Consider the following 107,134-nt stretch of genomic DNA (forward strand, 5'->3'; position numbering starts at 1 on the left):
TTACTATTTTTTCTATAATACCTTATTATATCTACCATCAATAAGCAAAACGTTAAAATAAACAAGCCCATAACCCTATAATCACTTAACCCATACCGGCTTATACCAAATATAGTAGCAACAAGAAAACCATAGCCTGCGTATGAGTAATAAGAGAGTTTCATCGTTGCATCAGTTTAATATCTTTTCATATAAATGTATCGGTTTCCAAATTCTGAGTATACTTTAAAATCCGAATAAAACGATAGCAAACTATTTAAGGAACATGTTACTACTTTATAGAAATGAATAAAAATCATGTAATTAAATTTGTAGTAACAAAAGACCAGAAGCAACAGATAGAACTTAATGCTCAAGCTAATGGTTACACTACCTTATCAGGCTTTATCAGGACATTGGCATTAAATCATAACACTTTCTTTATAGATAAATTTAACAAACTCTATGATAAGATAATGAGCGAGGCAAAATGACCGAAACTGTTAAACCTAAGATACCGGAATGGATTAGAGTACTGAATGAGATATGTGAGAAGATTGAGAAGGAAAAAGCAGCAAAGAATAGTAGAATTTTGAGAGATTAGTATCAGTGGTGGGCTAATGTCCGAGCTCAGCGACTAGTCAGCTACGCCGCCCAGTTCGCTGCAGTAAGTTTTTATGAGCTTTATTAAAAATCATTTTTTATTCTAGTTGCATAAATAATTTTCGTATACAATATTTTCTTCTCTTGTTCGTTTGCCTCTATGCTTTTTTCTATAAAATTAACCATTTGAATAAGCTCAACTTTACGTCCGACAATGATATATTCAATCGCATTTAATGCAAATCTTAAATATTTATTATATTTTTGGTTTAGAACAAAGCAAATATTTTTCACAGAATCTCTATTCTCCCTTAACATTCTAACTTCATCTTTCTCAACATAACGCCATTCACGCTCATTGTAAAATCTAACTTCATCTTTTCTTTTTAGGTCTTCCCCTCGGTATCTTTTAACATATGGTATAACTGAAGCGAATTTCACAAGAGGTTTTGGTAATATAAAATTGAATGCACTATGACTATGAATGTAGAAAACGGGATTTATATTCTTGCTCTCGCAGAAATTTTTGTGGATACCGATTCCATAATCACCATATCGTTGTAGATGAACTTTTACTCCGCCTAAAGGGATATCGCAAAAACAAACCATTGGGGCAATATAGAAAGAATCTTTCATGGGTAGGTTTTCTGCAACATAGGATATTTTGAACCCATTTTTTAAAATATTTGATAATTTCTCAAATGAATTAGTGAAGTGAAATAATGTGTTCGAGCTTAGATTTTGTGAAATATTAGGCAATCTATTTTTTCTCTCATAACAGATATTAGGCAACTGTTTGCCTATTCCAATAGTCCCGCGTGGGCTTAGGAGTCAACGCTCCACTTCAGCGGCGGGGCCTCAGTTAGAAACCTGGCAGCCGTCTACTACAAGCGGTAGTTATTAAACACCTAAGCTTTTTTTAATCGTATTCCCCATCTAAACGTCTTGTCCTTAGAACCATATTTCACCCAAATACATATACCAGTAGAAAATTTCATTTCATAATCCCATGGGTTTTCTTTTTTAGGCCGCGTTTCCACATTTGCAGGCAAATGCTTTTGTACCTTTTCCAGAATCAACCAATCATTGTCTGGTTTTTTATAACAAGACCACCCTAGGCCATCGGCGCACAATTGCAATAATAAGCCATCATCTGTTTGGAAAACTATACTTTTACCTTTGTCAGCCACTGGAACTTCCCAGGAATTTACAATCTTTTCAAATTTACGAATATTTCTACTAATTGGTAATGGCTCGTCCTTGGCCCCAGAAATAATGTTTTTAAAAGCGTTATCAATTATAGTTTCATCCACACCTAATATTTCCATAACAGGCTTATAATATTCTACTATATTTTCATCTAACTTTTCAAATAAATCTGAAAGACTATTCAATTCCCCTAATAACTCATCTACCCCAGCCGAGGTAAAAAACAAATGACAACGTTCATACCAAAATTTATGGGCCAAATAATTCCGCTTTTCACTTGAGTTTTCAATAGCCAAATATAGTTCTTTCGGAAGAATTTCTTCTAAGTTTTTTATAATTTGCCCAAGAGTCAAAGAAAATGCATATGCTAAGCGTTCTTCGTAATAAGGACGTGTTACATGTTTTTTGTCCTTAAACGGGGCAGACGCATAACATAAACAAAGACCTCGATGCAAACATTCGCTAAGGTAATACGCCCTACCAAATTGGGCAAATACTTCCTTGACCTGTTCATCCGATCCCATATCAGACCTTATCCCCTACATAGTGTGTCTGTTGAGACTGTTGAAAAACCCCAAAATACTACATTTTCAGAAACTATCAAAATTATTTCTCGTCTATAAAATCTTCGTGCTGCCTGTCATTTTTAGCATATTTATGCTTTCCCGACAATCGCGTTGGCTGACGCTTGATCCTATCTATCTATTTGTTAATCCGTTTTCTTGTGGAAAAACGATTCTGTGAGCGGAGTTCCATCCAGCGGCCAAACGGCAATATTGATGCCACCGGGATTTGCGACACTGCTATAGATGGTTCCGCTGCACCCGACAACCTCAAGTTCGTCGCGTAAGACCTGGCAATTTGACCAACCTCTATCCCCGCTATCCGAAAAGAACTGGCGGCAACTATTCGGATGGTCTACGAGGTACTGGCGAAAATCTAATAGGTTATAATCCCCTGCTGGAATCTGGAATGGTGCGTATGGAGGCTTTATTTGTGCTGCGGGGTCGCGGTAGACTTCAGCACGCGCGGTAACATCGCCACTGGCAGCATAGTAGGCCAGTTGGCCCTGACGGTGGAAACGCCCTTCCCCGGATGGCGGAAGGGAACCGAGGGGATAACGCGTATCTCGAATCGATATGAAATCATTGTTGGCCCGTACCAGAACAATATATTTCTTGTAGGAAAGCTGTTGTTGTTCCACTTCTTTACAGGCAGGACATTGCTTTTTATCCATTACACCTTACTTATACCACACCCTATTATCAAAGTCAAATTTAAAATTGGATGTATTGAACTTTGTCTTTTTTATAACTAACTAATCTGATTAAAGGGTTCTCGTCTGAAAACGATGGTAATTCTGATGAACGTTCTGATTTCTGGGATACCTCTGATAGTGTCAATACTACATAATTATAATAGACCGAACTTCTCTCTTCAATATTCTAAAAGTTATATTTGCATAAACAATTTAGGTGACATTAGACAAACCATTCGTATCTCTTCTATATTGCTCCAATTTCCTAGCCAGAAATTCCTGAAATTCAGGGTCTTTTACAAGATTGTTCATAATATTATCAGATTTGCTCCTGGCGTCTATTTGTTCCTTAAACTCAGTTTCCATCTCCATAGCAGTCTTTACATCAAGCACAGCACCGCATCTGCAACAGAACTTATTCAAAGCAGGATTAATTGTGTCACATCTTTTGCAGATTCTTGGTTTTTGTGTTTGTTCCTCTCTGTTCTCAGGCACTTCAATTCCATTAAGTCTCAGCAGTGCATTTTCAGTTTCCTTGCCAGAAAGATGCACGTAAGTAGAGGGCATGTCAGACCCTTGCACCCAGCCAAAATACTGGTTCATCTGGAATTCTGTCAAATGATTTGCCAAGAAGGTTGCCCTGCTATGACGGAAAATATGAGGATTAAACCTCTTCTTTATCCCAGTCTTTTCAAACAATTTCTTCAACATCTGCAATACCATGCCATAACTTATAAATCTGTTACGATTATTATTCCCTATACTCACCCATAATGGTGCGTGTTTGTCTTCCCTTTTAGGATGGATGCTGAGCCAGTTAGCAAGATAAGAAGCAGAATTGATAAGTCTAACAGCTCTTGGACCTGTCTTGCCATTCAATGTAACAACTCCACCATATTTATCAAAACTAATGCCTCCTACTTCCTGATTTCCAATTTCGCCTATTCTTCCGCCACTCTCCCAAAGCATGGCTATAAGAGCCCTATCTCTAAGGTTATTGGCTGCCCCAATCAACTTTGATATGTCTTCTTGTGTCAGCAAATCCTCTGTCTTAGGCAATGTTCTTTTGCTTCTTGGCATATGGGTGTCTATCCATTCTACTTCCTCAGGATACCGCTTATCACCGCCTTTAAGCCATTTATAGAATCTTTTCAAAACAGCCTTATTAGTTTTTTTCGTCCATTCTGTGTAGCCTCCTTGTTGCATATCGCACACTAAATCAATTATGTCTTGCTTGTTGGCTTTATCAAGATCTTTACCAAGTTTAATTGCTGTTCTTCTCAATTCTCCAAGGTATTTTATGATTCTCGCTTTACTGATGTTTCTTACTATAAGATATTTTTCAAACTCAAAAATAATCTCTTTGTTCCTTTCAGATATAGCTGCCTTCTTGACAGCATCTCTTCCCTTTTCCAATTCTCGGTCGTAGTTATGTATGTCGTATGCCATTTTATTCCTCCTGAGAAATGAAGTATAAAATCTTTTGGCACAAATCATGGCCAAAGGTGAGGACATTATAGTTGAAGAAGGAATGCCCCCAACGGGATTCGAACCCGTGTCTCGGGCTCGAGAAGCCCATATGCTTGGCCGAACTACACTATGGGGGCATACGCCGCGACCCGGATTTGAACCGGGAAACCCTTGCGGGAACAGAATCTCTCGAAAATGTTCCAGTCCTGCGCATTACCAGATTGTGCCATCGCGGCATAAGAGCTAAAGATTTCACTTTATTTATAAGATTTTTGCTTGTTTTAGTTATTTTAAAAATAAAAACCTTTAAATAAGAAAGCATCCTGATTGCTAATGATGGACTTAACTATACTCAAAAACCAGTTTTTAAAGTCATTTTACATTCTGAAGAATAATCCTAAATACGTAGTATTTTCAGTTATTTTCGACCTATTGTTCTTCGCCATTTACGGCGTTGTTTCGCTCGCCATATTCAACGTAATAACAGACAAGTCCAACATTCTGCTGCAGATCGCCAGCAGCAACAAAGATTCAGTCAACCAGCTCATTGCAGAAGGAAAAAATCTGTTCCAGGCAATGATGCTGCAGCAGGGATTCGGCCAGGGCTTAAAGTCAATACTGCTTTTGTTTTTTGCATTGATGATTTTTATTTATTTGGTTTATTGCGTATTCCAGGGCTTGAACTGGAGAATTGCCAGAAACCTTACAGGAAGCAAATTCAGGGTTAGCGAGTTCATGAAATCTTTTTTCAAAATAAACATTTTGTGGCTTGCTCTTCTTTACCTGGGAATGTTTTTTGAAAGAATGATAGGAATACTCATACTATTAAGCGGGAAAAAGCAGGATACCGGAGTTATTGCGTTGATAATTGCAGTTATAATCGCTTATTTTGCCTTCATAAGCTATGCATTGCCCGTAAAGAAAGGAGTAATTAAGCGCTCATTTGCATCAGGTTTTAAAAAATTTTTAATCTTTGTTCCTGTGTATGTTATCGTTGCCATTGTATTCTTAATAATAAATTACATTCTTCTTTTCGCCCAGCAAATAAATTATGCTCTTATGGTTGTTTTAGGGTTTTTACTGTTCCTTCCTGCCTTAAGCTGGGTAAGAGTATTCATTTGTTTGATTATTAATAAAATAAATAAAGTGAAAAATGCCTGATGAAACATCTGCCGGAGCTGTAGTTTTCAGAAAAGATAAAGAAATAAAATATCTTCTATTGCATTATGGGGCAGGCCACTGGGACTTTCCAAAAGGCAATATAGAAAAAGGCGAACAGGAAAAAGAAACCATAACAAGGGAAATAAAGGAAGAAACCGGCATAGCAGAAATAAGTTTTGCAGAGGGCTTTAAGGAACGAATAAAGTATTTTTACAGAAGAGAAGGCAAACTGATCTCCAAAGAGGTTGTTTTCTATCTTGCTGAAACAGAACAAAAAGAGGTAAAGATCTCTTTCGAGCATATTGGCTATGAATGGCTGAATTATGAAGATGCATCAAAACGCGTCACTTTTAAAAATTCCAAAGAAATTTTGAAAAAGGCGAATGAATTTCTGCTATCGCACTAAATTCTATTCATTCTTTTCTTTCATCTCCTCAGCATATCTATGAGCAAGATGCAATGGCTCCGGAAGCTTGTGCGGCGGCCTGATAAGATTCTTTACGATCTCAACAGATGTTTTCAATGTTATTCTATGACCGGGACTCACATAAAGCGGCTTTGAGAATTCCTTTGTTTTTAATTCAAATCCAACTTTTTCATCATTGAGAAAAACTTCATTGCCCTTTACTTCGCCGCAGAGCAGGGATTTGGCAACTCCTATTGCCGGCTTGTCTATTGAAAGGCCAAGCTGCGATGCTGCACCGAATCTTCTGGGATGTAAAATCCCGTTGCCGTCAAAAATCAGAATATCCGGCTCAGCTGTTAATTTGCTGTAGCACTCAATCAGAGCAGGGCATTCCCTGAAGCCCAGAAATTCAGGGATGTAAGGTATTTTTGCAGATGTTATTGTATATTGCTTTTCCAGCACATTCAATGTTTTATAATCGCATACAACAATCGCTGCAACCAGCTCATTGCCTTTCTGCGCTATATCGCAGCCCGCGATTTTCTCTATTTTCTCGAATTCATCTTTCAGAACAATCTTTTTAGAAAGCCTTATCTGATCCTCTTTTAACTTATTTATGTCTATAATCATATTCTAGAGCAAGGCATTTATAAAATTTTTGCTGATAGAGTGTCAAATTCAGCCCCGCTAACCCTTTACCCTCTTTATAACATTTCTTGTTATGATGTATAAAAGAATGAATGCTGCAATAAGTATCGCAACATATGAAGCCCTTTCTTTTCCAAACAAAAGCAATGATGCCAGCACAACTCCGGCTGTTGTTGCGAGGCCATGGCCGCCTTCAAAATCAAGATAAAATGGAAAGATATTGCCGGCTATCGCTGCAAGCCCTATTAAAAAAATGTAATAGATGTTGAAGCCAAGGTAAATTGAAAGAATTACCACAAAAAAAGCTTTTCCAGCATCAAGGATGGCGACAGTGATGGCAGGCATCAAGCCAATCACATCATACGTATTCAAAGCGCCTGCTGTCTTATTGCCGTATCTCCTTATATCAATGCCTGCAAATGTTTTTGCTGCAAAGTAGCTTGGCGATACAGCTCCTATCAGGTATGACAGCACTATAAAGATTATTTCAGTCAGCATGGCGCAATAATAATAAAGGAAATATTTAAATACTTCTATTTTCAGCCATTTTTATATGAAAAAGGGTGGTTTTTTAGTCAAAATAACGAAAACCGCATTAATCCTCAGGGTAAAGCCAGAGGTATCTGCCATGCGGTTTTCGGGATTGAAAAATTTCACACTAAAGTGCGAGGTATTAAACCTGTGAAATTTTCAATAAAGAAAACGCTGTTTTTAGAGGTATTCAGAAAAATAAAGCCAGCGCCCTCTTTGTTTTTTTACATGCTCCTTTTTGACGCGATGTTTTTGCTGAGCATCTATTCCGCAAACAAGATTGTGGGTGTTTTTTCCGAAGGCAGGATCATACTTCCGATTTACGCCTTGGCATATATGCTGCTCTATTTTTTAATCTTCGCTGCGCTTTATTCATTTTTCAAATATTCCATTCTGCATTTTATAAAATCAATGTTTGAAAAATCTGACCTGAATTTTGGCAGATTTGGAAAATTTTATCTCATCAACATAATCATCTTTTTTGTTTTTGGCGCTATATTTTTCATTCTTTCCGCAATTATTCCTTTTCTAATCGTTGAAAGCTACCAGAAGCTTGTCTTAAGGATTGCGCTGATCTTATTCCTATTTTTCGCTTATTCTTTCCTGAACATATGCCATTCTTATTTTGCAAGCGGGAAAAATCCTGTTTCTGCCGCCCTTAGTTTTACATTCAAGAAAATTCCATCTTATATTCCTGTGTTTTTGGGCTCGGTTTTATTTTTATTAGCTTACTTCATAATTTATGCAATAATAGGCCTTATCATGAAATACACGCTTTTCTCAAAGCCTGTTCCGATGTCCTACAATACAATTTACAATGCAGCATTCTCAATAGTTACAATAGTTATCTTTTACCTAATAAACGCATTCAACAGGGTTTATTTCTATCTCATAGTTAAAAGCAAAAACAGAGGCGTGTAATGTTTTACAACAGCATTGATCCTGTTCTTTTCAGGCTCGGCAGCCTTGAGATAAGGTATTACGGCATCATCTATGCGCTCGGCTTTGTAATCGCTTATTTCATGATCTATCATCTTGCAAAAAAAGGAAAATTAAAATTAACCAAAGATGACGTTGCTGATTTCGTCTTTTACCTTCTTATCGGAACAGTAATAGGGGCAAGGGTTTTTTACGTTGTTTTTTACGATCCTGTTTATTTCATCAATAACCCATTGATGATTCCTGCTGTATGGCATGGCGGCCTAAGCTTTCACGGCGGATTAGTCGGAGCAATAATTGCAGGCCTTTTATTCTGCAGAAAGAAAAAAATAAGCTTCTACGAAATAGCAGACATTGCAGTTATTCCGCTTGCGCTTGGCTTGTTTTTAGGCAGAATCGCAAACTTCATCAATGGCGAACTTATCGGGAGAATAACAAATGTTCCGTGGTGCGTCAAATTCCAGAACTTTGAAGGCTGCAGGCATCCGTCGCAGATTTATGAGGCCATTAAAAATTTATTTATGTTTTCTGTGCTGTGGTTTGTTTATGATCTGAAAACAAAAGGAAAAAAGCTTCCAGCAGGATCCTTATTCTGGCTTTTTGTGATCATGTACTCGGTTTTAAGGTTCTTTATTGAATTCTTCAGAATGCCTGATGAGCAGCTCGGGTTTATTGCTTTTGGACTGACAATGGGGCAGATACTGAACATTGTTATGTTTTTAACTGCCCTGTTTTTTTTAATAAGGTTTAATTATAAGAAGAAAAGCCGTTGATGCGCATTCTTTCAACATCCCACGACCTGAATTCCTTCTTCGGGGGTTCTTCATCAGGCAATATGCCGCAGCACACATCTTCTATCCCCAGTACTCCTGTATATACCATTTCTTTTTTGAATATGTGGAATCTAATATTTGTCAGAATTAAAGGCACCGAATAATTGGCTTTCCCGTCATCAACATCTAAAATAACCCTGGTGCAGTTCTCTCTAAGCTTGTCAAAATCAATCAAAGGACGTATGCTGTAATACTCAAACACGCGCAGCAGTTCTTCATTAAATCTCTTTGTCCTTTCGGCAAATTGTTCTGACTTTTCTGCATTTACAAACTTTTTTATATGGTATTCGAGCTCTTTAAATGTTTTTAATTTCATTTTCAGAATTAAACATCAATCATCTCAATCTCAATGTTGAGGCCTTCAGGAATAGTAACACGCATAACCAGTCTTAAAGCTCTTTCGTCAATGCCAAGATCAATCAGCCTTTTGTGGATCCTCATCTCGTAATGATCCCACATTGCTGTGCCGCCGCCATCAGGGCCTTTTCTGGTGGTTAATCTGAGCTTTTTAGTAGGCAAAGGAATAGGGCCGCGCATATCGACTCCAGTTTTTTCAGCTATATCTTGTATGCTTTTGCACACTTCATTTATCTGCTCTATGCTTGTGCTTGCTAGTTTTATTCTTGCTTTCTGCATTTTGGTTTCCTTGTTTTGTTGCTGAAGTCGTTTGCCGCATGATGAGCTTCAGTTCACCATGTCCCTAATTAAAGGGAAAAAAGTTTTAGGCCTTTTTGACCAGATCGATACACATGCCGGCAGCGACTGTTGCTCCTGAATCACGCACAGCAAACCTTGACATATGCGGAATGTCTTTCTGCCTTTCAATAACCAACGGCACAACAGGCTTGACTTGTATAATTGCAGCATCTCCGTTTTTGATAAAATCAGGATTTTCCTGCAATGTCTCACCAGTTGCCGGGTTAAGCTTTTTCTTTATAGCTATTATTTGGCATGCTGTTTGCGAAGTGTGAATGTGGAACACTGGCGTGTAGCCCACTGTTACAACAGTCGGATGGTTCAATACAACAATCTGCGCTGTAAACTCTGTTACAACAGTTGGCGGACTGTCAACATGGCCAAGAACATCGCCTCTTGTAATATCATTCTTGCCAATGCCTCTGACGTTAAATCCGATATTGTCTCCTGGCTCAGCCTGCTGCATCTGCTCATGGTGCATTTCTATGGTTTTTACTTCTCCCTGCACGCCTTTTCCTTCTCTGCCAGGCATGAATATAACCTTATCGCCAACTTTCATAATTCCTGTTTCAACTCTGCCAACCGGCACAACTCCGATTCCTGTGATGTTGTAAACATCCTGAACTGGAAGCCTTAATGGCAATTGTGTTGGTTTTTCAGGAGGATTTAGATTATCAATTGACTCCATTAATGTCGGTCCTTTATACCAGGGCATATTTGCTGACTTGTTCACAATATTTTCGCCAGGATAAGCTGCTGTTGCAAGGAACTGTATTTTGCTAGGATCATAGCCTACACTTTTCAGCAAGGCGCTTACTTCGTCCTTGACTTGGGTCCATCTTTTTTCATCATACTTTGCCATGTCCATTTTGTTAATAGAAATTATCAGCTGATTGACACCCAATGTTCTTGCCAGGAAAACGTGCTCTTTTGTCTGTGCTTGAACGCCGTCTCCTGGGTTGGCGCTTACAACTAAGACGCCGGCATCTGCCTGTGCTGCTCCTGTAATCATGTTTTTAATAAAGTCTTTGTGGCCAGGCGCGTCAATTATTGTGAAATAGTATTTTGGCGTGTTAAATCTCTGATGGCTCAGGTCAATTGTAACTCCCCTTTCCTGCTCCTCTTTAAGATTGTCCATTACGAATGCAAATTCAAAGCCAGGCTTTCCAACTTCTTTTGCCCTTTCTTTAAGCTTTCTGAGTGTTGCTTCGTCAATATGCTTTGAATCGTACAATAATCTGCCTACAGTTGTTGATTTACCATGATCTACATGCCCGATAAATACAAGGTTTATGTGTGTTTTTTCTTTTGCCATGTTTAAAACCTCCTATGTGCTAAATATGCATTAAAAGGTATTTCGGATTTATTTATAAAGGTTATGGTTGCTTTGTCAAAAACCACCCATCACAGACGGTGGCATGTTTGTGTTGATATGCACATCAAGCGGGTTTTTGACGCTTGAAATTCCCGAATTGTGTGGTTTTTGAGCACAATTCATTCCACTCATTAAAAATGAGCGGAATTTCATTGTTTAAATATTGCTGAAAAATGCGATATTCGAGCTTAATTTGGGTTTATTTATTAACTTTGCGATGGTTACAAAATAAAAAGATTTATAAATACACAGATGTCCCTCTTTGCCATGGAAATTGGCATTATTGGTTTGGGTGATATGGGAAAATTATATGCCCGTAAATATTCTAGTCAGGGTTACAGGGTTAATGGCTGCGATTTGCCTGAAAAAAGAAGTCAATTAGAGCAGGAATTGCAGGGAACCGGTGTTCATATTTTAGATGACGGAATTGCTGTTTCCAGAAGAAGCGATTTGATATTTTACTCAGTAGAAGCAGAAAATATTGGCAGAGCAGCAATGCAATCTGGCCCATCAACAAAAACAGGAGCAATAGTTGCAGGCCAGACTTCTGTAAAAACTCCTGAAATTGAAGCCTTTGAAAAATATTTGCCAAAAGATGTACACATAGTTACTTGCCATTCTTTGCATGGCCCTTCAGTTAGCCCTGATGGGCAGGGCTTAGCAGTTATAAGGCACAGAAGTTCTGATGATGCTTATAAAAGAGCAATTGAAGCTTTCGGGAAATTAAGTTCAAGAATTATAGAAATTCCAACTTATCAAGAGCATGATAGAATTACAGCAGATACACAAGCAAACACCCATGTAGGATTTGAGAGCATGGGGACAGCATGGAAAAATTCCGGTTTTTATCCCTGGGAAGATCCTTCTTATACTAACAGAATTGACAACATAAAGATCTTGCTAATGCTGAGAATTTATGGCGGGAAGGCGCACGTATACTCCGGGCTGGCAATTCTAAATCCTTTTGCAAAGGAACAAATCAGCCAATATGCAAAATCAGAATCGGAATTGTTTAAATTAATGATTCAAGAAGATGAAAAACAGTTCAGAGACCGAATAAGAAAAGCAGGCGATTATGTGTTTGGAAATGAAGATTCAACATTGTTATTGGATGAATTATTTGAAGAGCCAAATGTTACGATAAAATTTGGTTTAGGCAGCCAGCCAAAAAGAAAACCAAATTCCCACTTAAGCCTTTTGGCAATGGTTGATGCGTGGTATCAACTAGGGATAAATCCTTACAAAAATAGAGTGTGCGAAACGCCTGTCTTCAAACTCTGGTTAGGAATTGCAGAATACCTATTTAGAACTCCTGAGATTCTTGAAGAATCACTCCAAACAGCATTATTCGATAAAAAAATAAGGGGAGATGATTTAGAATTCCATACTGCTGTCAGGGAATGGGCTTCGATAATTGGCCATGGCGATGTTGTAGGGTATAAACGGCAATTTAATGCCACTAAGGAATTTTTTAAAGACAGAATTCCTGAAGGAATGAAAAGAAGCAACGAACTTATTGAGAGATTGGCACGTTATAAATAGGCAGCATTTGAATTTCAACCAAAAGTTTTTTATATTTCTGTGAAATCCCAAGCTTATGGGGGGTCTCGAAGGCAAGTTAATCCGCAAAATTGCACTTAACGGCAAAGATGTTGGTGTATTTCTCGCATTTAATGTTGAAGAATATGGAGAAAAAGAGTTTTTAAAAGATGTTGATGAGATGATAGATGTTTATACTCACAGAAAAAAACCCATGTGCCTGAAGAAAAGCAGAAATCTGATGAAAGCAATCAGGGCAGATAAAAATATATTTTCAAAAAAGCCGTCATTTGCCGGCTTTGAAAGCAAGGTTGAAAGAATTTTCACAGAATTATTTTTAAAGATGCTGAATGGCGATGGTGTTTCTTTGTCGGTATCTCCTGCCAAAATAACACTCGAAATTTCAAGGGCCATAGAAGATGAAGTCGAGAATGTTGCAACTATCGATGAAAAAAATTCGACAGAGCGCCACCTTATATTGAAGTTTCATGGCAATGAATTAACCTGCCGCTTCTTCCCAATGTTCTATCTTAATGGAGCAAGTATGTCTTATATAACAAAGTCATTACGGCATGAGCTGATTCATTTTGTTGATTTACCCACAATAAACAAAAAAGAAAGAGAAGGTCTAAAAGGCCTTAAGGAATTAAATGCCCCATATTCAACACAGAAATTGTATTATTTATTGTTTGAATTTTTGAAAGAATCAAGGGCAACAATGTATGAGTTCATAGATTACCATAAGTTCACATTCAATAAAAATAAAGGTGAAAATTTCAGAAGCTGCATAGTTAAAGTTTGCCGGGAAAATGATGCTGGCAAGATAAACAAGATTTATGATGATGAACTGGACAAAGTGGATGTTATTTACAGGCAGTCTTTTTTGGCTGCATTTGGCGTGGGTGCATCTTATGAAGGCTTAATAAACAAAAAAACAGAGCAAAGAGACGATAAATTAATTATCACATGTTTGCCGCACAGCATCAGAGACCAGTTCATGAAAGACACTGCTTTGGTGCATCCTATGAAATTTATTGGAAGATCTGCCGAAGCATTCAGGAATCACGAACTTGAATTTTACTGCCCTCTGACTCCGGAGTTCGTGCATTATGCTTTGGAAGAAACATTGAAAGGGACGAGCATAACAAATAAGAAAAAAATAAAAGAACTGTTTTTTGATTAAGCCTTATAAACCATATCTTTTTCCCTTGCGTGATCCGCAACCTTCAAGCCAATGCTCTGCCCTGCTTTAGCTTCCTTTATCTGATCATGCTCTATCTGCATGCTGTCAATTCTTTGCTTGAAGTCAGAGGTTGCGCCTTTTATGTGTATCTCGTCGCCAACTCTTAGCGTATTGCTTAATTTGATCACTGCAACTCCGATGTTTGTAAAGTAATGCGTTACAACGCCGATTTCCTTCTCCTGCGGCTGTTCGATTACAGCTGCCAGTTTTGTAGCTTTAACACCTGATTTTTTAACGGCTTTCTTAACAATCTTCTTCACAGCCTTCTGAACCATTTTCACAGCTTTTGCTGCTTTCTTAGCAGGCTTTTTGTATTTTTTTACAGCTTTTATTGCGGATTTTACTGCCTTTTTCTTTAATTTTTTAACCATATAGGATCACCCCACAGAGCATATAAAGGCCGCTATTTTATAAATTTTTGGGTTTTTAGGCAAGGCGGGGAGCGTATGCGACGACCTAGTGAGCAAAAACCAAAACAATTTAACTTGGAACATTGTGAGGCGAAGCCGAACAAGTGAAGAGATTAAATTTTTTGAGTTGAGTTTTCTACATAAAGCACAGAGTGCAATGAAATAAAATGTCAAAAATTTTCCACCAGTTTTTAACTGGTGGCTGAAAGCCGACTTTTTCGCTTCTGGAAAATTTTTGAGCATGCTCAAGAACCACCTGATGCGGTGAATGATGGTAACATTCCACCCATCTCTGATGGGTGGTTCTTGACAGAAGCAAGGGTTGCCTATTTAATTTATCTCAAAATCGCACGAACAGTAAGATGATCTGTTTGATAATGATTCAATGCAGATTCAGTTTTGTAAGGTATTCTGCCTAATTGTTGTTTAAGTAATCTTGCAGTTTCTTTTACGATATCCCATCTCAATTTTGACATATCTTCAGCTACAGAAGCAATTTTAAAATCATCATATTTTCTAGCAATCCGTGCTACATCAGTAGCAGATCCAGAATCAGAAAGAACTTCCGCTAAAGAACGTGAGGCTTTTCTATTCCCTGTTTTCGCACAGTAATCTAAAGCATTTAGTAGAATATGGTGATGGTATTCTGGAACAAAAGGAATTTCATATTCAGAATCTGAAATAGGCAAAGAATTACGGTATTCTTCAACAACAACATTTAATATTGATTCTGTAAGTAGACCATGATGCTTCATAAAAGCAAGTAATCTATCATTAACAGATTTTTCACTTGGCTTTTCATCTAAATGTTTCATTAAATGATATCTAGTTATGGAGTCTTTTATGATGCTCATTAGTATGTATGGAAATGGAAATTACTATTTATACTTTACGGATTTTAAATAGGCGATCTACCCATTCTGTTCCTATAACTCCGGCCCGGCATTCAGGGAGCACATAGAGAAGAAGTATGCAGTTTCCTGATTATTTTGTCCCGGGCATCGGCCTTTTGACTGTTATGGGAATAATGTCTTTTTCAAACTCAATCTTTGCAATCTCAATCGGGTTATAATGCAGCCTCTCAAGATCTTCCTTCGAAAGCTTAATCAGGAATGGAGCACCCATTGAGATCTGCAATGCCCTGCTTCCGATGATCCTTACTTTTTCATACCTTGTGTATTTTATCAGTTCTTGAGATCCTTGTTTTGATTCAGCCATCTTGATATTTGGAAAACCAGTTTGTTTTTAAATCTATCGAAAATTGAGATTTGAATTCCTTCCATTTCAATAAAATTCCTGACAATATGCCGATCTAAACCATTGTCCAGTATTAATTCCAAAGCTGCCTGTTTATCGCTTCTTGCCGCTTCTCCATTGACGTGGGGATTGGCCTTTGAGTCAAAAGAATCTGTTACTCCTATAATTCTCGCGATAAGGCCAATATAGCTATCTTTTGTTTTGAAATAGCTCTTTTCATTAAGCCTCTCGTGAGAAAGGTAAACGCCGATTAAAATATCCCTGTCCTCACAACCTTCTTCAACCAGCATTTCCATGCCGTGATAAGGGTGAGGCCATAATACATAAAATTCCTCCCTTGAAAGTTTGCCGTTTTTGTTTAGTATTTCGTCGGGCGCCTTAAACTTGCCGATATCATGATGGAGCGCAGCTTGGTATACTTTATACTTCACATCATCGAGGTTCAATTCACCAAATAATTTAAGAAGATGTTCATCTGCATTACTGGAACGAATGCAATCAATCAGCTTGTCAGCCAGGCGAATAGCATAATCAGCAACTCTGATGCTGTGCTCGCAGGTTACATTGCTTTTCTCCTGCAGTTTATTGAAATCTTTCCATATCGGTTCAAATAAAAAATCCATAAGGATGCAATTACTGCTAAATTAATAAAGGTTTTGAATTAAGCAATTCCCAATAAATCTTCGATCTCTTTTAATTTCTTAATATTTAACTGATAGGCATCGCCATATTTTGTTTTGCCATAAAATAAGACCAGTTCTTCTTTTATAAGGTCTTTGAGAACATCTTCTACAGACCCTTTCAAATGAGAAGGGATTCCTGACATCAGTCTTTCGCACAATAAATGACCCTTGCTAAATGCTTCGTTAGAATATAGCTTCTTAAGGATATTCTTCTTTATCTTCTCATAGTCAGTTTTGGCTAATTTCCTTGCCATATCCTGATTTTTAACAATTTAAATATAAAAGGTTTATTGTTTTAATTAATATTTATGGCCAATATCGGCTAAAAATAGAAAGATTTATATATGACTTGCTCTTTATTATATTTACAATGGAAGACAAAACAATATTTTTAAGGATTTTTGGAGATTCCCCTATATTGAGGGCGCTGGACTTTTTAGTGGTTAATGAAGACTTTGATTACAGTATGACTGATATAGCAGATCTTTCGGGCATTGGTTACTCCACACTTAAACTCTTCTGGGAAAAATTAGAAAAAGAGGGAGTAATAATAAAAACAAGAATAGTTGGAAAAGCCAAAATGTATAGGCTTAATTTAACAAATCCGGTGATCAGGAAGTTCAGAGAGTTCTATTGGGAAACAACAAAGCACCATGTGCATGAAAAGGTCAAAGAAAAAGAAATAATGGTTAAACATTGAAATTGTGGAACTTTAACTTGCTATATTTGTTATTGGTAGGATCGCTAAATCATAGTTATGTCTAATTCAGAATTCGGGCTAAATAGTAGAAGGCAAAAGATTTATCTAAATCTATAATTGAATATAGGTAAAGAGCGATACTCAGTTTCTTCTTCACCAGTTAGCATTCCGTCTTTATTTCTATCACATCTCATAAATTCATTGTTTCTTGAATTCCATTCTCTTGCTCTTTCTACTTGCCAATCTGAAAGCACTTCCCGAGAGGATTTCCCATTCATTACTATATCCATTCCATATGAAGAATAAACTGGACGGTTTAGTTCTGGTTTTCTAGAGTCTGAACTATCACTGCAACCGCTCAAAGCCAGCACTAATGCTCCAATTCCTAATGCTTTATTTATGAATAGCATATCATATAGTATTGATATTATCTTTATAAATCTTTCGTTTTGTAACTATCTATTAGTGATATAATCCTTGAGAAAATAAAATAAATTAAAAATCCCTAAAGCATCTTCCTCAATTCCTTTGCCTTCTCAATCCCGATCTCCACCATTTTCTCGACATCTTCCATCGTCAATGGCAGATCCCCTCCTTTCTGCAGAGCTGAGATTATTCCGTCAGGCGTTGTTGTTACTGTCAGTCTTGCATCAAAGACTTTTTCCTCGTCAAGATCAGGGTCAACAATGAAATGCCCTCCGATCTTGTAAACTGTTACTGCCATAGGATCCTTTTTCATAGGCAGTCTTTCATTTGTCAGTTTCTTGTAATTAACCGCGTCATCTTTGACTTCAGGAAATTTCGTATCCTTCAATGCAGCAAGCGCCGCTATTGCTGCTGCATCAATCAGATTGCCTGAGTCATTTATTGTGACAATATCAACGCTTATCATCCATACCTTCTCGCCTTTCTTAACACAAAGTTTTTTTGTGTCAATTGCTTTTGATTCCCGTATGCCGCGATCAACAACCCTCGCCAATTCAATTGACTGCTCATTTGGCGGGCCGCTTTCAAATTCAGGACTCGACAAAGGCAGCAATTCAGCATTAACACTCATAACGCCGTCATCAGGCGTATCTGAGTAAGGCTTGTCCATGCTCAGCTTAACGCCAGCAATAACTTCTGTTTCACCGATTTTTACTCTGCTGGATCCTTCTGCGTTTTTTGAAACTCCATACTCCACTGAAACATTTCTATATTCCAATGGCTTTCTTCCGTCAAACCTTATTCCTGCTGACAGTGATTTTATAATGTGCTCTCTAAGTTGTTCATTCATTTTGCTCACCATATTTGTCTTTTAATGCTTTTTTCTGTATTTCATTTATCATTAAGCACGCCTTTTTTCCCATCTCAATCGCTTTCTTCAAGTCTTCCTTGGATATTTCGCCGTCCATCTGCAGCAAAGTCAATTCTCCAGTCCTGTGGATGAACGCAACCGGAATATCAGCTACCGGGCCGGCTTCATAAGCCTCCTCTTCATAATCAAGATCAACAAGAACCTGGTCATCAACTATGCCGACAGAAATAGCAGCAACCATGTCTTTCATCGGAATTCCTGCATCTGCCAATGCAATTGAAGCAGCGCATATTCCTGCGCATCTTGTTCCTGCATCTGTCTGAGGCAGCTCTATGAAAATATCAACAACAGAATTCTGGAACTCGCTCAGATCAACAACAGGCAGCAATGCCTTTTCCGTAACCATCGAAATTTCCTTCGATCTTCTTGATCCGCCAGGCCTTACCCTCTCGCCTGCTCCTGAAAACGGCATCATATTGTACTTGCATCTCAGGATTCCTTTTCCAGGATCCTGCAAAAACTTAGGATACAAATTTCTTGGGCCGTAAACAGCAGCATAAGCAATTGTTTTTCCAATCCTGAAATAAGCAGATCCGTCTGCTCTAGGTATAACGCCTGCCTTGGCTTCTATTTCCCTTGTTTCATCAAATTTTCTTCCGTCAAATCTTTTCTTATAACTCATTTTGCTCACCTTTCTCTTCAGTGCTTTCAGTGTTGATTGCCAGTTTTTTTCCTGTTGTTTTTTCAAGGTATTCTTTCATCTTTTCTGTCAAGCCGGAAGTATGCGCTTCATTTTCTATTTTCTTGATAAAGCTTACAGCATCAACTTCGTCTTTCGGCTCTCCGTCAATCCATATTAGGCCGTTCTGGCCGACTATGATCCTGCAGTTAGTGGCCTGCTTTACCAAGCCAATCATGCTGCCGCCTTTACCGATTATTCTTGGCACCTTGTTGCAGTTAACCCTTATTATCCTGCCGCCTTTCAGCTTCCTCAGGCCGGGCCCTTTCATCGTGACATCAACCAGCTTCTGTGACGTTACATTGAATATTTTTGTAACAACATAATCGTCAAGATTGAAATACTGCGTCAAATCAGCGCCTTTGTTTACAAAACCCATCACACCATCCCTTACAGGAAGCATTGCTGTGTAAGGCGAGAATGTGTCTATTCTCCAGCCGCTCATCAAAACATCAACAACCTTGCCGATTATTGTGTCATATTTCCTTGGGATATACTGGCCGGACAAAGGAAATATCTTTATGACTTTTCCTTCAACATTTACCGCGCCTAATTTTGCAGCCAAAACCTTGTCACCGTCCCTGTATGTTCCGTAAGACGGCAGATAGTCCATTCCGGATGCTAATTCTTCTCCAGGAATAACTACTTCTTTTTCTTTAACTAATAGTTCACTCATTTTATTTTTCACCTTTTGTTGTCATTTTGTTTTTATAACCTTGCATTCTACATCGCCGTGCGTTGCCGTGTTTAGTTTATCATAGAAATCCTGCTCTAAGCCGCCAGGAAGTTCAACAACAGCAAGCAATGATCCATCATTCATCCACTCTTCTTTCAGCATTTTTGAGAAATGCTTTACAACAGAATATGATTTTGCAGCATGAATCGCGGGAATATGAATTTGTATCTCTTTTATCTCAAACCTTATCGGCATTATGGGCCTTAACTGCTTCAAAATATCATCAACCTGCTCTTCTGCAGATCTCATTTCATCTATTCTTATTTTTGCCTGCTCAAATGCGTTTTCTATCCTTGTCATAGGATGCGGCGCATCTGTTCTCGGGTCAACGCCGTTCCTGTGTATTATGTCCATTATCCTTTTCTTTTTTTCTTCTCTCATCTTTTCCCTGTGCTCTGAAGTTAGCTGAATTTCACCTTCTTTCAGGATTATTTCTGCAACTTTTAAAGGATCAGATGTGCCGAAAACCTGCTGCATCAAATGCTCGCTTGCCCTTAATCCTTTTTTTGCATCAGAAAAGACATGCTCTGATTTCAGGACATCCCTTATTTCAGCTGCCCTGCCTTTCCTGAATTCCATTGCAAGATCAGCGTCAATCGGAATTTCAAAAACATTGCCACCTTTCTTTATTCTCGCAATGTTTATGGAGAATCTTTCCTTGTCAAAAGTAATTCCTGGCATTTTAGCTCATTCCTGTTTTTTATTTTTTCTTTGTGTCTTTCAATATTCTTTCCACTCTGTCTTTGCCCAGTTTTGTGAATTTCTTCTCTTTGGTCATTATGTATGCTGCATCGATCCTTTCAATGCTGAAATCCTTGTCAAGAATCTTTGCCAATGAGCTTATTGCAAGCTTTAAGGCTTCCTCAACTGTTATTGTTTCCTTGTAATCCTTGTTTAGAATGGCTTCAACCTCAATTTCGCCTTCTCCAATCACAGCTGCCCTGTACTGGAAGAAAATTCCTGTAGGGTCAGTCTCGAAAAGCTTTGGCCCGTCAGAATCAATTCCTGCAACCAAAATTGAAACGCCAAAAGGCCTGAATCCGCCTGACTGCGTTGTTATCTGCTTCAAATTGCAGATATCTTTTACAATGCTCAGCACATCAATGTCTGAATCGTAAGTTATTCTGTGCCTCTGGGCTGCCAGCTGCGCTCTTTCTATTAGAACGCGGGCATCAGATAAGATTCCTGAAGCAGTTGCGCCGATATGCTCATCAATCTGCCATATCTTTTCAACGCTTTCCGGGACAACAAGCTTGTCAACTATTCTCTTGTCTGTCACAAGGACAACGCCGTCTGAGCAGACTATTCCGATGGCTGTGCTGCCCTGCTTGACTGTCTTTTTAGCATATTCTACCTGAAGCAATCTTCCGTCAGGGCTGAACATTGTTATTGCCCTGTCATATCCCATCACCTGATGCGGTAAAGGCTGTTGCATTTTTAATTCACCTCAAAGTTTGTTTTAGTTTTTTAATATTTTATTTTTTAAGTTTTTTTATTTTATTTATTGAATTTTAATTATTTGTCAAGTATCTTTCCTGCGCTTTTTTCATTATCCCCGATGTTCCTGTTGATCTGACAATGACTTCAGCGCCGTTTATGCTTTTTATCAGCGCCAAAGCACCTTTCAAATCATCGACATATTTGTGATTTACCCTTATTAAACCTTTCTGATTTTCTTCATTGAATTTGTCTGCTAATATCCATATTCCTGCCTTGGCAGCTCCAAGCTCTCCTAAAAACCTCAGGCAGCCCTGCCATATTGCATCAGACACTGGCTTGAAAGGCCTTATAGGCTCTTTTGAGATGATCTGAAACGCGACATAGCGTTTGCGCTCCCTCATGCTTGGCATCATAGCTTTCAATTTTTTTGCCATTATGCACCCAAAACAGTTTTCATTAACTGAGAAAATAGGTATATGGTTTCCTTTTTCTCTCTTGCAGAAATACGGAATATTAAGTTATTTATAAAGCTATCGGAAAATCAGCTTACGTGAAATATATCGACTCTTTGTCTTCCTCGAGGATCTTTTTAACTTTAAAGTGTTTTTTAATAAGGCATTCAATCATCTCTTTTTTAGGTGATTTTTTTAAAAAGCTGAGAACAAACCTCTTGTTTCCAACCCTTTTGATCTCTTTTAGCCCTTTCTCTATATCCTTGAAGTTTTGTATTGCTGTTATGCTTATCACAACATCAAAGAAATGGTCTGGATAGGGTATCTTTTCAGCAGGAGCAAGCTCATAGTCTATTTCTTTGTTCTTTTGTTTTGCCTTAAATAATAATTTTCTTGATGGATCAATTCCGTATCTTTCACATGGCCACGGCTCTGTTGTCAAGCCTGTGCCGCAGCCTACATCCAGCAGCTTGTCTGTTTTCCTGACTTTCAGGAATTTTTTAATTATTTTGATTTTATTTAACTGCTCTTCGCCATGCAGCTCTTCATAGCCTTTGCTTATTGAATCGTAATAATTCATAAACAAACATTAACCTTTAAATATTTAAACATTACTCAAAACACCATGAATCCGAACATTCCGAAGATGCTCCGCAGGCTGACAGGCAAGAAGCACATTGTCTTTGTTGACAGGGGCAATACGGCAATAATGAAGGCATTTGAAATAGCAAAAAAGCTTGGCAAAACAAGAGCCTTAATTCAGGATCAGGGCGGCTGGCTCACATATAAGCAGTTTGCATTGAAAAACGACCTGATGCCGATCGATCTTAAAACAGATTACGGCATTCTTAACCTGAGAGACCTTTTCAAGAAAGCTGACAGGAATTCAGTTTTGATTGTAAACTCACTTACAGGCTATTTTGCTGACCAGCCTATGAAGCCAATAGAAAAGATATGCAAAAAGAGAGGCTGCCTGCTGATAAATGATGCGTCAGGCTCAATAGGGACAAAATTTGCAAAATACGGCGACATGGCAATTGGCAGCTTCAGGCAGTGGAAGCCCATTAATCTTGGAAAAGGCGGCTTTATTGCAATAAATGACAATCTGCTGCACTTTTTCATGACGAAAGAAAGAGTTCATGGCGTTTTAAGATTCATAGACAGGTACATAAGCAAGCCCGAAGTAATAGAGGAATATACATTCTCTGAAAAAGAGCTTGATGCGCTTGAAAATAAGATAGAAAACCTGAACAAAAGATTGAAATTTCTGGTTGGAATAAACCAAAAAATAAAAAACGACCTTAAAAACTCTGAAATACTGCATAAGAGCAGATACGGCCTTAATGTCATTGTAAAATTCAAGAACGAGGATGAAAAAAGCAAAATTATTAAATACTGCGAAGAAAATAAATACGAATACACGCTCTGCCCCAGAAATATAAGGGCAGATATAGACGCCGTGTGCATAGAAGTAAAGAGGCTGGAGGAAAAATGAAAATCGCCGGTAGGTTAATTGAATATTGTAAAGCGTACATAAAAGAATTTTATGACTGGTCTCAAATCAGAAGAATAAATGGAAAATACCAGGGTCTTTATAGAACCGTTAAGGTGCCTGGAATGAGTATTCCAGAAGACACGCCTGAATTAACGAAATTAATTGATGGCATTCCACCAAAAAAAATTGCTGAAGTTACAAAAAAAATATTTATAGCGGTCGAACAGGAGGAGAATAGAACAGGGTACTTTATTGTTCGTAATGATGGACTTGTGAAACTCGTATTACAAAAATGAAAAAAATCCTTTTTATAATCGTTGCATTTCTCATAATAGGCGGCCTCATAATCTACCAGTCGAACAACATAAGTTTTGAGACTAAAGAAGGTAAAAAAGTATTCATCTCAGAATATTTCAAATGGATCTTCACAGTCGGGAAAAGCGCAAAGAATACAGTCGGCTATGTCATAAAGCAGGACTGGCTTCCCGAAACTAATGCAAATACAACGAATTCAACAGCTGAATAAAGGTGATAACATGGCATTACAAGAACCGGAATCAATGGATGAGCTTGTTTATTTTACAAGAAGGAATATTGGAGAGGGAAATGCTGTTGCATGGGTTTACAGGAAGATTTGCCCGAAATGCAAAAAAGAGAGAATGGGCAAGCCGAAAGACAAGAAAGGCAAGGTCATGATCAGGGCAAAAGAATTTGTTTGCTATGCATGCGGCTATACAGAGCCAGAAGAAATATTTGAAGAAAGCCTGGTCTGCAGCATAAAATACACCTGCCCGAAATGCAGGTTTGAAGGCGAGATTGAAGTCCCGTTCAAGAGGAAAAAGATACAGATCATTAACGAGGAAACAGGAAAGAAGAAAGCTGCTGAATCGATCCGCTTTCAATGCGGGAAATGCAAGGCCGATATTGATGTCACAAAAAAGTTAAAATGATTTTTTGAGAGGTGTTAAATGAAAAAACAAACAAAGAATATCTTGGCAGTTGCTGGGGTAATAAGCACCGTTCTTGGCATAGTGGGAGCAATACCCTCCTTTTTGCAAAGCAGATTTGGAGCAGCTATTGGCTCAGCAATCCTGATAGTAGGAGGACTTGTCCTTTTAGCGATAGCTTTCGCGGAAGACTAATTATGCCAAAAGAAGAACTGTCAGATAGATTGAAAAAGAATCTACTAGATCTGCAGTTTAATAAATATCTGCAATATTACACTACTGCAATAATAATATTATTTACCTATCTTATCGGTATAACCATTGCATTTGTGACTAAACAAGTGGATTATAAATCGATAAATCAGGTAATGCTTGTAGGCATTATATCCATTTCAGTAATTTCCATAGTTGCTATTTTAATGCTAAGGTTTAAAAGTCATATGTCAAACATAATCAAAGAAGTAAAAAAGCTTAAGGAGGTATAATGAAATTCTTTACTTTATTTTAAGTTTTTTCTTTATCTTCTTTATCTCCTTCTGCATGAATCTTATCTCGTCCCTTAACGCAGAGTTCCGATCTTCTTTTTTCTTGAGAAATTCTATGTCTTTCTTTATGTTGCTGAAAGAGTCCCTTAATGCCCTGTCTAGATCTGCCAGATTCCTTATCATAACTACTGTAAAATAGTTCAAATATTTAAACCTTTTGACCAGACAGTAAAACTGATTTTTTAGTAAAATTTAAATATAAGTTGTACTTTCTAAAGGTAAAACTATAAAAGGCGATAATATGTCGATAGAAGCAATAAGTGTTCAAGGCGAAGATTTTGTTACTTCAATGTCTGTCAAGGGGCAGATTGTAATATCCAAGGAAATAAGAGATAAATTAGGTCTGATGCCTAGAGTAAAATTTAAAGAGAAGATACAAGGCAAGAAAATAATCTTAGAACCGCTTCCATCATTGGGTGAGTTGGGAGGGAGCTGGGGTAAAACCGGAAAAACAACAAAAGAGCTAATGAAAGAGGTAGATGAAGGTTGGGATATATAGTAGACACGTATGCTTTCATAGAATGGTTTGAAAAAAACAACCAGAATTATAAAGAATATTTTGATAAAAAATTAGTTGAAGAAGGTGCATACATAACCCCGCTGATATTGATGGAATTGTTTTTTCTAATTCACCGTGATAAAGGTGAAGAAAAAGCGAAAGAATTTCTTAAGATTCTGAATAAATATTTTAAAATCATAAAAGTAAAACAAAAAACTTTAATAGAAACATCAATTTTTAGAAGTCAAATGTACAAAAAAAGCATAAAGATGTCCTATGTGGACTGTATGAGCTGTGTTTTAGCCAAAGAATTAAAGCTAAAAATATTGACAGGAGACGAACATTTTAGAAGTCTACCGAATGTGGAGTTTATCAAATGAAAAAAACAAGCCAAAAAACCATTGTAACAAGCGCGCTGCCTTATGTGAATAATGTGCCTCATCTAGGCACTTTGGTCTGTGTTCTTTCAGCTGATGTTTATTCAAGGTATTTAAAATTGAAAAAGGAGGATGCAATAAGCGTCTGCGGCACAGATGAGCATGGAACAACAGCAGAAGTCAAGGCTTTGGAGGAAGGATTGACGCCAAGGCAATTAGTTGACAAATATTTCAAGATCCACAGAAGAATATATGAATGGTTTGAATGCGATTTTGATTGTTTCGGCAGAACGAGCTCTGAAGAAAACAAAGAGATAACAATAGACATCTTCAATAAACTCGATAAGAACGGCTACATAAAAGAAGAAACAATAGAGCAGTGCTTCTGCCCGAAATGCAGTAAATTTCTTGCTGACAGGTTTATTGAAGGCGAATGCCCTTACTGCGGCTATAAAAATGCGCGCGGCGACCAGTGCGAGAACTGCGGGAAGCTGCTCAATGCAACAGAATTAGTTTGCGCAAGATGCAAGACATGCGGAACTGAGCCAATTGTTAAAGAAAGCAGGCATCTTTTCATTGATCTTCCAAAGCTTGCTCCAAAATTGAAAACGTGGATTAAGAAAGCTGAAAAGAAATGGAGCGAAAATGCAAAAACAATGACTGCTGCATGGCTGAAGGAAGGGCTAAAGCCAAGATGCATAACCCGCGATTTGGAATGGGGCATTAAAGTTCCGAAAAAAGGATTTGAAAATAAAGTTTTTTACTCATGGTTTGATGCGCCTATTGGCTATATTGGCATAACAAAAGAAGCTGGAAAAGATTGGAAGAAGTACTGGCTTGATCCTAAAACAAGATTAGTTCAGTTCATGGGAAAAGACAATATTCCGTTTCATACAATATTATTCCCTGCATTTTTAATCGGGACAGGAGACAAATACGCTTTAGTTAGTGGCCTCTCTGTAAACGAGTACTTGAATTATGAAACTGGAAAATTCTCAAAGAGCAGGAATGAAGGCGTTTTTGGAGATGATGCAATTGAAACCGGGATTCCTGCAGATGTATGGCGGTATTACATCTTAGTCAACAGGCCAGAAAAGACCGATACTGTTTTTGACTGGAGAGATTTTCAAAGCAAAATAAACAATGAGCTTGTTGCGAATATCGGAAATTTGGTGAACAGGACAATAGTCTTCATTAATAATTTCTTTGATGGAAAAATATCAAAAGCAGGCTTAAGAGCATCAGATAAAGATTTTTTTAAGAAAATAGAAAGAGAGGAGAAAAAAGCTCTTGAGCTGCTTGATAAAATTGAATTAAAAGAATCATTAAAGCAAATAATGTCAATAAGCAAGTTCGGAAACCAGTATTTTCAGGAAAAAGAGCCCTGGAAAACAAAGGATAAGGCTGCGCTGTATGTTCTTGCAAACTTTGTGAAGGATCTTGCTATTTTGATTTCGCCTTTCATGCCTGCAGCTTCCGCTTCAATTAAAAAACAGCTGAATATTGAAAAGCTTGAGCTAGAGGATTTAGGAAAATTATCCTTGAAAGAAGGGCACAGGATAAATAAATCTGAATTGTTATTTCACAAACTCGAAGATAAACAAAGAGAGGAATTTCAGAAAAAATTTTCAGGTAAAAAGAAAACCATCGAAGAAAAATCATTCCCGTTAAATCTCAGAGTCGCAAAAATAATCGAAGCAAAAAACCATCCTAATGCAGACAAGCTTGTTGTTCTGAAGATAGCTCTCGGAGATGAGGAAAGGCAGTTAGTTGCAGGGATTAGAAAGCATTATTCAAACGACGAGCTGAAAAACAAAAACATAGTTGTTGTTTCTAATTTAAAGCCCGCTGTGTTGAGGGGCATCGAAAGCAATGGAATGCTGCTTGCAGCAGATGACGGAAAAGATCTTAAGCTGTTGGAAGCTCCAAATTCAGAGTCAGGAGATATTGTTTTTATTGACGGGTATAAAAATACTGATAAAGAGATCACATTTGATGAGTTCTTAAAAATAAAACTGGCTGTAAAAAACAAAAAAGTGGTTTTTGAAGATAAGGTTTTGAAAACAAAAAAAGAAGAGATAAATGCAGATGTCGAGGATGGCGCTATAGTTAGATAGGGCTTATTAAATAAATATTCGCAAAATCCCAATAAGAACAATTATCATAAATCATTCAAGCAGATATTTAAACTGAGTGAAAGAAAGCTATTCAATAAATTTTTAGATTCTACAAAATAATTAAATATTTATACTAGTGAATATAAAAAGACATAGATAAAGCTATAAAAGAGGCAATATGAGATTCAGGTCATTCAGAAAGTTTATTGAAGTTCTTAACAATGAGCTGTTGAAAAACACGCTCAAGAGCATCAATCCATTTTATTACTCTGATCTCGCAAAAAGCTCTTTCAGATACTGCTTCAAATACCTTGCTCTGGTTATACTCTGGAGCATAATTGTAATGTGCATCATAGCTGTTCCGAGATTATTCTTACTGCGCGGCTACATAGGGGAACAGCTCGATAATGTCAATGTGTTTTCTGTAAATGTAACATTCGAAACAAAGCAGCCGATTGTTCTGCTGGAGAATGATCCGCAGGTAATAATAGACGGAAGCGTAAGCGAAAGGAACATGACGGGTGAGAAGGTCCTGATAACAAAGGATTTCTTTTATTTTAGGCCGTTCAACAGCATCCAAAGATTCAATGCAGGCTCTTACCATAACTTATTGGACCATAAAAGCGGAATTGCAAATCTTATCGCAGCATTGTTTGTTATAATAATTCCGGGTGTATTGATAATAAATTACGCGTCGTTTTATATAAAATACCTGGTAATAATGCTTGCAGTTTCAGTAATTGTTTTCATAGCTGTCAGGGTGCTTAGATTTGATATAAGCTTTAAAAAAATCCTGAAAATAGCATTTTTTGCCTCTACAGCGCCTTTATTTATAGAGCTCATCTCAATTCCCTACAGCCTCGGGAGATTTTTAATTCCGTTTGCCCAGGCTCTTGGCTCCAGGCTTTATCTTGTAACATTGATTCTGCTGGCCGTCATTATGGCCTTCGGAATTCTGAGAGTTGGCCTGACTGGCAAAATCGAAGTGATCAAAAGCAGCGTAATAAAAAAGAAAAAGCTTGAAGTAAGCTCAAAAAAAGATGATGACTACATACTATGGCAGTGAATTTTATGCAGATATGCGGTGAAAAGCAGACCGTTCTAATTACATGCAGAGACAAGGATAAAGACAATGTAATGACCATAGACTGGCACATGCCTTCTTCGTTTGATCCAGAACTTTATGCAATTGCAATCGGCAAGCAAAGGTTTTCATGCAATATTATCGAGAATTCCCGTGTTTTTGTTGTTAATTTCATGCCTTTCAGCTTAAAAGACAAAGTGCTGTTTTGCGGCAGGCATTCTGGAAGGTTTATGGATAAATTCAAGGAAACAGGACTTGCAAAAGAAGAGGCTGAGAAGGTTGATTGCCCGAGGATAAAAGAAGCAGTCGCATACTTTGAATGTGAAGTTGTTAATGAAGTTGAGACAGGAGATCATATTGTTTTTATAGGAAAAGTTTTAAAATCAGACTTTAAAAAGAAAGAGAAGAGAATTATGCATATAAGCGGTGATGAGTTTGTTACAACACAGAATTAAGCAAAAAAATAGAGCAAAAATAAATTATAGAACGCACTCAAACCTTGAGAAATCAATAATGGCTCTGGCGGCTATTCTCGTGGCTGTGATGGTATTTATCGCTGTAAAGTACAAGGATACAGGCATAACAGGCGCTGCTGTTATTGAATTAAAGGCATCACTGAAGCTCGAGCTTAACGCAATGAATTACTATGCAGGCAGCATTGTTGACGGCAGAATAACCCTGTTTTTTGATGAAGCCCCTTCAGATACAACAATAAGCGTTTTTGTTTTTGAAAACGAAAAGAAAAAATTCAGTTTGAGGAATATTTTCATTGATCTGGGGGTGGGTTATGTTTTAAAAGATGACGGGATGATATTGAATAATACAATTATTATTCCATTAAGCTACTTCAACATAAAAGCTCCTGATAAAAACGGAATTTACAGCCTGAATGTTGAAGTTTCAGATAAGAATTTGAAGTCGAGAATGAGTTTCGGGGTTGTTTAATAAAAATCTTTATAAACAATCATTCAAAGAAGTCTCTAAAATGTCCAAAGCGATAAACATAGGCTTAATAGGCCTGGGAACTGTAGGCTCAGGAGTAGTCAAAATTCTAAAGAATAATAGCAGCCTGATCAAAAACAGAACAGGAATTGAGCTTAATTTAAAGAAAGTTTGCAGCTTAACCCTGAAAAATGCAGAGAAATCAGGCATTGAAAAGGAAAAGCAGACAACTGATTTCAATGATGTTATAAATGACAAGGAAATTGACATAGTTGTTGAGCTGATCGGAGGCTATGAGCCCGCCAAGACAATCATTATGAATGCCATGAAAAATGGAAAGCATATTGTTTCTGCAAACAAGGCAGTTATAGCAAGATACGGGCCTGAGCTGTTTGAAGCAGCGCAGAAGAATAAAGTAAATTTCTATTTTGAAGCAGCTGTTGGCGGCTGCATTCCGATTCTGAATGCCCTGCAGGTAAATTACCAGGCTGAAAGAATTAATGCTATCTATGGAATTTTAAACGGAACAACAAACTATATTCTGACAAAAATGAGCGAAGGCAAAAGCTATGAAGATGCCCTAAAAGAAGCCCAGGAACTGGGATTTGCAGAAAAAGACCCCAGCTTTGATGTTGAAGGGAAAGATGCTGCTCAAAAGCTGGTTATTTTGGCTTCTTTAGCTTTCAATATGAAAATAAAAGAAGACATTTTCAGCGAAGGCATCACAAAAATAAGCAGGAATGATATGCAGTATGCGAAAGAGCTGGGATATGCAATAAAATTGCTGACAATTGCCAAGAAGAGCGATAACAAAATAGAGCTGAGGGTTCATCCGACGATGATCCCAGCAGAGCATGAGCTGGCTACTGTCAAAAACGAGCTGAATGCCATCTACTTAGTAGGGGAAAATATAGGTCCTGTTATGCTTTATGGCAAAGGAGCGGGCCAATTGCCAACAGCGGCTGTTGTTTTAGGCGATATTTTGAGCATTGCGAATAATATGGCTAATAATGTTGCAACAGCGCCTGTTCAATATTTTGAAAATTACGGATTAAAGAGCATTAATGAAGTTATTTCAAGATATTATTTCAGATTTATGGTGGTTGACGCGCCAGGTGTTTTGGCAAAGATTGCAGCCGTACTGGGAAACAGCAATATCAGCATAGCGGCTGTTTCGCAGAAAGAAGAGAACAAGGACACAGTTCCTGTCATAATCACTACACATGATGCGCTGGAGAGCAATGTAAGCAAGGCAATAAAGGAGATAAACAAATTAGATGTTGTTAAAGAAGAAACAGTTGTTATCAGGATTGAGGACCTTGCTGAGAAAAACTAATTTTCGGTAATAATATTTTTTAATTCCCTTGCTTTTTCTTCCATTACTTTTTTGCTTTTTGCTTCTAGATTCAGCCTTAGCAGAGGCTCTGTCCCAGACGCCCTTACGCTGAACCACCAGTCGTCAAATTCAATTCTTATACCGTCTATGTCATTGATTTTTCCTGAGCTGTACTTCTGCATTATCTCTTTTATTTTTTGCCCCTTATCTTCCACTTCAAAATTTGTTTCTTCTATTGCAAAATACTTTTTATATTGCTCTAGAATTTTTGACAGCGGTTTTTTCTCCTCAGAGATCATCTCCATGACAATCAACGCAGTAATAAAGGCGGAATCTGCATAGAAATTATCCTGATAGTAATAGTGCCCGGATCCCTCTCCGCCAAACAGGGCATTGTAGTTTCGCATCCACTGCTTTATGAACGAGTGGCCGACAGGAGACATTATGGGCTTTCCTTTGCATTTTTTTATTGTTTCTGCAACAATCCAGCTTGATGTGCTCGAGTAGATTATCTTCGCTCCAGGATGTTTTGAAAGCATCTTTTTTGCGACCATTGCAGTTGTCAATGCGCCGGGTACAAATTTTTCCTTTTCATCTATTAAGCCTACCCTGTCAGCATCGCCGTCAAAAGCAAGCCCGAGATCAGCTTTCTCCCTTCTTATTGTTTTTTTAAGTTCAATGGTGCTTTCCTCAAAAACAGGGTTTGGAATGTGGTTCGGGAAGCTTCCGTCGAGCTTGAAATAAAGCGGAATTAATTTTATGGGAAGATGTTTTGCTATCTCAGGCATTACCTTTCCAGCCATCCCATTGCCGGCATCAACAACAACCTTTAATGGCTTTATTTTTTTGATATCAACGAATTTTAAGATATTTTTAATGTAATCCTGCATTACATCTTTTTTTGTTATTTTGCCTTTATTCTTTGCAGCTTTAAAATCATTTTTTTCAGCTATTTTTTCAATTTCACGCAAGCCGGTTTCGCTGCTTATTGGCACGGCCCCTTTTTTCACAAACTTCAGCCCATTGTATTCTTTCGGATTATGAGATGCAGTTATCATTATTCCTGCATCATATTTATAAAAGCCAACAGCAAAATAAACCATGTCAGAGCTGCAAAGCCCTATTTCAATAACATCAGCACCCATCTCAGTTATTCCTTTTGAAAGCGAATTGAACAGTGAATCAGAACTTAGGCGCATGTCTCTGCCGATTACAACATTTTTAGGCTTTATAAGACTGACGAATGCTTTTCCTACTTTATAGGCGACATCTTCATTTAGCTCAGTCGGGTAAATCCCCCTTACATCATATGCCTTGAATATGCCGCTCATTTTATCCCTTTCCATTTCTTCAATGCCGTCCTGTATCTCTGGAAATTGCCTGTGTCAAACCATTGGCCTGAGAAAGGATAGCCGTAAAGCCTTCCCATTTTTGCAAGCTTTGGGAAAATGTCTCTTTCCATACTTACAAATCCATTTGGAATCATATTAAGGACTTCCGGCTCAATGATGTAAAAGCCAGAGTTTATTAAATTTGATGGCGCATCCTCTTTTTTTGGCTTTTCAACGAACTGCATTATCTTGCTGCCGCTTAATTTTGCAACGCCATAGCGTGAAGGGTCGCTTACAGTTGTCAATGCGATTGTAACTAATGCATTGTTTCTTTTGTGCAAATTATACATGTCTGCAATATCTATGTCCTTTAATTCATCTCCGTTTGAAACAATAAATGCCTCTTTAAAATATTTTCTGGCCATTCGCAATGGGCCCGCTGTTCCCAAGGGCTTCTTTTCTTCAATGTATTTTACATTCATTCCAAATCTTTTTCCATCGCCGAAGAAAATCTTTATCCTGTGCCGCATATGGCCCACAGCCATTATAACATCGCGTATTTCGTATTTTTTAAACAGGTCAAATATGTGCTCCGTAATTGTCCTGCCATGTATCGGAATTAATGCCTTCGGTATAATGTATGTCAGCGGCCTTAATCTTGTTCCCTTTCCGCCTGCAAGAATAACTGCAATTTTAGGGACATGGTCGCCCATTGATTTAGAAAGAAGAAGCTCAATAGCATGGCTTCTGTTCTTTATCCTTTTGTTGTCGATCTGGTCATCAATTTTCTGGATAAGCCCTTTGTCAATTGTGACGCAGATTCTCTTTTTCATCAGAAGTAATACAAGGTAATATGTTTAAATAGTTTATGGATTTTGATCTTTAAGCTTCATTATAAGCTCAGGCAGCTCCCCCATATCTACTTTTCTCCCGGAATAAGGCCATTTTTCCCAGTTGCTTTTATATTTAAGGCCGCCTATGTAATATGCCGCCCTGTCTGCTGCTTTCACAGCATAATTATGAACATCTGCTTTTTTTTCAAATCTTATGATTAACTTATCCAAGCCGGCGATTTTGAAAGATTCGTTGCAAAAAAAGCATATGTCTTTTGAAAAACCATCTCTTCCAACCCAATCAGCAATTACAAGCGTATTTTCCTCTGAAAGGCCATAATCAATAAAAAATCTGAAAACTATTGCTGCTATTGCCTCCGCCCTTTTGTACAATGGCTTATTTTCAAGATTCTCCTTTTGTATAAGAGTATAAAAGAAATCAGGGTTTTCATTAAAATAAGGCCTTGCTCTTCCTAAAATCTCTTTGACGCTATCGCTTTTTTCGCCAAAAATCCCATTTTTCCTCACATATTTTCTTTCTGGATAACTCGAAGGAAAATCCTCGATAAGATAGCCGCAGATAACCATGGGAAAATCTTTCCGCTGTATGTGAAAGCCATTATTCAGTTCATCTATTCCAATGATATTCTTGCCTATCAGTCTTTTTTTGACCATTTCCGAAACGAGAAATGTCATATTTAAATAATCTTGTGTAATATGATGTGGATATTAAAAAACAATTAAATTTATAAACATATTTGGTTCTCCATCGAATATGAGCATTGATACAATAAGCAATCTGTTGTTTTGGGGAGGAATGTTTTTGAGTGCAGCTACAGCTGTTTATAGCTTGGAAATGAAGTATAGAGAAGACCATAAAGACGAAACATTACACGTACATGCTTATTGGAAGAAAAATATTGAACACGAAAAAATAAAGACCAACGGATTATGGATTATAAAATATACAAGAACTTAAATTAAAACTTCTCCCCTCATAGGTCATACTTCGTAACATTTAGATCTTGTGGAAACATTTAAATATGCGGTGTGCTGATTAATATTTATAGTGAGGTGATCATATGGATGAAGCGAATACAGAACCAAAGGAAAGTATGCAGCTGGGCGGAAACATAGAGCTGAGCGGTTTTTCAGGGCTTGATTTTGCAACAATGATTATTCTAAAGAAGATCGTTGGCAATCACGCAAGAAGGTTCTCAGAAATATGCCCTAAATTCGAGAAGCTGCATTTGAATCTCAAGAAGATCCACCACACAGAAGGCAGCGACAAGTTTGAGATCAGCGGAACTATAATTGACAATGGCACGCATTATAATGCAGAGTCCATAGAAAGAAACCTGTTTGTGACAATAGACAAGGTTCTTAAGAAAATAGAAAGCGAGATTATGAAATAAATATCTTTGTTCTTATTTCTTCTTCTCTTCCTTCTTTGCCTCTGCTTTTGGAGCAGCCTCTTTTGCAGCTCCTGCAGCCGGCTTAGCGCCTGGAGCAGCTCCTGGCGCTCCTGGAGCGCCTGCGCCAACACCTTCAACTGGCAATAATTCGTGAATAATAGCTTCTGGGATCTTTGCTTCGTGAAGCTTGGCCTTGATTTCTCCTCTTGGCTTGCCTGCCATGCTGTCGATAATTTGTTTTGCAAGCCTTTCAAACTCTGCCCTCCTCTTCTCAGATTCTTCCTGCAGTCTCTTTCTTTCTTCTTCCAATGTTTTTAATTCTTCTGCTGATAATTCTGTTTTTTCCAATTTTATTTCTTCATTGAATTTGCCTTCGTTAACTAGCTTTATCGCTTCTTTCGCGCCAACGCCTTCAACAAGAATTCCAATAGAATTGCAGCTTCCTATAATTTCCTTTATTTTTTCTTTTAAAGTTTTTCCAAGCAGGCTGTCTTCTTTCATCTTGGCAATTTTGATAATTTGTTCTATCCTCAAATCCGCTATCTTATCCTGCAGCGGGTTTCCAGAGCCTTTCTCCACGCCGGCTTCTTTTTTGATCAAAGCAGAAGTAGGGGGAGTGCCTACAGTTATTGTATAAGTTTTATTAGAAGTGTCAACTTTAATCTTTACTGGAACCTTCATTGACTTGAAAGCAGCAGTCTTTTTATTAATGTCAGCAACAACCTGGCCTATGTTCAATCCAGTCGGGCCTAAGGCTGGGCCAAGTGGCGGAGCAGCTGTTGCCTTGCCGCCTTCAACCAATACATCGACTGTTTGTGTTGCCATATTGAGTGGAATAAGGGATTTATTTAAAAAGTTATTGAATTTGTTGCTTTAGAATATTTTTGACGCTTCAGGATCAAGATAAACCCTTCCTCTTCTGCCGTCTGATTCTATAATCACTTCAAAATCCGAGTATTTAAAAATTGCTTCTTCTTTATCCCCAGTCCAAGGTATAGTCCATTTTTCAGTTTTAGCTTTTAGGTGTGGCTCTATGATCTTGTAAAGTCCTGGCACGCCTATAAAAACAAATTTATTTCTGGCTTCACCGAAACGAGGAATAACAGAATGCCCGTGCCTTAATACACTTCCTTCAGAGGGGTTTAATAAGCCGACACAATTAGTATCCTCAAAAAACCATGCTTCGGCTGGTCTATCTTGATAATGTAAGGCTATCACGGGCTTTTCAAATTTAAAACCTCTTGTATTTTTTGCGTAAGGTTCCACTATTGTGCCTTTTCTTCTGAAACTGCCATGAACAAAAGGCGTTTCTGCTAATAAGGTATGTCCTACAGCTAATGGTTCTAGTGATCTGATTTCTCTATTTTCAGTTAATCTTGGAACAGGCCTTAATTGAACACAATACATTTTTCCATATTGTATTGGCAATTCAAGATTTACAGGGTAGCCTAAATATTCTTCTATTGCTCTCACTACCTTATCCATCTTCATTATTTGCTCGTAAGATAACAAACTATATTTGTCCCTCACCTTATGAAGTTCTTTTCTTTTATTTCCTGAATATGCTTTTTTAAGACTATCTGAAAATCCATTTTTTATACAGATGTGCCCTTCTTTATCTACAGTGATTAATTGTATTTTTGCGGTATTTACACCAAAAAAAGAACCGCCAAATAAAGGGTCTGGCAGTATGCCATTTACCTCTATCACAGTTCTCTTTTCTTTATATTCAGGATAGCTGGAATAAGAAATAGCAAACAGATCTTTTTCTTTATAAGTACTAACATTAATTGTTGGTTGTATTCCTAAAGCGAAGCTTACATTATCCAGTTCGTATTTTCCTTCGGAGTTATGTTTCATCAAATAAAAATGTACAAACTGAGATAGAACATATATGATTGAGTTAGCATGTTCTGGATTAAAACGCTGTTCAAAAAGAGGTACGCCTTCCATTGTTTTAAAAGTATCATAATATCTGTCATCAACAAAATCTTCAATAGTAGTGGAAGCTCTTAAATGAAATTCCTTCCTGTCATCAGCATCAGTAAATTTTTTTCTAGACATTTCTTGGATTTCGTAAAGAATTTTTTTAATATATGAAAAATCCTGAATAAATGCGTTTGGTAAGATTTGATTATCTTGACCAGGCTTATACCCGCAAAAAATTCTTTTTAGTATGTCGATATCATCTTTTGGGTCAATTACCCCTCCGCCAATTTTCCTTGTTTCCTCAGGAAGGCTCTTGAACCATTCAAGTGGCTTTCCAAATTGCGTAAGCATTATTTCTTCAAATCTATCATAGTAAGAAGTCTCTATTTCCAGATTTTCTAGTTGATGGAATTCTCTTATTTCAGGTATTCTTTCTTCTAAATCTTTTTGTATTTTTGCAAATAACCTGTGTCCAGCATTCTTTCCGCCAACTTTTCTAATTAAAGCTGCAAAATCTTTCCCCATTATTTCGCTTTCTCTTGAAAAATCACGCCTTATCATTTTGTGATAACTACTTATAATAACTAAAGAACCCCTTTTTGTTATAGGAAAATAAAGATTAATTATATAAATCTTATCTTTTTTGTTTTTAATTTAACGAAAAAACTAAATTGCCAATATCTGAGTCTTTAAAGCAGGTGTCAGAAATCTCTTCAATCTCAACAGACTCAAGAATCAGATATGCAACAAGATTGCCGTGTTGTTTCTCAAGTTCTATTATTTCCCGGTTATCAGGAACAAGTTCCCTGTATTCGGTTGGTTTCATGGTCACATTGCCTCCAATCACAATCACCCAGTCGTTGCCACCCAGCCAACCTGGTATTTTATCGCCATGCTCTGTCTCTAATCTGGCGTATATTATTCTCCGCTCTTCATTTGTGAAATTTTTATAATCTTCCCTTGTCACTTTAAAAATATCAGATGTGAGGCACCCATTATGCCTGATAAAGTCCGGTGATTCCGGAAAGTGCAGCCCTACATCTTGGGCTTTTGCAGTAAAATCTTTCCATGTTTTGGTGAGATGTTCCAAATCATCCATTTTTAAGAAACATTATCCTCAGACGGCTCTTCTTCAGATTCTTCCCCTGCTTCATATTTGGATTCAGGCGCTTCTGATTCTCTGCGTATGACTTTCACAGCATCCATCTTTACAGTTATTGGAATCGGGACAGCTGCTTCAAGCAGTTCAACAACAACCTCTTCTTTTGTTTTATCTATTCTTGAAACTTTTGCCTGCTCTCTCTTGAATGGCCCTGAAATGATCTCAACAATATCATTTTTCTGGATATTCATCTCGCGCTTTACCTGCTCAAGCATATGCTCAATTTCTTCATACTTGACTTCTTTTGGCAGAATGCCTCTTGCATAGGTGATATTAAGCGCAGCCTGCTCAGCATCCAGTTTTGTAGCTGCTTCAAGGAATATGTAGCTTCTTAATCCATGCGGCCTTATTATTGAATAAATCTCGAGCTTTCTCTTTGAAGCATTGCTTACAACAAAGTCCATAACCTGGTCTTCCCTGTTTGCTGTTGTCCTTAATACGAATATTTTTGTTTCTTGTTTTGATTCTTCCATTTTAAATCTTTTTATTCCAGTTTTTCTCCAATCTTTATAAAAACTCTCTTCAATATTTCCTCTTTCTTCAATTCCCATGCACGATCAATGTTTTTTTCTCTCTTCTCTTCCCTCTCTTTAAAAAAACAGTCATTTGCGAATAAAGATATAGCGCCAAAAGCCAATCCAGTAACTTTGCTGATTAAGTGCGGAGTTTCGTTATAGCCGGCAACAGCCATACCTGCAGTAAGACTTCGCGCACTCCTATATGAAAATCCGTTGCTAGAGCCTATCCCTTCGCCATGAAAACAATTCTCAATTGTTGGGCCAGCTAAAGCTGCACCAGCTCCTATAAATGCAAGCGGCCAGCGCAAATCCCCCATTACTTTGCCGCCATAGTCCTTCCATGCAAAACCAGCTATGGCAGCTCCCATTACATCATAATAATCAACAATAAAATCTTTGACTGCACTTACAGCATATTTGACGGGTTGTTCAGAAAGCTCATTCAAGCCATTTTCCAAATCCTTCGTTAAATTGTCCAAATATCTTACAGGAGAAGCATCGAACATCACTTTGCCAAAATTCAAACCTGGTTTTGATGCTTCTTCCATTTAGCCGCCTCTTATTATGATCAAATAAAACATCTGGATTATGAACCCGATAATGCCTATTACCAGCATCCCTATTCCCGAAACCTTGACTATTGTCTTGAATTCCTCTCCTGTGGGCTTTTTTGTGATAAGCAAAACCCTTCTGCATTCCTCTACGAATGCCTTAAATCTTGAAATCAAAGAAGCAAAGTCCATCTTAATTAACAAACTCTATGCCAAGTTCGTCCTCAATTTCTTTTTTCCTTTTATCACCCCTCTTTCTTTCCGGGCCGAAGATCTGCGGTGATTTAACCCCTGTAACAATAAGCATTGCCCTTATCGTCTTGTCAAGGTCATCTGAAATCTGGGCGCCCCATATGATCCTTGCATCAGGGTCAATTCTTTCAGATATTGTCTCGACAACAACGCGCGCTTCATTAAGCGTCATATCAGGGCCTCCGCAAACATTGATTAAAGCGCCGCTTGCCCCTGAAATATCAGCATCAAGCAGAGGATTGTTAATGGCCTTTTCAACAGCTTCTACTGCCCTGTTTTCAGAGTCTGATTCGCCTACGCCAATTAATGCAACTCCGCCATTTGTCATGACTGTCCTTATATCAGCAAAGTCCAAGTTAACTAATCCTGCTTTTGTTATAAGCTCTGCAATGCCTTTTACAGCATTTGTCAGGATTTCATCTGCAACCTTAAATGCAGTGTGCAAAGGCAGATCCGGAGCCAATTCAAGCAATTTATCATTAGGAATGACAATTAATGTATCAACAAGCTGCTCAAGCTTTTCCAGGCCGATGATTGCGTTTTCATATCTTGTTTTGCCTTCCATTGAAAATGGCAGTGTAACAACGCCTACTGTCAATGCGCCCATTTTTTTGGCAACATCAGCAATTACCGGCGCAGATCCTGTTCCTGTTCCTCCGCCCAAGCCGCAAGTTATAAAAACCATGTCAGCTCCTGTCAATGCTTCTTTTATATCGTGCTCATTTTCCCTTGCAGCCTCTTCCCCTACTTTGGGAATCGAGCCTGCTCCCAGGCCATGAGTCAGATCTTTTCCAATGAGTATTTTCCTGTCAGCAGTTGTGAACAATAAGTCCTGGGCATCTGTGTTGACTGCAATAGTTTCAGCTCCCACAACTCCAATTTCAGTTATCCTGTTTATTGTGTTATTTCCGCCGCCGCCTGTGCCTACAACCTTTATTGTAGCTTTTTGCTTGGAAAGCATTTCCTCGAGCTCAGCATCCATGACATTTGCCTTGTGCTGCAGCTTGGTGCCAGTCGCTTTTGATTTCACATGCTCATCATATTGATCTTGTATAAAATCAGCCACTTTTCCACCTCATATTACTCTCGAATGATACCATTTACTTACTCATTTATTAACTTTTTCTTTTTGAAGTTTTACGAATTCTATCTCTTTTATTTCAACAGTTTCCTTTAATTTTTTGGCAAGCTCTTCTTTTGCTTCCTTTGGAAGCTCATGCTCAATCTCTATGGTTGCTTTATCTTCCTTTATTTCTATTTTTGGCTCTTTAAACCCGAGCATTTTCAATAATGAAGCTATTTGCTCCTTTTTATCTGTGACTATTGTATTGACCTTTACAGTATAAACCAGCTCCCTTCCTGAAAGAGGGTGATTGAAGTCAACTATAACTCTGCCGCCAGTGATTGTCCTTATTGTTCCGATGACATCGTCAATATTTACCTGCAATCCGACAAACGCCTGTATTCCCTGCTTTCTGAACATATTAAGCGGAACAAGCTTCATAAGCTTTGCATTCTTCTCTCCGAATGCCTCGTTAGGAGTTAAGTTGAACACATAATTCTTTTCTGTTTCCTTGCCTTCCAGTGCATTGTCCAGCCCGGCAACTATCTGAGCTTCGCCAACGCAGATTGTGACAGGACCATAATTTATTTTTTCGTCATAGATCTTGTTTTCTTCTGCAACTTTCTTGTCGGTTGTGTCAAAAACCATGTTGTCGTCTTTCAGCTTTCCAGTGTATTCGATTTCAATGAAGTCTTTTTTGTTTATTTTCATCTTGGTTTTTTATTCTTTTTTAGTTTTTCCTACTTTTTTAGCAATCAGTAGAAATATTATGTATGAAATAAGCAGGATATTTATAAATATTTGGGTTTTTGGTTTTTATTTTGTATAAAATCAAGCATTTTATCAGCTACCTGGTTTATCGTTAAGTTTGTTGTATTAATTATCAGATCATAATATTTTTTATCTGTAAAATCCTTTATTCCGTAATGTTTTTCATATCTTCTGGTGGTTTCCTCCAGCCTCTTTTTAATCATTTTAAAAACTTCATTAATGGAATCTTTGTGATCTTCGTCAGGCCTTTGGTCCTTGAATATTCTTTTTGCTGCCTCGTGCAGATCAACATCTAAAAAGATCTTAATTGAGTCAGGGATAAAATAAAAGGAAATCCATCCATCCACGATGAAGTTATCTTCTGTCTGACCAAGCCTTTTAAGGTAATCATCAACCTCTTTATCTGTCCATACTTCTTTTTCACCAATTTTGTTTAATTCATCTATTGTTAAGCCGTGCTTTTTGGCTATTTCTCTTCTCAGATCCCCAATAGAATAATGCCTGAACTTCAATTTCTTTGCGATCAGCTTCCCGACTGTGCTTTTCCCGGATCCGGGCTTGCCTGAGATTGTGATGATCATGAATGGAGTTTGTAGTAAGGGTTTATTAACTTTTTTATTTAAGAATGATCTTAGTTTTGATAATGGGGCAAATAAATATCTATCGGGGCTGGCTCTTCTTTTTTTATTATCAGGCCGTTTATTATCGGGCATTCCCCTTTTTCAAAGGCTGTTAATGCCCCATTTACAATTTCCTGCCTGTTTTTCTCACTATCATACTTAGAAATAGTAGCATTCAATATATCTGGGAGATGATGTCTTAGGCGGCCAATAAGCCTTTCCTTAAGCATGTTTAACCCGCCTTCTTTGCTTGTTGCTTCCTGCACTAATGCGCCAAGTTCCGGATGATGAATCAAGCCCCCCATAACCCAATTTTTTTGTTCATGCCTTTTAGCAACATCTTCGTACGTATCAACATAAAGCCCTTCTTTCAGCAATTTTTCTATTACTGCTTCTGATTTTTCAGCAAATTTTCTGACTTCGTAATTCTGTGCCCTTAGGACAGGAATCCAAACATATGCCATTACATGCCTAATTTATTGTTTCTTTATAAACTTTTCTGTAGTAACGATTTTCAAATAGGATATTAGAAAGATTTTTATTATTTGTTTGATTTGCTTTGTTCATGAAACAATCATTGTTGGAAAAAACAAGCATTCATCTCCTTAAAACAGGCTATACGCTGAAATCCCTGACCAGAACGTGCTTTGACATTGTGGCAAGAAAGGAAAGCCAGATCCTGCTGATAAAAGTTCTTGAAGACGCGAATTCAATTTCAGAGGAATATGCAAGGGAGATGCAGAGGATAAGCAGCTATATAGGGGGAAGCCCGGTTGTGATAGCGGAGAAAGCAGCTGTTAAATTAGAGGACAATGTTGTTTATTCAAGATTTGGGATTCATACGCTTAATTACAGCACATTCTGCAGCTGCATTGGCAACAGGATGCCTTTCATTATGCGCGACAGGGCAGGCTTAAAGGCAAAGATAGCTCCCGATATTCTGAAAGAAAAGATAGAGGAAAAAGGATTTTCATTGTCTGCTCTGGCAAAAAAACTCGGCGTCAGCAGAAAGATGATACAAAGATACGAGGAAGGAAAGGCAGACATCACAATAAATAAAGCGCGCCGCATGTATGATGCTCTCGGACCAAGCGTCTTTGAAAAAATAAACATTTTTTCTGTTGCAAATATTTCTCAGGCAGCAGAAGGAAAGACAGATGTGACAAAAAAATACAATGATCTTGGCTTTGAGGCAGCTGAAACGAAAAAAGCTCCTTTTGATGTTATAGCCAAAAAGGAAAAAGAGATAATCTTAACAGAGATCGGAGACAAAACAAGCCCGCAATTGAAGCCGCTGTCAAAGCTGATAGATGCAGATAAGCTGGTTATTTTCAAAAGTAAAAAGCCAAAGGAAAAAGACATTCCTGCTTTGACAAAAAAGGAATTCATGGATTTTGAGAAAGCAAAGGAGCTGGTTAAGTTTCTGAAGGAATTTGAATGATTATTTCTTCATCAAAGAAACATACTCCCATTTTTTTATATCTGCTCCATATATAACGCCCTTATGCTGGTCTTTAAAGCCCTCTACTTTAACTTGATCGCCTTCCTTAAGTTTTTTGTGCAGATCATGAATGACTGCAATATCGTGCCTGTACTTGTCATCTCTGAAGCTAAAAGAGAGAGTATATGCTAAGAAATCTACTGGCTGCTCTGATGAATCAAGCCTTACTTCAAGATTCCTTCCTTCAGGCCTGATTGAAACTACTCTCCCCTCGATTGTTACAGGGTTTTTCAGTATTCTGCCGTTGCGCGCTTCATTGGTTACAGCATTAGCGCCGATTAAAACAGCTGCGCTTGCAAGTGCCAGATAAATCGGCCATATGCCCAAAACTTTTCCAAAATTTCTTTTCATATCATAGTAAAATGCGCATTGATTTATAAATCTTTAATATGGCTTATGGCAAGGTTTTTAAATCAGAACTGAATTGCCTATGAAGATAAAAACAGAACGGAGAGCTGCAAATGTATGAAATAGGGGTTATGACATCGTCATTGGGGATAGAAAATCCAATAGAAGCTGTGAAAAAGGCAAAAGAGCTTGGCTTCACAAAAGTGCAATTGACAGGATTAACAGCTATTGATGAGCAATTGCCGCATTCTTACTTAAGCAGCAGCAAAGCTGAGCTGGCTGATTTTCTGAAAACCAATGATATGAGAGTTTCTTCTTTAAGCTTGAAATACTGCAAAGGAGAAGACCCCCGCCGATGGCTGTGGAGGGCAAATGAGTACATTAAATTCGCTTCTGAAATGAATGTCGGTTTAGTCACAGGCCATATTGGAAAAATCGAATCAGGCGCATCTAGGCAATTAGCGCACCAGATGAAAAAGACAGCATCTTATTGCAAAGATAAAAATGTTTATTTTGGCATAGAGACAGGAACAGAGTCGCCGTGGGATTTGATCGGGTTTATTTGTTCAGTTGAGGGTAGAGATACTGACCCGCGCATTGTAATAAACTTCGATCCTGCTAACTTTTTAATCTACGGCACACTGGAAGCTGATGAAATATTGGATTCTATTCCGATGTTTAAAAGTATGATCGGGCAGGTTCACGTAAAGGACGCTGTTCCCGGAAAGGAAGTTTCGCTTGGCGAAGGATCAGTTAATATCAAAGATTACATTCTGGCTTTGCAGAAAATAGGGTATAACGGGCCGCTGGTCCTGGAAACAGGAGGAGCGCAGGCAGAAAAGCTTGCTAAAATAAAAAATGGAAAGATCTTTTTAGAAAATATTTTGAAGGAGATTGAGTTAAACAGGTAGAGAAATCGGTGAAATAAATGAGCTATATTTTTAGGGCAAATATTGATTATGAAAAACTTATAAGAGGCTTAGAGGAGCAGCTTGGCATCAAAATAGGCCAAAACTTCCAAGTGGAACACAGCAGCAGACCTTCCAATTACATCCTGAGACTGGATCAGCAAAAGGAATGTTTTGTGCTGAACATCATAAAAGGAGGCGACCTCAGCTTAAAACATGCAACAATGTGCTTGTGCGACATCCTGGCTGTTGGCAATGGCTGGTCTCCGAAAGAGCAGGACATACAAGTTGAAGTAAATGAGGAGTGGAATGATAAGGAAACAGCTGAAAAGATAATCAAAAACTATCTGCCTAAAAATGCCCTGAAAAGATTAAAAGAAGAATTTGATCACGAAATCACAAAATCGTGAGCTATTGAGTTAACATCAATTTTAATTAAATAATATCTTGTTTTTTAGCAATATTTTTATATGACTTAATCAATACTACTTCATAAGGGGTGATTAAAATGGTAAAAAATATATTGAATATGAAATCGTTAAGATTCCAAAAAGCAGGAGATAGAACACTGACAAATTCTAAAAAGAGAGGCTTGAAAGCGCAAAAAAGATATAAATGTCAAAAATGCCATAAAAAGAAAAGTCCAACCCACTTAATAATACACCATACAGACGAAATTTATAAAGTAAAAAGGAGAGCTGGATTTATGGGGCAGTTGGGAAAACCCACTTTTGACAAGAAAATACCGTATCACGATAGAAAAGATAAATTAAGGGTATTATGTTTAGATTGCCATAAGGATGTCCATGATCAACTAAGTGCAAAAAAGAAAACAAAGAAAAAACCTTCAATTTTTGATTTAGGATTATGAAAACAATATTAGGGGTACTTGAGTAAAATTTATTGGTTAAAGTTAGATGTTGGGCAGAAGGGTGGTTAGGATTAATCAAATTAGCCAGTATTTGATTATTTTTTTATTTTTTCTATGAATTAAAAAATATCTTGATAAAAAATATAAAAAAACTAATATCAACGCCACAGATAAAAATTTCCAAGTCATTGACCATATTTGGGTTTTATCGGTTGTAGCAAAAACAAGTGCATATGCTATCACTAGAGCCATAAAATTGCTTGGAGAAGTAAGCTCTCTAACATCATCTTCCAATGACATTTTTTACCTGCCTTCTTAAGTCATTATCCAGTATAACTGCCAATATGATTACAATTAATCCAACAAAAAAAACCTCGTAGTTTTTAGGTGTATACCCCGCAATCCAAATTATTTTAGAAGTGATTATGTTGAAAGATACTAAAATATAATAAATTCCGACTAATATTAAGGATGTAGAAAATATTTTTTTCAAATCAATTGCCATTTTCTTCAAACATACTAAAAGGTTAAATGTATTTAAATCTTTCTCATTTTTCAAGAATAAGCACCCCCTCTATTAACCTATTTAGAGAGGGCTAATTTGTTAAAATAAGAGGAAAAGCTTAAATAGACATATATTAGCCAATTACAAAGGCGGTTTAAAATGGAATTAGTGACATTTGAAGTTATTGGAAACGTATATAACTTTCTTTCTAGAGAAATAACAGAAATAGATATGTATTTTTTTAGGGGTTTAGCCTTTTTAGTCTTGTGGACTTTTATTATATTGATATGTGGTTTGTTCATTTTATCTTTTTTTGTTATGTGGTGGGTAGGAGTAGGAATTATTGTTATTCTTATGCTTATGGAAGGGATTACAGCAATAGGAAGAAAAATATAAGAATCTGAATAGAGAAATGTTATTTCTGTCAAAATATGCACATAATATCTATAGAATTGGTAAACTAGTCCTTTTTTAGTCTTATATTTAGTTCTAAGGTACTTTATAATTTTATTACATATCCAGCAGACTTAACAGCTCACAAAACCATAAGCCTTAAATAGAACCGCTTACTTACCTTTTCTACGAATTGTTGAGATCTGAAATAAAAGTAAGGGGGAAATAAAATGTCAAACCAGATACAGCCGATCTTTATTCTGCCTGAAGGCAGCCAGAGGACAACTGGAAGAAACGCACAAAGGACAAACATAATGGCAGCTAAATTAGTTGCTGAGACAGTAAGGACAACCCTTGGTCCTAAAGGAATGGACAAGATGCTTGTTGACAGCCTGGGAGATGTTGTCATAACAAATGACGGCGTTACAATTCTTGAAGAGATGCAGATAGAGCATCCTTCTGCAAAGATGCTTGTTGAAGTTGCGAAAACTCAAGAAAGCGAAGTTGGAGATGGAACAACAACAGCAGTTGTTATCGCAGGCGAACTGTTGAAGCAGGCCGAAGATCTGCTTGACCAGGAAATTCATCCGACAGTTATTGCACGCGGCTACAGGCTGGCTTCTGAGAAGGCAATTGAAATTCTGAACAAAATTGCTGAAACAGTAGATGAAAATGATGTTGAAACCCTGAAGAAGATTGCAATAACAGCTATGACTGGCAAGGGAGCGGAAACAGCAAAAGAGCATCTGTCTGACTTGACTGTAAGAGCAGTGAAAGAGATTGCTGAAAAAGAAGGAAACGAGACAATAATAGATATTGAAAACGTAAAGCTTGAAAAAAAAGTCGGCGGATCAGTTGAAGATACTGAATTAATACAGGGCGTTGTCCTGGACAAGGAAAAGGTGCATTCAGGAATGCCAAGGCTTATTAAAAATGCGAAAATCGCCTTGGTTGATTCTGCGTTGGAAATCAAGAGCACAGAAATTGATGCAAAAATTGAAATAAGCGACCCAGAAAAAATGCAGGCATTCCTTGATATGGAAGAGAATATGCTTAGAAAGATGGTTGGCAAAATAGAAAGCTCTGGCGCAAATGTTGTATTCTGCCAGAAAGGCATTGATGACATGGCGCAGCATTTTTTATCCAAGAAGGGAATTTATGCTGCAAGAAGAATAAAGCAAAGCGACATGGAAGCATTGGCAAGGGCAACAGGAGCAAAGATTGTCACAAATTTAGACGAGTTAAGCAATGATGATCTGGGAAATGCAGGAATAGTTGAAGAAAAAAAGATCGGAGATGAAGATATGACTTATGTCAGGGACTGCAAGAATCCAAAGTCTGTTACAATTTTAATCAGAGGCGGAACAGAGCATGTTGTTGATGAAGTGAAGAGGGCAATGGAAGATGCAATCGGCGACACAGCAGCTGTATTGAGAAGCAAAAAGATTGTTGCCGGTGCAGGCGCAGTTGAAATAGAGCTTGCCCGCGAATTAAGAAAATATGCCGAATCATTATCCGGAAGGGAGCAGTTGGCAGTTAATGCATTTGCGAATGCAATTGAAGTCATTCCTAGAACTTTGGCTGAGAATGCCGGAATTGACCCAATTGACATTTTAACAGAGCTGAAAGCAGCGCATGACAAGGGGCAGAAATGGGCAGGTATTGATGTTTTCAAGGCCAAGGTTGTTGATGCATTCGAGCAGGGCGTTATAGAGCCTTTGAAGATCAAAACGCAGGCAATAAGCTCAGCTTCAGAAGTTGCAATAATGATATTGAGGATCGACGATGTTATTGCTGCAGGCGGAGGCGGCAAGGGATCTTCAATGCCACCTGGAATGGGCGGCGAGATGCCGGAATATTGATTAAATCTTATTTATCTTTTTATTTTACCACTCCATTCTTCCTTTAAACCCAACAGCATCCCTTGTATTCGGGCCTGCAAAGACATAAGGCCTTATTTCAACATTCTTTCTTTCAGGAAGTTTTGAATCTTTGCCTAAAGCGCGGCCTACAAGATACCTGAAAAAAGGATCAGCGCATAAAAGTATCCCATCTAAAAGCCTTGCGCCATAAGCCCAGTCTGCATTTGTTGAAGACGTTATATAACCAACATCGCCATAGCCATTTAGCGCAAATGATTTAGCGCCATAAGCGGCATTATCAAGCGCAACATACAACAATGCGATGGCTTCTGATCCTGCAACATCTCTTCTGCCCAGTATTTCATTTCTTGCGTTTTCGTATGATTCTTTAGAAGCGCCTATACCTCCAAAGACAAATGCAGTGTATTTTTCTTTGCTTTTAATGACAGTATAGGATTTTGCACTCACATGAAAAATTCCGCCGCCATCGTTTAACTTCAGCTCACCATCGTAGCCAATTTGCTTAAGATGGCCGTTTTCGTGGTTAAGGACAGCGCTTCCAACGCCTTCAATTGCATAGACCAGGCTGTTAGTTTTTCTTGATTCCGCTGTTTTTATCTTATCTCCATTCATATAGTCATTAAATGTAATGCCCTCTGCTTTGATAGGCGCTATGGATGTATACAATAAAGCAGCCAAACCCATTACACATAGTTTTGTTTTCGTGCTTAATTTGTTCATCATTTTTCTCACCTTTGTTATTTATACTACTTAGTAATGATGACTTATATAAATACCCAGAAGTAAGCTTCAAATTCAATTGAAGCTATAATCAGAAACTTAACAGCTGCAAAAAGAAACATTTATATACATTTACCTTTTAATTTGTATTAATCATATTTTAGCTTATACGCAAAAAAGAGGTGTTTAGCATGGCTGAAGAAAATGAAGATTATGATCTTATGCCGCATCGCGAGCTGATGAATCTTAAGAGGCAGGTTGATGAGATCAAGCAAAACCCGATAATAAATGCGCCTTCTGGCAAGGATCTGATGAATTCTGTGAATGACCTTAACAAATCAGTTGGCGGCCTGCTGGAGCTTTTCAAGTCTGCAACTGATGAGATGAGATTAGAGGACAAAGACCAGGATCTTGCTGTAAGGAAGATTGACCCTATTCTGGATAAGCTCGATAAGGTTATTGAGCAGAATAAATTGATTGCAGAAGGCTTGGTTTCAATTTCAGATATGATCGAGGATTTTATTTCAAAGCAGGGAGGATCTAGGCCTCAGGTGCCTCCGCCGCCAATTCCAAGAATGAATATTGAGTCAGAAGAATTGCCGGCTTTCAGCCCTTCATTCAGGGAATCGTCGTTTGGAAGCCAAGCGCCACAGGCTCCAAGGCCAATGGATATTTCAAACCTTCCTCCGCCGCCAAGTTTTGGGCAGCAAAAGAAAAGGCCATTTGGATTCTAAGATGAATTCTGATGAAGCATTAAATGCAGGAAGCATAAATAAGTCGAGAATAAAGCATTTTCTCAGGCATTTGTACAAAGCAGGAGCTAAGATAAAGGAAAGGGAGAGATCAAGAGAGGACTTAAAAAGGCATATTTCAAAATTAAAAACTGTGAAAGAAAAGCCAATATTCTTAACAGAATTGAAAAAACTTGAAAACAAGATATTTGACGTGGTTGAAAAGGAAAAAAGTGTTCTTTACAACCAGCAAAAGGATTCTGCTGTTGTAAATCAATTAAAAGACAGAATTGCTTTTTTAGAGAATGAATTGAAACTCCATCATGACATTAATGAGAAAAAACAAAGAGAAAAAATATCCGCTGAAGAAGAGTTTGCAATGCAGGAAACTGCTGAATTAAGGTCATTGTTAAGGGCGCTTGAAAGAAATTACCATAAAATAAAGGGCAGGGAGAAGAACAAGAAGAAATTAGATTTGATAAAAGCAAGGATTGAGCAGGTAAAGAAAAAAATTAAAGCGCTGCAAAGCAGTTAGAAAGGTTTATAAATAAAATGCCAATTTAGTGTTAAAAAAGTTCTGATAGGTTTAAGTTACAATGACTGCAAAAGGAAATTTACTAAAATGGGCACTGAAGAACAACTGAAAAATAAGCTAAATGACCTGGTTAGTGACTTGTATGGCCGGCTTGCCGGCATTGAACCAAAAGCTGCATTTGAATATGCTAAAAAGATTATAGTCTTTGACTCAAAAATGGATGACTTACTTAGGAAATATGAAGGGACTATGGGACTTGTTGATAAAGAAATAAAAATGGTTTTACAGCCTGATGGGAAATCGCCATCAATAAACGCATATGGAATATTCAAAAGGATGGGCATGATAAAGACGCAAAAGTCTATATTCATCGTAACAATTTACTGTGATAGATGGTTTTATGAGGGAAATGAAACCATATGCTTAGACGAAACTGAATTTGGAGCGCATGAGATTGAAGATATAGAAATCAAGGTAAATTAAAGATGACAACGAATAAATTATATCTTAGACTAAGCAAAGCACACCGCCTTTTAAAATCAGGATGTAGCTTAGAGTCAGTTCATAAAGTCATTAAGTATCCTGGGCACACATATCTGTTGAGGTGCGAACTGGAAAGATTACTGGGTTATACATTCAGGAAAAATCAAAGACATCCTGAGATGATCAAAGACGCCTGCAGCTTCATTTCAGTCAGGTACAATGGAAATGATTTTGTTGTTACACAGATGGCAAAAAGGCAGTATTGCAGGCAATATAGTCTGGATATTAGCGAATGGGACAATAGCTGGACAAATCATTTATGCGATAATTTAAAGGCTGCCTTATCGCGCGATGGGGCATACAAAACCACTCATAAAAGAGCTGTCAGATCAGAGGATTTGGTTTTTTCATTAATCAGCGATTTAGTGATTGGTGTTGAGATAAGGGTGGATAATTATATTCCTGCTTCCGGGATAGATGGATTAGCAAATGTTTTGGCGCTCAAACATCCTTAGCCATCACTGTGTTGCGGCCGTTGGCTCTTGCCCTTCTGCATGAGTCTGTGATCAGCTGCTCGACTTTTGCGCTCAGTGCAGGGGCATAGTCAACTGAAATGTTTATTATTGCTTTTTTAGCGCCTTCCTTCTGCATTTCCTTTGCGAATTTGTCAGCAACTTCCTTTATTTTTGTTTTGACAACGATTTCAGTCATAATGATCGCCTTTTATTTGATTTATTTTACCTCTTTAAATATGTTTTTATTCTCAAAGGTAAATATTATCGTGATGGTCATAATCCTCAAAAGAAACAAAATCTTTTGATTTGTCGTAGCTAAAAACCAGGACAAAATGCCCAATGTGGACTCTCTTTGAGTCTTTCATATTATATCTTAAGTTTTTATAATGCTCTACATCAGAAGAATCAAGAACTTCATCAATTTTCTTCATTACTGCTTCATAAGCCTTCTTGTCCTTCTTTGATAATTTAACCAGTTTCTTATCTAGTTCTGGCTTAATCTCAAATTCACGCATTTTCTATATGCTCTCTTAATTCTTTGATGCTTTTGAAGTGAATTCCTTTTTGTTTCTTTATTTTTTGAAGTCTTTCTATGAATTCAGGCCTTAGTTCAGGCTCCAGAAGATCCTCTCCATAATCCGCTACAACCTTTTCTATAGCCTCGGATTTGTCTTTAAGGTTATACCTTGCTTTTACAATATTTAATATCTGGTTTACACTTTCCGAAATTTGGATCATTGCTTGCACCATATACATCACCTATACTTGATATATATGTCAAGTATATAAATGTTTTGCTTTTAGAATTATTGAAAATTGTTGGCATTTGATATCTCTGACGTAGTCCAACAATTTTCAATTCCGAAAATTAGCAAATTTTCGTTATTTATGCGCAAACCAAAACACAATCTTATCTTTTTCTTTCTTGTCAAGCCTGCAGAACGCAAACCTCTCAAACTGCACAATTGTGCCTTCACTAAGATCCTTTACTGATTTTTCTGCAAGGCCTTTTTTGATTGATCCATCATCCATGAGAATTTCTACATTGGCCAGCTCTTCCCCGGCAGGCAGCCAGTGCATTATCCTGTCACCTTTATCCTTGTATTTTTCGTATTCCAATGACTCAAAAACAAACTTGTCTTTTACCTTTTTAAAATTCAGGCAGTCCATCAGCCTGTAAAGCTTATTATCATTTAATTGCTTTAAATCACCGTTCGCAATATAAAATTTATTAAAAGCATCAAATTCCCTCACACCCCTTTCCTTGAAATCTGGATGCAGGTCAAGCTCGCAGACTTGTATCGGCGCTTTTTCTATCTTTATTTCTTTGGGATCTTCCACAAAAAAGTACCTGTTTGCTTCTTTTTCAATCAGCTTCCTATTTTCAGAATAAAGAATATCAACCGGCACAGTAATTTCAGTCTGCGTTAATCCGAAGCTTAAAATAAACTTTCTTATTGCTTCCGGCTTTATGCCCCTTCTTTTTAAAGACTGCAAACTCCATGTTCTGGGGTCATCCCACCCTTTATATTCTCCAGACAAAACTTCCTTGCTGGACTTTGATTTGCTTATCTTCACTCCCTCCAACCTCAATAATCCTGTATGTATCAGGACAGGATGCTGCCAGCCAAAAATGTCCCATATGAATTTTTCCATTTCGCTTTCCATCATTAATTCTTTTCCTCTTATGACGTGGGTTATGCCCAGAAGATGGTCATCTATGCCCCAGGATAATTCGAGCATTGGCCAGACTTTGTACTTCTTTCCAACTTTGGGATGCTCTCTTTCGCAGATTCTGAATAAAACCCTGTCCCTGAATGCGGGATTTGGATGCTGCATTGATGTCTTCAGCCTTAAAACCGCCTCTCCTTCTTTGTATTTTGTAAGCATGTTTTTCCATTCTTTAAGGGTTTCCTGCACAGATGATTTTCTGTGTTCGCAGTCTTTTTGATTTTCCCTGTTCTTCCTTAATTCTTCTGCTGCGCAAAGGCAGACATATGCTTTGTCCTTTTTAATCAATTCTTCTGCGTATTTGTAGTAAATAGCCAATCTGTCTGACTTGTAGATTATGCTCGGCTCAAACTCAACACCGAGCCATCTCAGTCCTTCAGGGATGAGGTCAAATGCTTCTTTAATCAATTGCTTTTCTTCCGAACCAATTGTGTCGTCAATGATCATCAGTAATTTTCCATCGTATTTCTTCACATACTCGTCATTAAGTATTGCCGGCCTTGCATTGCCGATGTGCAGCGGCCCGGACGGATAAGGGGCAAGGCGCATAACAACTTTGCCTGTTTCTGCTTTTTCAAGGTCATGCAGCCCTTTTTTCTCATGCTCTTTCTTTTCCAATAATTCAGGGGCAAGGACTTCAAGCTCTTCTCTTATTTTATCCAGGCTCATTTTGCTGATCTTTTTTATAGCCTCGGAAGCTTCCTTCGCTATTTCCTTTACTTTTGACTTAAATGTAGGGTGCTCTGCAAGAACTTTCCCAATTACAGCGCCCTGATTCGCTTTTCCATCAAATTTAAGGGCGTTTTGAAGCGCGTATTTGTAGACTGATTGCTTTATATCCATAGTGTTTTTGTTTTTATAGATGTATTTAAAGTTTGCTATAAAACTCTGCTCAGCTTGGAAAAATTATTAAATAACAGCTCATTACCGATATCAAAATGGATTCTGAAGCAGTTGGGGGAAGTGAAAAACCTGAAGTGCAGAAGAGCACAATAGAAAAAATACTGGAAAACTATCAAATTCTTGAGATTGATATGGGCGGGGATTCCAAACTGGAAGCAGGAGATCAATTTTTCGGCATAGCGCAGCCAATGGCTGAGGATGGAAAGTTAATTGCGCCTCTGGATGCAATATTGGCTCGAGAAAATTTAAGCGCAGACCTTAATAAAAAAGGCAAGACATATGGGATTTTTGAATTCATAAGCAGAGGAAAGATGGGATTTGTGGATTTAAAGAATTTGCCATCGAATATCTCTTTATTTGATTTTTGCAGATTCAGATTTGAAATCACAGCTATTTTAAAAGATCAAAAAATAAAAAATATCGGACACCTATTTTACGCCAGGATTTTGAGGGAAGAACTGAGCGGCGTTAAGCATACGCATTACAGAAAAGGAACTAAATTTTTAACAGAAGTGCCTGAAAAATTCAGAGAAATGTGGCTTCCTGCAAAAAAACCAGGAACAGATGATGTTTATTATATTTTGAGGGGCAATGATGAAATCGAGCGGAAAAGGGTTGAAAGAGGTGACGGCTTTAATGCAATATTAACCGAGTATAAGGGATCAGGCGAGCATGATTTTGAGATACAGCAATTCAGGGAATTTGGCTATATTGGATATGTAAAGCCTGAAGATATGAATCACAAGCTTGAGACGAAATTCAATTATAAAATGCTGCGCACCGGCCTTGTTTACAGATTTGCAGCTGTTCATGTTATGCTTCCGAGAGAAGAAGGGCTGCGTAAATTCTACTGCATTCCATTGCAGTTGGTAAAAGACAGGGAATCTGCTTATGTGATGTACGAGAGCGCTTAATAGCAAGCTGTTTTTTCGATAAATATTTATATTAAGGTTTTTTGAGTGTATATATGCCCTATGATGTTGTTCTTGGAAGAAGCGAGGAGGATAAAAAACACTTTGGCTTAAAGGGAACTGTATTTCTCGGAAAGCAGTATGTCAAGATGGGACAATTGACATCATTATCAAATCCCATTTATCTTGATGTTGCAAGGAGCCACATTGTTTTTGTATGCGGCAAACGCGGTGGCGGAAAGTCGTACACCATGGGCGTCATTGCAGAAGGCATATCTGACATGCCTCAGGAAGTAAGGCAGAATCTGAGCATAATAATGCTTGACACAATGGGAATTTACTGGACAATGAAATATCCTAATCAGCAGGATGAAGGGCTGCTTAAGGAATGGGGCATTGAAGCCAAAAGCCTGGATGTGCAGATTTTCACGCCAGTTGGCTTCTACAAAGAATACAAGGAAAAAGGCATTCCGACAGATGCGCCTTTTTCGATAAAGCCTTCTGAACTAAGCTCAGTTGACTGGTGCACTGTGTTTGAAATTAAAACAACAGATCCAATCGGCGTGATAATAGAGCGCAATATAAATTTGCTTGGAAAGGAAAAAGAGAACTATTCGCTGAAAGACATCATACAGAAGATAAAAGAAGACGATGAAAGTGACTTGAATGAGAGATACGCTGCAATGAACCGTTTTATGAATGCCGAAGAATGGGGATTGTTCAGCGAGGAAGGAACTCCTTTAAAGGATCTTGCAATTGCAGGCAGAGTCAGCATCTTGGATGTAAGCTGCTATGCAACAGTTCCAGGCAGCTGGAATATAAAATCATTGGTTATCGGCCTGGTTGCGCAGAATTTGTTTATACAGAGAATGACTTACAGAAGAGGCGAAGAGTACAAGTCAATACACAAAGCAATGCATTTGTTCAGCGAGGAAGAGGAAAAAGCAGAGATGCCGCTTGTGTGGCTTGTGATTGATGAAGCGCATGAATTTCTGCCGAATACAGGCAAAACAGTTGCAACTGACCCTCTTATTACAATATTGAGAGAAGGAAGGCAGCCCGGAATTTCATTGATTCTTGCTTCTCAGCAGCCCGGCAAGATTCATACAGATGTGATGACGCAGGCAGACATAATAATAAGCCACAGGGTAACTGCGAAGATTGATGTGGATGCCCTTGGAACATTGATGCAGAGCTATATGAGAGAAGGCCTTGATAAATTTCTTAATGACCTGCCCAGAGTGCAGGGATCCGCCATTGTTGTTGATGACAGCAATGAAAGGATCTACCCGATGAAGATAAGGCCAAGGTTCACATGGCATGGCGGATCTGCACCTCAGGCTATAAAGGAAGAGAAGAAGATATTCTGATGCATATCTGAAGAGTTCTAAAACCGAAAGGCTTAAATATAATTAACACTACTCCAAAGTAAATAAAGTCATATTTTTGCATAAAAAGTGATGGGGAAAAATGGAATCCATATTACAGAAAGACGATGAAAAGCCAGATGGTTTAACGAAAATCATTGATGATCCTGAAAGCCGAAAGTACGAGCTGAAACTCAGAGACGGATTTATAAAGCCATTTGCAAGGGGAATTATCTCTCCTGCTGCAATGATACTGTATTCTGTTTTTGCTATGAGCGAGACATTGTTTTTAGCAGGAGCAGAGCATGCTAAGCAGTATAATTTCCCTGTTGAGGCCAAGCAGTTCCTGATAAGCTCAGCTGTTGCAGGAGTTACAACACTGGTTGCTTTTACTTACTTTTACGGCAAATACCTTCTGGAAGGAGAGCGCCAGGGAAAAGTCATGCCTTTTCAGAGGTCTCCTGTTGAGATTATTGTTACTTATTTACTAAATTCAACACGCGTTCGAGATCAAGACTAGAAGAACGGTCCCACATCGGTATGTTCTTATATTTACTGATGGTTGTGTTTGATAATGGGCTGTTGGCTGTTACGCGATAAAGATAAGAACGTCCATTAGGCAATGTAATAATTGAGCTGTCTTGACTGTCTATGGATGTTTCATCAGACATGAACACATTATACCCTCTCTTAATTGCGCCTTTAGCAGTATCTGAAACACAAATTTCCATGATTGCCCCTACAACAATTATGTTTTTGTGCCCATGTTGCTGAAGAAGAGTTTCTAAGTCTGTATTGATGAAAGTATCGCCCTCTTTCCCCTTTTTCAGAAAGGCATTGCCAGGATATTTTTCTAATTTACTCCTGTAAGGCTCATTAGTCACATAATATGGCGGCGATTCTACAGTAACCACGGGCATATTTTTTTCAATTGTTTTATTGATAATATAACCGATCCTTACTGTATCTTCCAATTGCTCAGGCGCCTTGAAATCAACAATAACAAGAGTGTAACCTTCAGTGTTTTCAGGAGCCGTGTAAGATGGTTTTACCTGTGTGATTTCTTCTCCGCTGCAGACAGCTGCAGCTAAAAACAAGAGCGCTGGCGCTATTATGCGGCTGGCTGCCCTTCTGGCATGTCTCAATCCCCCAACTAGTTTCATCATATATTCTGAACAGAAGAATACGCCTTGATTTAAATTATTTATGGTCTTTTAGTCCCTCTTATTTAACTAATTTATTAATTTCTTTCATCACCAAATCTGCCAGCTCTCTTCTGGGGTTGGAATTGCTTTGGATCAAAAAATCCCTTACATTTATCGGATTTCCAAAATTAACATAAACATCGCTTTTTATGCCAAAAGCCCCCTTCACCATCCCAACAGCAAATGCGCCTATGTCTGCTCCATAATATAAAATCTTACTCAGGCTTTTGTTTTTTATTTCCCTTGATTTTTTCAACAATTGAAAAAAAGCCTTCTCCTGCACGAAATCGTACTTTATGCCTACAGGGACTATGTTTATCGGCTCTTCAAGCCCATCCTGCGCGTCAAGTATCGATCTTATGAAAATCATCTGCCCGCCGCCGATCTTGCCCATTTCGCCATTATAAGATCTTCCTCCTTCTGGGAAAAGCAGGATGTCTTCGCCTTTAAGAATAAGATCATTTTTTACATAATCGTAGAGCTCTTCTAAATCCCTTAGCTTATCTTTTCTTGTTTTGAAGTCATCATTGGTTCTTTTTATCGGGAATGCTTTCAGTTTCTTTATATAATTTCCAAGCGGCCAAACAAACATGTTGTTGCCTGCTCCTATTGCAGGTGGCTTAAACTTATTTCGGTAAAGAATTGAAGCAATGATTGAATAATCCAGGTGGCTCCTGTGATTTGACATGTAGATCTTTGCAGAATCTTTCATGCTTTTGATATTTTCAAGCCCGCTTATTTTGAATTCTTTTATATAACAATTTATGAGCCGCCTTACTTTGCCTTCCTGCCTGGCATAAAAAGAGGCATCATACTGGCGGGCTATTTCAGATAAATCGCTTTTATTGCCTGGCATTAAAAACAGAAGAATAAAGGCCGATTTAAAATTTTTTCTATTTGCAGTTACTTTACCCTGTCCATCTTCAATTCTGCTTCGCTCGGGCCGTAAGTCATTGATATGATCGAAGCAATGAACAGCAGTATGAAGAACAGCAGGAATGTGAAGCTGAACGATTCTCCGATTGCATTTGCAATTGCCTCATAATAGAACACAACAACGAAAAACCCTATTATGCTTGCTGCCATGAAGCTGCCTGATAACGGAGCTATAGGCCTTTGGATCCATGATTTCTCTTCAACCATAAAATCACCTCTTTATTTGGCTGTTTTTAGTTTTTAAGTATTTATATCTTTTGTTTTGTGAAGGATTTAAATTTTTGATAACGCTGAAAGAACCAATGCAGCACAATGGTCTGCTCCCATATAAGATTTATAGTCTACCTTAGAGCCTGTTTTTTTGCCTCTTTCAATAAGCGCGTAAGCTAGTTCTTTTCCATATTTGAATGGTATCAATAAATCTTTTGTTCCGAGTCTTATAGAAATTTCATCTGCTACAATTCCGTCAATATAATGTATAGGGCTGAATATAGATAGTCTCTTTTCATATTCTTCTGAAGAGCTGCATCCAGATTGTTTTGCTGTATCTCTTGTTAAAATACCATACCATGCGGATATCCCGAGCCTGCCTCCTCCGACAATAGAAACTAATTTTTCGATTTTTGAATTAATGCTTCCAGCAGCCCTGATAGATAGAACATTGCCAAGACTTACGCCAAACATACTTAAAGAATATCCTTTTGCTAATTCTTCATTCATTCTTCTGATTGCATCATTATATATTTCCTGTAATCTATCTACTGTTTCTTCTGGGTTTGGCTTAATAAGATTTAATGAGGATAATGCATAAACAAAAACCTTTCCTTCTTTTGGAATAATCCCTTTTCTTAGTAGAGGCATTTCAGAAACACTGCGAGGCACAAAACAAAACCAGCTAATTTCTTTTCCATTATGATGAACAATTTCTGGCCCCCAATTCAGTTCTGGCTCTACATAACCCTTACGGAGTTTTCTTGATGCATACATCCAATCTGCAATACCAAACATAAAAAGAAGAGTCTCTGTTCTATTTATAAGTTTTTTGATGCTCTTTGAGAGCATTCATATGCAGAATTTATTCAAACTTAACAAACTTCAAACTATTAACCTGCTTTCTCGCTTTCTCGAGTTTTTTATTGAAATCATCCATAAATACAGTCATCTTCTCGCATGCGATCTCTTTTATCTCGCCGCTCAGCATTTTTCCTGACTTATAGTCATCATGGATCTTTTTGAGTTCTTTATCATCTTCAACCAGATGATATTTCAATAACTCGAAAACCATGTCTTTCTCAATAACAGCCCCAAGCCTTCTCTGTTCTTCCAATGTATCCCTGCCGCCAGTCAGTGCTTTTTTTATTTTTCTGCATGCTGAATTCACATCTTCAGGCAATTCTATCATGCTGTCTGGATTGGATTTTGACATTTTAAGCGAGCCGTCTAATGCGGGCATGAATTTATGGTACAATGAAGATGGCGCAAAGAATTTCTTTTCCTTTACTCTGGCTACAATATCCCGCGTTAATCTTATGTGAGGATCCTGGTCAATTCCAACCGGAATTATGCCGGGCATTCTTTCCTTTATTTGCGGATAAAGAATATCGCCGACCTGCGTAACAGCAGACATTATCCTCCCCGGGTCTGCATTCCCATATATTGCTGTAAATTCATTCAATGTAATCTTTTTTGCAAATTCATAAGCCAGATGAACAACATCCTTGTTTTCTGACTGAAAATAAAATATTGTTTTTTTCGGGTCTAAGCCCAGAGCAATGTAAGCCGGAATATGGAAATTCAAAGCTCTTTTTTTAGCTTCTTCCAAAGGAACGCCTCTTGCAGCAGCTGATTCCAAATCTGCAACTAAAATAAATGTTTTTGCTCCGTGATCCTGGAAATACTTGATGTTTTCGACAACCATCTTTGTTCCCAGGTGGATCTTCTCAGCTGTGGGCATTATGCCTGACAGCACATAGAATGGCTTTTTTTCCTTTATGCATTTGGAAATAATGTTCAGATCTCTGCCTGCGAAAACTATGCCCCTCCTCATCAGCCTGTTCGGAGCCGGGAATAGGTCTGGATCAAAAGGCTCCAGTCCGAAGTCTTTAACGATCTTCGAATAGTCCTCAGGGAGTTCGCTTCCATAGACGTCTATGATTTTTGACATATCAATCACCTTGTTGTTTTGTTATTTAAAGGTTTTGGATTTTCGTTGTTTAAACTTTTTCTTGAGGTTCGCATAAATAATCTGTAAGGCATTTATCTCTTTTTCCGCTACATAATTCTCTGTCAATATGAACTCTGTATTTAGTTAATTTTCCTATTGGCTGTTGCATTAAAAAGGGGCATCCATAAACAGCATTATCCGGAGATACAACAAAAAAGCTGTTGCCTGCCGGGCAATAAGAATTGGCTTTTGCCAACTCCTCACCATTCGTTCCTTTTTTAGGCCCAAAATTTCCATGAAGCCTTATCTCAATTGCATCTTTATCATACATTTCTCGTGCAGAATCAATAAGGCCAAAAAACGTTCTTCTTTCGTTTTCTGAAATAGCTGATGAAGAAAAGTCTTCTATTGCTTTGCCTGATTTTATATATCTGATGAATTTAATGCTATCTGCCCCTAATTCATGCGATCTTTTGCATGCATCTGGAACGCACCTGTAATTTTTTTGGCTTATTGTTGTGGATATTTGAACCTTAAAGCCCCTTCTTTTTGCTTCGTGAACAGCCTTAGCAACAATTTCCTCTGGAACACTCTTAAGATTTTCCTGAATGCCAAAATGCAGGCTCATCTTTACTTCTTCGATTCCGTGTTCGTGCAATTCATCGAATATTTGCGGATTTTTATGAAGTAAAATTCCGTTCGTAAGGATATATTTTTGGCCTGCTTTTTCATAGGCTGCTAAATAGCTTAAATTTAAGAGAGGCTCACTTCCGGCAATAATTACCTGAAAACCTTGCATAGTTAGTTCTTCGACTAATTTTACAGTTTCTTTTGGTTTTCTATGCCCTTTATAGGAAATATGGCAATGTTTGCATTTATTTCCAATATTGCATTCGGAATTGGCCATTATTACGATCTCTTTAGGCATTTTTCACCTCCTAAATATTTCAAGACATTTTTAATTAATTTTAGTCCATCGCTATCTGAAAGAACAGACTCCGGGTGGAATTGCACTCCCTCAATTGGATATTGCCTGTGGCGCACTCCCATTACAACAGCATTAAGCTTTACCAAATCCTCTAATTCTATTGAAATTCCTTCCTCTTTCAATTTTTTCTCCAATTCTTTTGGAATCATACACGCTGAAATCTCTAACTGCTTTGGAATTTCATTTGCATATATCCCGAGCGAGTGGTATCTTGCAAACATTGCCGGATTTGCTACTTGCTCAAAGATTGTTTTTCCATCATGCCGCATTGATGCAGAAACTCCATGTGCCGGCTCATTTAATGGGTGCACACTTTCTTTAAAGTAATCAATAATGCATTGATGCCCAAGACATATTCCAAATAAAGGCACATCTTTATGATATTTCCTGATTATCTCAAGATAATTGCCTGCTTCTTTGGGGCTGTTTGGCCCCGGGCCTAAAACAATCAGATCTTTCTTTTGGCCAGCTATTGCTGACATTGTTGAGTCGCTTTTCAGCATAGCTACATCTGCTCCTGCATTTGCAAAATATGCTGCAATAATGTTTGCAAAAGAGTCGTAATTGTCGATAAAAAGTATTTTTGTCATTTTCTTTTACCTCCAAGAACTGCTATGCCTTTCTCTGATTTCTTTTTAATTTCATCTATCTCATTCTGCGGATTAGAAAGCAGCACTATGCCTCCTCCAGTCCGCACATAAGACGAGCCAGTTATGACATGAATGCTCCTGATGGTTATGCCCGTATTGCAATTTCCGTTAAAACACAGATACCCAACAGCACCGCCATAATAATTTCTTCTTGAATGCTCCAGTTCTTCGATCATTTTCATTGCTTCTTTTTTTGGAGCCCCGGATAATGTTCCTGCGGGCAGCGTTGTCAAAAGCGCATCAATAGAATCAACACCGGGTCTTAACTGCCCTGTAACTCCGCTTACCAGATGATACAAGTTAGGGTAAGTTTCTATTGTTCCAAAATCAGTAACTGCAACTGTGTTATGCAATGCCAATCTGTAGATGTCGTTCCTGGCTAAATCAACCAGCATGCTATGCTCAGCTAATTCCTTGGGGTCAGTTATTAGTTTTTGCCTTGCATGGAAATCTTCTAAAGCATTTGCGCCTCTTTTGATTGTTCCTGCTATCGGCCTTATTTCAATTTTAGCGCCATCTACTTTTATGTGAAGCTCAGGAGAAGCCCCATATAAATATTCGTCATCTGCAAAATCGAAGAAGTAACAGTATGGCGATGGGTTTATAATGCGCAGCTCTGCATAAGACTCCAAAGGATGCCTTTGCAAGGACACGCCATAACTGCGCGAGATAACGCACTGCATAAGACGGCCGTTTTTTATCTCATCAACTATTATTTTAACCAAGTCGCCGTACTCATTGAAGCTCATATCTTCATATTCAACAAAAGGCAGCGGCTTAAAATCCATAATTGCAGCGCTAAATAATCTGTCTTTCTTGCCATCGATTTCTAGCTGAAAATGTTCTGCTGACTCTTTCTTGCCATCAAAATGTAGTATATTTGAAGGCAGGAATAGCTTGAAGTCATCACTTCCTCCTTTTGAGAACCTATCCCCAAAATTCTCAAAATTTCTTGCGAAATCGTATGTGAAAGCCCCATACAGCCCTGCAAATCCATATTGGATGTCTTTGAACTTTGAAAGCACAGTTCTGATTGCGTAGCTGATATTTGGCTGCCTGATTCTTTCGAATTCCGTCAAGTTTGGATCAAATGTCCTCTCCACTATTCCTTCAATACTGTTTTCTGTTATTTTTACGTTGGCTGCATATGGGAAGTCTTCTTTGCTGAAATAACGCAACATGGCTCTGCCCACTTCACTCAATGCTTCTATCTTGAAGTGCTCGTTTTTGCCTGACAGCTTCAATGCCTGCGTTGCCGCAACAAGGTTATTCCTTGCATATGCAGGATTTCCTGATCTCGATTCCATCAACAAAGATGGATGTCTGCCTGTATTCACAACTCTTTTATAGACCTCAAAAGGGTCCTCGTATTTTAACGGTAAAATATTTTCTTTGATTTTCATTTTCTTTTCCTCCATTAATTTTATATGGGGACGTTGGGATTTGAACCCAAATTTACCGGTCTGGAGCCGGCAGTGATAGCCAAGTTATACTACGTCCCCAAGAAGCAAACTCGGCGTGAAATGCAGAAAATTAGCGCCAATGCAAAATTAAAAAGACAGCGATACAAGAAGAAATAATTTTGTTTATAGTTATATCTAAGAAAAAGTCCTTAACTCCACCGACAATCACTCTTATAAGTCATATGAATTGGGAATATGAGCTACTATTTAAATATTTCTTTTACAACCGCCAACGAGTTCTCTTTTTTCTTCGGGAACACTGCAAGGCTGATTCTTATATGGTAGCAGTTTCCAGAATCTGTTATGCAGAATTCATCATTAAACAGCTTTTCTTTGTCCAGCCTTATGAAAAAGTTCAGATCATCATCAGTTCTTGGCTCTGCCTGCTGTATTAAAAGCTCTTTCTGATCTTGCGTTAATTTGGAATTCAGAAATTCCAGAAATCCGTTAATGTGCCTGTCTTTGGTTAATGTTATTTCAAATATTTTTATTGTTTTATCATTAAAGCCAGAAGCATTCTGCTTGTTCAATGCTATTTTTTCTTCTTCAAGGTTAAAAGGGACTAAAGAGATAAGTTTGTTTAAGATCTTCTCAGAGTCTTCTTCTTTTGCGAATACGCTTATTTTGACTGAGTTTGCGAGTTTCATCAATATTGAAAAACAGCATATATTTAAATAACTTTACACTTTTCACAGCTTATGAAGCACAATTTAAAAATAACATTATTGCTTGTCTTGTTTTTCTTCCTTGCTCAGATCATTGGCCTGGCAATTATGAATCAGTATGTTCATGTCCAGCAGACAAGCTACTTTAATGAAACATTGAACGAAACTGTAATCATAAAAAACATAACTTTGAAAGAGCTACCGGCAGGCATTGAAAGGCCTGAGATTGAGCCGAATGTATCTATTATTTACATAGGCTCAGCAATCCTGGTTGGAACGATTATCCTGCTTGTACTGATAAAATTCAAAAAGACAAACTTGTGGAAGCTGTGGTTTTTCTTCTCTGTACTGCTGACATTGACAGTTGCATTTACAGCTTTCATGGATGCCTGGCTGGCATTCTTATTAAGCCTTGTTTTGTCAATATTCAAGGTTTACAGGCCAAATATTTACATCCATAACCTGACAGAGCTTTTCATCTACGGCGGAATAGCCGCAATATTTGTTCCGATAATGAATCTTTTTGCTGTTTTCATTCTGCTGATCCTCATCTCGCTTTATGACATGTTTGCAGTCTGGCAGAGCAAGCACATGATAACAATGGCAAATTTCCAGACAGAGTCAAAATTGTTTGCAGGACTGTCTATTCCTTATAACAGGATAAAAGAAGCTAAAAAAACCGAAAATATAAAAGGCGAAGCTAAGAAGCTGAAGATGGCAATTCTTGGTGGAGGCGATATTGCATTCCCATTATTGTTCGCAGGTGTTTTATTGCAAAACTTTTCTTTTTTAAAGGTCTTAATAATCCCGGTTGTTGTGTCAATAGCGTTATTCCTGCTTTTTGTATTTGCGAAGAAAGACAGATTTTATCCTGCAATGCCGTTCTTAACAGCAGGCTGCTTATTAGGATATTTTATAATTTGGTTAATATAAATTCAATGTTTTCTGCCTGTTTGTCGCAGAATAAGAAACAGGATCAACAGACAATCCGTCAGTCGCTGCTATGACCTGAACATTGGTCTTTCTCTGCAGCTCCCTTGCCTCGTACATTGGATCAGCCTTGATCATCTTTGCGCCAAAGTGCGTTATTATGACTAATTTTGGCATGACTTTTTCCACAATCTTTACAGCGCCGTCTATGCTTAGCCTTCCAGGCTCTTCCACTCCTGAAGGATTTTGGACATTGATTATGAGCACATTGGAGCCTTTGCACTGCTCTATGATGTCTTTTGAGAATTCTGTATCTGAAATATAAGACAAAACAAATTTTCGGGTGAAGAATTTATAGCCAAGAGCTTCAGGGTCAGAATGCTTCAGCCTTATCGGCTTTATTTCAATGTCCTCTATTGCAACTTTCGTTTCCCTCTCCAATACGATAAATCTTTCAAGGCAGCTCTTATGAAACTCAGTAAGTGGGGTTGTTATTCCTTCTGCGCCATTGATCAGCGTTTTATTGCAGACCAGGACTCCTTTTTTGTCCAATCCCGAATATGTCATTGCAGATATCACTGCATTTATGTCATTGCAATGGTTAATATGAGCATGAGAAACAAGCACAGCAGTATTGTCCCTTACATTGATGCCGTACTGCGCTGCTGCCAGTAATGTTCCTGGCCCAGGATCAATATGGAACTGAAAATCCTCCAATTGAAGAATTATGCCGCCAGATCCCCTGATCTGCTTTCCATATACCAAGCTTTCGCCTGCTGTTCCAAGGAATATTATGTTGTATGGCATTATGACCCCAAATAGAGCTAATAGGCAATAAGTTTATTAATTTTTCTATTATACTCATCTTATGATCAGGAACAGCTTCATCTTTCTTCCAAAAATAAGCAGCCAAAAAGAGGCCTCATTGTGGAAAGCTGGCATTAAAACATGGGATGACTTCCTGAATGCAAAAAGGGTTCCGGGCATTGCAGGCTATAAAAAAGTTTATTTTGACAGGCAGCTTTTGAAAGCAAAGGCAAACCTTTACAGCCTTAATTCAGTGTTTTTTGATGAAGTGCTGCCGAGAACAGAGCATTGGCGGCTTTATGAGTTCTTTAAGGATGAAACATGCTTTCTTGACATCGAAACAACTGGTCTGAGCAATTACTCACATTTAACTTTGATCGGGCTGTATGATGGAATTAACACAAAAACCATGATAAATGGCATAAACCTTGATGTTAATGCATTGAAAGAGGAATTTAAAAAATACAAATTGATTGTAACCTTTAATGGGGCAACTTTTGATCTTCCATTCATAAAAAAAAGATTTCCGGGCTTAGTCCCCGCTATCCCTCACTTTGATCTTAGGCACGCATGCAGCAAGATAGGCCTGAAAGGCGGCTTAAAGGAAATTGAAAAACAGCTCGGAATAAAGAGAAAGAATCCTATTGTTGAGAAGTTTTATGGCGGCGATGCTGCTATGCTGTGGAGGATGTTCAAGGCAACTGGAGACGAATATTATTTAAACCTATTAGTAGAGTACAACGAAGAAGACATAATAAATTTAAAGGCAATAGCAGATCATACATACAAGAGGCTGAAGGAAAAATGCATGGAAAGTATAAATTTATGATTAAAAAGGGCATTTTTATTTTTTTGATATTGTCTTTTCCTATTTTACTAATGTTGTCTGTAACAATTTATACAATAAATGACAAAAAGTTTATTTTGAATGAATTTGAAAAATACAATATAAACGTCGAGAACAAAGAGAAGATTGTCGGCCAGATTCTTGATTATTTCAAAAATGATAAAAGGGACCTGGATGTCTATGGCTTTGGCCTGAAAGAAATATCGCACATGAGGGATGTTAAATTAGTCATTTTAAAAACAAGGTATTTCTTTTATGTTTTACTGGCGATTAATATTTTACTGCTGTTTTTAAGTTATCTGTATTATGCAGAATACAAAAAGGAGAAAACAAAAATTATCTTTAAAAGATTTTTGAACTATCTTTTTTACGGAAGCCTTTCAACAATGGCTTTGATCTTGCTTTTATTTTTATCCTCTTTCATTAATTTTGAATTTTTATTTTCATTGTTCCACAAAACCTTTTTTCCGCAGGGCAATTACGCCTTTGCATCAGGGCTTTTGATAACATTGTTCCCTGAAGAATTCTGGATCGATGCATTGGTCAGAATCTGCACAATCAGCTTTATTATTTCTTTGGCTGTTTTTTTAGCGGTGTTTTTATTAAAAATCTTAAAATTTAAAAAATAAAACCCGTTACTTCAACTTAGAGCTTTTATAAATCTCTTCCTTATACGGCTTCAGCCTTACAATGTCTGCAAGAATTCCCCTCTTTTTCAGCTCTTTTTTCAGATCTTCTGTAAAGAAATACTGGTCATATCCGAGCGCTATCACATCCGGCTTTATCTTTTCTATTATTTCATATTTGTCATTTCCCAAACTGCCCAACATCGCTTCATCAACATAGGGCAGCTTTTTGATGTTCTTCAGCCTTCTTTCCTCATTGTTCTCGGGGAATCTTCCTTTCAGCGCTTTTACAGTAAGATCCCGCGCCACAACAACAACTAATTTGTCAGCATGCTTCTTTGCCTGCTTCAGGAAGTTCATATGCCCGGGATGGACAATGTCAAATGTTCCGAAAACAAGGACAGTGATCATAATATGTTGATTTATTATTTATTATATAATTCTTTTGTTTGTTTTTGTTTTGATATTAGATGTAACTTTTTGGTAGTTAAAATAGAAAGATTTTTATAGAAGCTGTTGTATAGCTCACAGAATGAAAACTTTGAATTTGGACTGCATAACCAGAAGGGAGTTTTTAAGAATCGCTTCCGGATTTTGTTTAGGTGCAGGGCTGTCAAATCTTAATATATTGGCGGATGCTTTCTCTATTAACAGGCGCAGAAAAAAAGTGAGATTTGATGTATATGTGGAGCCAATGAAAGATGATTTTTTCCATGAAAATAGAAAAGAAATATTCGGCCTTGTAAGGGATTTCTACAATAAAATCGATGTTGATCTGGATTTTGTTTTTCATGATGAACAGGAGCAAATAAGCAAAAAAGACCTTAACCATGAGGATCATTTTGCATTGCTTTATGTTAATGAAGAGGAATTTGCCAACAGGTCATTCCAGTACCATTTGGACTATAATCCCGGGTTTAAAACTGATTTTGAAAAATTTACCGGAATGGTGGATGAAGAATTATCAGGAGGATCAGAAAGCACAAAGAGATTTATAGAGGGGGAAAAGGAAAAATTCAAAAGAACTTTGATAGGTACTTTACAGGAAGACTGCGGTGTAGCGCATCCAGAAGAATCTACAATTTATATGCACACCTCGAATTCATTCAGGCAGACAAATGACGGGATTATAAAAGGCGGAAAACTTAATGATGGTGCAGTAAAAGGAATTTTTTTGCCGCTTTATGCTTCTTATGTCTGCCATGAAATAGGCCATTTGTTTGCTTTGTGGCACTCGCATCAATTTCTGAATGATCCTGTTGAAGAGTATAATGCTGATATGCCAAATCTTATGAGCTATAAATACCCAAAAATTCCCGTATCTGCTAAAAGCCCTATTGGCATGACTTTGAATGATTACCAAATAGGGCTGATACATGATTACTTGGCAAAGGGGAAAACTTATCAGCTTTTTAAGAAAGCAGACTTTAATTATGTAAAATACCATTTAAGCAAAGAATTTCTTGAACAGATACTGAAATAAATGAATCTGCAAATTACGCGCCTAGCTGCCCTTCTGTCAATCCTTTTCTCTCAACGATCTTCTTTATTATGATCGCCTGCAGCTCTGCAGGAACTGGCTCGAACATTTGATCTATGAGAGAAGAAACTCCCCTGCCGCTTGTTGCGCTTCTGAGATCAGATGCCCAGCCGAGCAATTCAGCCACCGGCATCTTTGCTTTTGCAACAAACATTGTTCCTTGCTGGTTCATTTCAAACAATTGGCCTCTTTTCCTTGAAACAAGCTTTGAAATCTCTCCCATATATTCTGCAGGGCCTTCAATAAGCAAAACTTGCAATGGCTCAAGCAAAACAGGCTTTGCATACATCATTGCCCCTCTTATGCCTTCTCTTACAGCAGGATAAACCTGAGCAGGACCTCTGTGAATAGCATCTTCGTGCAGCTTTACATCAGTCAATGTTACCTTTATTTTGTTGCATGGCTCTCTGCATAAAGGGCCTGCTCTCATAACATCTTCAAAAGCATCTATTATAAGTTCCATAACCTCCAGTAAATGAACCTCGCCCCTGGTTATTTCAAGCAGCATATTGTCTTTATAGATATCCTTGACTCTTCTTGAAATTTTGCTTTCCATTCCCCTGATTTCCAAGTTCTTCCACAGCTCTTCATCCTTTTTCTTTATTCTCATTTCAGGAAGAATTCCCTCAACTGCTGCTTTGTAGATTTCATCATTAAGCGGCTCAACAATGAACATGAATTTATTGTGCTTATTGGGAGTTTTGCCCTCAATTTCAGGAGATAGTTTTGTGATAGACTCCCGGTAAACAACTATTGGCGGCGATGTCTTGACATCAACGCCTTTCTCTGTTTTTATTCTGCCTTCTATGATTTCGAGATGAAGCTCGCCCATGCCGGACATCAGATGCTCACCGGTTTCTTCATTGATTTCTATTTTAATAGAAGGATCTTCTTTTGCAACTTTCCTGAGAACTTCAACAAGCTTTGGAAGGTCCATTGGCTTTGCAGCTTCTATTGCTTTTGTGATTACTGGCTCAAATATGTGCTTTAATTCAGTGAAAACCTGCTCTGGCTCAACTGTTATTGTTTCGCCTGCATTTCCAACAACCCCTGCAATTGCCAGCACGTTTCCTGCTGGAACTTCCTCCATCTGCTCTGTCTTAATGCCATTGTACATCAGAACTTGCTGTATTCTCTGATACTGCTTTGCATCATTGAGATAAACTTCCATTCCGTTTTTAATTGTGCCTGAAAATAATCTTCCCGCAGATATTTCTTTCCCTGATTTAGAATCAATCACAATTCTTGTTATGACAAAAGCAACTTTTCCATTTGGGTTGCAGCTTATGATATCTTTTCCAAATTCAGATTCGGGGTCGCCATGCCATATTTTTGGAATCCTGTATTTTTGGGCTTCAAGCGGATTAGGAAGGTGCTTTATGACCATATCAAGAACAACTTCGTGCAATGGTGCGTTCTCCCATACCCATTTTTTCCTTTCCTCTCCAGCCAGCTCATAAATCTTAAGAATATCCTTGAAGCCTATATTTTTCTTCTTCATAAACGGAACAGACATAGCCCAGTTATCCCTTGCTGAGCCAAATGCAACGCTTCCGTCCATGATATCAACCTGGAATTTCTTCTTGAATTCAGGCTCTGCTATTTCATCTATCAGCACATTGAAATCCTTGAAAATCTTCATGAACCTTTCCTGCATCTGCTCCGGAGTAAACTGGAGCTCTTTTATCAGCCTGTCAACCTTGTTTATAAAAAGAAGCGGCTTTACTCTCTCCCTTAATGCCTGCTTTATGACAGTTTCTGTCTGCGGCATTATGCCTTCGCAGGCGCAAACTAGAACAATGGTTCCATCAATTGCGCGCATTGCCCTTGTAACATTTCCGCTGAAATCAATATGTCCCGGAGTGTCAATCAGGTTAATCAGATATTCTTTGCCTTCAAATTCATGCACCATTGAAACATTTGCAGCATCAACTGTAAGCAATCTGTCCTGCTCGTCCTTATGCTGCCACGTCTCCATTCCGGCATCTAAGCTTCCGGCATTTTTTTCAGCCATCAGGCCAGCAGCTGCAAGAAGATTGTCTGTAAAAGCAGTTTTTCCGTGGTGTATGTGCGCAGAGGTGCAGATATTTCTAATCTGTGTCTGCGCCTTCATCAGTCTCCTTAATCTGTCTAATCTTGTTTCAGCTGCCATTTTTAGAAAACATGAATTTCATGCACTGTCTTGTAGCTGTGCAGCTCTTCTGCCTTGAACCACAGCTCTATCTCTTTTTTTGCCTCTTCTTTTGAAGATGACGCGTGTATAAGATTCTTTATTGAAATTCCTTTCTTGTCCGTGTACTCGTAAGAATGATGCGCAAAATCGCCCCTTATAGTTCCAGGCAGCGCTGTTCTCGGCTCTGTAGCGCCGACTAATTTTCTTGCAATCTCAACTGCATGCAGTCCTTCTAAAACCATTGCAATTACCGGGCCTGATGTGATGAAATCTTCCAGCCCTTTGTAGAATGGCTTCTTGATATGGGCTTCATAATGCTTCTTTGAAAAATCCTTGCTCATCCAAATCATTTTCATTCCGACAATTTTCAGACCTGCATTTTCAAATCTATCTATAATTTCGCCAGTGATGCACCTTTGCACAGCATCAGGCTTCATCATTATGAATGTTCTTTCGATCATTTTTTACCCTCTTTCAGCCTTTTATGCTCAGCTGTCCATTTTAATTTTCTTGGATTTCTATTTAAATTTAAATTCCTCTCGCATTTTGACGAGCAGAAATAAAGCAGGCTACCGTCATTCTTCACAAGCATTTTTCCTGTTCCGGGCTTCAGTAAATTGCTGCAGAATATGCATTTTGCCATTTTATTTCCTTCCGCTCTGCGTAAGCCTCTGCGCTTCTATCTCTGTTTCCCTCAGCATTAAAATGTCGCCTATTCTTATTGGGCCTTTGACATTTCTTCTCAAAGTTTTGTTTTGATCCCTGCCTTCCAGCACCTTGCACCTGATCTGTGTTGCTTCTCCTCTTGTCCCTGTTCTTCCTATGACCTCTTCGACTCTTGCAGGAGTGGCTTGTGTAAAGCTAATCACGCCTTTTTTTTCTTCCTCGCCTTTCTGTGGCCTTTGCGGCGCTGCTTCTTTCTTGCCGTCTTTGCCATCTGTTTTAAGATGCTTTGTAACATCAGTTTGCGGTTTAGCCATTTTATTTCCTTATCTTGAACTGTTTATTATTTCCTTTACCAACTCTTTTGCTTCGCCTTCATTTACTATTGCAACGCTGACTGTCGGAACATCCAACCCTGCAGCTGCGCCAAGCTCTTCTCTTGATGTGACTTTAATGCACGCAATGTTCTTTTCCTTGCAAAGCAATGGAATGTGCATTACAATTTCGGGCGGGCTTACATCTGCTGCAATTGCAACCAACTTTGCTGTTCCTCTCTCTATTGCCTTTGTAACCTCATTTGTTCCTTTCTTGATCTTTCCAGTTGTTTTAGCGAGCTCTATAGCCTCGTAAACCTTTTCTATTGTTTCCTTTGATATATCAGCCATTTTGACCTCCAAGCTTGATCAATTCAATTATCAGAGAACAATGATTTGTTCCCTCATTCAGGCAATGACGCCTTCATTAATCATTGGTATTATCCAGAAAAATGGGTTTGTTTATAAAGTTTGTTGTTTTATTTTAGTTGCTTTTATAATTTTCGTAGGGCAAAAGTTATAGCACGAGGGGGTTATTTCTGAACGACTAAACGAACTAGGGGGTGGGGCGGATGAAACGAAAATGTAAAACATACAGTTTAAAAGCCAAACATTAATAAATACTCAATATTCTACTGCATGTATGAAAGGGGGAATTTTCTTTAATCACAAAAAACTGAAAATCATCTGTGAAGATGTGCTCTCAACAGATAAAATTCCTGATGAAAGTGTTGATTTAATTGTTACATCACCGCCATATAATGTTGATATTAAGTATAATTCTCATGATGATAAGATCACTTATGAAAAATATTTAGAATTTAGTCATAAATGGTTATCTAAATGTTTTAAGTGGTTGAAAGATGATGGAAGACTATGTCTTAATATTCCCTTAGATAAAAACAAAGATGGCCAACAAAGTGTTGGTGCAGATTTTACAACAATAGCTAAAAAAATAGGATATAAATATCATTCTACCATAATATGGAATGAAGGAAATATTTCACGAAGAACTGCTTGGGGCTCTTGGTTAAGTGCATCTGCCCCTTATGTGATAGCACCAGTAGAACTTATTATCATTTTATATAAGAAAGACTGGAAAAAGAACGAGAAAAAAGAATCGGATATAACTAGACAAGAATTTATGGATTGGACTAATGGTCTATGGACTTTTCCCGGTCAAAGCAAAAAAGGAGCCGGTGGTCATCCTGCACCTTTCCCTGTTGAATTACCGAGAAGATGCATTAAATTATTCAGTTTTGTTGGTGATGTCGTATTAGACCCGTTTATGGGGAGCGGTTCAACATTAATAGCCGCAACTTTAAATAACAGAAAATCAATCGGTATTGATATTGATGAAGAATACTGTAATTTAGCAAAAAAAAGAATCATCAATGAAGCAAATCTTTTGGAAAAAAAACTAAACGAGAGGGCTATTGAAGTATAAATGCGATAAATATGGCAAAAGATACAGAAGAAACAACACAATCCGATATGATTATGGAGTATTTTAAGAAAAATCCAAACAGGGATATATCACATCCTGAAGTTGTAGATTGGGTTACTGCTGAATATCTAAAACGAACTGGAAAGGTATTCAGAGATCCCGATAGGGGAATTCGTAAACTGCATCAAGTTGGTTACTTAAAGAAAATCAAAAAAGGGATATACAGATATGATCCTAAAAATATAAATATTAGAGAATTAGATGATTTTAGTCCTGCTGTGAGGGAAGCCATCTTCAAAAAAGATGGTTACAAATGTGTTCTTTGTGGAAGAGGAAAAAATGAAGGTTTTGAACTTCATGCAGACCATATAAAACCTAAAGATTTTGGAGGAGAAGCAACACTAGAAAATGGCCAAACACTTTGTAGTCAGCATAACTTTCTTAAGAAAAACTTTAAACAAACCGAAACTGGCAAGAGATTCTTCATTCGCTTGTATGAGTTATCCAAAAAAGAGAATAATCAGCCATTACTGCAATTTTGTGCTCAAATTTTAGAAGTCTTTGAAAAGAATAATATTAACGGACATATTGTATGGAAGAAATAGGATAACAACAAAATGTTTCTCCTTAATTATTGTTCTTGAGTTGTCGCTTCGCTTTTTTGATTAAACAACTGCCACTAAAATTAACACTGCCTAAACTGGAAATTGGGTCGCTTGCGCCAAATCTCCACAACATTTTTATACCAATAACCAATTTAATCTTTAAAATGGAGCTCACAAAAGATCAATCAGATGCTATGCAGGAGAAGATCAGCAAGATGTCTCCAGAGGAGCAGCGGGAATTCCAGAAGCAGCAGTGCGTATTCTGCCATATAATTATCGGAAAAGTGCAGTCAAAGAAGATCTATGAAGATGACAAATGCATTGCAGTGCTTGACATCAATCCTGCCAATCCGGGGCATATGCTTGTTCTGCCGAAAGAGCATTATTCCATAATGCCGCAGATCCCTGAAGAAGAAATAGGATATCTTTTCAAGGTTGCCAAGGCATTATCACAGGCCAGCCTGAAGGCATTGCAGAGCCATGGCACAACAATATTTGTTGCAAATGGCGTTGCAGCAGGCCAGAAAGCGCAGCATTTCATGATCCATGTTATTCCAAGGGTTGAAAATGACGGAGTTGGATTGGAAATTCCTCACAACAGAATAAGCGAGGATGACCTGAATAAAGTAAGAAAGATATTAGCTGAAAAACTCGGCGCAGTGGAAGCAGAAATTGTAGAAGAGCCTAAAAAAGAAGAGAAGCCAAAAGAAACAAAAACTGAAAAGAGAAAAGAGCCTAAAAAAGAAAAACCAACTAAAAAATCAGATGAGAATTCAGATCTCGATCTCATAACAAACTTATTGAGCGGTGGAAAATGATGGACAACTGCCCTTTCTGCGCAATAATCGAAGGAAAAGCCGCTTCGAAGAAGATCTATGAGGATGAAAGTATAATCGCAATCCTCGACTTAAATCCAGCAAATGTAGGCCATGTCCTTGTCATGCCGAAAGAGCATTATCCGATAATTGAGCAGGTTCCTGATCCTCTTGTTGATGCATTGTTTAAAATTGCAAACAGGATATCCATGACTGTGTTTGATGCATTAAAAGTAGAAGGGACAAATATCATTGTAACGAACGGAATTGCAGCAGGCCAGAAGGCAGCGCATTTCATGGTGCATGTAATTCCAAGGATGCAGAACGATGGCATTAACCTGAACTGGAAGCCGAAACAATTAAGCGAAGAAGAAATGTCAACAGTTGAGCTTAAGCTCAAGGAGCAGGCTAAAAATATCGGCGAGTTTGAAAGGGAAAAGCCAAAGCCGATTGTGATTGAAGACAAAACTGAGAAGATTCCTGAAAAGATCGGGAAAGAGGAGAATTACCTGATAAAGCAACTGGAGAGAATACCTTAATTATTTTCATTAAGAGTTATATTTGTTATAAAAGTTATAAAAAACAGAAAAGTTTAAATATAGGTTCTGGCTTTCTTATTGAAGGTGATTTCAAATGGATGTCTGCATAAAAAACATAAATGATGAAGATTGGCTGGCATTTAAGTCAGAATCTGCAAAGCATGGTATGAAAATGGGGGAGTTTTTTTCAAAAATGGTAGATGAGCATAAAGATATGTGCAATAAAAGCAACTGGAAAAACCTGCTGCATGGAGAAAAAACACTATCAGATGATGATGTTAAAAATATTAAAAAAGCAATGAAAGGCTTCAGGAAAGGGTTTGACTTCAGGAAATTATAAAATGGCTTTTGTTTTGGATTCAAACATCTATATTGAACTAGAGAGGAAGAATAAGAAGATTATTGATGAACTTTCAAAATTAAAAGAGCCAGAAATAGTTTGCATCACTGCCCCTTCTTATTCCGAAGTCTATTATGGGCTGTTAGCTGGTAAAAAAAGCGAATCAAAAAAAGAGCTGGATAACCTAAATAGTTTCTATTTGCTGAATACTACTGCGAATAGCTCAAGACTGTTTTCTGAAATCAAATACGGACTAGAAAAAAGTGGAAAGATGATTCCTTTATTTGACATCCTTATAGCATCAATCGCTATTGATAATGGAATGACCTTATTGACAACTGACGAACATTTTGAGCAGATTCCTGGTTTGAAAATTATTTTGCTAGTGCTTTAATTGTTTTTTATTTTTCAATTTTAGATAGATTGCTCTTTCTTTTCAAACAATCCTGGCCCCATCACATAAACCTTTATTCCTTTTTTATTTTCCTTTTCCCCATACCCTAAGCTGGTCATATTAAACCTTCCACCATCATGATCTCCGTCATAAAAAACCTCTCCCGTGTATGGATTTATTGCTTTTATAGTAACGTTTTTATTATGTATTTTTAATTGGTTATAGATCCTATTATAATCTACATTTTCAAATCTTTCTTTTTCTTCATCTGTCAGCTTTTGCTCTGCTTTGGTCATTTCCCTGAACTTAAGCAAATATGATTCTGTTGTTTTATTCATTTTCTGCCTCTTTTACAGTTCCAAACGGGAAAAATTTCAAACATTCTTTTAGGTTTAAATAATTCAGATAAGTTTTGAAATTTCCTGAAGAAACTAAATCTTTAACAGCATCTGCGTGATTCATTCCGTTTTGTTTAAGCTCAATTTCATACACTTTTTCATCAAAAGTTATTCCGCTTAAGCCATACAGGTATAATTTATGGGCATCTCCTGAAGTTATAAGAGGAATTTTAAACTGCTTGGCATCCGATTCTGACCTTGCTGCAGAATAGATTTGGACTAGCGATTCAGTTCCGTTTTTTTCAATAGCAATAGCGCCTCTTTTTATTGCCTGCTCAATGGCTCTTTTTCCATGAAAGCCAAGCCCCTCCCAAAAATATGGGTGATTAATTACAGCATAGCCGCCCATGTCAAGCGCTCTGTCAATTGCTTCATCGGGGGTACTTTTTTTATTCGGCAGTTTGCCTTTATAGCCATGAATTCCAAGCTCTCCCTTGTCTGTCCAGTATTCAATTGACCTCAAAAGAACAAGCTGCCTGCCCTGTGAATGGATCACAAGAGACCTTCCATCGCTGTTCACATCCAATTCGTACTTGTTTTCAATGTTAAGCTTATATCTGCCTTCTTTTAACTGATCAAATGCTTCAGAATTTCCATGGTCAGTAAGCGACCATATTGGAATCTTTTCCTTAAACAACAATTTAACTATATCATCCAAATCATCGCCGTCAGATAAATGCGAATGGGAGTGATTTTCAAACCGCAGGCCATCTTTGGGCTTTTGTGTTATGCCGAAGAATTGGCGGCCTAAGAATTTGCCGAATTCCCCGGACAGAAGGCCTTCTTTGGCAAAATTACGCAGAATATAACCGAGATGCTCGTTGCTCGCTATTCCTTTTATTGTTTTAACGATGGCCATAGAAATCTATTCCATTCAACTGTTGTTCATTAATTTATTTAAATCTACTTTATAATCCTTGTTTTTGAAGTTTAAGGATGCTGTAGATATTCCGCCGCCTGTTGTATCAATAGCCAAGTATGCAAACTCAGTCATCTGAAATGTCCCGCCAATTTCTTCAACTTTCTTAATAGGCGTGCTTCTTCCTGAATCAATCAATACAAGAAGAGGAATCTCAATGTGTACTGCGTGGCTGACAATAGTTCCAAGGTCTTTTTTATCATTAACCAATTTCTTAATATTATCGACAATACCCTCTCTGGAACGCGTATATATGGACACATATTGCTCAATAGGTTTTCCCAGATGCTCTGTTGCCATGGGATTTGCCAGCCAATAATCGATATTGCCGGCAGAACCTTCTTTTTTATATACTTCTAAGTTGACACCATTATCTACAATGTTAAATCTTGAATCCTCTGAAATTTCAATAGGCGAAAGATCATAATTTGCTAAATCTTCCTGTGTTTTAGGCGGGTTCATGCCTTCGCGCGGCTGCATATTAAATGCTCCAACCAAAAATGTTTTTCCGCACAAGTTCGTCCTATTCGTATCGGTGTGCCTGAAGAATGCTTTTTCCGGAGTTATGCCGTTTTCTCTTATCATTTCATAGAATGAACTACCCACTTTATAAGTGTCAGTAATAGCTTCAGGAAAGAGCTCATCCTTGCTGCCTCCCTCTGGTTTCTGAGGTGCTTTTCCATGCCTTCCCAGAAACAATAACTTTCGTGTTGCCATATGATCTGTGGCAATTAACTACTATATAAATCTTTCTATTTTGTTACCACTATGAAGTAATTTAAATAATCATCAAAATCACATTCCCCCAAATCAATGTAACAATAAACGCAATCAAAAAGCTCGGCACAAATGGGATCCCGTCTTTAACCAGTATCTTCCTGACCTTGCCTTTTTTATAAAGACCAATCAATTTCTTAATCTGCTTCTTCTCAATGCCGAGATCTTTTGGCCCGGCAACATACTTTCCATCAACATGAATGTCCTTGACAATCCAGTCGCCTTCTGTAAGCTGCATCGGAGTTACATGCTTCAGCATTGCGATCTTCTCAACTGACTTTATGAAAGTAAACAGATAAACAACAATGATCATGACAAAGACAATCACAAGAATAAGCAGCTTCAGTATCGGACTGGGAACAAAGAACACAGATACAAGCAGCACAAGGCTGATTATCAGAACAGCCCTTCTCCACAGCATAAAGCTTTTTTCAAGCATGAAATCCTTGAATACCTTTACAAAATTCTTCTTGTTCCTGAATGCAAGGATGCAGCTCCATACAACGCCGTATAATGCGCCGATAAAAAGTATATTGATCAGGAAAGAGATCATAAATGTGCTCAGCTTGAAATCCAGGCCAATTAGCGCACCAAGTCCGATAAGCATCTTGCTGTCTCCGCCACCCCACTGGCCTGTATAAAACATAAGATATGCCAATGCGAGGAACACAAGAAAACCAAAAACGCCATACAATAAAATCCAGACATCCCATGCTGCCAATGCCCATATAAGCCTTATTCCAAGGCCAGCAGCAACAAGCGAGTAATTGAGCCAGTCAGGCACTTCCCTCGTCTTAATGTCTGTGATGGATCCTATTAAAAGCGCTATAACGCATATCGCGATTATCAAAAAATAAGCCATTTCTGGATTTTAAACAAAAACGTTTATAAATCTTTTCGTTTTTATAGTGGAAATGTTTAAGATCGGGGGCAGTAAAAAGAGTCTTCCAAAGCACATCGCCATAACAGTTGAGGATGTTGCAAAAGACAAGACAATAGAAGAGCTTTACAGGCTGAAGTTCAGGAAAATAGAGGAGTTCATCAGCCTGGCCATAAGGCTGAATGTGCGCATTGTAACATTCTACCTTACTCCGCTGAGCGCAGAGAAGCTTGATAGCTTTCCGTCAATAGTTGATGCTATTGTGGATTTTTTTGACGCGCTTTCAAAAAGCAAGGCGCTGGCAGAGAGCAAAATCAGGGTTTCTGTTCTTGGCAAATGGTATGATCTTCCAGACAGGGCTGTTGAAAAAATCAAGAAGATAATAGATGAAACTCACGATTACAATGATTTCTTCGTCAATTTCTGCGTAAATTACGACGGCCAGCAGGAAATCGTTGATGCTGTAAGAATAATAGGCAGGATGATAAAGGCAGGAAGGCTCGATCCTGATGTCATAACAAAGCCGCTGATAAAGGAAAATATCTACACTTCCTATTTTGTGCCGCCGGAGCTGATCATCAAAAACGGAAGAAAAGAACTCAACAGCTTCCTGCTGTGGGATTCTGCGCATTCCCTGATTTATTTTACAGACAAGTTCTTCCTTGACTTAAACAAGACCGATTTGATAAAAGCAATAGGGTTCTATACTCGCGGACAATAGTTAATTAGAAACATTTTGTGTTTCTAATTTGCTCAGAAATGCAAAAGCATTTCTGACATTTATACAAATAGTTGTCCGCTCGTAATAAGCAAATGACATTTTTGTATAAAAATTTGTGTCATTTGCTATATCAGAAGAATTAATTTCTTGATTCTCTCAAGATGTCTTTGCAGGAATCTAAGAGGCAAATGAGAAAAAAAACAGATATTGCTATACCTGCCATGGCAATAGCCTTGCCCGTGTAAGGGTCAATCTCCCGCTTAAATCCAGACTGATAGTTATTGCCTCCAAATTTTATTCTGGATCTGATTATTCCGTATTCCTGCGGCAGGGTGGTTTTTTCTCCCCTGATCCCGTTGATTACATTCTCTATACTATCTACGCCGCCATAAAAAAATCCTTCTGCACTGTCTTTTATTGCCGCCAGCACAGGCACATTCATATCCCTGTCACCATTGACGCATTCATTTATCGTATGATGTATAAGTTTAGACGGTATTTCACATACGCCGAACCATAAATTTGCAGCTTTGTATTCTGCTTTTTCAGCATGTGCGTCATTGCACAAAAGATAAAGGCCTATGCCCAGGCCGAACAGGCATGGCAGGGATTTTTTAAAGAGCTTATACATATTCGTCACCTCTTTTTAAGATTCAGCATATTTGGCGTTAAGTATATTTAAATATTTGCATAAAAATGTCAGAATTTTCCATCCAGTCTTTGACTGGTGGCGGAAAGCCAACATTTTTCGTATGTTGAAAATTCTGAGCATGCTCAAAAACCACCTGATGCTGCAAACAGCAGCGACATGCCACCCATCTGTGATGGGTGGTTTTTGACAGAAAGTTTTTTAAATAGGCTGGCTTTCTCCAGCATTATGACCAAAAGAATAGGCTCGTCAAGAAAAAAAACAAGGAATGAGTTCAAAAAAGGCGCTAGAGAGCGCGGAAAAATAAGCTTAACCAGATTTTTTGCCAACTTTAAAAATGGCGAGAAAGTCGTGCTTTTGCCAGAGCCTGCTTACCAAAAAGGACTTTTTTTCCCGAGGTTCATAGGGAAGGTAGGCACAATAACTGAGAAGATCAAGAACTGCTACAACGTGCTGATACAGGACAGGGGAAAGAAAAAAGTTTTATTAGTGCATCCGATTCATCTTAAAAAGGTGGAATAATGAAGCCAGTAATAATAAGCGAAACTCCAATGAGAATATCTGAAGTAAAGGAAGATCTGAAGAGAATAAAGAAAAGAGACGGGGAATTGAACTTCAGGGCGGCAAAAACCGAGGAATATCTAGGGCATTACGCCAGCTTAGACGAAGAAAAAAGCAAGGAATTGTTTGACAAAATCAGCAAGCTGAACATACCCAGGATGAAGGATGTCCATATCTGCAAGATACTTGACCTGATGCCGAAGAATGCTGAAGATGTAAAAACAATTCTGCAGGGATATACAATAACTGTAAAGGTTGAAAACATAAAAAAAATTTCAGATATAATTAATGAGTTTTCCTGATTTCTAAGTAAAGTTTATATATAAGGATAATCAAGATAAAACTAAGAGGGTGGAATGGATCAGCAAAAAACAAAGGAAGAATGGGTAGTGGTGCTTGATTTTTTGCCGAATGGCTATCCTTTTGACACAAGGCCAAGCCATCTAAAGACGCCAATAGTTCAGGCAATAGGCAAAGAGCACTTCACTTTGCTAGAGCTGGTGCCGAAGAAAGGCATCACCTTGTCTCCAATTGAAGAGGTTTATATTGGAGAAGCTAAAAGGGACAAGATTCATCACATCCTGGGAAAGCTGTCCATGACAAAGCTTACAGGCACTGCAAAATCTGAGCTGGACTATTTTGTGCAGGATATTGTCCATAAAAATGAGGCCAAGTTTGTAGATTTCTTTAATAAATCGCAGCCCCTGACAACAAGGATGCATCAGCTTGAACTACTGCCTGGATTGGGAAAGAAGCATATGTGGGAGATATTGGGGCAGAGAGATGAAGCTCCGTTTAAAAGCTTTGAAGACATAAAGAAAAGGGTGAAGCTGATGCCGAATCCTGAAAGAGTTGTCATCAAAAGGATCCTTCTTGAACTGGAAGGCAATGAAAAGCATTATGTTTTTGTAGAGCGGTAATTGGTTGCTTTGATTATTTCTTTTGCTATTGCAGGATAATACTCCAGACCGAATGTATCACTATCGTAAACAACATCAGCTAATCCGCGCGTGGCATCAATTTCGAAGTGGGCATTTGTCTGTTTAATCTGTTCTTCAAGCAAAGATTTATTTTCAGGATCAATTCCCTTTCTGTCATGCAGCCTTCGCTGTACTTGAGTTTCAAATCTGCAATTTAAAGCCACGATATATAAGCCCCGCTCTTTAAGATATTTTACAGTTGAAGCTCTTACAGCATTATCAACTACATTTTGCACGCCAGGAATAACCAAACGTAAAATCAACTCTGCCAATATAGTATCGCCATAAATATCAAAAACTTTTTTGCCGATATCATCCATTTCCTGTCTTGAGAACTTTTTGCACTCTATGCTTCCATTTTTAAAGATAGTTTCAATATAATCTGCTTTAGGCAATGAGAGCAAATCAGAATCCGATGCAATTAAAGTCAGCGGAATGCCTGCGCCATACCTGTGCATATAAATAGGGTTAATAGCAGGATTCTCTTTCTTTAGGGCTGTTCCAAGTGTTGTTTTCCCAGAGCCCATTCCGCCGATTAATACTATGTTTTTCATAAAGCCTCATAATACGCAGTATTTCATTGCTGACCTTTCCAACAATATCTTCTATCCAATATAACTGCAAAATGAGGAGATAAAAATCTGTACGTATCATTTACACAACCTCTTTTAGCAGGTTCTCCATCTTCCTGAAGATAAAGTTCTGCTCCACCCAGTCTTATTTTTGAAGTATTGAATGTAGCTTTAACTCTTTCAACAAAATCCTTCTCTGATGGTTGAATAGGAATAGGATTCACATATCCTGTTTGATAAATAATTCTTGGACCTTGTGGTTGTAATCCTTGTAACCATCTTGTTGAAACTGGCAAGCGCACATCTTCAAATCCCATCAATATTGGGGATTTACAACTTCTCACTAACTGATCTCTTTTGTTTTCATACTTTGGATTTTTTTTATCATTAATATAAGCTTTAGGATGAAAAGGATGTACCAATACAATAAGTTCTTCACTAATGAGATTGCTGATATCTGTTCCAGGCAATATCAAAAATCCACTTCTGAGAGTAACTAATTCTGGTTGTTCTACACCCTTATTTATTAATTCAAAAAGTTTATCTGACATAATAAATTTTGATATTTTTTAAGCTTTATAAATCTTTCTATTTTTAACTACTTACAAGTAAAAAAGAATTTATCTGCTGCTGTCTGACTGCCTTTCAACTTCAAACTTCTTTGCGATCGCGCCGGAAGCCTGGTTTTTCTGATATGCAAAGATGATCTCATCAGCAAGCGCATCTACAATATGCTTTTTGGAATTGAATGACTTTTGAAATGAGCTCTGGGTCATGTAGCGCAATGCAATATCAACCCTTCTCTGCGGCGCGCAGTCTGTCGCTTTCGGATATCTTGCTCCGCCGTATTCGATTGTGATGATCTCTTCTCTGGGAGCTGCATTTTCAATTGCCTTTACAAAAACTTTCAGCGGATTCTCTTTCAGTTTCCTTTCAACAATCTTGAATGCCTCTTTTACAATATGGTAGGCGTTGCTTGCCTTGCCGGTCATATGGTAGCTCGTCCTTAAATGCTTCTTGCTTTTATGGCCCGGAATCATTAATTTGTTTATCAGCCTTTCAACAATAAAAGTTTTTGACTTGTGGAATTTTTGGCCTACATAGCGCGCCCCGGTCTTAGGCACAATTTTCGGCTCAATTGTAATGTAATCAACCAGCCCAATATCTTCTACTTTTATCCCTTCTGCGCCCCAGATATTAAATGCTTTTACATTGCTCATTTTCTAGCCTTCTCTATCTTGCCTTTCAATAAGGCAATCAAGCTTTGATCATTAACCTTTATTACTCTCCATCTGACTCCTGGAAGGTCGCCATAAGAACGGCCCATTCTGCCGCCTATGCATTCAATGATAACTTCATCATGCTCATCAATCAGTTTTTGAGCGCCATCACCTGGCATAAATGCTGTTACCTGCCTTCCGTTTTTTATAAGCTGCACTCTGCAGCACTTCCTCATTGCTGAATTTGGCTGCTTCGCCTCAAGCTGCACTTTCTCCAGAACTATTCCTCGCGCCTGTGAAGAGCCTTCCAATGGGTCAGACTTCTCCTTAAGCTTAAGTGTCCTTCTGACGTAAAGCCTCTCCTTCCATCTGCTTTTATGCCTTCTTCTCATCAGCTTTTTAGCAGCGTTTAACCCTTGTGACTTGCTTGCCATGTTATTAAAATAAGATTTTTGGTTTGTTTATAAACGTTTTTATTTTAAACCACCTTTATTCCCTCAATCTCAAAATACCTCTTTGCAACATTCTCATAAGCACGCAGATTCTGGGCATTTCTCCCTATAAGCAGCCCCTTGGTTTTTCCATCCTGTCCGGCTATTGTGACAATTTTATTCTCCTCTTTTATCTCTCTTGCAGCCAACGGATATATCAGATTTCTGACAAACTGCAGCAGATCATTATTGAACTCAACAATCCTTATCCTCTTATTCAAAACATTTTCAAGCCTTTTGACATTGACTCCGTTTTTTCCGATTGCCTTTCCGATCTCGCCTTCTTCAACAACAAACAAAAGCCTGCTTTCCTCATCAACAACATCCTTTAATTTAGCCTGGGTTATAGTTTCGAACAGAGAGATGAACTTCATCAGGCTAATATCGTATTTTATCCTATTCACTTTCAACCCTTAACAACTGCAATAACTGATGCCTGGAATGGCCTCTTGCACAGCATCCCCAGCTCTTCATTGGTCTGCCTTAGCTCAATGCAGTTTGCTCCTGAAAGGCTGCAGTATTTCTTAATGTCTTTTTTTACGCCATCCGGGCAGTTTGAAGATATAAAGATTTTTTCAGCCTTCTTATTCTTCAGAAGCTTGATAGCCCTTTCGCTGCCTATAATGAGCTTCTTGCTCTTCGCTAATTTTTTGATTTCTTCTTCTGCTTCCATTTTAACCCCTTATTTTGTTTTCGTTACCAAGCCGGGCAGTCCTGTTCCGATTGGCACAGGCTGGTTCAGCATTACATTCTCAACAACTGAATTCAACTCATCCACTTCTCCACATATAGATGCGCCAATCATGTGCTTTATTGGAGTTTCGAATGATGCCCTTGCCAATACAGATGCCTTCTCTTTCACAATTCCATATCTTGTAATGCCTCTTATCTTGCCGGATGTGCACATCGTATCAGCAACAAGCATTATGTGCCTTATATCTATATCCAGCACTTGGCTCTCCATGACCTTGAATACCTCATTGATTATTGCCTGCCTTGCAGCTTCTATTCCCAAAATCTCGGAAATCTCAAAAATATCATTTGATATTGTCTTTGTTTCATCAACATAATCCAGCTCAAACACCTTTTCGAGATTTGTGCCTGCCGTTATTATTATGAACTCATCTCCTCTTTTTACAGGAAGAACTTGCGAAATGCCCTTTATGCCCTTTATATAAACTTTCTTTAATTTTTCCTTAAGCTTGTACAGGTCATTAAGGTTTTCTTCCTTTCCTTTTGGCTTTACAGCAACTTCTTCGCCCTTAACTTTAACAGTGTGGCCTTTGACAGATTCTAGTGCCTTTGCAACAGCATTGGCAGTTGTGTCAATTTCATTCATCTTTTCTTTATCCAGCCTGATATCAAGCGACATATCGGCAATATTTATTGAAATCTCTTTGGTTATCTCCCATAATTCTGTTTCCTTTATTGACAAAGCAATCTTTCTTATATCCTTGCCTTTTGAATAAGGCTCTTTAAGGTGGATCTCCATCATCGGCGTTGAGATTTCTTTTCTTCCGTCGAAGATTTCAATTATTCTTGGCAGCCCCATTGTGACATTCATCTCAGCAACGCCTGCAAAATGGAATGTATTCAATGTCATCTGCGTTCCTGGCTCGCCTATGCTTTCAGCGCTTATCAAGCCAACGCTGTCTCCCGGCTCTACTTGCGCATTGATGTATTCATTGTAAACAGATTCAATTATCTCTTTCATCTTTCCTTTGTTTAAGCCTTTCGGCATATTCTCTTTTATTTCTTCAATTATCTTTTTCGGCATCTTATCTTCATAATCTTTCAGTAAATCTTCAACCATTTTATTCTCCCATCAGCTCAATGATTTTTTTAACATTTATTATGCCTTTTTCAGATTTCGAAACATCAACATTATCCTCGCCATAGCTGAATTGTATTATTCTGCCTCCGGCATCCCTTACTGTGCCGTCATATTCTGCTTTAAGGTCTTGCATGGCGTTTGCCAGCCTTCTGTAAAGATAGCCTGATTTTGGAGTTCTCAGCGCAGTGTCCATTAGTGAATCGCGGCCAGTCATTGCGCCAAAGAAGAATTCGCTTGGCGATAAGCCTGATTTAAAGCTGTTCTTGATAAATCCCCTGGCAGCCGGGCCGTAATCATCCCTTTTAAAGCAGCTTAAAGTTCTCCCCATATATCCTTTTCCGATTCTTCTGCCGCGCATAGCCTGCTGGCCGACAATAGCAGCCATTTGCGCCATGTTGATTATGTTGCCTCTTGCACCTGAAGCAGCCATAATTGAAGTGTGCGCTTTCTTGTTTATGAACTCTGAAACTATTGTTCCAGCTGTGCTTCTTGTTCTGTTAAGCAGCTCAAGTATTTTCAATTCAAGGGTTTCAAGCATTGTTTTTCCAGGGAAGGTTTCAAGTTTTTGCTCGTGATAATTCTGTATCAGATTCTGCACCTCTTCTTCAGAAGTAGCCAGCGTTTCCCTTATCTTTTTCTTTGCTTCTTCTGGAAGATCAGTGTCAGAAATTGCAGTTGAAAAGCCATAGCTAAGCAAAACTTCAATGCCGAGCCTGAACATCTTGCCCAGCAATTCAAGCGCATAATCGGCGCCGTATTGCTTATGGAGATTTCTAAGCAATAGCCCGGATCCCTCGCCTAAATTTGCGCCATCCATGACGCCTTTTATAAGTTTGCCCTTCCTTATCAGGATATCTTTGTTGCCGTCAATATCAGAAGCTTTCGCCCTGCCAACATAATTAAAGTCATGCGGCAATAAGACAGAGAAAATTTCCTTGCCATCAACCTCATTTTTGTCAGGCAGCCTTGAGAAATCAAAAACACCCGCGCTTGAAAGCAGATTAACAGCTTCATTTCTTTTTAATTTTAATTCCCTTGTCAGCAGATAATTTCCAACAATGGCATCCTGAATGCAGCTGATTATGCTTAACCCGTTTCTGGGTGATATCAGCTGTGTCTGGACCTGCATCAATATTTCAGCTTCAGCTCTTGCTTCTTCTGTCTGGGGAATGTGCAGATTCATTTCATCCCCGTCAAAATCAGCATTGTAAGGTGCGCATACCGCAGGATTCAGCCTGAATGTTCTTCCGCCCAGCACTTTTACCTTGTGGCACATCATCGACATCCTGTGCAGGCTTGGCTGTCTGTTGAATATAGCAACATCGCCGTCCATTAAATGCCTCTCAACAATATATCCCGGCTGCAGCTCTTCTACCAGCTGCTCTCTTGTTTCATCAGTTATTTTTTTCTTTTTTCCATCAGGCCTTACAATGTAATTTGCGCCAGGGTATTTATTTGGCCCATTTTGAACAAACTTCACAACATATTCTTTGTTCCAGTCCCTCAATGTTTCAGGGACAGTGAGCTTCATCGCAACAATTAGTGGAATTCCGACTTCATTAAGGTCAAGCATCGGATCAGGGCTTATAACTGTTCTTGCACAAAAGTTTGTCCTCTTGCCGGCAAGATTATGCCTTATCCTCCCTTCCTTGCTTTTTATCCTCTCAGAAATTGTTTTCAACGGCTGGCCGCTCCTATGCCTTGCAGGCGGCAGCTGGGCAACGTCATTATCAAAGAAAGTTGTAATGTGGTACTGAAGCAGATCCCATAAATCCTCTATTATTATTTCAGGCGCTCCTGCATTTATATTTTCAAACAGCCTTTGGTTGATTCTTACTATATCGCCGAGCTTGTGCGTCAGGTCATCCTCGCTTCTCTCGCCAGATTCCAATGTAATAGACGGTCTCATTGTGACAGGAGGAATCGACAAAACAGTCAGCACCATCCATTCAGGCCTTGCAAATTCATGCTTTAATCCAAACAATCTGATGTCTTCATCAGGTATTTTTTCCAGCCTTGTTCTGACCTCAATTGGGCTTAGTCTTTTTTCTTCTTCAAGGAAAGTTGTTGGTTTTTCAACTATTATCTTTTTCCACTTCGCATTGCAATGAGGGCATTTCTTGACATTTTTCACATATGTTACAATGCTTTTTATCAGGGCTTTTGCTTGATATGTGCCTTTTTCTTTCTCGACTTTTTCAATATCAGCAAGCGCCTTCTCAATTTTTGCTTTTGGAAGCATTATTCTGCCGCATTCCCTGCACGTTCCCCTTAAGATATCAGTTATGTGGCTGACAAACTCTATATGTATCACAGGGCGCGCAAGCTCTATATAGCCAAAATGCCCGATGCACTCTTTCAGCTTTGAGCCGCAGGTCTTGCACCTTAATCCGGGGTCAATTACGCCGAGCCTTATGTCCATCAGGCCGCCGTCAACAGGATAGCCTTCTTTATCATAAAGCTCCGGAGTCACGATCTTGACAGAAGCCATCTTCTTTATCATCTTGGGGCTTAGCATTCCAAATAATATATTCTTTACTTGTTTGTATACGTGAATTTCCTGCTCTTCAATCACTGCTTCTTTTTCAGCAGCTTTCTTTTCTGTCTCTTCAGTTATTCCGACTTCATTTTCTTTATTTTTTTCTTCAGCCATTTTTGTTTTTTATTCAATATTTATTTTTTAAAATCAATTTCGGATAAATTCCAAGCGACTTCATTTCATCCATTAATAGCTTGAAAGCGTAGCTTAATTCAATAAAGCTGATTTCTGTGTTCTCCCCGCATATGGGACAGAAGCTTTTATTCTTGTACTCGTCATGGATTGCGAGCAATCCGCACTCTTCGCAGACTGGAACTATTGTTTTGTCAGAATCAAATCTCTCTTTCAGCAGCAATGATGCGCCATGGGCAACAAATGTATCTTTCTCCATTTCTCCCAATCTTAAGCCGCCTTCTTTTGCCCTTCCTTCTGTAGGCTGCCTTGTAAGCAATTGCACAGGGCCGCGAGCGCGCGCATGAAGCTTGTTGGCCACCATATGTTTCAGCTTCATATAATACATGTCGCCGACAAAAATCTTTGATTCAAATGCCTCTCCTGTTATGCCGTTGTACATTGTTTCAGTGCCATTCTCTCTAAAGCCAAGTGAAAGCAGTTCTTTTCTTAAAGTATCCTCTGTTTCAACATTGAATGTTGTTCCATCTATATAGCGCCCGTTTAAAGCTCCGACCTTGCCGCCAATCATCTCAATTAGATGGCTGATTGTCATTCTTGACGGGATTCCGTGAGGATTGAACAATAAATCAGGAATAATGCCTGAAGCGCTGAAAGGCATATCTTCTGCAGGAACAATCAGGCCTATAACGCCTTTTTGTCCATGCCTGCTTGTAAATTTGTCGCCTATTTCCGGGATTCTCTGGTCGCGAAGCCTTACCTGCACTAATTTGTTTCCTTCTTCATTTTCTGTTATTAAAACGAAATCAACTGCGCCTTCCTCGCCATGCTTTAAGCTGACCGAGCTCTCTCTCCTTGTTGATGAAGCTAGATTGTATTCGTCCAGGCTGCTCAAAAATCTTGGCGGGCTTGTCTTTCCAATCATAACATCGCCTTCCCTGATATAAGCTTCTGGGAAGATTATTCCGTCTCCCTCTAAAAACCTGTAATCTTTCTCGCTTTTATAGCCTTTAACATCTTTGTCAGGAACAGAAACTTCATCAATTAAGCCGCCGCTATACCTCAACTCTTCAGCAATTGCCGGCCTGAAATAAGTGCTTCTTCCCAAGCCGCGCTCTATGGATGCCTTATTCATTACAATTGCATCTTCCATGTTATAGCCTTTGAAGCTCGATATTGCAACTACAAGATTTTGTCCAGAAGGATGCTCATCATAATTGGAGGCAGCATACATCATCGTGGTAACAACAGGCCTTTGTGCGCTGTGCAGAATATTGACATCCATATCTATTCTCAGTGAAAAGTTTGCTGCATACAATCCAATAGCCTGCTTTTGGTTTTTTGAGCCCATGTTAAGCCTGGCTGAAGGGCAGAAATTGCCATAAGGAACAAGAGAAGTTGCTAAGCCAAGAGCTGCCAAAGGCGAAATCTCAAGATGCGTATGCTCCTTTGTTATTTCATTCTCAAAGAAAGCCACTAATGCATTTTCTTCTTCCAGCGCATCAATATTTTCAATAATGCCCTGCTGGATAAGGTCGTTCCAGCTTAACTCGCCTTTTTGCAATTGCTGTATGTGCTTTTCAGTCAGTAAAGGCTCGCCATTTCTTACAACAATCAAGGGTCTTCTGACTCTGCCGCGGTTATTTTCTACAAAAATAGACTCGCTCTGCCTGTCATAATAAACATTAACATTGCTTGAAACCTTGCCCTTTCTTCTTTCGGTTTTTATCCTGTCTGAAAAGTCAGCTGCATTTTCAGCTGTTCCGAGAAATTTCCCGTTTAAGTAAACTTCTCCTGCCATTTTATCTCACACTCTTGAGCCCAAATGACTTTAGCTGCTTCAAAAGCTCATTTTCATCTTCATTTTTGGTAACGCTGGCCATCAGCGCAAGATTTTTCCTCAACCCTATATTTGTTCCTTCAGGTGTTTCAATCGGGCATAGCCTTCCAAGATGCGTGCTATGGAGCTCCCTGGCCTCAAAATTTTCTTGCGATGCGCTTAACGGGCTGACAACACGCTGTAGATGGCTCATTGTATCGAGAAAATTTATTCTTTGTATGCGCTGGCTTATTCCTTTTCTTGAGCCAATCCATGAGCCAGTCGCCATGCTGCTGTAAAGCCTCTGTGTCAGCAGCTTGTTCCTTATCAATGACCTTAACGGAGGAAATTTGCCTCTTTTCACATGACGATGGAAATTGTAAAGCAGGTCGCTTATCAGCACTTTCAAGTCAACCCTGAAAAGGTCTGCCAGCGAATCGCCGCTCAGCTTCAGTCTTTTATTTGAATAATTATCCTTATCGTCAAGAGGAAGCTCGCCAGTTGAAACCTGGATGAATTTTTTCAGCATCTTGCACAGGTTGTATGCCTTGTAAATCCTGTCTTCTCTTTTTATCCCGAGATGCGGCAAAAAGAATTTGTCAATTATCTCATACATCCTTTCAAGCCTTATCTCTTTGGACTGGGTGATGCCGATTTTCTTTGCAATATAATCAGCTGCATCCTCTTCTGTTTTTATGTCAACAAACTCATAGAGGTTGATAAGAACCTGGTCATATTGTTTTTCCTGGCTCACAAATTTCATGATATCTTCGTCCTTTGTCAAGCCAAGCGCTTTCATGATTATTATTAAAGGCACTCTCTTAACTCTCGTGAAAGTCAAATAAAAAAGTCCATCTTTCAGATGCTCCAGCTTATGCGGAATCTTGTATGAGCCATATTCTGAGAACATTTTTCCTATAAATTCACTCACCCCAAGATTATCCCTTTCGACCATTAGTTTGTTGGCAGCTAAATCTTCCACCTTGATTATCACTTTTTCAGTGCCGTTTATGACGAAGTATCCGCCGGGATCATTTGGATCTTCGCCTTTTTCAACAAGCTCATCCTTCGACAGCTTATATAGGTTGCAGAATTTGCTCTTCAGCATAACTGGAATGGAAGCGATCTGCGTCGGGAAGTTTTCCCTCTGCACGCCATTGATATGCGAGCTTATCTCAATGAAGCATGGGGCGGCATAAGTCATATTTCTCAGCCTGGCTTCCATTGGGAAGATTTTGTTGGTGCTGCCGTCAGCCTCTGTTATCTTTGGCTTTTCTATCCATATCTTGTCAAGCCTTATCTTGTATTCCTCAACATTTGAAGGTATGATTGTGGGCTCGATAAGCTTATTTTCCTCGATTATGACCTGCAGCTCTTTTTCCATAAAATTATCAAAGCTTTCAATATCAGAATCTATAAAACTCTGCTCTGAAAAATACTTGTTTATCAGCGCAGCTCTATTCAGCATCTGCCACACCCCTGTAAAACATGGTCTCGCCTGTTGTGACGCTTTCTCTGGTCACCATTATAACATCGCCCGCTTTTGCATCTAAATGCTTTATAGCAGGGTCGTTCTTCATTATTTTCGGCAGCTCTTTCATAGAAATATTATATTTCTTGAACAGCTCTTCTTTCTGCTTTTCACTGAGTTTGGAGTGTTTTGGAACTAATGCGTGCTTTGTCTCTTTGCTCATTTACTTATTCCTCCGAATATTAACGGGCCGGACGAGATTCGAACTCGCGACCACCGCATTTCTGCGTTGTTTAAAAGTGCGGTGCTCTAAATGCCCATGAGTGGCTTCCAATAAGGATGCCCAACTCGCATTTCCAGGCTGAGCTACCGGCCCAACCGCCCTGGCCGGGACTTTCAATTGCTTTTTGAACCCGGGTTATAGCCGTGACAGGGCTAAGTGCTAGGCCGCTGCACTACCAGGGCATTAGCGTGAAATAAACAAATCTTCCCATAAACATAGCTTACGCAAGTATAGCAACGTCTATAGAAAGATAAGTATTGTCATATTGTTGGGGAAAATGCGACCCTTTATAAAGATTGCGGTTTTTTGGATTTTTAGCGCATAATCCATAGGGTACACGCACACATATACCGCAGTATATAAATTTTTATATATATGTTATACTTATAAGAAATCTGTAAGTGGACTAACCCAGTAAAATCTTTACGTATGTAAAGTATCCAGCGCGTATGCGTGTAATTGGTTTGGAAAAGTTACTCTCCACTTACATTATTTTATTCATTCTAGTTCTTTCCACTTTTCGCAAATCATTTTATAAGTTATCTTAATTGGATTCAAAGGGATCCCTTCTTGTTGCCTTGTAGCAGATCTTAGTGCTCTCTTTCTATAGGAATTTGCAATATTATCCGCATATGATTTTAGTTTCTTTTTACCGGTTAGTTCTCTTAATTCATATAGACTAATTATTTCCTTTCTGGAGTATACATCATTTTTCTGAAACAACAAATTTAAATATTTTTTGACACGTGTAAAATCTTCATCACCACAAATAACGAGAACATCAAACAAATCTAAATCATCTTTAATGAGGCAATATATGTAAAGTGCATATAGCTTTCCATAATCCTTGCCCACACCCAAGTCTCTTTCCAATTCTTTTTTTAGCTTTAAGCTTAATCCTGCACCTTTATGGAGGTTCGATCCGATTATTTTATATGCAATTCCTGTCTTTTTTCTTTCGTATAATTTGCTGCTAGTATCTATGTGCATTATTCTTTTATCGTTTATTTCGTTTGCGTCCATTCTTAGTCATCTAAGGTTTAGCTACTCGTCAAAAATAAATTAAATCCCCACCGCCGGATTTCCAAGCGATTTCTTCGCATACTTGAACCAGCAACATCACGGTCACAGCTGGTCATATCTCATTCCAGTCATTATGACAAATCAATATGACATCTACAGCCGTGCACTCTGCCATTGAGTTAGGTGGGGATTAAGAAAAGTATTTTGTTATTTGTTTATAAAGATTATTGTTTTTAAATTGTTTTAGAGATATGATGGCATAGAGAAACTAAAATTCTATTGTCCTATCGTCGTGCTGTTCGATCTCGTAAAGTACTCTTTTCCCGACATGTCCCTGAACTTCACAGCAGATGACTTCAAGCTAAAGCCTCCGATCACAGAAAGCTTTGATTTGATCTTATAAGTTATGATCCTTTCCTCGTTCTTGTCAAGTGTGTCAAGCTCCCATTTCAATATTGTTCCTTTTTTTGTGTCATACAAAATCTTGCTCGGAGCTAATGTCCCTAAATAATGCTCTTTCATCACTTCTGCAATATTCGAGACGCGGTCAATAACTCTTACATCATCAAATATTTTATTGCTCCTGTTCCTGACACTTATTATAACTTTTAATTCTGAAATTCCGCCTTCTTCTGTTGCGACAACAACTGCTCTCTTCCTTGAAACAATCGGGCTTCTGAAGATGTAATATGCAATTACGGCAATTATTATTAATACTATGATGCTCCAGAATGGCCTGTAAGTTGTTACAACCCTTACTGTTGCTTTGTCCTGCGAGTCTAAAGTTAAGCTCCATTCAAGATATTTAACGCCATCTTCGCTGACAGCTTTTGCTTTCGGGCTTGTTGCAGTGAACAGCCAGTAGAAAAGATGGGTTTTAACCTTGAAGTTTTCTGTCTTCGCTACATTGCCCTCATTTGTGACAGTATACCGATCAACAGTTTTTAAAAATTGTTTTTTAGCTTCTTTTTCAGAAGCGAAAGTCGAATATTCTATAATGTCATAAATTTGTTTCTGCACTTCTATTTCTGCGCCTTTCCATATCAAAGTTACTTTCAGCTCGTCTGTTTTTGGCGCGGTATAAGGGTCTATTGCAAATGCATATTTCAGAGATCTTTGCTCAAGCGGATTCAATGTGATTATGTCCTCTTTGTTCATTGCATCAGAAGATATTTTTACAGTCAAATCAGAAAGATTAAGCCTGTTCCTGTTTTTCAAGTTGAGCGTAACAACAACATTCTGCGTTGGATCAACATGCTTCGGCTCAATATCTATGTCTACAATTGAAACTGCCGGCATATACTGGTCCTGCCTGCTGCTGCCTGAACTGAGATAAATGCTGATTATTTCTTCTACAGACTCCTTTGTCTTGTCGGATGTTATCTTCAGCTTTATCGGATAAACCCAGCCAACAGGCAGATCACTGAATGGGTTCAAAGAAATGTTAATAGTTGCAGTCTGCTTTGCATTCACATCAACGCCGCTGATCCAGTCTTTAGGCGGGTCTGTCATTGCATTCCATGATTCAATGCTTGAAAACCTGTATGTGTCTGCTGTTTCGCCGAGATTTGTTATGTTTATAAGAAAATTAGCGCTTTCCTCTATAAGGATCCTGTTATTTACAGCAGCAGTCTTTACAGTGAATGATGCTGCATAAGCTAATGACGAGAACATCAACGCCAGAACAAACACCAAAAAGATTTTGCTGAGTTTCATCTTTAATCCTCTTTTAATGAGTAATTTGACAACTAATCTTTTTCATTCAAAACATATATATAAATATTTGCTTTTTTGGGGATTTTTATATGTTATGATAAATTTTGATAAAGAACATTGACAAAAAAACACCACCACTGACGCAGATGCGACAGGGGTTGCCCCTCAAGTTTTTAGCAAAAACTTGGCAAAAACATATGAGGCATAAAGCCTCATGCCACGACCAGATTGTTTTGAATGCTAGTCGTGGCGTGGAGTTTCATGCTCCACATTGCGTGCCAACTGAGCGTAACCAGTTGCGGGATGCCGCATAGGGCAAAGCGAACGTAGTGAGCTTTGACCGTCTGCTGTCAGTTGTGGTGGTGTTTTTTCAGATATTGCAAAATCACTTAAACGTTTGGATGGGGCTGCCGTGATTTGAACACGGGCCGCTACCACCCCAAGGTAGAATTCTACCAAGCTATACTACAGCCCCTTGAACAGGCAGGAAAGCAGTAAGATTTAAATATATTATGATAATTCTCTAAGTTTATGGCAGAAGAAGTTCAAAAGAATGCGGATGGCAAAAAACATGCGGGTATTGCTGAGATGATAGCATGCATAGAGCTTACAAAGGTGCATCAAAGATTATTAAAAGATATTTCAGTGGCAACTGAATTTTCCATCTTTGTAATAAATGAAGCGAAAAGGGAATTGCCAGAGGTTGTTCAAGAATTAGGAGAGCTTAAAAAACAATACCATGAATTAACTGGAAAGAGATATTGCAGCTAGCGTGCACAAAAACTTTCTTACCATTTAGCTTATTAACTGACGTAACTCTCATGCCCTTCCTTCCTGATCCTTATAACATTGTCCACAAAGCTCTCGATCTTGCTCTCATGCGAAACAATGATCGCCTGCTTCACATTCAGCTGATCCAGCACATCCCTGATCTTGTCAAGCTGGGTTTCGCTGAATCCGTCAGTTGGCTCATCAAGTATTATCAGGTCTTTTGTCCTTATCTGCGATATCAGATCATTAATGACTTTGTTCAATGCAAGCCTGTATGCAAGAGCAAGCGAAGTCTTCTCCCCGCCGCTTAAATTCTCTATTACTGTTTCATAGCCGTTCTGCACAATAACCGGCTTGAAAACATCATCAAGCCTTACGCTTAATGTTTCATCTTCAATCAGCACATTAAACCAGTTCTGGAACAATTCATTGAACTCATGATAAACAGATGTCATGACATGCTTCTCCATCACATTCATAAGGTTCTGGAAGCCTTCCTGCAGCCATTCCTGCAGATCTCTTAAATAAGCAAGCTTTTCTTTTGCTTTTTCTTTCCTGCCTATTTCTTCATCAATGGCCTTTATTAATTTCAGAATATTTTCTTTATCCCTTAATAAAGAGTTATTTTCCAATTCAGCTTCCCTCTCTTTTCCGGCAATTGCATCAAGCTCTTTTCTGAATTTTAAATATTCTTTTTCTGCATCGCCGAACTTTGAAATTTCATCTTCTAATTCAGATTTTTTGACATTAAGGCTGCCGATCTCTTTTTTTATCTCCTCGCATTCATTAAAAAGCTTGTTTTTAAGCTTGTTTTTTTCTTCCAGATCCCTGAGCTTCAGCAAAATCAAATTCAATTCGCTTTTCTGCTCAATGAGCAGCTTGTGCTCTTTCTTCAGTTCATCCAATTTTTTCCTTGCTTCCCCACCCTGCTCTAAAAATAATTTCAGCTTTTCATCATTGCCTTTTATTTTTCCGTCTTCTTCAAGAAGAATCTTCATTTTATGGCTATGCTCAACTTTCTGCATGCACAGCGGGCATTCATCCATTTTAGAAAACTTTACTTTGATTTCATTTGAGCTTTTAATGCTCGATTTCAGGTCATTTATCCTCGCATCAATCTCAGAAAATGTGTTCTCCATGAAATCAATTGAATTTTCCAGGTCTTCAATTTTTTTATTCGCATCACCAATATTCGCGTCTTTTTTGCCTTTTAATTCAGCCTCAAGCTTTTCAATTCTTTTCTCAATATCTTTTATTTCAGCCTTATTCCTTTCATTTAAATTTGCCTTGTTCAGAATATTTATCCTGCAAACTTCAAATTCTCTTTTCAGATTACTCAATTTTTTAATATCTGCTTCTATTTTTTCAATGTCTTTCTTTTTGTTTTTTAATTCTGCTTTTATTTCATTGATCCTCGGCTTTATTTCATCGATTTTTATTTCAATTTCTTTTAAATCGTGCTCTCTTTCTTTCTTCTGTGAATTTTTTTCCTCTAAATCAGCAATGAAGCCATCTATCTCTTTCCTTTTTTCCTTGAGCTCCCTTATATAAATCTCAGAATTCTCCCTTATTCTCTTGTATTTGTCAATCCCGAAAACCCTTCTTAAAGTGTCTAGCCTTGCCTCATCTTCTTCAAAGAGGATCTGCTTCATCTCTTCCTGCGGCGTGTAAACAGTATACCTATAAACAAGCGACTTGCTTTTCGCCACTAATTCAGAAGGGTAGCCTAGCAGAGCAAGGATTTCTGTTTTTAATTCGCTAGCCATGCCTTCTTTCTTCCGTCCATCTATTATTATGTAACCGCTTTCCTGCCCAATGTTGTCGCCTGATGCCCTTTTCAAATTCCTCTTGATCACTATCTCCTTGCCATCAATGTAAAACTTTAATTCAACGCTTCCTTCCTTTTTTCCATGCCTCAGCAATGAATTTCCTGTAAGCAAAGGCCGCATTATGCCGAAGAGCGCGAACTCTATTGCCAGTAAAATCGTAGTTTTTCCGCTTCCAATATCGCCGCTTAAAAGAACTGATCCTTCAGGGAAAATTACCTCTTCATCTACATAGCTTCTTATATTGCTTAGCCTGATTGACTTGAGAATCATTTTGCCCCAAAACAGCATAATTGCTCGTAAGTTTAAAATGTTTTCTATTTTTAAGCCTAAATCCGAAAAGTTTAAATATCGGCATAGTATTTTGGTGAATAACATAATTTACAGTCAACTAAATACGAGGAGGAGAAGATGGCAGGGTTTTTTTCGAATTTAAAAAGAAAATTGGGTGGTTCTGATGAGGATTTTCCTGAGGAAACTGAGGAAGAATATGTTGAGCTTGACACTGGCGCTGGCGCTGACATAAAGACTAAGATCACAGTAAGACCTTTTGTCATCGATGATTTTGCCGATATCAAAGAAGTTCTTGATTCATTAAGGGAAGGCGGCACAATTGCATTGGTAAACATAAGGCCCTTGAAAGAGAAGGATCTTGTGGAATTAAAAAGAGCAATAAACAAGCTAAAGAAGACATGCGATGCAATCGAGGGCGACATTGCAGGGTTCGGCGATGACTATATTGTTGTAACGCCGTCATTTGCAAAGATCTACAGGACAAAAGCGACTGCTGATGTTGCTGAAGAGCCTGAAGGGGAAGAATAAGGTTATTTTAGGCTTTTAAGCAGCAAACTAAAATTTAAGTAATCTGGCGGAATAAAATGGAAAGCAGGTCACTATTTAATCGACTTGATCGTTTTAGTTTTTCAAAGTATTTGATAGCGTTTGGGTTTATTGTGATGTCCGCAGCTTTCTACATGGCCCTGGTTTCTGGGCCTGCTAAGGCTAAAGAACTATATGCGCAAGTAAATTACAGAGCTTCGCTTATCTCGAAATTGAGCCCTTATGTAGAACTGACTGATAATGCGCCTGGAATCAGTTTCAAAGATCAGGTGGATCTTGCAGTAAAATGTGATATTCCCACGTTTGAAGTTATGGAAGGAAAACCCATTAATTTTGATGCCATTCCAACTTCAAAATTAGAAAATGCTGTTGCGGCATATGAATCAAAACAGATTTCTTCTTTAGAATAAATTTTTTTCTTTCTTTGCAACTTTAATCCTAAAATGCTAAAATAAATCATTTTTCAATGTTTTTACCATTGCCTGATATGATTCGGGCTTAGGGCATTCTCCAGCTACCCTTACTGATTTAAGAGTATGCCTATCCTCACCCCATACCGTTGTACCGGCTTTTGATTGTGCACGAAGATACATTTTAAAGTCCAACTTGGCAATATCTTCCAATATTTTCTTTTCTGCATCTGGTGAAACATCCTTACTTAAAGAAATGTTTAAGTCATACCTGGGATAAAAACAAAGCTTAGCCAGACAATCAACTGATTCTATTATGCCTAAAAGTCTGCAATGTATTTTTTCTATGATGTCTCTGTCTTCTTTTGAAAAATTATCAAAATAAATAAGTTTTACATCCAAATGTTCAAAGAATAATTCAACCCGCTTTTGAATTCCACTTCTATCGAGAGAAGGGGCTCCGATACTCAGCCTGTTAATATTGTAATCCAGGCTTATTGGTGCGCTGTCTAATACATCTGCAAAAGAGCCTCCTTCGCTCTTACTTGCTATTTTCAAATCATAAAAAAACTTATCAAAACCATTTATACTTATGTCTTCAGTATTCTTTAATTTGCATCCAAGATACGTTCTGTCTTCATAAAAGCGGCATTCATAATGTTTGCCCATATTTTTGCCTATTTTTTCAATCATATCTTGAAAACCAGTTATAAGGGCTGATTTAGTTATTATCAAGTCCTCTTCTGTATCAAAATCTCTTATGGATTTAACAGGGATAAGGTCTCCAGATGATTTAATCCCTATCGCGATAATTATATCGTTGCATCTTTCCAAAATCAAATCATCGATCATATAGTCATAGTCCATTTTACTTTTACCTGCATCAATTAACCTTTAAAGGAAATGGGGTTTTGCAAAAATACCTTTTATTACCCGTGATAATTGAGAATAGTTTAAAAAGTTATTTATTTGATTTAAACAAATAACAACCAAGAAATTTTAAATAAACATTAGAGAATTTTGAAGTTAAAATAAATAGAAACTTTTATAAACTTATAATAAAATAAATTCTTATGGACAAATTAGAAAAACAGACATGCCCGATATGCGGCACCAATAACCTGACTCTTACTGAAGATGAAAGGGAAGTCCCATACTTCGGAAAGGTTTTTATTTTTGCAATGGTTTGCAGCTCCTGCAAATACCATAAAGCAGATGTTGAATGCGCAGAAAAGAAAGATCCTGCGCGCTACACTCTTGAAATAACTTCTGAAAACGATATGAAGATAAGAGTTGTGAAAAGCTCTGAGGCAACTGTTAAAGTTCCATATATAGGGTCAATCGAGCCTGGGCCTGATTCCAATGGGGATGTTACAAATGTCGAAGGGATCCTGACAAGGTTCAAGGATCAGATTGAAAGCCTGAAGAATTATGCTGAAGATGACGAAGATAAAAAAAAGGCAAAGAATCTGCTGAAGAAGCTTACAAGAATAATGTGGGGGCAGGAAAAGGCTGTGCTGACTGTTGAAGATCCTACTGGAAACAGCGCAATTATTTCTGAGAAAGCAAAAATAACCAAGCTAAAGCAGGATTAGCTGTATTTTTGCTGCCGAATTTCGTACATCTCTCTCAAAATATTTATAAAGGGCTGCAAAATAAAAACAGCGGTCAACGTGAATATCAACAAAGCTATTCTGGATGAAAAGAATCTTGCAAAACTGCAGGCATTGAATAACAGCCGTGTTCTCGAAATAGTTGAAGAATATATTACTTTATGCAGGCCAAGAAAGGTTACTGTGCTTGCTGATTCAGAAGAAGATGCCCGATATGCCAGAGAACTGACAATAAAGAATAAAGAAGAAGCACATCTTTCAATGAAAGGCCACACAATTCATTTTGACGGCTTTTATGATCAGGGCAGGGATAAGAAAAACACAAGAGTTTTATTGCCGAAAAGCGCAAAAGCAAGCAAATTTCTCGAGTGGAAAGACAGGGATGAAGGGCTAAATGAAGTGATGGGCTTTCTTGACGGAATTATGGAAGGCAAGGAGATGTTTGTATGTTTTTTCTGCCTTGGCCCAAACAATTCAAGATTTTCAATTCCTGCATTGCAATTGACAGATTCGGCATATGTTGTGCATAGCGAGGCAATTCTTTACAGGCAGGGATATGATGAATTCAAAAGGCTGGAAGGATCAGGAAATTTTTTCTATTTCATCCATTCTGCCGGCGAGCTGGATGAGAGGGGCAATTCAAAAAATATTGATAAAAGAAGGATATACATGGACCTCCAGGAGAATAGGGTGCTGACAGTTAACAACCAATACGCAGGAAATAGTGTTGGCCTAAAAAAGCTTGCTTTAAGATTGGGAATAAATAAAGCCAGCCAGGAAGATTGGCTGTGCGAGCATATGTTCGTTGTGGGAGTTCATCCATCTGGCAAGAGCAGAGTATCATATTTCACAGGGGCTTTTCCTTCAGCATGCGGCAAGACTTCCACTGCGATGATAGCCGGGCAGACAATAATTGGCGACGATATAGCATACATCAAATCAGGAGATGATGGGCAAGCCTATGCTGTCAATGTTGAACAGGGGCTTTTTGGCATCATACAGGATATAAACCCTACAGATGATCCTGTGATTTACAAAGTGCTGACAACGCCCCGAGAATTAATCTTTTCAAATGTTCTTGTTGTTGATGGCGTTCCTTACTGGCTTGGAATGGGAAAAGAATTGCCAAAAACAGGAATTAATTTTTCTGGAGATTGGTATGAAAGCAAAAAAGATAAAGATGGAAATGCAATAGACCCTGCGCATAAGAATGCAAGATACACAATAAGGATTAAAGAGCTGGATAATGCTGATCCCAAATCTGATAGCCCGAATGGAGTTCCGATTTCAGGATTTATTTACGGCGGCCGCGATTCGGATACAACTGTGCCTGTATTTGAATCATTAAGCTGGAGCCATGGCGTTTATGTTGGAGCTGTAGTTGAATCTGAAACAACAACTGCAACAATCGGCAAAGTTGGAGTGAGAACTCATGACCCAATGGCCAATATCGACTTCCTGGTTGTTCCTCTGGGGCTTTACATAAAAAACCACCTTGCTTTTGGCGACAGATTAGACAAACAGCCAAGGATTTTTCATACAAATTATTTTCTGAAAGAGAATGGAAACTTCCTTAATTCAAAGCTTGACAAGAAAGTCTGGCTGATGTGGATGGAAGGCAAGGTCAATAATGAATTTGAAGCCATTGAAACGCCCGTTGGCTTTATTCCAAAATATGAAGATCTAAAAAAGTTATTCATGGAACTTTTTAATAAAGAATACAGCGAAGGAGAATATGAGAGGCAATTTACAATCAGAACTGCAAAATTATTGGAAAAGCTTGGCAGAATGGAAAAAGTGTACAAAGAAGAGAATGATCTCCCGCAAGTATTCTTAGAGCATCTCCATCAGGAACAGAAAAGATTGATGGAAGCAAAAGAGAAGTTCGGAAAAGAAAATATATCGCCTTTTGAGTTTGAGTAAATAATTATTTCTCTTCTTCAACCTTTATCGCTGCCTTCGGGCACTGGACAACGCAGGCATTGCAGGCAATGCATTCCTTTTCTTTCAGAACAAACGCTTTATTCTTTTCATCCTTGCCGAAAACTTCCATAGGGCATATTTCAATGCATTTCAGGCAGTCATCGCATTTCTCAGCGCTTATTGTTACTGTTATTTTTGGCATCTTACTTGATCGCGTTTGTTTCCTTGCTTTTAACAGCCTTAGATTTAGCTTCTTTTGGGACTTTAAGAGGCTCTTTTTTTAGCTCTTTTAATTCCTCTTTTTCTATTTGAACATCTTTTGGAATTTCATTTGGCTTTTCATCTTTCTTTATTGCTTCTTTTTCTTCTGCTTTAACTTCTTTTTTTACTTCTGCTTTCTTTACTTCAACTTTTTTCTCAACAGGAGCTCCTGCCAATTCTGCAAAAACCACGCCTTTGTCATCTTTCTTGACATCAACTTTTATGTGATGCGGAACATTCTTGATGCCGTGCTTCCAAATCTCAAGATTTGCGTATTTTCCGATTTTAACTTGATCTGACTTCATATGCTTCTTCAGGAAATCTCTAAGGACATTGACTGCTTTTTTAGCCCTTTTATGCCTTGGGCTGAATTGAACTCTCCTTCTAAGCGGAACATTATACGTTCTTTCAAGGATTATTTTTGTTTCTTCTTTTTTTGCCATTTTATGCTTTCGTCTTTATTCTTCTCCAGCTTCTTTTGACAGCAGTATGCCTGCCTGGATGCACTTTTCTTCCTTTTCCGTAAATCTTTGGCACTGTCCAAAATGGCGCCCATCTTGTCTGTCTGTGCAATTTTGCCAATCTTTTCTTTCTGCTTGGATGCTTGTATCTTGCCATTTTACTTGAACCTTATTTTTGTTTCGTGCTTTTTGTCCATCATCATCAAAATCTCTTTCAGCTGCTTATCGTCAATTGTTTTTATGTTCTGCGCCTGTATTGCATTTGCAACCACTACAAGCAGCTGGACTGCTTTTTCCAGATGCGCTGTCTTCAAATTTCCATAGCGCTGCAGTGCCTCTTTTGTAAGCGCTCTTCTTACAATCTCTTCAAGCTGCTGTATCTGCGCCTTAAGCTGATTTTCTTCCTCAGCCTGTTTTTGCGCCTGCTGCTGCAATGATCCTATTTTTCTTTTTCTTATTTCTTCAAGCCCATTGTCCATTTTAAGGATTTTTATTTTTCTGTTTTATCTGATTCTTTAGGCTGTTCTGTTATTTTTTCTTTGTGAGCTTCAACAGGCTTTTCTTCGGCTGCCTTTCCGCCAATCATAATTGCAATCTTATTCAAAAACTCCTTTCCTTCTTTGGTTATTACTCTGCCTTTATGAAGCCCTTTTTTTTCTTCCTTAGCAAACCCTGCTTTTGTGAGCTGCTGCAGTATCTTTCTTAGGATGTTTCCTGAACCTTTGTAAAAATGCTCCGGCTTATGCCCCCTGTTCTTTTTTCCGCCGTATAAAGTCCTTAGCTTTGCTACGCCGATCGGGCCTTTTAAATAGATCTTTCTGAGCACAGATGCCGCCCTCACATACCACCAGTCAGGGTTTATAGGAGGCCTTTCTTTGTGTATGCCTGTCTTTACAAATATTGCCCATTCCGGCGGCTGCATAGCTTGAACTTTCTTAAGCTCTTCGCTAGCCTTCTCGATTAATTTTTGTGAGTCTACCTCAAATATTGTTGCCATTTTAACCATAAACTGTATTTCACACCTTGCGGTGTTAGATCAGCTAATTATTAGCTTAGAACAAGGAAATAGGCGATTATTTAAAAAGATATCGTTTATTCCTTATAAACTTCTCCGCATTCAGGGCATTTATAGGCTGTAGCACCCATCTTTTTCATCTGCGTATTGCATTTTCCGCAGTAATAAATAGTTTCAACAACCACTTCTCTTTCATCAAGCTGCGGATCAAGTTCTCCCATTTTTACCCCAACAAAATTATGTATATGACAATATGACAATATATATTCCCGCATATATAAATTTTTGGTATATGGCGCATAAATCACCGATATGTTTTTATATTAGTGTCTTTTTTAAAGTGGTAACAATCAGCGGGGTGGGATTTATGACAACCGATGAATTTAAACTGTCTGAAATTGGGGCTGCATTAGTGGAGCTTATTTGGCTTGAAGGGTTGGAAAAAATATCTTACAGTGCTCCTGTTAAAAGTTTTAAGGAAACACTGCCTCCTAATTTGCCATCTAATTATATAGCTGACGGTTTATTGGAATTGAGAAAAGCTGATTTTCTGCTCTTTGTTCCTAGACAAGGATTATTTAAGGACAACTCATACTATGAAGTGAACCAAAACAAAATTAATGACTATCTTTTCAAGCCTCAAGAACAAAAGAATTCAAAACCTTGAGTGTTTTTATTTAATCAACGCATTCCAATCATTTGAGAATCTTTCAATGCCTTTGTCAGTTAATTGGTGCGATATATTGAAGTCAGGCCAATTCTTTTTAAGATCAATGTTTTGGTAGGCAATTTCTTTAAGGCCATTAGATTTGCATATGTAATCATTAGGCATCGGCATGCCTATTTCTGACCATTCTTTTAATAGTTTATAGGGTGCGGTAACAATATCAGAACCAAGGTGCAATGCGCATAAAAGGTGTTCGATATTTCTGACACTTGCAGTAAGCACCTCTACATGTTTATCGCCATTCTTATACATTTCCAAAATATTTTTTATCAAACCCATCCCGTTTTCACCAATATCATCAAGCCTGCCAATAAATGGTGACACAAAGACATTGCCTTTTGAAGCGCCTTTTGTCGCAGCGTACACAGCAGAAGCCTGCTCTTGCGAAAAGCAAAGCGTCATATTGACGCGCATGTTTTCTTTTATTGACTGCTCAGCAGCCTTCAGCCCTTCTCTTGTTATTGGCAGCTTTATGTGGGCGTTTGGAATCCATTCGTACATTTCACTTGCTTCTTTGATCATTTCGCTGCTTGATATATCTGCATCAGCATACACTTCAATGGAAACAGAGCCAGAAGGAATTAGTCTTGAAATCTCATCTACAACTTCATGATAGAAGGCATATATTTCTTCTTTAGCGAATTTTTCGCCTTTTTCAAAGCGCTCGCGAGCAATTGGATTTTTAGAAATTAATGTAGGATTTGTAGTCTGGCCGTCAAGAAAGCCCAAAATACCCATGATTTGCCTGGTTTCATTTGGATCTCCGCTGTCCAAAAATATTTTTGTTCTTAAATTTTCAGGTTTCATTTTTTTCCAAAATAAAATATTTTGTCAACAGCAACCTCATCCGGGGAGAAATGAACTTCCTGGCCTTTTATGGTCTGCTTCATATTTCTCTTTGGCTCGATTCTTGTTTCCTGCTCTGGTTTTTCAGCAGTTTTTTCATGCTGTTTAACTTCAATATCTCTGTTCAGTGAAGCTACATCCTGCCTTAATTTTTCAATGTCATCAACAATGCTGCTCAGCTTTGCATTTAAATTGTTGATCTCCTTTTCCATCTTCTGGTTGTACTCGTTCATTCTGCTTCTTAGAAATGTGAATCCTTCATCGTCTGGTTTTACTTCTTCCTTTATCTCCTCGCCCTCTGATCCGCCGACTATTCTTTTAGCCTGCTCATAGGCGTCTTCAGCAGATTCAGCAGTGCCTGTTCTTAGAAGCTCTTTTGCAAGATTGTTTATTTTATTTACGATTTCGAAGTCCATGATTAAAAAGTAATGCAGAGTTATTTAAATGTTTTTATTTTATTTCTTTCCCAAGAACATATGCCTTTTCATTAGGCCTGTAATGGCTTGCAAGCTCTCCTTCTATTTTGAAGCCGTTCTTTTTGTAGAATTCTAAATCAGCCTCATTTTCAGACAACGCTGCTTCGATTTTTGCAGTTTTTATTTTGCCGTCTTTGATGTGTTTTCTTATTTTCGAGTCTAGAAAATCCATGATCTCCTTTTTAACCTTCTCATCCTTTCCGACAAGATGATTGTATTTGAATCTTATGTGCTTATTGTTGATAGTTTTCTCCTCTATCTTCAGCAAAGCCCCGCCAATAACTTTGTTTTTATCATATGCAAAGAAAACCCCTCCTAGCTCAGAATTTTCTTTGTCTTTTCTGTCTAAATATTTTTTTACTTCTTCCAGGGATTTATAGAATACATTATGCGCAGGATATGCCTTTTTGCATAAGAGCAAAAATTCACTAACATCTTCTTTTTGATACCTTTTAAATTCAATCATATCAACCACCTTTCAATATTTAAGTATGGCTTTAAGGCTTATAAACTCTTCGCTTTTATGATTACGAAACTCGTTGAATTGCACAGAAAGAGTTATAAATGATGAAATTTGCCTTTGTTAAAATGCTGGCAAAACGCGCTCTTAACATCGCACCATCTGCAACCTTGGCAATAGATGCAAAGGCAAAGCAGCTCAAGAAAAATGGCGAGGACATAGTTGTTTTCGGAGCTGGACAGCCGGATTTTTCCACTCCAGACAATATAAAGCAGGCTGCGATAAAGGCAATAAATGATAATTTTACAGGCTACACTCCTTCCGGCGGCATAATTGAATTAAAGCAGGCAGTTGCTGCAAAATTAAAAAGAGACAATAATTTGACTTATGATCCTTCTGAAATACTGATAAGCTGCGGCGGAAAGCATACATTGCATAATATCATGCAGGTTCTGTTAAACAAAGGCGATAAAGTAATTCTTCCAACTCCTTACTGGGTAAGCTATGAAGAGCAGATTAAATTAGCAGAAGCAAAGCCCATTTTTGTAAAAACAGACAAAAAATTCAAGATAACAGCTGATAAAATTGCAGAAAAAATAAATAAAAAAACAAAATTAATCATTTTAACTTCTCCGAGCAATCCAACCGGAGCAGTAATTGACGAGGAAGAATTAGTTAAGATAGCAGATTTAGCTATAAAAAATAACATTTAT

Annotated in this window: 145 protein-coding genes, 6 tRNA genes and 1 pseudogene (1 of these 152 cut by a window edge); 57 read left to right on the forward strand and 95 right to left on the reverse strand. The window is 38.1% G+C overall.

Going from position 1 to position 107,134, the window contains the following annotated elements; genetic code table 11:
• The first annotated feature begins 284 nt into the window (after positions 1-284).
• The gene (locus Q7J54_06435) at positions 285-473 is read left to right on the forward strand and encodes a hypothetical protein (GenBank protein ID MDO8741181.1); all 189 of its coding nucleotides are present in this window, start codon (positions 285-287) and stop codon (positions 471-473) included.
• Between the two features lie 193 nt (positions 474-666).
• Here the strand turns inward: Q7J54_06435 and Q7J54_06440 are convergent, their stop codons facing one another.
• The 6 genes from Q7J54_06440 to Q7J54_06465 all read right to left on the reverse strand — a co-directional run bounded on the left by Q7J54_06440 (position 667) and on the right by Q7J54_06465 (position 4,755).
• Positions 667-1,218, reverse strand: a complete 552-nt coding sequence (locus Q7J54_06440; GenBank protein MDO8741182.1) for an abortive infection system antitoxin AbiGi family protein — start codon at positions 1,216-1,218, stop codon at positions 667-669.
• Between the two features lie 272 nt (positions 1,219-1,490).
• Positions 1,491-2,315, reverse strand: coding sequence for a hypothetical protein (locus Q7J54_06445; GenBank protein ID MDO8741183.1), 825 nt, complete (start codon positions 2,313-2,315; stop codon positions 1,491-1,493).
• Positions 2,316-2,500: 185 nt separating this feature from the next.
• On the reverse strand, positions 2,501-3,028 hold the full coding sequence (locus Q7J54_06450; protein MDO8741184.1) for an RES family NAD+ phosphorylase: 528 nt from the start codon (positions 3,026-3,028) through the stop codon (positions 2,501-2,503).
• Between the two features lie 234 nt (positions 3,029-3,262).
• Complete coding sequence (locus tag Q7J54_06455; protein MDO8741185.1) at positions 3,263-4,498, reverse strand: tyrosine-type recombinase/integrase; 1,236 nt, start codon at positions 4,496-4,498, stop codon at positions 3,263-3,265.
• Between the two features lie 83 nt (positions 4,499-4,581).
• Positions 4,582-4,656, reverse strand: a tRNA-Glu gene (locus Q7J54_06460).
• 3 nt (positions 4,657-4,659) lie between these two features.
• A tRNA-Ser gene (locus Q7J54_06465) sits at positions 4,660-4,755 on the reverse strand.
• Positions 4,756-4,855: 100 nt separating this feature from the next.
• Here Q7J54_06465 and Q7J54_06470 point away from each other — a divergent pair.
• Together Q7J54_06470 and Q7J54_06475 are read left to right on the forward strand one after the other, a co-directional pair.
• Positions 4,856-5,680 carry a hypothetical protein gene (locus tag Q7J54_06470; protein ID MDO8741186.1) on the forward strand — a complete coding sequence of 275 codons (825 nt, stop codon included), beginning with the start codon at positions 4,856-4,858 and terminating at the stop codon, positions 5,678-5,680.
• Entirely contained in the window at positions 5,673-6,086 is a 414-nt protein-coding gene (locus Q7J54_06475) for an NUDIX domain-containing protein (protein ID MDO8741187.1), read from the forward strand. Before Q7J54_06470 ends, Q7J54_06475 begins: the two co-directional genes overlap by 8 nt.
• Before the next feature lie 3 nt (positions 6,087-6,089).
• On the opposite strand, the gene Q7J54_06480 is transcribed toward Q7J54_06475, so the two are convergent.
• Positions 6,090-6,716 carry an endonuclease V gene (locus tag Q7J54_06480; protein ID MDO8741188.1) on the reverse strand — a complete coding sequence of 209 codons (627 nt, stop codon included), beginning with the start codon at positions 6,714-6,716 and terminating at the stop codon, positions 6,090-6,092.
• A gap of 57 nt (positions 6,717-6,773) precedes the next feature.
• Positions 6,774-7,232, reverse strand: a complete 459-nt coding sequence (locus Q7J54_06485; protein MDO8741189.1) for a glycerol-3-phosphate acyltransferase — start codon at positions 7,230-7,232, stop codon at positions 6,774-6,776.
• 183 nt (positions 7,233-7,415) lie between these two features.
• Here Q7J54_06485 and Q7J54_06490 point away from each other — a divergent pair, with 183 nt between their 5' ends.
• Both Q7J54_06490 and lgt read left to right on the forward strand, forming a co-directional pair.
• Positions 7,416-8,186: a hypothetical protein gene (locus Q7J54_06490; protein MDO8741190.1), complete on the forward strand. Its 771-nt coding sequence runs from the start codon at positions 7,416-7,418 to the stop codon at positions 8,184-8,186.
• Positions 8,186-8,977 carry a prolipoprotein diacylglyceryl transferase gene (gene lgt / locus Q7J54_06495; protein MDO8741191.1) on the forward strand — a complete coding sequence of 264 codons (792 nt, stop codon included), beginning with the start codon at positions 8,186-8,188 and terminating at the stop codon, positions 8,975-8,977. Before Q7J54_06490 ends, lgt begins: the two co-directional genes overlap by 1 nt.
• Here lgt and Q7J54_06500 read toward each other — a convergent pair.
• The 3 genes from Q7J54_06500 to tuf all read right to left on the reverse strand — a co-directional run bounded on the left by Q7J54_06500 (position 8,952) and on the right by tuf (position 11,048).
• Entirely contained in the window at positions 8,952-9,353 is a 402-nt protein-coding gene (locus Q7J54_06500) for a hypothetical protein (GenBank protein MDO8741192.1), read from the reverse strand. The genes lgt and Q7J54_06500 overlap by 26 nt on opposite strands.
• Positions 9,354-9,361: 8 nt before the next feature.
• On the reverse strand, positions 9,362-9,673 hold the full coding sequence (rpsJ, locus tag Q7J54_06505; GenBank protein MDO8741193.1) for a 30S ribosomal protein S10: 312 nt from the start codon (positions 9,671-9,673) through the stop codon (positions 9,362-9,364).
• Positions 9,674-9,758: 85 nt separating this feature from the next.
• On the reverse strand, positions 9,759-11,048 hold the full coding sequence (gene tuf / locus Q7J54_06510; GenBank protein ID MDO8741194.1) for a translation elongation factor EF-1 subunit alpha: 1,290 nt from the start codon (positions 11,046-11,048) through the stop codon (positions 9,759-9,761).
• A 327-nt stretch (positions 11,049-11,375) separates the two neighbouring features.
• Here tuf and Q7J54_06515 point away from each other — a divergent pair, with 327 nt between their 5' ends.
• The gene (locus Q7J54_06515; GenBank protein ID MDO8741195.1) at positions 11,376-12,650 is read left to right on the forward strand and encodes a prephenate dehydrogenase; all 1,275 of its coding nucleotides are present in this window, start codon (positions 11,376-11,378) and stop codon (positions 12,648-12,650) included.
• Positions 12,651-12,705: 55 nt separating this feature from the next.
• Positions 12,706-13,830: a hypothetical protein gene (locus Q7J54_06520; protein MDO8741196.1), complete on the forward strand. Its 1,125-nt coding sequence runs from the start codon at positions 12,706-12,708 to the stop codon at positions 13,828-13,830.
• On the opposite strand, the gene Q7J54_06525 is transcribed toward Q7J54_06520, so the two are convergent.
• The 5 genes from Q7J54_06525 to Q7J54_06545 all read right to left on the reverse strand — a co-directional run bounded on the left by Q7J54_06525 (position 13,827) and on the right by Q7J54_06545 (position 16,494).
• Complete coding sequence (locus Q7J54_06525) at positions 13,827-14,084, reverse strand: hypothetical protein (GenBank protein MDO8741197.1); 258 nt, start codon at positions 14,082-14,084, stop codon at positions 13,827-13,829. The two genes, Q7J54_06520 and Q7J54_06525, sit on opposite strands and share 4 nt — an antisense overlap.
• A 551-nt stretch (positions 14,085-14,635) precedes the next feature.
• Positions 14,636-15,154: a hypothetical protein gene (locus Q7J54_06530; protein MDO8741198.1), complete on the reverse strand. Its 519-nt coding sequence runs from the start codon at positions 15,152-15,154 to the stop codon at positions 14,636-14,638.
• 130 nt (positions 15,155-15,284) lie between these two features.
• Positions 15,285-15,485, reverse strand: coding sequence for a DNA-directed RNA polymerase subunit K (locus Q7J54_06535; GenBank protein ID MDO8741199.1), 201 nt, complete (start codon positions 15,483-15,485; stop codon positions 15,285-15,287).
• On the reverse strand, positions 15,485-16,180 hold the full coding sequence (locus Q7J54_06540; GenBank protein ID MDO8741200.1) for an HD domain-containing protein: 696 nt from the start codon (positions 16,178-16,180) through the stop codon (positions 15,485-15,487). The genes Q7J54_06535 and Q7J54_06540 overlap by 1 nt, the downstream gene beginning before the upstream one ends.
• Positions 16,181-16,218: 38 nt before the next feature.
• Positions 16,219-16,494, reverse strand: coding sequence for a hypothetical protein (locus tag Q7J54_06545; protein MDO8741201.1), 276 nt, complete (start codon positions 16,492-16,494; stop codon positions 16,219-16,221).
• 116 nt (positions 16,495-16,610) lie between these two features.
• Between Q7J54_06545 and Q7J54_06550 the strand changes: the two genes are divergently transcribed.
• Entirely contained in the window at positions 16,611-16,940 is a 330-nt protein-coding gene (locus tag Q7J54_06550) for a hypothetical protein (protein ID MDO8741202.1), read from the forward strand.
• A 101-nt stretch (positions 16,941-17,041) separates the two neighbouring features.
• Here the strand turns inward: Q7J54_06550 and Q7J54_06555 are convergent, their stop codons facing one another.
• The 8 genes from Q7J54_06555 to Q7J54_06590 all read right to left on the reverse strand — a co-directional run bounded on the left by Q7J54_06555 (position 17,042) and on the right by Q7J54_06590 (position 22,184).
• Positions 17,042-17,350 (reverse strand): hypothetical protein, encoded by a 309-nt coding sequence (locus Q7J54_06555; GenBank protein MDO8741203.1) that lies wholly within the window; start codon positions 17,348-17,350, stop codon positions 17,042-17,044.
• A 95-nt stretch (positions 17,351-17,445) separates the two neighbouring features.
• Positions 17,446-18,216: an exosome complex protein Rrp42 gene (rrp42, locus tag Q7J54_06560; protein ID MDO8741204.1), complete on the reverse strand. Its 771-nt coding sequence runs from the start codon at positions 18,214-18,216 to the stop codon at positions 17,446-17,448.
• A complete protein-coding gene (locus Q7J54_06565) occupies positions 18,209-18,919 on the reverse strand; it encodes an exosome complex exonuclease Rrp41 (GenBank protein ID MDO8741205.1) in 711 nt (236 codons plus the stop codon). The genes rrp42 and Q7J54_06565 overlap by 8 nt, the downstream gene beginning before the upstream one ends.
• Positions 18,909-19,652 (reverse strand): exosome complex RNA-binding protein Rrp4, encoded by a 744-nt coding sequence (gene rrp4 / locus Q7J54_06570; GenBank protein ID MDO8741206.1) that lies wholly within the window; start codon positions 19,650-19,652, stop codon positions 18,909-18,911. Before rrp4 ends, Q7J54_06565 begins: the two co-directional genes overlap by 11 nt.
• Before the next feature lie 21 nt (positions 19,653-19,673).
• Positions 19,674-20,393, reverse strand: a complete 720-nt coding sequence (locus Q7J54_06575; GenBank protein ID MDO8741207.1) for a ribosome assembly factor SBDS — start codon at positions 20,391-20,393, stop codon at positions 19,674-19,676.
• 19 nt (positions 20,394-20,412) lie between these two features.
• Complete coding sequence (psmA, locus tag Q7J54_06580; GenBank protein MDO8741208.1) at positions 20,413-21,147, reverse strand: archaeal proteasome endopeptidase complex subunit alpha; 735 nt, start codon at positions 21,145-21,147, stop codon at positions 20,413-20,415.
• 76 nt (positions 21,148-21,223) lie between these two features.
• A complete protein-coding gene (locus tag Q7J54_06585) occupies positions 21,224-21,586 on the reverse strand; it encodes an Rpp14/Pop5 family protein (GenBank protein MDO8741209.1) in 363 nt (120 codons plus the stop codon).
• A 112-nt stretch (positions 21,587-21,698) separates the two neighbouring features.
• Positions 21,699-22,184, reverse strand: a complete 486-nt coding sequence (locus Q7J54_06590; GenBank protein ID MDO8741210.1) for a class I SAM-dependent methyltransferase — start codon at positions 22,182-22,184, stop codon at positions 21,699-21,701.
• Positions 22,185-22,229: 45 nt separating this feature from the next.
• On the opposite strand from Q7J54_06590, the gene Q7J54_06595 reads away from it, so the two are divergent.
• From Q7J54_06595 to Q7J54_06620, 6 genes are read left to right on the forward strand one after another with little or no spacing between them, the layout of a single operon-like run.
• Entirely contained in the window at positions 22,230-23,099 is an 870-nt protein-coding gene (locus tag Q7J54_06595) for a DegT/DnrJ/EryC1/StrS family aminotransferase (protein ID MDO8741211.1), read from the forward strand.
• Complete coding sequence (locus Q7J54_06600; protein ID MDO8741212.1) at positions 23,096-23,395, forward strand: hypothetical protein; 300 nt, start codon at positions 23,096-23,098, stop codon at positions 23,393-23,395. Before Q7J54_06595 ends, Q7J54_06600 begins: the two co-directional genes overlap by 4 nt.
• The gene (locus tag Q7J54_06605; protein MDO8741213.1) at positions 23,392-23,625 is read left to right on the forward strand and encodes a hypothetical protein; all 234 of its coding nucleotides are present in this window, start codon (positions 23,392-23,394) and stop codon (positions 23,623-23,625) included. The genes Q7J54_06600 and Q7J54_06605 overlap by 4 nt, the downstream gene beginning before the upstream one ends.
• Before the next feature lie 10 nt (positions 23,626-23,635).
• Positions 23,636-24,049, forward strand: a complete 414-nt coding sequence (locus tag Q7J54_06610; GenBank protein MDO8741214.1) for a hypothetical protein — start codon at positions 23,636-23,638, stop codon at positions 24,047-24,049.
• 18 nt (positions 24,050-24,067) lie between these two features.
• Positions 24,068-24,241: a hypothetical protein gene (locus Q7J54_06615; GenBank protein MDO8741215.1), complete on the forward strand. Its 174-nt coding sequence runs from the start codon at positions 24,068-24,070 to the stop codon at positions 24,239-24,241.
• A gap of 2 nt (positions 24,242-24,243) precedes the next feature.
• On the forward strand, positions 24,244-24,531 hold the full coding sequence (locus tag Q7J54_06620; GenBank protein MDO8741216.1) for a hypothetical protein: 288 nt from the start codon (positions 24,244-24,246) through the stop codon (positions 24,529-24,531).
• A 9-nt stretch (positions 24,532-24,540) separates the two neighbouring features.
• Here the strand turns inward: Q7J54_06620 and Q7J54_06625 are convergent, their stop codons facing one another.
• Positions 24,541-24,714 (reverse strand): hypothetical protein, encoded by a 174-nt coding sequence (locus tag Q7J54_06625; GenBank protein MDO8741217.1) that lies wholly within the window; start codon positions 24,712-24,714, stop codon positions 24,541-24,543.
• A 118-nt stretch (positions 24,715-24,832) separates the two neighbouring features.
• Between Q7J54_06625 and Q7J54_06630 the strand changes: the two genes are divergently transcribed.
• From Q7J54_06630 to Q7J54_06660, 7 genes are all read left to right on the forward strand, one after another.
• Positions 24,833-25,090: an AbrB/MazE/SpoVT family DNA-binding domain-containing protein gene (locus Q7J54_06630; GenBank protein MDO8741218.1), complete on the forward strand. Its 258-nt coding sequence runs from the start codon at positions 24,833-24,835 to the stop codon at positions 25,088-25,090.
• Positions 25,078-25,470, forward strand: a complete 393-nt coding sequence (locus Q7J54_06635; GenBank protein ID MDO8741219.1) for a PIN domain-containing protein — start codon at positions 25,078-25,080, stop codon at positions 25,468-25,470. The genes Q7J54_06630 and Q7J54_06635 overlap by 13 nt, the downstream gene beginning before the upstream one ends.
• A complete protein-coding gene (metG, locus tag Q7J54_06640) occupies positions 25,467-27,584 on the forward strand; it encodes a methionine--tRNA ligase (protein MDO8741220.1) in 2,118 nt (705 codons plus the stop codon). Before Q7J54_06635 ends, metG begins: the two co-directional genes overlap by 4 nt.
• A gap of 178 nt (positions 27,585-27,762) precedes the next feature.
• Positions 27,763-28,650, forward strand: coding sequence for a DUF1189 family protein (locus Q7J54_06645; protein MDO8741221.1), 888 nt, complete (start codon positions 27,763-27,765; stop codon positions 28,648-28,650).
• Positions 28,641-29,123: a flavin reductase family protein gene (locus Q7J54_06650; GenBank protein MDO8741222.1), complete on the forward strand. Its 483-nt coding sequence runs from the start codon at positions 28,641-28,643 to the stop codon at positions 29,121-29,123. Before Q7J54_06645 ends, Q7J54_06650 begins: the two co-directional genes overlap by 10 nt.
• Positions 29,124-29,181: 58 nt before the next feature.
• Entirely contained in the window at positions 29,182-29,613 is a 432-nt protein-coding gene (locus Q7J54_06655) for a hypothetical protein (protein MDO8741223.1), read from the forward strand.
• 40 nt (positions 29,614-29,653) lie between these two features.
• Positions 29,654-30,946 carry a homoserine dehydrogenase gene (locus tag Q7J54_06660; protein MDO8741224.1) on the forward strand — a complete coding sequence of 431 codons (1,293 nt, stop codon included), beginning with the start codon at positions 29,654-29,656 and terminating at the stop codon, positions 30,944-30,946.
• On the opposite strand, the gene Q7J54_06665 is transcribed toward Q7J54_06660, so the two are convergent.
• From Q7J54_06665 to Q7J54_06675, 3 genes are read right to left on the reverse strand one after another with little or no spacing between them, the layout of a single operon-like run.
• Positions 30,943-32,277, reverse strand: coding sequence for a phosphomannomutase/phosphoglucomutase (locus Q7J54_06665; protein ID MDO8741225.1), 1,335 nt, complete (start codon positions 32,275-32,277; stop codon positions 30,943-30,945). The genes Q7J54_06660 and Q7J54_06665 overlap by 4 nt on opposite strands.
• A complete protein-coding gene (locus Q7J54_06670) occupies positions 32,274-33,110 on the reverse strand; it encodes a sugar phosphate nucleotidyltransferase (GenBank protein ID MDO8741226.1) in 837 nt (278 codons plus the stop codon). The genes Q7J54_06665 and Q7J54_06670 overlap by 4 nt, the downstream gene beginning before the upstream one ends.
• Positions 33,111-33,143: 33 nt before the next feature.
• Positions 33,144-33,785, reverse strand: a complete 642-nt coding sequence (locus tag Q7J54_06675) for a hypothetical protein (GenBank protein MDO8741227.1) — start codon at positions 33,783-33,785, stop codon at positions 33,144-33,146.
• 100 nt (positions 33,786-33,885) lie between these two features.
• Here Q7J54_06675 and Q7J54_06680 point away from each other — a divergent pair, with 100 nt between their 5' ends.
• Both Q7J54_06680 and Q7J54_06685 read left to right on the forward strand, forming a co-directional pair.
• Entirely contained in the window at positions 33,886-34,089 is a 204-nt protein-coding gene (locus Q7J54_06680) for a hypothetical protein (GenBank protein ID MDO8741228.1), read from the forward strand.
• 103 nt (positions 34,090-34,192) lie between these two features.
• Positions 34,193-34,525 (forward strand): hypothetical protein, encoded by a 333-nt coding sequence (locus tag Q7J54_06685; GenBank protein MDO8741229.1) that lies wholly within the window; start codon positions 34,193-34,195, stop codon positions 34,523-34,525.
• Between the two features lie 357 nt (positions 34,526-34,882).
• Here Q7J54_06685 and Q7J54_06690 read toward each other — a convergent pair.
• From Q7J54_06690 to Q7J54_06735, 10 genes and pseudogenes are all read right to left on the reverse strand, one after another.
• A pseudogene (locus tag Q7J54_06690) lies at positions 34,883-35,350 on the reverse strand (50S ribosomal protein L11).
• Between the two features lie 48 nt (positions 35,351-35,398).
• Complete coding sequence (locus tag Q7J54_06695; protein ID MDO8741230.1) at positions 35,399-37,015, reverse strand: PEP/pyruvate-binding domain-containing protein; 1,617 nt, start codon at positions 37,013-37,015, stop codon at positions 35,399-35,401.
• Positions 37,016-37,103: 88 nt separating this feature from the next.
• Positions 37,104-37,553, reverse strand: coding sequence for a hypothetical protein (locus tag Q7J54_06700; GenBank protein ID MDO8741231.1), 450 nt, complete (start codon positions 37,551-37,553; stop codon positions 37,104-37,106).
• Positions 37,554-37,555: 2 nt separating this feature from the next.
• Positions 37,556-38,089, reverse strand: a complete 534-nt coding sequence (locus tag Q7J54_06705; protein MDO8741232.1) for a transcription elongation factor Spt5 — start codon at positions 38,087-38,089, stop codon at positions 37,556-37,558.
• A gap of 11 nt (positions 38,090-38,100) precedes the next feature.
• Entirely contained in the window at positions 38,101-38,682 is a 582-nt protein-coding gene (locus tag Q7J54_06710) for a hypothetical protein (GenBank protein MDO8741233.1), read from the reverse strand.
• Positions 38,683-38,877, reverse strand: coding sequence for a protein translocase SEC61 complex subunit gamma (locus Q7J54_06715; protein ID MDO8741234.1), 195 nt, complete (start codon positions 38,875-38,877; stop codon positions 38,683-38,685). It lies immediately after the preceding gene.
• A gap of 1 nt (position 38,878) precedes the next feature.
• A complete protein-coding gene (gene ftsZ / locus Q7J54_06720; protein MDO8741235.1) occupies positions 38,879-39,967 on the reverse strand; it encodes a cell division protein FtsZ in 1,089 nt (362 codons plus the stop codon).
• A 78-nt stretch (positions 39,968-40,045) separates the two neighbouring features.
• Positions 40,046-40,711, reverse strand: a complete 666-nt coding sequence (locus Q7J54_06725; GenBank protein MDO8741236.1) for a peptidylprolyl isomerase — start codon at positions 40,709-40,711, stop codon at positions 40,046-40,048.
• Between the two features lie 80 nt (positions 40,712-40,791).
• Entirely contained in the window at positions 40,792-41,352 is a 561-nt protein-coding gene (locus tag Q7J54_06730; GenBank protein MDO8741237.1) for a nucleoside monophosphate kinase, read from the reverse strand.
• A 50-nt stretch (positions 41,353-41,402) separates the two neighbouring features.
• On the reverse strand, positions 41,403-41,855 hold the full coding sequence (locus Q7J54_06735; GenBank protein MDO8741238.1) for a hypothetical protein: 453 nt from the start codon (positions 41,853-41,855) through the stop codon (positions 41,403-41,405).
• Positions 41,856-41,956: 101 nt separating this feature from the next.
• Here Q7J54_06735 and Q7J54_06740 point away from each other — a divergent pair, with 101 nt between their 5' ends.
• The gene (locus Q7J54_06740) at positions 41,957-42,832 is read left to right on the forward strand and encodes a helix-turn-helix domain-containing protein (protein ID MDO8741239.1); all 876 of its coding nucleotides are present in this window, start codon (positions 41,957-41,959) and stop codon (positions 42,830-42,832) included.
• On the opposite strand, the gene Q7J54_06745 is transcribed toward Q7J54_06740, so the two are convergent.
• On the reverse strand, positions 42,833-43,243 hold the full coding sequence (locus Q7J54_06745; protein MDO8741240.1) for a hypothetical protein: 411 nt from the start codon (positions 43,241-43,243) through the stop codon (positions 42,833-42,835).
• A gap of 110 nt (positions 43,244-43,353) precedes the next feature.
• Between Q7J54_06745 and Q7J54_06750 the strand changes: the two genes are divergently transcribed.
• The 3 genes from Q7J54_06750 to Q7J54_06760 all read left to right on the forward strand — a co-directional run bounded on the left by Q7J54_06750 (position 43,354) and on the right by Q7J54_06760 (position 45,019).
• The gene (locus Q7J54_06750; protein MDO8741241.1) at positions 43,354-44,151 is read left to right on the forward strand and encodes a sugar phosphate isomerase/epimerase family protein; all 798 of its coding nucleotides are present in this window, start codon (positions 43,354-43,356) and stop codon (positions 44,149-44,151) included.
• A 17-nt stretch (positions 44,152-44,168) separates the two neighbouring features.
• Positions 44,169-44,558, forward strand: a complete 390-nt coding sequence (locus Q7J54_06755) for a hypothetical protein (protein MDO8741242.1) — start codon at positions 44,169-44,171, stop codon at positions 44,556-44,558.
• Between the two features lie 98 nt (positions 44,559-44,656).
• Entirely contained in the window at positions 44,657-45,019 is a 363-nt protein-coding gene (locus Q7J54_06760; GenBank protein MDO8741243.1) for a hypothetical protein, read from the forward strand.
• Positions 45,020-45,094: 75 nt separating this feature from the next.
• Here the strand turns inward: Q7J54_06760 and Q7J54_06765 are convergent, their stop codons facing one another.
• Positions 45,095-45,319 carry a hypothetical protein gene (locus Q7J54_06765; GenBank protein ID MDO8741244.1) on the reverse strand — a complete coding sequence of 75 codons (225 nt, stop codon included), beginning with the start codon at positions 45,317-45,319 and terminating at the stop codon, positions 45,095-45,097.
• On the reverse strand, positions 45,303-45,578 hold the full coding sequence (locus tag Q7J54_06770) for a hypothetical protein (GenBank protein ID MDO8741245.1): 276 nt from the start codon (positions 45,576-45,578) through the stop codon (positions 45,303-45,305). Before Q7J54_06770 ends, Q7J54_06765 begins: the two co-directional genes overlap by 17 nt.
• 105 nt (positions 45,579-45,683) lie before the next feature.
• Between Q7J54_06770 and Q7J54_06775 the strand changes: the two genes are divergently transcribed.
• Positions 45,684-45,920, forward strand: a complete 237-nt coding sequence (locus Q7J54_06775) for a hypothetical protein (GenBank protein ID MDO8741246.1) — start codon at positions 45,684-45,686, stop codon at positions 45,918-45,920.
• A gap of 227 nt (positions 45,921-46,147) precedes the next feature.
• A complete protein-coding gene (gene thsB / locus Q7J54_06780) occupies positions 46,148-47,779 on the forward strand; it encodes a thermosome subunit beta (GenBank protein MDO8741247.1) in 1,632 nt (543 codons plus the stop codon).
• 24 nt (positions 47,780-47,803) lie between these two features.
• Here the strand turns inward: thsB and Q7J54_06785 are convergent, their stop codons facing one another.
• Positions 47,804-48,523, reverse strand: coding sequence for a hypothetical protein (locus tag Q7J54_06785; GenBank protein MDO8741248.1), 720 nt, complete (start codon positions 48,521-48,523; stop codon positions 47,804-47,806).
• A 188-nt stretch (positions 48,524-48,711) separates the two neighbouring features.
• On the opposite strand from Q7J54_06785, the gene Q7J54_06790 reads away from it, so the two are divergent.
• The 4 genes from Q7J54_06790 to Q7J54_06805 all read left to right on the forward strand — a co-directional run bounded on the left by Q7J54_06790 (position 48,712) and on the right by Q7J54_06805 (position 50,784).
• Positions 48,712-49,254: a hypothetical protein gene (locus Q7J54_06790; protein MDO8741249.1), complete on the forward strand. Its 543-nt coding sequence runs from the start codon at positions 48,712-48,714 to the stop codon at positions 49,252-49,254.
• A gap of 1 nt (position 49,255) precedes the next feature.
• The gene (locus Q7J54_06795) at positions 49,256-49,786 is read left to right on the forward strand and encodes a hypothetical protein (protein MDO8741250.1); all 531 of its coding nucleotides are present in this window, start codon (positions 49,256-49,258) and stop codon (positions 49,784-49,786) included.
• 87 nt (positions 49,787-49,873) lie between these two features.
• Positions 49,874-50,269, forward strand: a complete 396-nt coding sequence (locus tag Q7J54_06800; GenBank protein MDO8741251.1) for a hypothetical protein — start codon at positions 49,874-49,876, stop codon at positions 50,267-50,269.
• A 2-nt stretch (positions 50,270-50,271) separates the two neighbouring features.
• Positions 50,272-50,784, forward strand: a complete 513-nt coding sequence (locus Q7J54_06805) for a hypothetical protein (GenBank protein ID MDO8741252.1) — start codon at positions 50,272-50,274, stop codon at positions 50,782-50,784.
• On the opposite strand, the gene Q7J54_06810 is transcribed toward Q7J54_06805, so the two are convergent.
• The 4 genes from Q7J54_06810 to Q7J54_06825 form a co-directional block, all read right to left on the reverse strand.
• Positions 50,771-50,980, reverse strand: a complete 210-nt coding sequence (locus Q7J54_06810) for a hypothetical protein (GenBank protein ID MDO8741253.1) — start codon at positions 50,978-50,980, stop codon at positions 50,771-50,773. The two genes, Q7J54_06805 and Q7J54_06810, sit on opposite strands and share 14 nt — an antisense overlap.
• A 52-nt stretch (positions 50,981-51,032) precedes the next feature.
• Positions 51,033-51,299 carry a hypothetical protein gene (locus Q7J54_06815; protein ID MDO8741254.1) on the reverse strand — a complete coding sequence of 89 codons (267 nt, stop codon included), beginning with the start codon at positions 51,297-51,299 and terminating at the stop codon, positions 51,033-51,035.
• A complete protein-coding gene (locus Q7J54_06820; protein ID MDO8741255.1) occupies positions 51,292-51,534 on the reverse strand; it encodes a DUF2683 family protein in 243 nt (80 codons plus the stop codon). The genes Q7J54_06815 and Q7J54_06820 overlap by 8 nt, the downstream gene beginning before the upstream one ends.
• A gap of 132 nt (positions 51,535-51,666) precedes the next feature.
• Positions 51,667-53,358, reverse strand: a complete 1,692-nt coding sequence (locus Q7J54_06825) for a glutamate--tRNA ligase (GenBank protein MDO8741256.1) — start codon at positions 53,356-53,358, stop codon at positions 51,667-51,669.
• Between the two features lie 95 nt (positions 53,359-53,453).
• Here Q7J54_06825 and Q7J54_06830 point away from each other — a divergent pair, with 95 nt between their 5' ends.
• From Q7J54_06830 to Q7J54_06840, 3 genes are all read left to right on the forward strand, one after another.
• Positions 53,454-54,332, forward strand: coding sequence for a hypothetical protein (locus Q7J54_06830; GenBank protein MDO8741257.1), 879 nt, complete (start codon positions 53,454-53,456; stop codon positions 54,330-54,332).
• Positions 54,333-54,385: 53 nt separating this feature from the next.
• Positions 54,386-55,699 carry a DUF87 domain-containing protein gene (locus Q7J54_06835; protein ID MDO8741258.1) on the forward strand — a complete coding sequence of 438 codons (1,314 nt, stop codon included), beginning with the start codon at positions 54,386-54,388 and terminating at the stop codon, positions 55,697-55,699.
• A 100-nt stretch (positions 55,700-55,799) separates the two neighbouring features.
• Positions 55,800-56,216, forward strand: a complete 417-nt coding sequence (locus tag Q7J54_06840) for a hypothetical protein (GenBank protein MDO8741259.1) — start codon at positions 55,800-55,802, stop codon at positions 56,214-56,216.
• Here the strand turns inward: Q7J54_06840 and Q7J54_06845 are convergent.
• From Q7J54_06845 to Q7J54_06890, 10 genes are all read right to left on the reverse strand, one after another.
• On the reverse strand, positions 56,173-56,862 hold the full coding sequence (locus Q7J54_06845; protein ID MDO8741260.1) for an isochorismatase family protein: 690 nt from the start codon (positions 56,860-56,862) through the stop codon (positions 56,173-56,175). The genes Q7J54_06840 and Q7J54_06845 overlap by 44 nt on opposite strands.
• Positions 56,863-56,920: 58 nt before the next feature.
• The gene (locus Q7J54_06850) at positions 56,921-57,757 is read right to left on the reverse strand and encodes a 1-acyl-sn-glycerol-3-phosphate acyltransferase (protein MDO8741261.1); all 837 of its coding nucleotides are present in this window, start codon (positions 57,755-57,757) and stop codon (positions 56,921-56,923) included.
• Between the two features lie 47 nt (positions 57,758-57,804).
• Positions 57,805-58,044 carry a hypothetical protein gene (locus Q7J54_06855; protein MDO8741262.1) on the reverse strand — a complete coding sequence of 80 codons (240 nt, stop codon included), beginning with the start codon at positions 58,042-58,044 and terminating at the stop codon, positions 57,805-57,807.
• A 66-nt stretch (positions 58,045-58,110) separates the two neighbouring features.
• Positions 58,111-58,845: a hypothetical protein gene (locus Q7J54_06860; protein ID MDO8741263.1), complete on the reverse strand. Its 735-nt coding sequence runs from the start codon at positions 58,843-58,845 to the stop codon at positions 58,111-58,113.
• A gap of 67 nt (positions 58,846-58,912) precedes the next feature.
• Positions 58,913-60,001 carry a tryptophan--tRNA ligase gene (gene trpS / locus Q7J54_06865; protein MDO8741264.1) on the reverse strand — a complete coding sequence of 363 codons (1,089 nt, stop codon included), beginning with the start codon at positions 59,999-60,001 and terminating at the stop codon, positions 58,913-58,915.
• Positions 60,002-60,050: 49 nt separating this feature from the next.
• A complete protein-coding gene (locus Q7J54_06870; GenBank protein MDO8741265.1) occupies positions 60,051-60,929 on the reverse strand; it encodes a radical SAM protein in 879 nt (292 codons plus the stop codon).
• The gene (locus tag Q7J54_06875) at positions 60,911-61,579 is read right to left on the reverse strand and encodes an aminodeoxychorismate/anthranilate synthase component II (GenBank protein MDO8741266.1); all 669 of its coding nucleotides are present in this window, start codon (positions 61,577-61,579) and stop codon (positions 60,911-60,913) included. Before Q7J54_06875 ends, Q7J54_06870 begins: the two co-directional genes overlap by 19 nt.
• Positions 61,576-63,042 carry an anthranilate synthase component I family protein gene (locus Q7J54_06880; GenBank protein ID MDO8741267.1) on the reverse strand — a complete coding sequence of 489 codons (1,467 nt, stop codon included), beginning with the start codon at positions 63,040-63,042 and terminating at the stop codon, positions 61,576-61,578. The genes Q7J54_06875 and Q7J54_06880 overlap by 4 nt, the downstream gene beginning before the upstream one ends.
• A gap of 25 nt (positions 63,043-63,067) precedes the next feature.
• Positions 63,068-63,141: transfer RNA gene (locus tag Q7J54_06885), tRNA-Trp, on the reverse strand.
• A 164-nt stretch (positions 63,142-63,305) separates the two neighbouring features.
• Positions 63,306-63,749, reverse strand: a complete 444-nt coding sequence (locus Q7J54_06890; GenBank protein ID MDO8741268.1) for an RNA-binding domain-containing protein — start codon at positions 63,747-63,749, stop codon at positions 63,306-63,308.
• 51 nt (positions 63,750-63,800) lie between these two features.
• Between Q7J54_06890 and Q7J54_06895 the strand changes: the two genes are divergently transcribed.
• On the forward strand, positions 63,801-64,700 hold the full coding sequence (locus Q7J54_06895; protein MDO8741269.1) for a presenilin family intramembrane aspartyl protease: 900 nt from the start codon (positions 63,801-63,803) through the stop codon (positions 64,698-64,700).
• Here the strand turns inward: Q7J54_06895 and Q7J54_06900 are convergent.
• A complete protein-coding gene (locus Q7J54_06900) occupies positions 64,692-65,504 on the reverse strand; it encodes an MBL fold metallo-hydrolase (protein ID MDO8741270.1) in 813 nt (270 codons plus the stop codon). The two genes, Q7J54_06895 and Q7J54_06900, sit on opposite strands and share 9 nt — an antisense overlap.
• A gap of 61 nt (positions 65,505-65,565) precedes the next feature.
• On the opposite strand from Q7J54_06900, the gene Q7J54_06905 reads away from it, so the two are divergent.
• Complete coding sequence (locus Q7J54_06905; protein MDO8741271.1) at positions 65,566-66,333, forward strand: ribonuclease H-like domain-containing protein; 768 nt, start codon at positions 65,566-65,568, stop codon at positions 66,331-66,333.
• A complete protein-coding gene (locus Q7J54_06910; GenBank protein MDO8741272.1) occupies positions 66,330-66,980 on the forward strand; it encodes a DUF1461 domain-containing protein in 651 nt (216 codons plus the stop codon). The genes Q7J54_06905 and Q7J54_06910 overlap by 4 nt, the downstream gene beginning before the upstream one ends.
• A gap of 6 nt (positions 66,981-66,986) precedes the next feature.
• Here Q7J54_06910 and Q7J54_06915 read toward each other — a convergent pair whose 3' ends face one another.
• Positions 66,987-67,388 carry an adenylyltransferase/cytidyltransferase family protein gene (locus Q7J54_06915; GenBank protein ID MDO8741273.1) on the reverse strand — a complete coding sequence of 134 codons (402 nt, stop codon included), beginning with the start codon at positions 67,386-67,388 and terminating at the stop codon, positions 66,987-66,989.
• 121 nt (positions 67,389-67,509) lie between these two features.
• Here Q7J54_06915 and Q7J54_06920 point away from each other — a divergent pair, with 121 nt between their 5' ends.
• The gene (locus tag Q7J54_06920; GenBank protein MDO8741274.1) at positions 67,510-68,460 is read left to right on the forward strand and encodes a hypothetical protein; all 951 of its coding nucleotides are present in this window, start codon (positions 67,510-67,512) and stop codon (positions 68,458-68,460) included.
• Between the two features lie 13 nt (positions 68,461-68,473).
• On the opposite strand, the gene Q7J54_06925 is transcribed toward Q7J54_06920, so the two are convergent.
• The 5 genes from Q7J54_06925 to rpl7ae form a co-directional block, all read right to left on the reverse strand.
• Positions 68,474-70,669, reverse strand: coding sequence for an elongation factor EF-2 (locus tag Q7J54_06925; GenBank protein MDO8741275.1), 2,196 nt, complete (start codon positions 70,667-70,669; stop codon positions 68,474-68,476).
• Positions 70,670-70,671: 2 nt separating this feature from the next.
• Positions 70,672-71,151 carry a nucleoside-diphosphate kinase gene (gene ndk / locus Q7J54_06930; GenBank protein ID MDO8741276.1) on the reverse strand — a complete coding sequence of 160 codons (480 nt, stop codon included), beginning with the start codon at positions 71,149-71,151 and terminating at the stop codon, positions 70,672-70,674.
• Positions 71,148-71,333, reverse strand: coding sequence for a 50S ribosomal protein L24e (locus Q7J54_06935; protein ID MDO8741277.1), 186 nt, complete (start codon positions 71,331-71,333; stop codon positions 71,148-71,150). The genes ndk and Q7J54_06935 overlap by 4 nt, the downstream gene beginning before the upstream one ends.
• Before the next feature lies 1 nt (position 71,334).
• Positions 71,335-71,559, reverse strand: a complete 225-nt coding sequence (locus tag Q7J54_06940; protein MDO8741278.1) for a 30S ribosomal protein S28e — start codon at positions 71,557-71,559, stop codon at positions 71,335-71,337.
• Positions 71,560-71,679: 120 nt separating this feature from the next.
• Positions 71,680-72,018, reverse strand: a complete 339-nt coding sequence (rpl7ae, locus tag Q7J54_06945; protein ID MDO8741279.1) for a 50S ribosomal protein L7Ae — start codon at positions 72,016-72,018, stop codon at positions 71,680-71,682.
• A 292-nt stretch (positions 72,019-72,310) separates the two neighbouring features.
• On the opposite strand from rpl7ae, the gene Q7J54_06950 reads away from it, so the two are divergent.
• The 6 genes from Q7J54_06950 (at position 72,311) to Q7J54_06975 (ending at position 75,807) form a co-directional block, all read left to right on the forward strand.
• Positions 72,311-73,114: a site-specific DNA-methyltransferase gene (locus Q7J54_06950; protein ID MDO8741280.1), complete on the forward strand. Its 804-nt coding sequence runs from the start codon at positions 72,311-72,313 to the stop codon at positions 73,112-73,114.
• Between the two features lie 11 nt (positions 73,115-73,125).
• Positions 73,126-73,719 (forward strand): HNH endonuclease signature motif containing protein, encoded by a 594-nt coding sequence (locus tag Q7J54_06955; GenBank protein ID MDO8741281.1) that lies wholly within the window; start codon positions 73,126-73,128, stop codon positions 73,717-73,719.
• A 164-nt stretch (positions 73,720-73,883) separates the two neighbouring features.
• Complete coding sequence (locus Q7J54_06960; GenBank protein ID MDO8741282.1) at positions 73,884-74,537, forward strand: HIT family protein; 654 nt, start codon at positions 73,884-73,886, stop codon at positions 74,535-74,537.
• Entirely contained in the window at positions 74,534-75,073 is a 540-nt protein-coding gene (locus Q7J54_06965; GenBank protein MDO8741283.1) for an HIT domain-containing protein, read from the forward strand. Before Q7J54_06960 ends, Q7J54_06965 begins: the two co-directional genes overlap by 4 nt.
• A 94-nt stretch (positions 75,074-75,167) precedes the next feature.
• Positions 75,168-75,413, forward strand: coding sequence for a hypothetical protein (locus tag Q7J54_06970; GenBank protein MDO8741284.1), 246 nt, complete (start codon positions 75,168-75,170; stop codon positions 75,411-75,413).
• 1 nt (position 75,414) lies between these two features.
• A complete protein-coding gene (locus tag Q7J54_06975) occupies positions 75,415-75,807 on the forward strand; it encodes a PIN domain-containing protein (protein ID MDO8741285.1) in 393 nt (130 codons plus the stop codon).
• Positions 75,808-75,827: 20 nt separating this feature from the next.
• On the opposite strand, the gene Q7J54_06980 is transcribed toward Q7J54_06975, so the two are convergent.
• The 4 genes from Q7J54_06980 to Q7J54_06995 form a co-directional block, all read right to left on the reverse strand.
• The gene (locus Q7J54_06980) at positions 75,828-76,145 is read right to left on the reverse strand and encodes a hypothetical protein (protein MDO8741286.1); all 318 of its coding nucleotides are present in this window, start codon (positions 76,143-76,145) and stop codon (positions 75,828-75,830) included.
• Entirely contained in the window at positions 76,138-77,064 is a 927-nt protein-coding gene (locus tag Q7J54_06985) for a hypothetical protein (protein MDO8741287.1), read from the reverse strand. Before Q7J54_06985 ends, Q7J54_06980 begins: the two co-directional genes overlap by 8 nt.
• Positions 77,065-77,079: 15 nt before the next feature.
• A complete protein-coding gene (locus Q7J54_06990) occupies positions 77,080-77,841 on the reverse strand; it encodes a hypothetical protein (GenBank protein MDO8741288.1) in 762 nt (253 codons plus the stop codon).
• Between the two features lie 61 nt (positions 77,842-77,902).
• On the reverse strand, positions 77,903-78,763 hold the full coding sequence (locus Q7J54_06995) for an A24 family peptidase (protein MDO8741289.1): 861 nt from the start codon (positions 78,761-78,763) through the stop codon (positions 77,903-77,905).
• 52 nt (positions 78,764-78,815) lie between these two features.
• Between Q7J54_06995 and Q7J54_07000 the strand changes: the two genes are divergently transcribed.
• Positions 78,816-79,502 (forward strand): undecaprenyl diphosphate synthase family protein, encoded by a 687-nt coding sequence (locus tag Q7J54_07000; protein MDO8741290.1) that lies wholly within the window; start codon positions 78,816-78,818, stop codon positions 79,500-79,502.
• Between the two features lie 139 nt (positions 79,503-79,641).
• Here the strand turns inward: Q7J54_07000 and Q7J54_07005 are convergent, their stop codons facing one another.
• Positions 79,642-80,133: a hypothetical protein gene (locus Q7J54_07005; GenBank protein MDO8741291.1), complete on the reverse strand. Its 492-nt coding sequence runs from the start codon at positions 80,131-80,133 to the stop codon at positions 79,642-79,644.
• 246 nt (positions 80,134-80,379) lie between these two features.
• Here Q7J54_07005 and Q7J54_07010 point away from each other — a divergent pair, with 246 nt between their 5' ends.
• Genes Q7J54_07010 through Q7J54_07020 form a run of 3 tightly spaced genes read left to right on the forward strand, consistent with a single transcriptional unit; the run spans position 80,380 to position 81,632 of the window.
• Entirely contained in the window at positions 80,380-80,673 is a 294-nt protein-coding gene (locus Q7J54_07010) for a 50S ribosomal protein L21e (GenBank protein ID MDO8741292.1), read from the forward strand.
• Positions 80,673-81,014: a hypothetical protein gene (locus Q7J54_07015; GenBank protein ID MDO8741293.1), complete on the forward strand. Its 342-nt coding sequence runs from the start codon at positions 80,673-80,675 to the stop codon at positions 81,012-81,014. The genes Q7J54_07010 and Q7J54_07015 overlap by 1 nt, the downstream gene beginning before the upstream one ends.
• Before the next feature lie 54 nt (positions 81,015-81,068).
• Complete coding sequence (locus Q7J54_07020) at positions 81,069-81,632, forward strand: DUF655 domain-containing protein (GenBank protein MDO8741294.1); 564 nt, start codon at positions 81,069-81,071, stop codon at positions 81,630-81,632.
• On the opposite strand, the gene Q7J54_07025 is transcribed toward Q7J54_07020, so the two are convergent.
• From Q7J54_07025 to Q7J54_07100, 16 genes are all read right to left on the reverse strand, one after another.
• Positions 81,611-82,246, reverse strand: coding sequence for a hypothetical protein (locus Q7J54_07025; GenBank protein MDO8741295.1), 636 nt, complete (start codon positions 82,244-82,246; stop codon positions 81,611-81,613). The genes Q7J54_07020 and Q7J54_07025 overlap by 22 nt on opposite strands.
• Before the next feature lie 23 nt (positions 82,247-82,269).
• Positions 82,270-82,815, reverse strand: a complete 546-nt coding sequence (locus tag Q7J54_07030; protein MDO8741296.1) for a hypothetical protein — start codon at positions 82,813-82,815, stop codon at positions 82,270-82,272.
• Positions 82,816-82,884: 69 nt separating this feature from the next.
• Positions 82,885-83,484: a 30S ribosomal protein S7 gene (locus Q7J54_07035; GenBank protein MDO8741297.1), complete on the reverse strand. Its 600-nt coding sequence runs from the start codon at positions 83,482-83,484 to the stop codon at positions 82,885-82,887.
• On the reverse strand, positions 83,481-83,918 hold the full coding sequence (locus tag Q7J54_07040) for a 30S ribosomal protein S12 (GenBank protein ID MDO8741298.1): 438 nt from the start codon (positions 83,916-83,918) through the stop codon (positions 83,481-83,483). The genes Q7J54_07035 and Q7J54_07040 overlap by 4 nt, the downstream gene beginning before the upstream one ends.
• Before the next feature lie 44 nt (positions 83,919-83,962).
• Complete coding sequence (locus tag Q7J54_07045) at positions 83,963-84,379, reverse strand: NusA-like transcription termination signal-binding factor (GenBank protein MDO8741299.1); 417 nt, start codon at positions 84,377-84,379, stop codon at positions 83,963-83,965.
• A 2-nt stretch (positions 84,380-84,381) separates the two neighbouring features.
• On the reverse strand, positions 84,382-84,648 hold the full coding sequence (locus Q7J54_07050; GenBank protein ID MDO8741300.1) for a ribosomal L7Ae/L30e/S12e/Gadd45 family protein: 267 nt from the start codon (positions 84,646-84,648) through the stop codon (positions 84,382-84,384).
• 9 nt (positions 84,649-84,657) lie between these two features.
• Positions 84,658-85,788, reverse strand: a complete 1,131-nt coding sequence (gene rpoA2, locus Q7J54_07055) for a DNA-directed RNA polymerase subunit A'' (protein MDO8741301.1) — start codon at positions 85,786-85,788, stop codon at positions 84,658-84,660.
• Position 85,789: 1 nt separating this feature from the next.
• On the reverse strand, positions 85,790-88,462 hold the full coding sequence (locus Q7J54_07060; protein MDO8741302.1) for a DNA-directed RNA polymerase subunit A': 2,673 nt from the start codon (positions 88,460-88,462) through the stop codon (positions 85,790-85,792).
• Positions 88,463-88,475: 13 nt separating this feature from the next.
• The gene (rpoB, locus tag Q7J54_07065) at positions 88,476-90,281 is read right to left on the reverse strand and encodes a DNA-directed RNA polymerase subunit B (protein ID MDO8741303.1); all 1,806 of its coding nucleotides are present in this window, start codon (positions 90,279-90,281) and stop codon (positions 88,476-88,478) included.
• Between the two features lies 1 nt (position 90,282).
• The gene (locus Q7J54_07070; GenBank protein MDO8741304.1) at positions 90,283-91,767 is read right to left on the reverse strand and encodes a DNA-directed RNA polymerase subunit B''; all 1,485 of its coding nucleotides are present in this window, start codon (positions 91,765-91,767) and stop codon (positions 90,283-90,285) included.
• Positions 91,757-91,993: a DNA-directed RNA polymerase subunit H gene (locus Q7J54_07075; GenBank protein ID MDO8741305.1), complete on the reverse strand. Its 237-nt coding sequence runs from the start codon at positions 91,991-91,993 to the stop codon at positions 91,757-91,759. The genes Q7J54_07070 and Q7J54_07075 overlap by 11 nt, the downstream gene beginning before the upstream one ends.
• Before the next feature lie 23 nt (positions 91,994-92,016).
• Positions 92,017-92,146: transfer RNA gene (locus Q7J54_07080), tRNA-Lys, on the reverse strand.
• Between the two features lie 3 nt (positions 92,147-92,149).
• A tRNA-Asp gene (locus Q7J54_07085) sits at positions 92,150-92,235 on the reverse strand.
• Positions 92,236-92,551: 316 nt separating this feature from the next.
• Positions 92,552-93,076, reverse strand: a complete 525-nt coding sequence (locus Q7J54_07090) for a hypothetical protein (GenBank protein MDO8741306.1) — start codon at positions 93,074-93,076, stop codon at positions 92,552-92,554.
• Between the two features lie 276 nt (positions 93,077-93,352).
• Positions 93,353-94,792: a hypothetical protein gene (locus Q7J54_07095; protein MDO8741307.1), complete on the reverse strand. Its 1,440-nt coding sequence runs from the start codon at positions 94,790-94,792 to the stop codon at positions 93,353-93,355.
• A 402-nt stretch (positions 94,793-95,194) separates the two neighbouring features.
• Positions 95,195-95,267: transfer RNA gene (locus tag Q7J54_07100), tRNA-Pro, on the reverse strand.
• Between the two features lie 56 nt (positions 95,268-95,323).
• Between Q7J54_07100 and Q7J54_07105 the strand changes: the two genes are divergently transcribed.
• Positions 95,324-95,563: a hypothetical protein gene (locus tag Q7J54_07105; GenBank protein ID MDO8741308.1), complete on the forward strand. Its 240-nt coding sequence runs from the start codon at positions 95,324-95,326 to the stop codon at positions 95,561-95,563.
• 32 nt (positions 95,564-95,595) lie between these two features.
• Here Q7J54_07105 and Q7J54_07110 read toward each other — a convergent pair whose 3' ends face one another.
• The gene (locus tag Q7J54_07110) at positions 95,596-97,662 is read right to left on the reverse strand and encodes an SMC family ATPase (protein MDO8741309.1); all 2,067 of its coding nucleotides are present in this window, start codon (positions 97,660-97,662) and stop codon (positions 95,596-95,598) included.
• A 138-nt stretch (positions 97,663-97,800) separates the two neighbouring features.
• Between Q7J54_07110 and Q7J54_07115 the strand changes: the two genes are divergently transcribed.
• Together Q7J54_07115 and Q7J54_07120 are read left to right on the forward strand one after the other, a co-directional pair.
• Positions 97,801-98,211 (forward strand): cell division protein SepF, encoded by a 411-nt coding sequence (locus Q7J54_07115; protein ID MDO8741310.1) that lies wholly within the window; start codon positions 97,801-97,803, stop codon positions 98,209-98,211.
• 56 nt (positions 98,212-98,267) lie between these two features.
• Positions 98,268-98,639 carry a hypothetical protein gene (locus tag Q7J54_07120; GenBank protein ID MDO8741311.1) on the forward strand — a complete coding sequence of 124 codons (372 nt, stop codon included), beginning with the start codon at positions 98,268-98,270 and terminating at the stop codon, positions 98,637-98,639.
• 36 nt (positions 98,640-98,675) lie between these two features.
• Here the strand turns inward: Q7J54_07120 and Q7J54_07125 are convergent, their stop codons facing one another.
• On the reverse strand, positions 98,676-99,506 hold the full coding sequence (locus tag Q7J54_07125; protein MDO8741312.1) for a hypothetical protein: 831 nt from the start codon (positions 99,504-99,506) through the stop codon (positions 98,676-98,678).
• A 206-nt stretch (positions 99,507-99,712) separates the two neighbouring features.
• Here Q7J54_07125 and Q7J54_07130 point away from each other — a divergent pair, with 206 nt between their 5' ends.
• Positions 99,713-100,234 (forward strand): ZPR1 zinc finger domain-containing protein, encoded by a 522-nt coding sequence (locus Q7J54_07130; GenBank protein MDO8741313.1) that lies wholly within the window; start codon positions 99,713-99,715, stop codon positions 100,232-100,234.
• Positions 100,235-100,312: 78 nt separating this feature from the next.
• Positions 100,313-102,175, forward strand: coding sequence for a phosphoenolpyruvate carboxykinase (GTP) (locus tag Q7J54_07135; GenBank protein MDO8741314.1), 1,863 nt, complete (start codon positions 100,313-100,315; stop codon positions 102,173-102,175).
• 4 nt (positions 102,176-102,179) lie between these two features.
• Here the strand turns inward: Q7J54_07135 and Q7J54_07140 are convergent, their stop codons facing one another.
• The 6 genes from Q7J54_07140 to Q7J54_07165 form a co-directional block, all read right to left on the reverse strand.
• Positions 102,180-102,377 (reverse strand): 4Fe-4S binding protein, encoded by a 198-nt coding sequence (locus Q7J54_07140; GenBank protein ID MDO8741315.1) that lies wholly within the window; start codon positions 102,375-102,377, stop codon positions 102,180-102,182.
• A gap of 1 nt (position 102,378) precedes the next feature.
• On the reverse strand, positions 102,379-102,879 hold the full coding sequence (locus Q7J54_07145; GenBank protein MDO8741316.1) for a 50S ribosomal protein L31e: 501 nt from the start codon (positions 102,877-102,879) through the stop codon (positions 102,379-102,381).
• Between the two features lies 1 nt (position 102,880).
• A complete protein-coding gene (locus Q7J54_07150) occupies positions 102,881-103,054 on the reverse strand; it encodes a 50S ribosomal protein L39e (protein ID MDO8741317.1) in 174 nt (57 codons plus the stop codon).
• A gap of 1 nt (position 103,055) precedes the next feature.
• Positions 103,056-103,376, reverse strand: coding sequence for a DNA-binding protein (locus Q7J54_07155; protein ID MDO8741318.1), 321 nt, complete (start codon positions 103,374-103,376; stop codon positions 103,056-103,058).
• Positions 103,377-103,387: 11 nt separating this feature from the next.
• Complete coding sequence (locus tag Q7J54_07160) at positions 103,388-103,894, reverse strand: 30S ribosomal protein S19e (protein MDO8741319.1); 507 nt, start codon at positions 103,892-103,894, stop codon at positions 103,388-103,390.
• A 95-nt stretch (positions 103,895-103,989) separates the two neighbouring features.
• Positions 103,990-104,133: a hypothetical protein gene (locus Q7J54_07165; GenBank protein MDO8741320.1), complete on the reverse strand. Its 144-nt coding sequence runs from the start codon at positions 104,131-104,133 to the stop codon at positions 103,990-103,992.
• A gap of 71 nt (positions 104,134-104,204) precedes the next feature.
• On the opposite strand from Q7J54_07165, the gene Q7J54_07170 reads away from it, so the two are divergent.
• Positions 104,205-104,579 (forward strand): hypothetical protein, encoded by a 375-nt coding sequence (locus Q7J54_07170; protein MDO8741321.1) that lies wholly within the window; start codon positions 104,205-104,207, stop codon positions 104,577-104,579.
• A 6-nt stretch (positions 104,580-104,585) separates the two neighbouring features.
• Here Q7J54_07170 and Q7J54_07175 read toward each other — a convergent pair whose 3' ends face one another.
• From Q7J54_07175 to Q7J54_07185, 3 genes are read right to left on the reverse strand one after another with little or no spacing between them, the layout of a single operon-like run.
• Positions 104,586-105,446, reverse strand: coding sequence for a transaldolase family protein (locus Q7J54_07175; GenBank protein ID MDO8741322.1), 861 nt, complete (start codon positions 105,444-105,446; stop codon positions 104,586-104,588).
• Positions 105,443-105,901 carry a hypothetical protein gene (locus Q7J54_07180; protein MDO8741323.1) on the reverse strand — a complete coding sequence of 153 codons (459 nt, stop codon included), beginning with the start codon at positions 105,899-105,901 and terminating at the stop codon, positions 105,443-105,445. The genes Q7J54_07175 and Q7J54_07180 overlap by 4 nt, the downstream gene beginning before the upstream one ends.
• Before the next feature lie 34 nt (positions 105,902-105,935).
• The gene (locus Q7J54_07185) at positions 105,936-106,427 is read right to left on the reverse strand and encodes a hypothetical protein (GenBank protein MDO8741324.1); all 492 of its coding nucleotides are present in this window, start codon (positions 106,425-106,427) and stop codon (positions 105,936-105,938) included.
• Between the two features lie 101 nt (positions 106,428-106,528).
• Between Q7J54_07185 and Q7J54_07190 the strand changes: the two genes are divergently transcribed.
• Positions 106,529-107,134, forward strand: partial view of a pyridoxal phosphate-dependent aminotransferase gene (locus tag Q7J54_07190; GenBank protein MDO8741325.1) — the 5' portion only. The gene runs 570 nt beyond the window's last position; the window shows 606 of its 1,176 coding nt (coding positions 1-606); its start codon is at positions 106,529-106,531; the stop codon falls past the right edge of the window.

It is taken from the genome of Candidatus Woesearchaeota archaeon (assembly GCA_030651135.1).
Lineage (GTDB): Archaea > Nanobdellota > Nanobdellia > Woesearchaeales > JACPBO01 > JACPBO01.

Bases quoted from the DNA above. Each gene is read 5' to 3' on its own strand.
- Q7J54_06435 (MDO8741181.1), top strand. From the start codon at position 285: ATGAATAAAAATCATGTAATTAAATTTGTAGTAACAAAAGACCAGAAG.
- Q7J54_06440 (MDO8741182.1), bottom strand. From the start codon at position 1,218: ATGAAAGATTCTTTCTATATTGCCCCAATGGTTTGTTTTTGCGATATC.
- Q7J54_06445 (MDO8741183.1), bottom strand. From the start codon at position 2,315: ATGGGATCGGATGAACAGGTCAAGGAAGTATTTGCCCAATTTGGTAGG.
- Q7J54_06450 (MDO8741184.1), bottom strand. From the start codon at position 3,028: ATGGATAAAAAGCAATGTCCTGCCTGTAAAGAAGTGGAACAACAACAG.
- Q7J54_06455 (MDO8741185.1), bottom strand. From the start codon at position 4,498: ATGGCATACGACATACATAACTACGACCGAGAATTGGAAAAGGGAAGA.
- Q7J54_06470 (MDO8741186.1), top strand. From the start codon at position 4,856: ATGGACTTAACTATACTCAAAAACCAGTTTTTAAAGTCATTTTACATT.
- Q7J54_06475 (MDO8741187.1), top strand. From the start codon at position 5,673: ATGCCTGATGAAACATCTGCCGGAGCTGTAGTTTTCAGAAAAGATAAA.
- Q7J54_06480 (MDO8741188.1), bottom strand. From the start codon at position 6,716: ATGATTATAGACATAAATAAGTTAAAAGAGGATCAGATAAGGCTTTCT.
- Q7J54_06485 (MDO8741189.1), bottom strand. From the start codon at position 7,232: ATGCTGACTGAAATAATCTTTATAGTGCTGTCATACCTGATAGGAGCT.
- lgt (MDO8741191.1), top strand. From the start codon at position 8,186: ATGTTTTACAACAGCATTGATCCTGTTCTTTTCAGGCTCGGCAGCCTT.
- Q7J54_06500 (MDO8741192.1), bottom strand. From the start codon at position 9,353: ATGAAATTAAAAACATTTAAAGAGCTCGAATACCATATAAAAAAGTTT.
- rpsJ (MDO8741193.1), bottom strand. From the start codon at position 9,673: ATGCAGAAAGCAAGAATAAAACTAGCAAGCACAAGCATAGAGCAGATA.
- tuf (MDO8741194.1), bottom strand. From the start codon at position 11,048: ATGGCAAAAGAAAAAACACACATAAACCTTGTATTTATCGGGCATGTA.
- Q7J54_06515 (MDO8741195.1), top strand. From the start codon at position 11,376: ATGGAAATTGGCATTATTGGTTTGGGTGATATGGGAAAATTATATGCC.
- Q7J54_06520 (MDO8741196.1), top strand. From the start codon at position 12,706: ATGGGGGGTCTCGAAGGCAAGTTAATCCGCAAAATTGCACTTAACGGC.
- Q7J54_06530 (MDO8741198.1), bottom strand. From the start codon at position 15,154: ATGAGCATCATAAAAGACTCCATAACTAGATATCATTTAATGAAACAT.
- Q7J54_06540 (MDO8741200.1), bottom strand. From the start codon at position 16,180: ATGGATTTTTTATTTGAACCGATATGGAAAGATTTCAATAAACTGCAG.
- Q7J54_06545 (MDO8741201.1), bottom strand. From the start codon at position 16,494: ATGGCAAGGAAATTAGCCAAAACTGACTATGAGAAGATAAAGAAGAAT.
- Q7J54_06550 (MDO8741202.1), top strand. From the start codon at position 16,611: ATGGAAGACAAAACAATATTTTTAAGGATTTTTGGAGATTCCCCTATA.
- Q7J54_06555 (MDO8741203.1), bottom strand. From the start codon at position 17,350: ATGCTATTCATAAATAAAGCATTAGGAATTGGAGCATTAGTGCTGGCT.
- rrp42 (MDO8741204.1), bottom strand. From the start codon at position 18,216: ATGAATGAACAACTTAGAGAGCACATTATAAAATCACTGTCAGCAGGA.
- Q7J54_06565 (MDO8741205.1), bottom strand. From the start codon at position 18,919: ATGAGTTATAAGAAAAGATTTGACGGAAGAAAATTTGATGAAACAAGG.
- rrp4 (MDO8741206.1), bottom strand. From the start codon at position 19,652: ATGAGTGAACTATTAGTTAAAGAAAAAGAAGTAGTTATTCCTGGAGAA.
- Q7J54_06575 (MDO8741207.1), bottom strand. From the start codon at position 20,393: ATGCCAGGAATTACTTTTGACAAGGAAAGATTCTCCATAAACATTGCG.
- psmA (MDO8741208.1), bottom strand. From the start codon at position 21,147: ATGCAACAGCCTTTACCGCATCAGGTGATGGGATATGACAGGGCAATA.
- Q7J54_06585 (MDO8741209.1), bottom strand. From the start codon at position 21,586: ATGGCAAAAAAATTGAAAGCTATGATGCCAAGCATGAGGGAGCGCAAA.
- Q7J54_06590 (MDO8741210.1), bottom strand. From the start codon at position 22,184: ATGAATTATTACGATTCAATAAGCAAAGGCTATGAAGAGCTGCATGGC.
- Q7J54_06595 (MDO8741211.1), top strand. From the start codon at position 22,230: ATGAATCCGAACATTCCGAAGATGCTCCGCAGGCTGACAGGCAAGAAG.
- Q7J54_06600 (MDO8741212.1), top strand. From the start codon at position 23,096: ATGAAAATCGCCGGTAGGTTAATTGAATATTGTAAAGCGTACATAAAA.
- Q7J54_06605 (MDO8741213.1), top strand. From the start codon at position 23,392: ATGAAAAAAATCCTTTTTATAATCGTTGCATTTCTCATAATAGGCGGC.
- Q7J54_06610 (MDO8741214.1), top strand. From the start codon at position 23,636: ATGGCATTACAAGAACCGGAATCAATGGATGAGCTTGTTTATTTTACA.
- Q7J54_06615 (MDO8741215.1), top strand. From the start codon at position 24,068: ATGAAAAAACAAACAAAGAATATCTTGGCAGTTGCTGGGGTAATAAGC.
- Q7J54_06620 (MDO8741216.1), top strand. From the start codon at position 24,244: ATGCCAAAAGAAGAACTGTCAGATAGATTGAAAAAGAATCTACTAGAT.
- Q7J54_06625 (MDO8741217.1), bottom strand. From the start codon at position 24,714: ATGATAAGGAATCTGGCAGATCTAGACAGGGCATTAAGGGACTCTTTC.
- Q7J54_06630 (MDO8741218.1), top strand. From the start codon at position 24,833: ATGTCGATAGAAGCAATAAGTGTTCAAGGCGAAGATTTTGTTACTTCA.
- metG (MDO8741220.1), top strand. From the start codon at position 25,467: ATGAAAAAAACAAGCCAAAAAACCATTGTAACAAGCGCGCTGCCTTAT.
- Q7J54_06645 (MDO8741221.1), top strand. From the start codon at position 27,763: ATGAGATTCAGGTCATTCAGAAAGTTTATTGAAGTTCTTAACAATGAG.
- Q7J54_06650 (MDO8741222.1), top strand. From the start codon at position 28,641: ATGGCAGTGAATTTTATGCAGATATGCGGTGAAAAGCAGACCGTTCTA.
- Q7J54_06655 (MDO8741223.1), top strand. From the start codon at position 29,182: ATGGCTCTGGCGGCTATTCTCGTGGCTGTGATGGTATTTATCGCTGTA.
- Q7J54_06660 (MDO8741224.1), top strand. From the start codon at position 29,654: ATGTCCAAAGCGATAAACATAGGCTTAATAGGCCTGGGAACTGTAGGC.
- Q7J54_06665 (MDO8741225.1), bottom strand. From the start codon at position 32,277: ATGAGCGGCATATTCAAGGCATATGATGTAAGGGGGATTTACCCGACT.
- Q7J54_06670 (MDO8741226.1), bottom strand. From the start codon at position 33,110: ATGAAAAAGAGAATCTGCGTCACAATTGACAAAGGGCTTATCCAGAAA.
- Q7J54_06675 (MDO8741227.1), bottom strand. From the start codon at position 33,785: ATGGTCAAAAAAAGACTGATAGGCAAGAATATCATTGGAATAGATGAA.
- Q7J54_06680 (MDO8741228.1), top strand. From the start codon at position 33,886: ATGAGCATTGATACAATAAGCAATCTGTTGTTTTGGGGAGGAATGTTT.
- Q7J54_06685 (MDO8741229.1), top strand. From the start codon at position 34,193: ATGGATGAAGCGAATACAGAACCAAAGGAAAGTATGCAGCTGGGCGGA.
- Q7J54_06695 (MDO8741230.1), bottom strand. From the start codon at position 37,015: ATGATAAGGCGTGATTTTTCAAGAGAAAGCGAAATAATGGGGAAAGAT.
- Q7J54_06700 (MDO8741231.1), bottom strand. From the start codon at position 37,553: ATGGATGATTTGGAACATCTCACCAAAACATGGAAAGATTTTACTGCA.
- Q7J54_06705 (MDO8741232.1), bottom strand. From the start codon at position 38,089: ATGGAAGAATCAAAACAAGAAACAAAAATATTCGTATTAAGGACAACA.
- Q7J54_06710 (MDO8741233.1), bottom strand. From the start codon at position 38,682: ATGGAAGAAGCATCAAAACCAGGTTTGAATTTTGGCAAAGTGATGTTC.
- Q7J54_06715 (MDO8741234.1), bottom strand. From the start codon at position 38,877: ATGGACTTTGCTTCTTTGATTTCAAGATTTAAGGCATTCGTAGAGGAA.
- Q7J54_06725 (MDO8741236.1), bottom strand. From the start codon at position 40,711: ATGAAAATAAACAAAAAAGACTTCATTGAAATCGAATACACTGGAAAG.
- Q7J54_06730 (MDO8741237.1), bottom strand. From the start codon at position 41,352: ATGATCATCACAATCTCAGGCAAGCCCGGATCCGGGAAAAGCACAGTC.
- Q7J54_06735 (MDO8741238.1), bottom strand. From the start codon at position 41,855: ATGGCATATGTTTGGATTCCTGTCCTAAGGGCACAGAATTACGAAGTC.
- Q7J54_06740 (MDO8741239.1), top strand. From the start codon at position 41,957: ATGAAACAATCATTGTTGGAAAAAACAAGCATTCATCTCCTTAAAACA.
- Q7J54_06745 (MDO8741240.1), bottom strand. From the start codon at position 43,243: ATGAAAAGAAATTTTGGAAAAGTTTTGGGCATATGGCCGATTTATCTG.
- Q7J54_06750 (MDO8741241.1), top strand. From the start codon at position 43,354: ATGTATGAAATAGGGGTTATGACATCGTCATTGGGGATAGAAAATCCA.
- Q7J54_06755 (MDO8741242.1), top strand. From the start codon at position 44,169: ATGAGCTATATTTTTAGGGCAAATATTGATTATGAAAAACTTATAAGA.
- Q7J54_06760 (MDO8741243.1), top strand. From the start codon at position 44,657: ATGGTAAAAAATATATTGAATATGAAATCGTTAAGATTCCAAAAAGCA.
- Q7J54_06765 (MDO8741244.1), bottom strand. From the start codon at position 45,319: ATGTCATTGGAAGATGATGTTAGAGAGCTTACTTCTCCAAGCAATTTT.
- Q7J54_06775 (MDO8741246.1), top strand. From the start codon at position 45,684: ATGGAATTAGTGACATTTGAAGTTATTGGAAACGTATATAACTTTCTT.
- thsB (MDO8741247.1), top strand. From the start codon at position 46,148: ATGTCAAACCAGATACAGCCGATCTTTATTCTGCCTGAAGGCAGCCAG.
- Q7J54_06785 (MDO8741248.1), bottom strand. From the start codon at position 48,523: ATGATGAACAAATTAAGCACGAAAACAAAACTATGTGTAATGGGTTTG.
- Q7J54_06790 (MDO8741249.1), top strand. From the start codon at position 48,712: ATGGCTGAAGAAAATGAAGATTATGATCTTATGCCGCATCGCGAGCTG.
- Q7J54_06795 (MDO8741250.1), top strand. From the start codon at position 49,256: ATGAATTCTGATGAAGCATTAAATGCAGGAAGCATAAATAAGTCGAGA.
- Q7J54_06800 (MDO8741251.1), top strand. From the start codon at position 49,874: ATGGGCACTGAAGAACAACTGAAAAATAAGCTAAATGACCTGGTTAGT.
- Q7J54_06805 (MDO8741252.1), top strand. From the start codon at position 50,272: ATGACAACGAATAAATTATATCTTAGACTAAGCAAAGCACACCGCCTT.
- Q7J54_06810 (MDO8741253.1), bottom strand. From the start codon at position 50,980: ATGACTGAAATCGTTGTCAAAACAAAAATAAAGGAAGTTGCTGACAAA.
- Q7J54_06815 (MDO8741254.1), bottom strand. From the start codon at position 51,299: ATGCGTGAATTTGAGATTAAGCCAGAACTAGATAAGAAACTGGTTAAA.
- Q7J54_06820 (MDO8741255.1), bottom strand. From the start codon at position 51,534: ATGGTGCAAGCAATGATCCAAATTTCGGAAAGTGTAAACCAGATATTA.
- Q7J54_06825 (MDO8741256.1), bottom strand. From the start codon at position 53,358: ATGGATATAAAGCAATCAGTCTACAAATACGCGCTTCAAAACGCCCTT.
- Q7J54_06830 (MDO8741257.1), top strand. From the start codon at position 53,454: ATGGATTCTGAAGCAGTTGGGGGAAGTGAAAAACCTGAAGTGCAGAAG.
- Q7J54_06835 (MDO8741258.1), top strand. From the start codon at position 54,386: ATGCCCTATGATGTTGTTCTTGGAAGAAGCGAGGAGGATAAAAAACAC.
- Q7J54_06840 (MDO8741259.1), top strand. From the start codon at position 55,800: ATGGAATCCATATTACAGAAAGACGATGAAAAGCCAGATGGTTTAACG.
- Q7J54_06845 (MDO8741260.1), bottom strand. From the start codon at position 56,862: ATGATGAAACTAGTTGGGGGATTGAGACATGCCAGAAGGGCAGCCAGC.
- Q7J54_06850 (MDO8741261.1), bottom strand. From the start codon at position 57,757: ATGCCAGGCAATAAAAGCGATTTATCTGAAATAGCCCGCCAGTATGAT.
- Q7J54_06855 (MDO8741262.1), bottom strand. From the start codon at position 58,044: ATGGTTGAAGAGAAATCATGGATCCAAAGGCCTATAGCTCCGTTATCA.
- Q7J54_06860 (MDO8741263.1), bottom strand. From the start codon at position 58,845: ATGTTTGGTATTGCAGATTGGATGTATGCATCAAGAAAACTCCGTAAG.
- trpS (MDO8741264.1), bottom strand. From the start codon at position 60,001: ATGTCAAAAATCATAGACGTCTATGGAAGCGAACTCCCTGAGGACTAT.
- Q7J54_06870 (MDO8741265.1), bottom strand. From the start codon at position 60,929: ATGCCTAAAGAGATCGTAATAATGGCCAATTCCGAATGCAATATTGGA.
- Q7J54_06875 (MDO8741266.1), bottom strand. From the start codon at position 61,579: ATGACAAAAATACTTTTTATCGACAATTACGACTCTTTTGCAAACATT.
- Q7J54_06880 (MDO8741267.1), bottom strand. From the start codon at position 63,042: ATGAAAATCAAAGAAAATATTTTACCGTTAAAATACGAGGACCCTTTT.
- Q7J54_06890 (MDO8741268.1), bottom strand. From the start codon at position 63,749: ATGAAACTCGCAAACTCAGTCAAAATAAGCGTATTCGCAAAAGAAGAA.
- Q7J54_06895 (MDO8741269.1), top strand. From the start codon at position 63,801: ATGAAGCACAATTTAAAAATAACATTATTGCTTGTCTTGTTTTTCTTC.
- Q7J54_06900 (MDO8741270.1), bottom strand. From the start codon at position 65,504: ATGCCATACAACATAATATTCCTTGGAACAGCAGGCGAAAGCTTGGTA.
- Q7J54_06905 (MDO8741271.1), top strand. From the start codon at position 65,566: ATGATCAGGAACAGCTTCATCTTTCTTCCAAAAATAAGCAGCCAAAAA.
- Q7J54_06910 (MDO8741272.1), top strand. From the start codon at position 66,330: ATGATTAAAAAGGGCATTTTTATTTTTTTGATATTGTCTTTTCCTATT.
- Q7J54_06915 (MDO8741273.1), bottom strand. From the start codon at position 67,388: ATGATCACTGTCCTTGTTTTCGGAACATTTGACATTGTCCATCCCGGG.
- Q7J54_06920 (MDO8741274.1), top strand. From the start codon at position 67,510: ATGAAAACTTTGAATTTGGACTGCATAACCAGAAGGGAGTTTTTAAGA.
- Q7J54_06925 (MDO8741275.1), bottom strand. From the start codon at position 70,669: ATGGCAGCTGAAACAAGATTAGACAGATTAAGGAGACTGATGAAGGCG.
- ndk (MDO8741276.1), bottom strand. From the start codon at position 71,151: ATGATCGAAAGAACATTCATAATGATGAAGCCTGATGCTGTGCAAAGG.
- Q7J54_06935 (MDO8741277.1), bottom strand. From the start codon at position 71,333: ATGGCAAAATGCATATTCTGCAGCAATTTACTGAAGCCCGGAACAGGA.
- rpl7ae (MDO8741279.1), bottom strand. From the start codon at position 72,018: ATGGCTGATATATCAAAGGAAACAATAGAAAAGGTTTACGAGGCTATA.
- Q7J54_06950 (MDO8741280.1), top strand. From the start codon at position 72,311: ATGAAAGGGGGAATTTTCTTTAATCACAAAAAACTGAAAATCATCTGT.
- Q7J54_06955 (MDO8741281.1), top strand. From the start codon at position 73,126: ATGGCAAAAGATACAGAAGAAACAACACAATCCGATATGATTATGGAG.
- Q7J54_06960 (MDO8741282.1), top strand. From the start codon at position 73,884: ATGGAGCTCACAAAAGATCAATCAGATGCTATGCAGGAGAAGATCAGC.
- Q7J54_06965 (MDO8741283.1), top strand. From the start codon at position 74,534: ATGATGGACAACTGCCCTTTCTGCGCAATAATCGAAGGAAAAGCCGCT.
- Q7J54_06970 (MDO8741284.1), top strand. From the start codon at position 75,168: ATGGATGTCTGCATAAAAAACATAAATGATGAAGATTGGCTGGCATTT.
- Q7J54_06975 (MDO8741285.1), top strand. From the start codon at position 75,415: ATGGCTTTTGTTTTGGATTCAAACATCTATATTGAACTAGAGAGGAAG.
- Q7J54_06980 (MDO8741286.1), bottom strand. From the start codon at position 76,145: ATGAATAAAACAACAGAATCATATTTGCTTAAGTTCAGGGAAATGACC.
- Q7J54_06985 (MDO8741287.1), bottom strand. From the start codon at position 77,064: ATGGCCATCGTTAAAACAATAAAAGGAATAGCGAGCAACGAGCATCTC.
- Q7J54_06990 (MDO8741288.1), bottom strand. From the start codon at position 77,841: ATGGCAACACGAAAGTTATTGTTTCTGGGAAGGCATGGAAAAGCACCT.
- Q7J54_06995 (MDO8741289.1), bottom strand. From the start codon at position 78,763: ATGGCTTATTTTTTGATAATCGCGATATGCGTTATAGCGCTTTTAATA.
- Q7J54_07000 (MDO8741290.1), top strand. From the start codon at position 78,816: ATGTTTAAGATCGGGGGCAGTAAAAAGAGTCTTCCAAAGCACATCGCC.
- Q7J54_07005 (MDO8741291.1), bottom strand. From the start codon at position 80,133: ATGTATAAGCTCTTTAAAAAATCCCTGCCATGCCTGTTCGGCCTGGGC.
- Q7J54_07010 (MDO8741292.1), top strand. From the start codon at position 80,380: ATGACCAAAAGAATAGGCTCGTCAAGAAAAAAAACAAGGAATGAGTTC.
- Q7J54_07015 (MDO8741293.1), top strand. From the start codon at position 80,673: ATGAAGCCAGTAATAATAAGCGAAACTCCAATGAGAATATCTGAAGTA.
- Q7J54_07020 (MDO8741294.1), top strand. From the start codon at position 81,069: ATGGATCAGCAAAAAACAAAGGAAGAATGGGTAGTGGTGCTTGATTTT.
- Q7J54_07025 (MDO8741295.1), bottom strand. From the start codon at position 82,246: ATGAAAAACATAGTATTAATCGGCGGAATGGGCTCTGGGAAAACAACA.
- Q7J54_07030 (MDO8741296.1), bottom strand. From the start codon at position 82,815: ATGTCAGATAAACTTTTTGAATTAATAAATAAGGGTGTAGAACAACCA.
- Q7J54_07035 (MDO8741297.1), bottom strand. From the start codon at position 83,484: ATGAGCAATGTAAAAGCATTTAATATCTGGGGCGCAGAAGGGATAAAA.
- Q7J54_07040 (MDO8741298.1), bottom strand. From the start codon at position 83,918: ATGGCAAGCAAGTCACAAGGGTTAAACGCTGCTAAAAAGCTGATGAGA.
- Q7J54_07050 (MDO8741300.1), bottom strand. From the start codon at position 84,648: ATGGAAGCAGAAGAAGAAATCAAAAAATTAGCGAAGAGCAAGAAGCTC.
- rpoA2 (MDO8741301.1), bottom strand. From the start codon at position 85,788: ATGGTTGAAGATTTACTGAAAGATTATGAAGATAAGATGCCGAAAAAG.
- Q7J54_07060 (MDO8741302.1), bottom strand. From the start codon at position 88,462: ATGGCTGAAGAAAAAAATAAAGAAAATGAAGTCGGAATAACTGAAGAG.
- rpoB (MDO8741303.1), bottom strand. From the start codon at position 90,281: ATGGCAGGAGAAGTTTACTTAAACGGGAAATTTCTCGGAACAGCTGAA.
- Q7J54_07070 (MDO8741304.1), bottom strand. From the start codon at position 91,767: ATGCTGAATAGAGCTGCGCTGATAAACAAGTATTTTTCAGAGCAGAGT.
- Q7J54_07075 (MDO8741305.1), bottom strand. From the start codon at position 91,993: ATGAGCAAAGAGACAAAGCACGCATTAGTTCCAAAACACTCCAAACTC.
- Q7J54_07090 (MDO8741306.1), bottom strand. From the start codon at position 93,076: ATGGACGCAAACGAAATAAACGATAAAAGAATAATGCACATAGATACT.
- Q7J54_07095 (MDO8741307.1), bottom strand. From the start codon at position 94,792: ATGAAACTCAGCAAAATCTTTTTGGTGTTTGTTCTGGCGTTGATGTTC.
- Q7J54_07105 (MDO8741308.1), top strand. From the start codon at position 95,324: ATGGCAGAAGAAGTTCAAAAGAATGCGGATGGCAAAAAACATGCGGGT.
- Q7J54_07110 (MDO8741309.1), bottom strand. From the start codon at position 97,662: ATGATTCTCAAGTCAATCAGGCTAAGCAATATAAGAAGCTATGTAGAT.
- Q7J54_07115 (MDO8741310.1), top strand. From the start codon at position 97,801: ATGGCAGGGTTTTTTTCGAATTTAAAAAGAAAATTGGGTGGTTCTGAT.
- Q7J54_07120 (MDO8741311.1), top strand. From the start codon at position 98,268: ATGGAAAGCAGGTCACTATTTAATCGACTTGATCGTTTTAGTTTTTCA.
- Q7J54_07125 (MDO8741312.1), bottom strand. From the start codon at position 99,506: ATGGACTATGACTATATGATCGATGATTTGATTTTGGAAAGATGCAAC.
- Q7J54_07130 (MDO8741313.1), top strand. From the start codon at position 99,713: ATGGACAAATTAGAAAAACAGACATGCCCGATATGCGGCACCAATAAC.
- Q7J54_07140 (MDO8741315.1), bottom strand. From the start codon at position 102,377: ATGCCAAAAATAACAGTAACAATAAGCGCTGAGAAATGCGATGACTGC.
- Q7J54_07145 (MDO8741316.1), bottom strand. From the start codon at position 102,879: ATGGCAAAAAAAGAAGAAACAAAAATAATCCTTGAAAGAACGTATAAT.
- Q7J54_07150 (MDO8741317.1), bottom strand. From the start codon at position 103,054: ATGGCAAGATACAAGCATCCAAGCAGAAAGAAAAGATTGGCAAAATTG.
- Q7J54_07155 (MDO8741318.1), bottom strand. From the start codon at position 103,376: ATGGACAATGGGCTTGAAGAAATAAGAAAAAGAAAAATAGGATCATTG.
- Q7J54_07160 (MDO8741319.1), bottom strand. From the start codon at position 103,894: ATGGCAACAATATTTGAGGTAGACTCACAAAAATTAATCGAGAAGGCT.
- Q7J54_07165 (MDO8741320.1), bottom strand. From the start codon at position 104,133: ATGGGAGAACTTGATCCGCAGCTTGATGAAAGAGAAGTGGTTGTTGAA.
- Q7J54_07170 (MDO8741321.1), top strand. From the start codon at position 104,205: ATGGCGCATAAATCACCGATATGTTTTTATATTAGTGTCTTTTTTAAA.
- Q7J54_07175 (MDO8741322.1), bottom strand. From the start codon at position 105,446: ATGAAACCTGAAAATTTAAGAACAAAAATATTTTTGGACAGCGGAGAT.
- Q7J54_07180 (MDO8741323.1), bottom strand. From the start codon at position 105,901: ATGGACTTCGAAATCGTAAATAAAATAAACAATCTTGCAAAAGAGCTT.
- Q7J54_07185 (MDO8741324.1), bottom strand. From the start codon at position 106,427: ATGATTGAATTTAAAAGGTATCAAAAAGAAGATGTTAGTGAATTTTTG.